The organism is Rhodoferax sp. GW821-FHT10B06 (genome assembly GCF_059415605.1).
The window spans coordinates 280,504-380,652 of sequence record NZ_JBWKNO010000005.1; the positions used below are offsets into that span (position 1 = coordinate 280,504).

The 100,149-nt window shown below is 62.7% G+C and carries 92 protein-coding genes, 1 tRNA gene and 2 pseudogenes (1 of these 95 only partly in view); 48 read left to right on the plus strand and 47 right to left on the minus strand.

Going from position 1 to position 100,149, the window contains the following annotated elements:
* On the plus strand, window positions 1–578 hold the 3' portion of the coding sequence (locus AC07O2_RS10785; protein ID WP_495075828.1) for a bifunctional 3-(3-hydroxy-phenyl)propionate/3-hydroxycinnamic acid hydroxylase. Its footprint begins 1,024 nt before the window's first position; only the last 578 of its 1,602 coding nucleotides appear in the window; its start codon lies beyond the left edge, outside the window; its stop codon occupies window positions 576–578.
* Entirely contained in the window at window positions 575–1,414 is an 840-nt protein-coding gene (locus AC07O2_RS10790; protein WP_495075730.1) for a fumarylacetoacetate hydrolase family protein, read from the plus strand. Before AC07O2_RS10785 ends, AC07O2_RS10790 begins: the two co-directional genes overlap by 4 nt.
* 25 nt (window positions 1,415–1,439) lie before the next feature.
* Here AC07O2_RS10790 and AC07O2_RS10795 read toward each other — a convergent pair whose 3' ends face one another.
* Entirely contained in the window at window positions 1,440–1,904 is a 465-nt protein-coding gene (locus AC07O2_RS10795; RefSeq protein ID WP_495075731.1) for an Lrp/AsnC family transcriptional regulator, read from the minus strand.
* A 604-nt stretch (window positions 1,905–2,508) separates the two neighbouring features.
* On the opposite strand from AC07O2_RS10795, the gene AC07O2_RS10800 reads away from it, so the two are divergent.
* Window positions 2,509–3,684: an iron-containing alcohol dehydrogenase gene (locus AC07O2_RS10800; protein ID WP_495075732.1), complete on the plus strand. Its 1,176-nt coding sequence runs from the start codon at window positions 2,509–2,511 to the stop codon at window positions 3,682–3,684.
* A gap of 80 nt (window positions 3,685–3,764) precedes the next feature.
* Complete coding sequence (locus AC07O2_RS10805; protein ID WP_495075733.1) at window positions 3,765–5,243, plus strand: aldehyde dehydrogenase family protein; 1,479 nt, start codon at window positions 3,765–3,767, stop codon at window positions 5,241–5,243.
* A gap of 197 nt (window positions 5,244–5,440) precedes the next feature.
* On the opposite strand, the gene AC07O2_RS10810 is transcribed toward AC07O2_RS10805, so the two are convergent.
* From AC07O2_RS10810 to AC07O2_RS10830, 5 genes are all read right to left on the minus strand, one after another.
* Window positions 5,441–7,084, minus strand: a complete 1,644-nt coding sequence (locus AC07O2_RS10810; protein WP_495075734.1) for a type I restriction-modification system subunit M — start codon at window positions 7,082–7,084, stop codon at window positions 5,441–5,443.
* Window positions 7,085–7,289: 205 nt separating this feature from the next.
* Entirely contained in the window at window positions 7,290–8,558 is a 1,269-nt protein-coding gene (locus tag AC07O2_RS10815; protein ID WP_495075735.1) for a Zn-dependent hydrolase, read from the minus strand.
* Window positions 8,559–8,572: 14 nt separating this feature from the next.
* Window positions 8,573–10,015: a dihydropyrimidinase gene (hydA, locus tag AC07O2_RS10820; protein WP_495075736.1), complete on the minus strand. Its 1,443-nt coding sequence runs from the start codon at window positions 10,013–10,015 to the stop codon at window positions 8,573–8,575.
* A gap of 201 nt (window positions 10,016–10,216) precedes the next feature.
* Window positions 10,217–11,524 (minus strand): NAD-dependent dihydropyrimidine dehydrogenase subunit PreA, encoded by a 1,308-nt coding sequence (preA, locus tag AC07O2_RS10825; RefSeq protein ID WP_495075737.1) that lies wholly within the window; start codon window positions 11,522–11,524, stop codon window positions 10,217–10,219.
* Window positions 11,517–12,872 (minus strand): NAD(P)-dependent oxidoreductase, encoded by a 1,356-nt coding sequence (locus tag AC07O2_RS10830; RefSeq protein ID WP_495075738.1) that lies wholly within the window; start codon window positions 12,870–12,872, stop codon window positions 11,517–11,519. The genes preA and AC07O2_RS10830 overlap by 8 nt, the downstream gene beginning before the upstream one ends.
* Before the next feature lie 221 nt (window positions 12,873–13,093).
* Between AC07O2_RS10830 and AC07O2_RS10835 the strand changes: the two genes are divergently transcribed.
* Window positions 13,094–14,371 (plus strand): zinc-binding metallopeptidase family protein, encoded by a 1,278-nt coding sequence (locus AC07O2_RS10835; RefSeq protein WP_495075739.1) that lies wholly within the window; start codon window positions 13,094–13,096, stop codon window positions 14,369–14,371.
* On the opposite strand, the gene AC07O2_RS10840 is transcribed toward AC07O2_RS10835, so the two are convergent.
* Entirely contained in the window at window positions 14,368–16,098 is a 1,731-nt protein-coding gene (locus AC07O2_RS10840) for a methyl-accepting chemotaxis protein (RefSeq protein WP_495075740.1), read from the minus strand. The two genes, AC07O2_RS10835 and AC07O2_RS10840, sit on opposite strands and share 4 nt — an antisense overlap.
* Window positions 16,099–16,279: 181 nt before the next feature.
* Between AC07O2_RS10840 and AC07O2_RS10845 the strand changes: the two genes are divergently transcribed.
* Window positions 16,280–19,978 carry a response regulator gene (locus tag AC07O2_RS10845; protein ID WP_495075741.1) on the plus strand — a complete coding sequence of 1,233 codons (3,699 nt, stop codon included), beginning with the start codon at window positions 16,280–16,282 and terminating at the stop codon, window positions 19,976–19,978.
* A gap of 71 nt (window positions 19,979–20,049) precedes the next feature.
* Here the strand turns inward: AC07O2_RS10845 and AC07O2_RS10850 are convergent, their stop codons facing one another.
* Both AC07O2_RS10850 and AC07O2_RS10855 read right to left on the minus strand, forming a co-directional pair.
* Window positions 20,050–21,081: an IS30 family transposase gene (locus tag AC07O2_RS10850; protein WP_495075742.1), complete on the minus strand. Its 1,032-nt coding sequence runs from the start codon at window positions 21,079–21,081 to the stop codon at window positions 20,050–20,052.
* Between the two features lie 104 nt (window positions 21,082–21,185).
* Entirely contained in the window at window positions 21,186–21,890 is a 705-nt protein-coding gene (locus AC07O2_RS10855) for a GntR family transcriptional regulator (protein ID WP_495075743.1), read from the minus strand.
* 125 nt (window positions 21,891–22,015) lie between these two features.
* On the opposite strand from AC07O2_RS10855, the gene AC07O2_RS10860 reads away from it, so the two are divergent.
* Complete coding sequence (locus AC07O2_RS10860) at window positions 22,016–23,290, plus strand: glucarate dehydratase family protein (RefSeq protein ID WP_495075744.1); 1,275 nt, start codon at window positions 22,016–22,018, stop codon at window positions 23,288–23,290.
* Between the two features lie 52 nt (window positions 23,291–23,342).
* Window positions 23,343–24,689, plus strand: coding sequence for an MFS transporter (locus AC07O2_RS10865; protein ID WP_495075745.1), 1,347 nt, complete (start codon window positions 23,343–23,345; stop codon window positions 24,687–24,689).
* 38 nt (window positions 24,690–24,727) lie between these two features.
* Here the strand turns inward: AC07O2_RS10865 and AC07O2_RS10870 are convergent, their stop codons facing one another.
* From AC07O2_RS10870 to AC07O2_RS10880, 3 genes are all read right to left on the minus strand, one after another.
* Window positions 24,728–25,768, minus strand: a complete 1,041-nt coding sequence (locus AC07O2_RS10870; protein WP_495075746.1) for a Stealth CR1 domain-containing protein — start codon at window positions 25,766–25,768, stop codon at window positions 24,728–24,730.
* Window positions 25,769–25,892: 124 nt separating this feature from the next.
* Entirely contained in the window at window positions 25,893–26,648 is a 756-nt protein-coding gene (locus AC07O2_RS10875; RefSeq protein WP_495075747.1) for an alpha/beta fold hydrolase, read from the minus strand.
* A complete protein-coding gene (locus AC07O2_RS10880) occupies window positions 26,645–27,685 on the minus strand; it encodes a M14 family zinc carboxypeptidase (protein ID WP_495075748.1) in 1,041 nt (346 codons plus the stop codon). Before AC07O2_RS10880 ends, AC07O2_RS10875 begins: the two co-directional genes overlap by 4 nt.
* Before the next feature lie 135 nt (window positions 27,686–27,820).
* Here AC07O2_RS10880 and AC07O2_RS10885 point away from each other — a divergent pair, with 135 nt between their 5' ends.
* Complete coding sequence (locus AC07O2_RS10885; protein WP_495075749.1) at window positions 27,821–27,943, plus strand: hypothetical protein; 123 nt, start codon at window positions 27,821–27,823, stop codon at window positions 27,941–27,943.
* 354 nt (window positions 27,944–28,297) lie between these two features.
* The gene (locus tag AC07O2_RS10890) at window positions 28,298–29,287 is read left to right on the plus strand and encodes a dienelactone hydrolase family protein (RefSeq protein ID WP_495075750.1); all 990 of its coding nucleotides are present in this window, start codon (window positions 28,298–28,300) and stop codon (window positions 29,285–29,287) included.
* Between the two features lie 147 nt (window positions 29,288–29,434).
* Here AC07O2_RS10890 and AC07O2_RS10895 read toward each other — a convergent pair whose 3' ends face one another.
* The 3 genes and pseudogenes from AC07O2_RS10895 to htpG all read right to left on the minus strand — a co-directional run bounded on the left by AC07O2_RS10895 (window position 29,435) and on the right by htpG (window position 32,445).
* Window positions 29,435–29,914, minus strand: a complete 480-nt coding sequence (locus AC07O2_RS10895) for a GNAT family N-acetyltransferase (protein ID WP_495075751.1) — start codon at window positions 29,912–29,914, stop codon at window positions 29,435–29,437.
* Window positions 29,915–29,925: 11 nt separating this feature from the next.
* A pseudogene (locus tag AC07O2_RS10900) lies at window positions 29,926–30,234 on the minus strand (hypothetical protein); the annotation flags it as partial.
* A gap of 228 nt (window positions 30,235–30,462) precedes the next feature.
* Window positions 30,463–32,445, minus strand: coding sequence for a molecular chaperone HtpG (gene htpG / locus AC07O2_RS10905; RefSeq protein WP_495075752.1), 1,983 nt, complete (start codon window positions 32,443–32,445; stop codon window positions 30,463–30,465).
* 250 nt (window positions 32,446–32,695) lie between these two features.
* On the opposite strand from htpG, the gene aqpZ reads away from it, so the two are divergent.
* Entirely contained in the window at window positions 32,696–33,409 is a 714-nt protein-coding gene (gene aqpZ / locus AC07O2_RS10910; RefSeq protein WP_495075753.1) for an aquaporin Z, read from the plus strand.
* A 28-nt stretch (window positions 33,410–33,437) separates the two neighbouring features.
* Here aqpZ and AC07O2_RS10915 read toward each other — a convergent pair whose 3' ends face one another.
* On the minus strand, window positions 33,438–33,803 hold the full coding sequence (locus AC07O2_RS10915; protein ID WP_495075754.1) for a winged helix-turn-helix transcriptional regulator: 366 nt from the start codon (window positions 33,801–33,803) through the stop codon (window positions 33,438–33,440).
* A gap of 157 nt (window positions 33,804–33,960) precedes the next feature.
* Between AC07O2_RS10915 and AC07O2_RS10920 the strand changes: the two genes are divergently transcribed.
* Window positions 33,961–34,470, plus strand: a complete 510-nt coding sequence (locus tag AC07O2_RS10920) for a nuclear transport factor 2 family protein (protein WP_495075755.1) — start codon at window positions 33,961–33,963, stop codon at window positions 34,468–34,470.
* A 160-nt stretch (window positions 34,471–34,630) separates the two neighbouring features.
* Here AC07O2_RS10920 and AC07O2_RS10925 read toward each other — a convergent pair whose 3' ends face one another.
* The 8 genes from AC07O2_RS10925 to kdpF form a co-directional block, all read right to left on the minus strand.
* The gene (locus tag AC07O2_RS10925) at window positions 34,631–35,563 is read right to left on the minus strand and encodes a pseudouridine synthase (protein ID WP_495075756.1); all 933 of its coding nucleotides are present in this window, start codon (window positions 35,561–35,563) and stop codon (window positions 34,631–34,633) included.
* Between the two features lie 128 nt (window positions 35,564–35,691).
* On the minus strand, window positions 35,692–36,879 hold the full coding sequence (locus AC07O2_RS10930; protein WP_495075757.1) for a J domain-containing protein: 1,188 nt from the start codon (window positions 36,877–36,879) through the stop codon (window positions 35,692–35,694).
* A gap of 134 nt (window positions 36,880–37,013) precedes the next feature.
* Window positions 37,014–37,712 carry a two-component system response regulator KdpE gene (gene kdpE, locus AC07O2_RS10935; protein ID WP_495075758.1) on the minus strand — a complete coding sequence of 233 codons (699 nt, stop codon included), beginning with the start codon at window positions 37,710–37,712 and terminating at the stop codon, window positions 37,014–37,016.
* Entirely contained in the window at window positions 37,709–40,468 is a 2,760-nt protein-coding gene (locus AC07O2_RS10940) for a DUF4118 domain-containing protein (protein WP_495075759.1), read from the minus strand. The genes kdpE and AC07O2_RS10940 overlap by 4 nt, the downstream gene beginning before the upstream one ends.
* A 22-nt stretch (window positions 40,469–40,490) precedes the next feature.
* A complete protein-coding gene (gene kdpC, locus AC07O2_RS10945) occupies window positions 40,491–41,063 on the minus strand; it encodes a potassium-transporting ATPase subunit KdpC (RefSeq protein ID WP_495075760.1) in 573 nt (190 codons plus the stop codon).
* A gap of 9 nt (window positions 41,064–41,072) precedes the next feature.
* On the minus strand, window positions 41,073–43,145 hold the full coding sequence (kdpB, locus tag AC07O2_RS10950) for a potassium-transporting ATPase subunit KdpB (protein ID WP_495075761.1): 2,073 nt from the start codon (window positions 43,143–43,145) through the stop codon (window positions 41,073–41,075).
* A gap of 82 nt (window positions 43,146–43,227) precedes the next feature.
* Window positions 43,228–45,027 carry a potassium-transporting ATPase subunit KdpA gene (kdpA, locus tag AC07O2_RS10955; RefSeq protein WP_495075762.1) on the minus strand — a complete coding sequence of 600 codons (1,800 nt, stop codon included), beginning with the start codon at window positions 45,025–45,027 and terminating at the stop codon, window positions 43,228–43,230.
* Window positions 45,027–45,125: a K(+)-transporting ATPase subunit F gene (gene kdpF, locus AC07O2_RS10960; RefSeq protein ID WP_490592047.1), complete on the minus strand. Its 99-nt coding sequence runs from the start codon at window positions 45,123–45,125 to the stop codon at window positions 45,027–45,029. Before kdpF ends, kdpA begins: the two co-directional genes overlap by 1 nt.
* A 312-nt stretch (window positions 45,126–45,437) precedes the next feature.
* On the opposite strand from kdpF, the pseudogene AC07O2_RS10965 reads away from it, so the two are divergent.
* Window positions 45,438–45,697: pseudogene (locus AC07O2_RS10965) on the plus strand (dihydrofolate reductase family protein); the annotation flags it as partial.
* 358 nt (window positions 45,698–46,055) lie between these two features.
* Entirely contained in the window at window positions 46,056–46,493 is a 438-nt protein-coding gene (gene yiaA, locus AC07O2_RS10970; RefSeq protein ID WP_495075763.1) for an inner membrane protein YiaA, read from the plus strand.
* Between the two features lie 44 nt (window positions 46,494–46,537).
* Here yiaA and AC07O2_RS10975 read toward each other — a convergent pair whose 3' ends face one another.
* Entirely contained in the window at window positions 46,538–47,428 is an 891-nt protein-coding gene (locus AC07O2_RS10975) for an MBL fold metallo-hydrolase (protein ID WP_495075764.1), read from the minus strand.
* A gap of 77 nt (window positions 47,429–47,505) precedes the next feature.
* Between AC07O2_RS10975 and AC07O2_RS10980 the strand changes: the two genes are divergently transcribed.
* From AC07O2_RS10980 to AC07O2_RS11000, 5 genes are read left to right on the plus strand one after another with little or no spacing between them, the layout of a single operon-like run.
* Window positions 47,506–47,829: an ArsR/SmtB family transcription factor gene (locus tag AC07O2_RS10980; protein WP_495075765.1), complete on the plus strand. Its 324-nt coding sequence runs from the start codon at window positions 47,506–47,508 to the stop codon at window positions 47,827–47,829.
* Entirely contained in the window at window positions 47,829–48,263 is a 435-nt protein-coding gene (locus AC07O2_RS10985) for a YeeE/YedE family protein (protein ID WP_495075766.1), read from the plus strand. Before AC07O2_RS10980 ends, AC07O2_RS10985 begins: the two co-directional genes overlap by 1 nt.
* 10 nt (window positions 48,264–48,273) lie before the next feature.
* On the plus strand, window positions 48,274–48,699 hold the full coding sequence (locus AC07O2_RS10990) for a DUF6691 family protein (protein ID WP_495075767.1): 426 nt from the start codon (window positions 48,274–48,276) through the stop codon (window positions 48,697–48,699).
* Window positions 48,696–49,352: a DUF599 family protein gene (locus AC07O2_RS10995; protein ID WP_495075768.1), complete on the plus strand. Its 657-nt coding sequence runs from the start codon at window positions 48,696–48,698 to the stop codon at window positions 49,350–49,352. The genes AC07O2_RS10990 and AC07O2_RS10995 overlap by 4 nt, the downstream gene beginning before the upstream one ends.
* Window positions 49,353–49,394: 42 nt before the next feature.
* Window positions 49,395–50,837 carry a diguanylate cyclase domain-containing protein gene (locus AC07O2_RS11000; protein ID WP_495075769.1) on the plus strand — a complete coding sequence of 481 codons (1,443 nt, stop codon included), beginning with the start codon at window positions 49,395–49,397 and terminating at the stop codon, window positions 50,835–50,837.
* Between the two features lie 75 nt (window positions 50,838–50,912).
* Here the strand turns inward: AC07O2_RS11000 and AC07O2_RS11005 are convergent, their stop codons facing one another.
* The 6 genes from AC07O2_RS11005 to AC07O2_RS11030 form a co-directional block, all read right to left on the minus strand.
* Window positions 50,913–51,539 carry a LysE family translocator gene (locus AC07O2_RS11005; RefSeq protein WP_495075770.1) on the minus strand — a complete coding sequence of 209 codons (627 nt, stop codon included), beginning with the start codon at window positions 51,537–51,539 and terminating at the stop codon, window positions 50,913–50,915.
* A gap of 83 nt (window positions 51,540–51,622) precedes the next feature.
* The gene (locus AC07O2_RS11010; protein WP_495075771.1) at window positions 51,623–51,844 is read right to left on the minus strand and encodes a hypothetical protein; all 222 of its coding nucleotides are present in this window, start codon (window positions 51,842–51,844) and stop codon (window positions 51,623–51,625) included.
* A gap of 84 nt (window positions 51,845–51,928) precedes the next feature.
* On the minus strand, window positions 51,929–54,301 hold the full coding sequence (locus AC07O2_RS11015; protein WP_495075772.1) for a putative bifunctional diguanylate cyclase/phosphodiesterase: 2,373 nt from the start codon (window positions 54,299–54,301) through the stop codon (window positions 51,929–51,931).
* Window positions 54,298–54,897 carry a methylamine utilization protein gene (locus AC07O2_RS11020; protein WP_495075773.1) on the minus strand — a complete coding sequence of 200 codons (600 nt, stop codon included), beginning with the start codon at window positions 54,895–54,897 and terminating at the stop codon, window positions 54,298–54,300. The genes AC07O2_RS11015 and AC07O2_RS11020 overlap by 4 nt, the downstream gene beginning before the upstream one ends.
* 94 nt (window positions 54,898–54,991) lie before the next feature.
* The gene (locus AC07O2_RS11025; protein WP_495075774.1) at window positions 54,992–55,480 is read right to left on the minus strand and encodes a GNAT family N-acetyltransferase; all 489 of its coding nucleotides are present in this window, start codon (window positions 55,478–55,480) and stop codon (window positions 54,992–54,994) included.
* A gap of 123 nt (window positions 55,481–55,603) precedes the next feature.
* Window positions 55,604–56,107, minus strand: a complete 504-nt coding sequence (locus AC07O2_RS11030) for a TlpA family protein disulfide reductase (protein ID WP_495075775.1) — start codon at window positions 56,105–56,107, stop codon at window positions 55,604–55,606.
* 14 nt (window positions 56,108–56,121) lie between these two features.
* Here AC07O2_RS11030 and AC07O2_RS11035 point away from each other — a divergent pair, with 14 nt between their 5' ends.
* The 7 genes from AC07O2_RS11035 (at window position 56,122) to AC07O2_RS11065 (ending at window position 61,777) form a co-directional block, all read left to right on the plus strand.
* Window positions 56,122–56,823, plus strand: a complete 702-nt coding sequence (locus tag AC07O2_RS11035) for a DUF4197 domain-containing protein (RefSeq protein WP_495075776.1) — start codon at window positions 56,122–56,124, stop codon at window positions 56,821–56,823.
* Window positions 56,824–57,342, plus strand: coding sequence for a hypothetical protein (locus AC07O2_RS11040; RefSeq protein WP_495075777.1), 519 nt, complete (start codon window positions 56,824–56,826; stop codon window positions 57,340–57,342). It abuts the gene before it with no gap.
* Window positions 57,343–57,373: 31 nt separating this feature from the next.
* A complete protein-coding gene (locus tag AC07O2_RS11045) occupies window positions 57,374–57,817 on the plus strand; it encodes a PTS sugar transporter subunit IIA (protein ID WP_490592060.1) in 444 nt (147 codons plus the stop codon).
* Window positions 57,786–58,055 (plus strand): HPr family phosphocarrier protein, encoded by a 270-nt coding sequence (locus AC07O2_RS11050; protein WP_495075778.1) that lies wholly within the window; start codon window positions 57,786–57,788, stop codon window positions 58,053–58,055. Before AC07O2_RS11045 ends, AC07O2_RS11050 begins: the two co-directional genes overlap by 32 nt.
* Window positions 58,056–58,098: 43 nt before the next feature.
* Entirely contained in the window at window positions 58,099–59,916 is a 1,818-nt protein-coding gene (ptsP, locus tag AC07O2_RS11055; protein ID WP_495075779.1) for a phosphoenolpyruvate--protein phosphotransferase, read from the plus strand.
* 201 nt (window positions 59,917–60,117) lie between these two features.
* Entirely contained in the window at window positions 60,118–61,185 is a 1,068-nt protein-coding gene (locus AC07O2_RS11060) for an extracellular catalytic domain type 2 short-chain-length polyhydroxyalkanoate depolymerase (protein ID WP_495075780.1), read from the plus strand.
* Window positions 61,186–61,219: 34 nt separating this feature from the next.
* Window positions 61,220–61,777 carry a hypothetical protein gene (locus AC07O2_RS11065; protein WP_495075781.1) on the plus strand — a complete coding sequence of 186 codons (558 nt, stop codon included), beginning with the start codon at window positions 61,220–61,222 and terminating at the stop codon, window positions 61,775–61,777.
* A 73-nt stretch (window positions 61,778–61,850) separates the two neighbouring features.
* Here AC07O2_RS11065 and pssA read toward each other — a convergent pair whose 3' ends face one another.
* From pssA to lipA, 3 genes are all read right to left on the minus strand, one after another.
* Window positions 61,851–62,477, minus strand: coding sequence for a CDP-diacylglycerol--serine O-phosphatidyltransferase (pssA, locus tag AC07O2_RS11070; RefSeq protein WP_495075782.1), 627 nt, complete (start codon window positions 62,475–62,477; stop codon window positions 61,851–61,853).
* A gap of 149 nt (window positions 62,478–62,626) precedes the next feature.
* Entirely contained in the window at window positions 62,627–66,040 is a 3,414-nt protein-coding gene (locus AC07O2_RS11075) for a DEAD/DEAH box helicase (protein ID WP_495075783.1), read from the minus strand.
* Window positions 66,041–67,030, minus strand: coding sequence for a lipoyl synthase (gene lipA / locus AC07O2_RS11080; protein ID WP_490592065.1), 990 nt, complete (start codon window positions 67,028–67,030; stop codon window positions 66,041–66,043).
* 177 nt (window positions 67,031–67,207) lie between these two features.
* On the opposite strand from lipA, the gene phaP reads away from it, so the two are divergent.
* The 3 genes from phaP (at window position 67,208) to AC07O2_RS11095 (ending at window position 70,348) form a co-directional block, all read left to right on the plus strand.
* Window positions 67,208–67,720 carry a TIGR01841 family phasin gene (gene phaP / locus AC07O2_RS11085; RefSeq protein WP_495075784.1) on the plus strand — a complete coding sequence of 171 codons (513 nt, stop codon included), beginning with the start codon at window positions 67,208–67,210 and terminating at the stop codon, window positions 67,718–67,720.
* A 229-nt stretch (window positions 67,721–67,949) separates the two neighbouring features.
* Window positions 67,950–68,507 carry a DUF2760 domain-containing protein gene (locus AC07O2_RS11090; RefSeq protein ID WP_495075785.1) on the plus strand — a complete coding sequence of 186 codons (558 nt, stop codon included), beginning with the start codon at window positions 67,950–67,952 and terminating at the stop codon, window positions 68,505–68,507.
* Window positions 68,504–70,348, plus strand: a complete 1,845-nt coding sequence (locus AC07O2_RS11095) for an Hsp70 family protein (RefSeq protein WP_495075786.1) — start codon at window positions 68,504–68,506, stop codon at window positions 70,346–70,348. The genes AC07O2_RS11090 and AC07O2_RS11095 overlap by 4 nt, the downstream gene beginning before the upstream one ends.
* 166 nt (window positions 70,349–70,514) lie before the next feature.
* On the opposite strand, the gene AC07O2_RS11100 is transcribed toward AC07O2_RS11095, so the two are convergent.
* Window positions 70,515–71,111 (minus strand): ATP-dependent Clp protease proteolytic subunit, encoded by a 597-nt coding sequence (locus AC07O2_RS11100; RefSeq protein WP_495075787.1) that lies wholly within the window; start codon window positions 71,109–71,111, stop codon window positions 70,515–70,517.
* A gap of 87 nt (window positions 71,112–71,198) precedes the next feature.
* On the opposite strand from AC07O2_RS11100, the gene AC07O2_RS11105 reads away from it, so the two are divergent.
* Window positions 71,199–71,978: a sigma-70 family RNA polymerase sigma factor gene (locus AC07O2_RS11105; RefSeq protein ID WP_495075788.1), complete on the plus strand. Its 780-nt coding sequence runs from the start codon at window positions 71,199–71,201 to the stop codon at window positions 71,976–71,978.
* A gap of 91 nt (window positions 71,979–72,069) precedes the next feature.
* Complete coding sequence (locus AC07O2_RS11110) at window positions 72,070–74,793, plus strand: Hsp70 family protein (protein ID WP_495075789.1); 2,724 nt, start codon at window positions 72,070–72,072, stop codon at window positions 74,791–74,793.
* A 147-nt stretch (window positions 74,794–74,940) separates the two neighbouring features.
* Here AC07O2_RS11110 and AC07O2_RS11115 read toward each other — a convergent pair whose 3' ends face one another.
* The 3 genes from AC07O2_RS11115 to chvE all read right to left on the minus strand — a co-directional run bounded on the left by AC07O2_RS11115 (window position 74,941) and on the right by chvE (window position 78,093).
* Window positions 74,941–75,513 (minus strand): PEP-CTERM sorting domain-containing protein, encoded by a 573-nt coding sequence (locus AC07O2_RS11115; RefSeq protein ID WP_495075790.1) that lies wholly within the window; start codon window positions 75,511–75,513, stop codon window positions 74,941–74,943.
* A 21-nt stretch (window positions 75,514–75,534) separates the two neighbouring features.
* The gene (locus AC07O2_RS11120) at window positions 75,535–76,911 is read right to left on the minus strand and encodes an esterase-like activity of phytase family protein (RefSeq protein ID WP_495075791.1); all 1,377 of its coding nucleotides are present in this window, start codon (window positions 76,909–76,911) and stop codon (window positions 75,535–75,537) included.
* 102 nt (window positions 76,912–77,013) lie between these two features.
* On the minus strand, window positions 77,014–78,093 hold the full coding sequence (gene chvE, locus AC07O2_RS11125) for a multiple monosaccharide ABC transporter substrate-binding protein (protein WP_495075792.1): 1,080 nt from the start codon (window positions 78,091–78,093) through the stop codon (window positions 77,014–77,016).
* Between the two features lie 74 nt (window positions 78,094–78,167).
* Between chvE and AC07O2_RS11130 the strand changes: the two genes are divergently transcribed.
* The gene (locus tag AC07O2_RS11130) at window positions 78,168–78,749 is read left to right on the plus strand and encodes a 3'-5' exonuclease (RefSeq protein ID WP_495075793.1); all 582 of its coding nucleotides are present in this window, start codon (window positions 78,168–78,170) and stop codon (window positions 78,747–78,749) included.
* A gap of 27 nt (window positions 78,750–78,776) precedes the next feature.
* Window positions 78,777–79,352, plus strand: coding sequence for a restriction endonuclease (locus AC07O2_RS11135; RefSeq protein WP_495075794.1), 576 nt, complete (start codon window positions 78,777–78,779; stop codon window positions 79,350–79,352).
* A gap of 7 nt (window positions 79,353–79,359) precedes the next feature.
* Here the strand turns inward: AC07O2_RS11135 and lipB are convergent, their stop codons facing one another.
* From lipB to AC07O2_RS11150, 3 genes are all read right to left on the minus strand, one after another.
* The gene (gene lipB / locus AC07O2_RS11140) at window positions 79,360–80,040 is read right to left on the minus strand and encodes a lipoyl(octanoyl) transferase LipB (protein WP_495075795.1); all 681 of its coding nucleotides are present in this window, start codon (window positions 80,038–80,040) and stop codon (window positions 79,360–79,362) included.
* A gap of 116 nt (window positions 80,041–80,156) precedes the next feature.
* Window positions 80,157–80,462 (minus strand): HP0495 family protein, encoded by a 306-nt coding sequence (locus tag AC07O2_RS11145; RefSeq protein ID WP_495075796.1) that lies wholly within the window; start codon window positions 80,460–80,462, stop codon window positions 80,157–80,159.
* Between the two features lie 5 nt (window positions 80,463–80,467).
* The gene (locus tag AC07O2_RS11150) at window positions 80,468–81,358 is read right to left on the minus strand and encodes a D-amino acid aminotransferase (protein WP_495075797.1); all 891 of its coding nucleotides are present in this window, start codon (window positions 81,356–81,358) and stop codon (window positions 80,468–80,470) included.
* A gap of 359 nt (window positions 81,359–81,717) precedes the next feature.
* Here AC07O2_RS11150 and AC07O2_RS11155 point away from each other — a divergent pair, with 359 nt between their 5' ends.
* From AC07O2_RS11155 to AC07O2_RS11210, 12 genes are all read left to right on the plus strand, one after another.
* On the plus strand, window positions 81,718–82,191 hold the full coding sequence (locus AC07O2_RS11155) for an ATP synthase subunit I (RefSeq protein ID WP_495075798.1): 474 nt from the start codon (window positions 81,718–81,720) through the stop codon (window positions 82,189–82,191).
* A 13-nt stretch (window positions 82,192–82,204) separates the two neighbouring features.
* Window positions 82,205–83,104, plus strand: a complete 900-nt coding sequence (gene atpB, locus AC07O2_RS11160; protein ID WP_495075799.1) for a F0F1 ATP synthase subunit A — start codon at window positions 82,205–82,207, stop codon at window positions 83,102–83,104.
* Window positions 83,105–83,155: 51 nt separating this feature from the next.
* Complete coding sequence (gene atpE, locus AC07O2_RS11165; protein WP_058721792.1) at window positions 83,156–83,401, plus strand: F0F1 ATP synthase subunit C; 246 nt, start codon at window positions 83,156–83,158, stop codon at window positions 83,399–83,401.
* Window positions 83,402–83,439: 38 nt separating this feature from the next.
* Window positions 83,440–83,910 (plus strand): F0F1 ATP synthase subunit B, encoded by a 471-nt coding sequence (locus tag AC07O2_RS11170; protein WP_495075800.1) that lies wholly within the window; start codon window positions 83,440–83,442, stop codon window positions 83,908–83,910.
* Between the two features lie 14 nt (window positions 83,911–83,924).
* Window positions 83,925–84,455: a F0F1 ATP synthase subunit delta gene (locus tag AC07O2_RS11175; RefSeq protein WP_495075801.1), complete on the plus strand. Its 531-nt coding sequence runs from the start codon at window positions 83,925–83,927 to the stop codon at window positions 84,453–84,455.
* Between the two features lie 75 nt (window positions 84,456–84,530).
* Window positions 84,531–86,084: a F0F1 ATP synthase subunit alpha gene (gene atpA, locus AC07O2_RS11180; RefSeq protein ID WP_495075802.1), complete on the plus strand. Its 1,554-nt coding sequence runs from the start codon at window positions 84,531–84,533 to the stop codon at window positions 86,082–86,084.
* A 20-nt stretch (window positions 86,085–86,104) separates the two neighbouring features.
* Window positions 86,105–86,980, plus strand: coding sequence for a F0F1 ATP synthase subunit gamma (gene atpG / locus AC07O2_RS11185; protein ID WP_495075803.1), 876 nt, complete (start codon window positions 86,105–86,107; stop codon window positions 86,978–86,980).
* Window positions 86,981–87,040: 60 nt separating this feature from the next.
* Window positions 87,041–88,468, plus strand: coding sequence for a F0F1 ATP synthase subunit beta (gene atpD, locus AC07O2_RS11190; RefSeq protein WP_495075804.1), 1,428 nt, complete (start codon window positions 87,041–87,043; stop codon window positions 88,466–88,468).
* A gap of 82 nt (window positions 88,469–88,550) precedes the next feature.
* Window positions 88,551–88,967, plus strand: a complete 417-nt coding sequence (locus AC07O2_RS11195; protein WP_495075805.1) for a F0F1 ATP synthase subunit epsilon — start codon at window positions 88,551–88,553, stop codon at window positions 88,965–88,967.
* Between the two features lie 170 nt (window positions 88,968–89,137).
* Window positions 89,138–89,587 (plus strand): YybH family protein, encoded by a 450-nt coding sequence (locus AC07O2_RS11200; RefSeq protein WP_495075806.1) that lies wholly within the window; start codon window positions 89,138–89,140, stop codon window positions 89,585–89,587.
* A 55-nt stretch (window positions 89,588–89,642) separates the two neighbouring features.
* Window positions 89,643–90,641 carry a YheT family hydrolase gene (locus AC07O2_RS11205; protein ID WP_495075807.1) on the plus strand — a complete coding sequence of 333 codons (999 nt, stop codon included), beginning with the start codon at window positions 89,643–89,645 and terminating at the stop codon, window positions 90,639–90,641.
* 20 nt (window positions 90,642–90,661) lie between these two features.
* Window positions 90,662–91,210 carry a DUF2946 family protein gene (locus AC07O2_RS11210; RefSeq protein WP_495075808.1) on the plus strand — a complete coding sequence of 183 codons (549 nt, stop codon included), beginning with the start codon at window positions 90,662–90,664 and terminating at the stop codon, window positions 91,208–91,210.
* Window positions 91,211–91,300: 90 nt separating this feature from the next.
* Here AC07O2_RS11210 and AC07O2_RS11215 read toward each other — a convergent pair whose 3' ends face one another.
* Window positions 91,301–91,882: a c-type cytochrome gene (locus AC07O2_RS11215; protein ID WP_495075809.1), complete on the minus strand. Its 582-nt coding sequence runs from the start codon at window positions 91,880–91,882 to the stop codon at window positions 91,301–91,303.
* 132 nt (window positions 91,883–92,014) lie between these two features.
* On the opposite strand from AC07O2_RS11215, the gene AC07O2_RS11220 reads away from it, so the two are divergent.
* Together AC07O2_RS11220 and AC07O2_RS11225 are read left to right on the plus strand one after the other, a co-directional pair.
* Window positions 92,015–92,090: transfer RNA gene (locus AC07O2_RS11220), tRNA-Arg, on the plus strand.
* Window positions 92,091–92,504, plus strand: a complete 414-nt coding sequence (locus tag AC07O2_RS11225) for a hypothetical protein (RefSeq protein ID WP_495075810.1) — start codon at window positions 92,091–92,093, stop codon at window positions 92,502–92,504.
* 552 nt (window positions 92,505–93,056) lie between these two features.
* Here AC07O2_RS11225 and AC07O2_RS11230 read toward each other — a convergent pair.
* Together AC07O2_RS11230 and AC07O2_RS11235 are read right to left on the minus strand one after the other, a co-directional pair.
* Complete coding sequence (locus tag AC07O2_RS11230; RefSeq protein ID WP_495075811.1) at window positions 93,057–93,836, minus strand: hypothetical protein; 780 nt, start codon at window positions 93,834–93,836, stop codon at window positions 93,057–93,059.
* Window positions 93,833–96,910 (minus strand): HsdM family class I SAM-dependent methyltransferase, encoded by a 3,078-nt coding sequence (locus AC07O2_RS11235; RefSeq protein ID WP_495075812.1) that lies wholly within the window; start codon window positions 96,908–96,910, stop codon window positions 93,833–93,835. The genes AC07O2_RS11230 and AC07O2_RS11235 overlap by 4 nt, the downstream gene beginning before the upstream one ends.
* 855 nt (window positions 96,911–97,765) lie before the next feature.
* Between AC07O2_RS11235 and AC07O2_RS11240 the strand changes: the two genes are divergently transcribed.
* On the plus strand, window positions 97,766–98,848 hold the full coding sequence (locus AC07O2_RS11240; RefSeq protein WP_495075813.1) for a nitrilase-related carbon-nitrogen hydrolase: 1,083 nt from the start codon (window positions 97,766–97,768) through the stop codon (window positions 98,846–98,848).
* 52 nt (window positions 98,849–98,900) lie between these two features.
* Here AC07O2_RS11240 and AC07O2_RS11245 read toward each other — a convergent pair whose 3' ends face one another.
* From AC07O2_RS11245 to AC07O2_RS11255, 3 genes are all read right to left on the minus strand, one after another.
* Window positions 98,901–99,347 (minus strand): hypothetical protein, encoded by a 447-nt coding sequence (locus AC07O2_RS11245; RefSeq protein WP_495075814.1) that lies wholly within the window; start codon window positions 99,345–99,347, stop codon window positions 98,901–98,903.
* Window positions 99,348–99,382: 35 nt separating this feature from the next.
* On the minus strand, window positions 99,383–99,802 hold the full coding sequence (locus tag AC07O2_RS11250; protein ID WP_495075815.1) for a hypothetical protein: 420 nt from the start codon (window positions 99,800–99,802) through the stop codon (window positions 99,383–99,385).
* An 83-nt stretch (window positions 99,803–99,885) separates the two neighbouring features.
* A partial coding sequence (locus AC07O2_RS11255) for a hypothetical protein (protein ID WP_495075816.1) occupies window positions 99,886–100,149 on the minus strand: 264 nt, incomplete at its 5' end.

Consider the following 100,149-nt stretch of genomic DNA (forward strand, 5'->3'; position numbering starts at 1 on the left):
CGGTGCGCATCGGTACCTTCATGCAACCCAAATCGGTGCTGGCGGCCATGCTGACGCAGGGAGCGCTCAAGCTATGCAGCTTCTATCGGCCGGTGCGCGACTATGTGCTGCATCTCAAGTTCAAGCCCAAGCCGCGTTTCTTTGAAGGCTTCTTTGTGCGGGGTGAGCATGCCGATGCCTTAGTGCCCGCAGGCCAGTTGCTGCCGCAGCCGCAGATGGAGCTGCCTGGGGGCGCCCACGTGCCGCTGGACGATATGCTGGGCCACGGCTTTGTATGGCTGGGCCTGGCCGATGCCCCGCTGCCCACCGCCTTCCACCTGCCCTGCCGCACCTTGCGCGTGGTGGCGCAGCAGGACGACTTTCTGCCCGCCGCTGATGGTGTGGATGCCGTGCTGCGCGACGTGGATGGCGTGCTGGAAAACATCCTGCGCAGCGCCAGTGCCCGCGCCCTGCTGCTGCGGCCCGACCGCTATGTGCTGGCCTACCTTGGCTGCGCTGGCACACCGGACCAACAGCGCCTACAGCAACTGGCCCCTTATTTCAATCGACCTACCGTTACTTTAGAAAGTGCAGCATGAAACTGATCAGTTATCTCTACCAAGACCAACCCGGCTGGGGTATGGTCACCGATGCCGGCGTGCAGCCCTTGGGCAGTGCCCGCTACCCTAGCTTGCTGAGCGCGCTGCAAGCGGGCCAGCTGGATGCCATCGCCGCCGAGGCCAGTGCGGCCGTGTTGCTGCTGGCCGACATCGTGTTCCTGCCGGTGATTCCCGCACCAGGCAAGATTTTTTGCGTAGGCCACAACTACGAGGAACACCGTATCGAGACCGCACGCGATAAGACCCTGTTCCCCCTGCTGTTCATGCGGGTGGCCGAATCGCAGACGGCCCACGGCCAGGCCATCTTGCTGCCGCCTGAATCCACCCAGTTGGACTACGAGGGCGAGATCGCCATCGTTATCGGCAAGGCCGGGCGCCGTATCCGCGAGGAAGACGCATGGGAGCATGTGGCCGGCTACAGCGCTTACAACGACGGCTCCATCCGCGATTGGCAGCGCCATACCCTGCAGTTCACCGCCGGCAAGAACTTCACAGGCACCGGCGCCTTTGGCCCCTGGCTGGTGACGCGCGGCGAGATCGCCGACGGCGCCGAACTGACGCTGGAGACGCGCCTCAACGGCGAGACCATGCAGCGCACCACCACCGCGTCGATGATCTTCCCCATCCCGGTGCTGATCCACTACATCTCCACCTTCACCACGCTGCAGCCCGGGGATGTGATCGTCACGGGCACCCCTGGCGGTGTGGGCGCAAAGCGCACCCCCCCCGTGTGGATGCAACCGGGCGACCGCGTCGAGGTGGAGGTCAGCCAGGTCGGCGTGCTGACGAATACGGTAGAGCGCGACCCTGGTTGAACCCGCCGGCTTGCCGGGGGCGGGCTCAGGCCAGTGCCAGCGCCGTCCTGTCCACCACCCGGCGCAGCACAAAGCTGGAATGCACACCGGTCACGCCCTCAATGCGCGTCAGCTTGTTCAGCAGCAAGTCCTGGTAGTGGTCCATATCGCGCACCGCCACCTTGATCTGGTAGTCGGCAGACTGGCCGGTGATCAGCAAGCACTCCAGCACCTCGGGCAATACGTCTACCGAGGCCTCGAAGTTGGCGAAGCGTTCCGGTGTGTGCCGGTCCATGGAGATATGCACCAGCGCCATCAATGACAGCCCCAGCTTCTTCGCATCCAGCAGGGCCCGATAGCCCAGAATCAGGCCGGACTCTTCCAGCGCCCGCACCCGCCGTAGGCAGGGCGAGGGCGATAAGCCAATGCGGTCCGCCAGGTCCTGGTTGTTGACCCGGCCATCGACCTGCAGAATATCCAGAATTTGCCTGTCATACCGGTCTAAATCCATGTGTATGCCTTGAGTTTTAAGAATTTTGGCAGATTATGCCAAGAATATAGAATTCAGAGCCAATAACGCAATATTCTGCCCGTAGCCTTGGCCTACACTGAAGTCTCTGCAACACACAGACCCCCGCCACCCTGGTCACAAGCCAGCAGCGCACCCACCGACCCCACAAAGGTCGCGACCACCAAGCCGAATCCCCGGGCGTATCCAGGCCCGGGGAGCATGCTCTCCCTCCCCCATCCAGCGCCGTGCGGACATTCCGCTCCCCATCTTTACTTGCCCCTGGCCCAAAGGTTTGCGGGGTGGCCGAGTGAGGTTCGTCTTTGCAATTGCTACCAAATAGATAGCTACTACCGTAGGTAAATCCTGCGCCAGAGGCCATTTCGACCTATATCCTGCGGGCACAAACCCGGCCCGCTTGCCCCATTTCCACAGAACCGTCGTTTGTTGATCTAGGTCACTGAAGCAGGCTGGTGGAAATCCTAAAGTGACACGGTGCGCGTAGCAAAGAGCGCGTTACGGGCTAGTAAGCCTGCGGTCATTGGATGCTTCTCGAAGCCACAGTGAAGGCAGGCCAGCTAAGGGATTTAACGGTGTGTCACTGGAGATGAATATGTCAGTTGTTGAACAAACATTTGGTTTTTTTACGCCCACGGTAGCTTTGATGGGTGTGGGCTGCGCCAAGGAGATTGGACTGCAAGCCAAGTCCCTGGGTGCCCGCCATACCTTTCTGTGCACCGACGCTGGCATGGTGAAGCTGGGCCTGGCGGCCAAGGTCACGCAGATGCTGGAGGCGGCGGACATCCAGGTGACTCTCTTTGGTGGTGCCGAGCCCAACCCCACGGACCGCAATGTGCATGACGGCGTGAAGCTGTACCAGGCTAAAGGCTGTGACTCCATCGTTACGCTGGGCGGTGGCAGTGCACATGACTGTGGCAAGGGCATTGGCATGGTGATTGGCAATGGCGGCCACATTCGGGACTACGAAGGTCTGGACAAAACGACCAAGCCCATGCCGCCGTTTCTGGCGGTCAACACCACAGCTGGTACCGCCGCAGAGATGACGCGTTTCTGCATCATCACCAACACCGACACACATGTGAAGATGGCGCTGGTGGACTGGCGCTGCACACCCAATATCGCCATCAACGACCCGCTGCTGATGGTAGACATGCCCCCCGGCCTGACAGCCGCCACCGGCATGGACGCTTTGACACACGCTATCGAAGCCTATGTGTCCACCATTGCCACACCTATTACCGATGCGTGTGCGTTGCAGGCCATCCGCCTGATTTCCGAATGGCTGCGCCCGGCCGTGGCCTGTGGCACCAACGTGCAGGCGCGCGACAAGATGGCTTACGCCGAGTACCTGGCGGGCATGGCCTTCAACAGTGCCAGCTTGGGCTATGTGCACGCCATGGCGCACCAGTTGGGTGGCTTCTACAACCTGCCGCATGGGGTGTGCAATGCCGTGCTTTTGCCCGAGGTGTGCACCTTCAACCTGATTGCGTGCCCGCAGCGCTTTGCTGACATTGCGCAGGCCCTGGGTGAGAACACCCGCGGCCTGTCCACCATCGCCGCAGCCGAGAAGGCCATCAGTGCGATCCGCCGCCTGGCGCGGGATGTGGGCATTCCCCCAAACCTTACCGCCTTGGGCGTGCTGGAAAAAGACCTGGAAGTCATGGCCGTCAACGCCAAGAAGGATGCCTGCCAACTGACCAACCCGCGCACCGCCACGCTGGCGCAGGTCGTGGACATCTTCAAGGTAGCGCTGGTCGCCTAAGAGCTAGAGACGCCCGTCATTGCTTTCCTGCACAAGTCGATGGGCGTGTTTTTTTATAACGTGCAGGTCTGGAGAATGCAGTGAAAGTTTCTGACCATATCGATAGCAATTACCAGCTTTTCATCAACGGTGAGTGGGTGGATGGCGCCTCGGGCAAGACCTTCGAAACCTTCAGCCCCTCCACTGGCGAGCGCTTGGCCACCTGTGCCGCGGCTGACAAAGAAGACGTGGACGCCGCCGTCAAAGCCGCCTGGGATGCATTTGCCACCTGGAAGCACACCAGCCCCACCGAGCGCGCTGCCTATCTCACCAGAATCGCCGATGCAATGGAGGCCAAGGCCCAGCACCTGGCCATGGTGGAGACGCTGGACAACGGCAAACCGCTGCGCGAAACCACCGGCGCGGATGTGCCCTTGTCGATTGACCACTTTCGGTACTTTGCCGCGGCGATCCGCACCGAAGAAGGTAGCTCCACGCTGCTGGACAAAGACACGCTGAGCCTGGTGATGCGCGAACCGCTGGGCGTGATTGGGCAAATCATTCCGTGGAACTTTCCGCTGCTGATGGCGGCGTGGAAGATTTCGCCCGCGCTGGCCGCAGGCAATTGCATCGTGATCAAGCCTTCTTCCGACACACCTTTGAGCCTGCTGGAGCTGGCCAAGATCATGGCCGACATCCTGCCCAAAGGCGTGGTTAACGTGGTTACGGGCAAGGGCTCCACCACTGGCGACTACATGCTGCAGCATGAGGGCTTCCGCAAGCTGGCGTTCACTGGTTCTACCGATGTGGGCTACACCGTGGCCGAGGCCGCCGCCAAAAAGCTCATCCCCGCCACGCTGGAGCTGGGTGGCAAATCGGCCAACATCGTCTTCCCCGATGCACCGTGGGACAAGGCCATTGAAGGCGTACAACTGGGCATTCTTTTCAACCAGGGACAGGTCTGCTGCGCCGGCTCGCGTCTGTTCGTGCACGCTGATATCTACAACAAGTTTGTGGACGAAACCGTCAAGGCGTTCAACAAGGTCAATGTCAATCTGCCCTGGCTCAGCGGCACGCAGATGGGCCCGCAAGTCAACCGCAAGCAGCTCAACGGCATCCTGGAATATGTGGACATTGGCCGCAAAGAAGGTGAGGTGCTGGCCGGCGGCTCGGCAGTGACCGAGGGCGAGCTGGCAAAGGGATGTTTCATGCGCCCGACGCTCATCGCGGTGCGCAACAACCAGGCCCGGCTTTCGCAAGAGGAAATCTTCGGCCCCGTGGCCACGGTGGTCAAATTCACCGAGGTGGATGAAGTCATCGCCATGGCCAACGACAGCGAATACGGACTGGCAGGTGCCGTCTGGACCCGCGACCTCAACCGCGCATTGCGCGTGGCCATGGGCGTGGAAACAGGGCGGATGTGGGTCAACACCTACAACCAACTTCCCGCGCACGCGCCTTTTGGCGGCTACAAGAAATCCGGCATTGGCCGCGAGAACCACAAGATGATGCTGGACCACTACTCTCAGTGCAAAAACATCTTTATCAGCATGGCCGAATCCAAGATCGGCATGTATTGACCATTGCGGCACCTTGCTGCCCAGCAGCGAGGTGTGTGCGATAGGGGTTCCATCGCCCAGACTCCTAGCTAGCTTGGAAGAATCCGATTGCTCTTAATTTGAGAGCTGCTTGCGCAGGTTTTATCTACGCTGGAGCACGATTTGACCTAAAGGAATTGTGGAGTGCTTTGGGGGCGATTGCAGTACGTTTATTTCGCTCACGGCAATAGCTTCAAACCCAGCTCCTTCAAAAAGGCGTTGTGCTTGTTTTTGGCTGCAGCAATCGCTTTCTCAATCTCAACCAGTTCGCCATGCGTGGCCGCAAGGTCAATCTCTGCCTCCCCCACCGCCGTACTGATGTAGCGCGAGATGTTCAGGTTGAACTCGTTTTTCTCAATCTCCGCCATCCCCACCCGGCGTGAATAGCGCGTTTCTTCCTCGCGGAACTGGTAGGTTTTGATGATCTTGGCGATGTGCGCGTCCGTCAGCTGGTTCTGGCGCTTGCCTTTCTCAAAGTGCTCTGCCGCGTTGATGAACAGCACGTCATCGGGCTTCTTGCACTTCTTCAGCACCAAGATGCACACCGGGATGCCGGTGGAGTAAAACAGGTTGGACGGCAGGCCAATCACCGTGTCGATGTGCCCATCTTTCAGCAGCTTGGTGCGAATGCGCTCCTCTGCACCGCCACGGAACAGCACTCCGTGCGGCAGGATGATGGCCATCACGCCTTCGTCTTTCAGGAAGTGAAAACCGTGCAGCAAAAAGGCAAAGTCGGCGGCGGATTTGGGGGCCAGGCCGTGGTTTTTGAAGCGCACGTCATCTGCCAGCGCGTCGGTAGGCTCCCAGCGGTAGCTAAACGGTGGGTTGGCCACGATGGCGTCGAACGACGGCTTCTTGGCTGGGTTCAACTCACGCAAAGCGTCCCAGTCGTTGGTCAGCGTATCGCCGTGGAAGATTTCAAACTCGGTGTCCTTCACCCCGTGCAGCAGCATGTTCATGCGTGCCAGGTTGTAGGTAGTGATGTTCTTCTCTTGCCCGTAAATCTTGCCAATGCCATGCGGCCCCATGCGCTTACGTACGTTCAGCAGCAGCGATCCAGATCCACACGCAAAGTCCATCACGCTTTCTAGCCGTTGTTTCACACCGGTCTTGGGCTCTTGGCTGTCCAGCGTGACGATGGTGGAGAGGATGGCCTCGTCCGCAAACTGGTAGATGGGCAAAAAGCGCTCGTCTGCATTGAACGCAAAGTGGCGGGCGTTGTTGTTGGCGAAGTAGTAGGTGTTGGTGCGGTTGCTGACGATAAAGAGCTGCAGGAAGCCCAGCAGCGTCTTGGTGTAGCCGTTGCCGGGGTCGTTCTTGTAGTCAACGATTTGCTCCATGGCGCGGCGCGGGTTGATACCCAGTGTTTTCAGCTCGATCTGCACGCACGGCACGCCGTTGATGAGGATGAGCACGTCGAACCGGTGGTGGCTGTAGTCGGTGTTGATGCGCAGTTGGTTAACGACTTCGAAGGTGTTTTTGCACCAGTCTTTGATGTTGACGAGGGTGTAGTTCAGCGGCGTGCCGTCTTTGCGGGTGAAGGCGTTGATGCTGCGCAGGGTCTTGGCGGCAGTGAATACGTCAGGGGTAACGATTTCGTCCAGCAGGCGGGCAAATTCGCCATCGCTCAGATGCACGCGGTTCAGCGCTTCAAACTTCTCGCGGAAGTTGCGCTCCAGCGCGGCGCGGTCACGAATATCGGCGCGGTACTCGTATTTAAGGCCTTGCAGCTTGCTGATAAAGCCATATTCGATCTGCTCTTCCTTGACGACGTGACTCGGCTTGTTGGCGGGCTGGTCGTAGGTGAAGTGGGATGGGGGCATGGGCTGGGTGAATCGATCAGACTGGCAGAGAAAAGGCGCCTCAGCGCCGGTTGATCGATTCTAGGCCTTAGCCCTGCCCTGTTGAGACACCCAAAAGCAGGTGGAGTAGGCCGACAGGGCCGTCATTTACTCCTAATTAAATAGCTGCTTGCGCAATGAATACGGGCGCTAGAGGCCGATTTGCCTCGCAACGCCCGTTAGACCATCAAACCACTCCCGCCCTCTCCAACATCGCATGCAACAGTACATTGCACCCCGCGGTGATGTGCTCCGGCTTCGCATCTTCAATCTCGTTGTGGCTAATCCCATCCTTGCAGGGGATGAAGATCATGCCGCTGGAGGTCAGCTTGGCCATGTAGACGGCGTCGTGGCCGGCGCCGGATACGACGGGCATGTTGGAGTAGCCCAGGCTTTTGGCGGCGCGGGCCACGGCGTCTACGCAGTTGTCGTGGAAGGCGATGGCGTTGTAGCTGGAGACCATCTCGATCTTCACGTCCACACCGTGCTCTTTGGCTACGGTGGCGGCAAAGGCTTTGACTTCTTCGACCATTTGGTCCACCAGCGCATCGGTGCTGTTGCGCAGGTCGATGCTGAACTTCACGCGGCCTGGGATGACGTTGCGGCTGTTCGGGAACACCTGGACCATGCCCACGGTGCCACGGCCGTGCGGCGGATGGCGGTGGGCTGCTGCCACTACGTCCTGCATGATGCGGGTGGCGGCCAGCAGGGAGTCTTTGCGCAGCGCCATGGGCGTGGGGCCGGCGTGTGCTTCCATGCCGGTGACGGTGCAGTCGAACCAGCGTATGCCGAGTACGCCCTGCACCACGCCGATGGTGATGTCGTTGTCTTCCAGCACCGGGCCTTGCTCGATGTGGGTTTCGAAATACGCACCAATCGGGTGGTCGCCGGGCTCCTGGTCGCCGATGTAGCCAATGCTTTGCAGCTCGCTTTGCACGCTCTTGCCCTCGGTATCCACCGCCGCGTAGGCATGCTCCAGCGTGAAGGCCTTGGCGAACACGCCAGAGCCCATCATCACCGGCACGAAGCGTGAGCCTTCTTCATTGGTCCAGAAGGCCACTTCAATCGGTGCCTCTGTCTCGATGCCGTGGTCGTTCAGCGTGCGCACCACTTCAATGCCCGCCAGCACGCCGTAGTTGCCGTCGAACTTGCCGCCTGTCGGCTGGGTGTCGATGTGGCTGCCGGTCATGATGGGGGGCAGGCTGTTGTTTCGGCCTGGGCGGCGCATGAAGCCATTGCCGATCTTGTCGATGGTGACGGTCATGCCGGCCTCTGTGGCCCAGCGGGTGACTAGGTCACGGCCTTGCTTGTCCAGCTCGGTCAGGGCCAGGCGGCAGACGCCGCCCTTGGGCGTGGCGCCGATCTGGGCCAGCTCCATCAGCGAGGACCACAAGCGGTCGCCGTTGATGCGCAGGGACTGGATTTTTTCGGAAAGCGGTGCGAGTGCGGTGTCCATATTGAAACTCCAGATTAGCGGGCGACGGGGTGGGGCGCATGCAGCGCGGTCTTCTTGGCCAACGCGTCGAATTGCGGGCCGAAGGGTGGGCGCTTCACGTACTTGCCGACGCCGCGCTCGGCGCGCAGGTCGCCGTTGGCGTAGACCACCTTGCCCTGGCTCAGTGTGTGGCTGGGCACGCCGGTGACGGTGCGGCCCTCGAAGATGTTGAAGTCGCCCAGCGACTTCTGCGTCTTGACGGACAAGGTCTTGGTGCCCGCCGGGTCCCACACCACCAAGTCGGCATCGGCGCCGGCCACCACGCAACCTTTGCGCGGGTAGATGTTGAACAGCTTGGCGGCATTCGCCGAGGTGACGGCGACGAACTCGCTGGGCGTGAGCCGGCCACTGTTCACGCCTTCGTCCCAGATCACGGCCAGGCGTTCTTCCACGCCGCCGCAGCCGTTGGGGATCTTGCTGAAGTCGTCTTTGCCGGCAGCTTTTTGGGCGGCGCAGAAGGTGCAGTGGTCGGTCGCCGTGGTGTGCAGATGGCCGGCCTGCAGGCCGTGCCACAGCGCGTCCTGGTTGGTCTTGTTGCGGAACGGCGGGCTCATCACGTGGCCGGCGGCGTAGGCAAAGTCGGGGTTGCGGTACACGCTGTCGTCCACCGTCAAATGCCCTGCCAGCACCTCGCCGTACACGCGTTGGCCGGCGGCGCGGGCGCGGGCAATGGCCTCGGCCGATTCGGCACACGACACATGCACCACGTAGATCGGCACGTTCAGCACATTGGCGATGGCGATGGCGCGCTGCGCGGCCTCGGCCTCCACCGCGGGTGGGCGCGACAGCGGATGGCCTTCGGGCCCGAGGATGCCCTTGGCTTTCATGTCGGCCTGCAGCAGGTACACCAGCTCGCCGTTCTCGGCGTGCACCGTGGGCATGGCGCCCAGTTCCAGCGCGCGCTTGAAGCTGTTCACCAGGGTTTCGTCGTCGCACATGATGGCGTTTTTATAGGCCATGAAGTGCTTGAAGCTATTCACGCCTTCGTCTTGCACCAGGGTGCCCATGTCGCGGTGCACGCTTTCGTCCCACCAGGTCACGGCGACGTGGAAGCTGTAGTCGGCGGCTGACTTCTCGGCCCATTCGCGCCAGGTGCGGTAGGCGTCCATCAGCGGCTGCTTCGGCGAGGGGATCACAAAGTCGATGATCGTCGTGGTGCCGCCGGCCAGCCCGGCCGCCGTGCCGCTGTAGAAGTCGTCCATGGTCACCGTGCCCATGAACGGCAGCTGCATATGCGTGTGCGGGTCGATGCCGCCGGGCATGACGTACTGGCCGCCGGCGTCCACCACCTGGGCGCCTGCGGGTGCTGCAAGGTTGTCGCCGACTTCGGCGATCTTGCCGTCGATACACAGGACATCGGCACGAAAGGCGCGGTCGGCGTTAACTACCGTGCCGCCTCGGATCAAAACACTGGACATGGTTGCTCCTAAATTAGTAGCTGCTAACGCAGGTAATGTCTGCGCTGCAAGCATGTTTAATGCCTATTTTGTTGGACCTCAACCTACCATCTACCCCGTTCGCCCTGAGCTTGTCGAAGGAGCCTGCCCTGAGCCTGTCGAAGGGCCTGGTCAAACGGGAAAGGCTTCGACAAGCTCAGCCCGAACGGGGGAGGGCCTTGGTTAAGCGGCGGTACGCATCGGGTTATTGGCGTGCGTCGTCCAATCCGCATGTTTATCGCTCACGATGAGGCCGGTGCGCAAGTCTTTTTCGCCGGGCTTCAAATCGCGCAGCGAAATGGTGTTGGGCACGGGGCAGACGGTGACGCACAGGTTGCAGCCCACGCATTCGTCTTCCATCACCTCGAAGTGGCGCACACCGTCTTTCATCTTGGTGATGGCCTGGTGCGAGGTGTCTTCGCAGGCGATGTGGCAGCGGCCGCAGGAGATGCACGAGTCCTGGTTGATCACGGCCTTGCTGACGTGGTTCAGGTTCAGGTTTTTCCACTCCTTGACGGTGGGTAGGGCGGCACCTCGGAAGTCGTCCAGGCTCTTGAAGCCCTTGCTGTCCATGTAGTCCGACAAACCGGAGGCCATCTCCTGCACGATCTTGAAGCCGAACACCATGGCGGCGGTGCAGACCTGCACCGTGCCGGCGCCCAGGGCGATGAAATCCAGCGCGTCGCGCCAGTTGCCCACGCCGCCGATACCGCTGATGGGCAGGCCGCGGGTTTCGGCGTCGCGGCCAATTTCGGCCACCATGTTCAGCGCGATGGGTTTCACCGCCGGGCCGCAGTAGCCACCGTGCGAGCCCAGGCCGCCGGTGGTGGGCGACATCATCAATGTGTCCGGGTCCACGCCGATGATGGAGTTGATGGTGTTGATCAGCGACACCGCGTCAGCCCCGCCACGCTTGGCGGCGCGGGCGGGCATGCGGATGTCGGTGATATTGGGCGTGAGCTTCACGATCACCGGCAGCTTGCTGTACTGCTTGCACCAGGCGGTGACCATCTCGATGTACTCGGGCACCTGGCCCACGGCAGCGCCCATGCCGCGCTCGCTCATGCCGTGCGGGCAGCCGAAGTTCAGCTCGATGGCGTCGGCGCCGGTGTCTTCGACGCGCGGCAGGATGGCCTTCCAGGATTCTTCGACGCAGGGCACCATCAGCGAGACGATCATGGCGCGGTCGGGCCACAGGCGCTTCACCTCGGTGATCTCGCGCAGGTTCAATTCCAGATCCCGGTCGGTGATCAGCTCGATGTTGTTGAACCCCAGCATGCGGCGGTCATTCGACAGCAGCGCGCCGTAGCGCGGGCCGTTGACGTTGACGACCGGCGGGCCGGCCTCGCCCAGCGTCTTCCAGACCACGCCGCCCCAGCCGGCTTCGAAAGCGCGGTTGACGTTGTAGGCCTTGTCGGTGGGCGGCGCAGAGGCCAGCCAGAAGGGGTTGGGCGTCTTCACGCCGGCGAAGGTGGTGGACAGATCAGCCATGGTTCAATTCCTTGTGCATGCTTTCAGCGGCGCGTTTGCCGTGCTCTACGGCTTCTACGGTCAGGTCGCGGCCACCGGCGCGGCAGTCGCCGCCGGCCCAGACACCCTGCAGGTTGGTCTTGCCGTCCTCTGCGGTCACGATGCGGCCGCCCTGCAGGGTCAGGCCGGTGGCTTGCAGCGGGCTGTCGTCCAGCTTCTGGCCGATGGCTTTGAACACCATGTCGGCGCCTAGCACCAGCTCTTTGCCGGTGGCTTGCAGCTTGCCGTCCACCAGGGCTTGCTCGGCAAAGCGTACGCCGCTGGCGTGGCTGCTGCCGAGTACTTCGACCGGGGCCAGCCAGTGGTGCAGCACCACGCCGTTGGTTTGCGCCCACTCTTGCTCGGCTGCCGATGCGCCCATGGTTTCCACGCCACGGCGGTACACCATGTGCACTTCTTCAGCGCCCAGCAGCTTGGCCTGCACGGCGGCGTCCACAGCGGTCATGCCGCCGCCGATCACCACTACGCGGCGGCCCACGGGCAGCTGGTTCACGTGTTCGATCTGGCGCAGCTCGGCGATGAAGTCCACCGCGTTGCGCACGTTTGCCAGTGCCTCACCGGGCACGCCCAGGGCTTGCACCTTGGACAGGCCCAGGCCCAGAAACACGGCGTCGTATTCGGTCTGCAGCTTGTCGAGCGAGGCCGGGCCGTCAAAGCGCCAGTCGTTTTGGATGCTGATGCCGCCAATGTCCAGCAGCCACTGCACTTCCTTCTGTGCGAAGTCGTCCACCGTCTTGTAGCTGGCCAGGCCGTATTCGTTCAGGCCGCCGGCCTTGGGCTTGGCTTCAAAAATCACCACATCGTTGCCCAGTCGCGCCAGGCGGTGCGCGCAGGCCAGGCCGGCCGGGCCGGAGCCGACCACGGCGATGCGCTTGCCGGTGGGGGCTGCGCGGGTAAACAGCTGTGGCTGGGGGCTGGCCATCAGCGCATCGACGGCGTGGCGCTGCAGGCGGCCGATCTGGATCGGGGTGTCGGTCTGGGTGTTGCGCACACAGGACTGCTCGCAAAGCACCTCGGTGGGGCAGACCCGGGCGCACATGCCGCCCAGGGGGTTGGCTTCCAGAATCGTGCGTGCCGCGCCGCGCAGGTTGCCATCGGAGATGCTTTTGATGAAGCTGGGCACGTCGATGTCGGTAGGGCAGGCGGTCTGGCAGGGCGCGTCGAAGCAGTACAGGCAGCGCTCGGACTCGAGCATGGCCTGGGAAGCGTTCAGGGGGGGCGTGGCGTCGGCAAAGTGCTGCGCGTACTGCGCGGCGCTGAGGCGGCCGGCGCGGATGTCCGGTGCGGCCGGTGTGGATAGTTCTGGCACGGTAACTCCTGTGGCTGTGGTTCCCAGGTGGGGCGTACTGCACCAATCTGCAGCACGCCATGCCCGGAATTGGCTGGGGGCGTCCAAATCCTGACCAAATGGTCAAGAAGTGCCGACGATATTGCAAAAGCCATGCCAGGCGCATAGGGAATCTACTGAGCTGTTTTGGGGCTATGTCGCAGAACGCAAAGCTGCCGCCTAATTACCCCTAGACTGCGGCCATGGACTTCTTCACCACCGTCTTCCGCCCCTTTGCCCCCCATGACAGCTTCTGGACCCAGCGCACGGAGGACTACGGCGCCATCCGTGCCTCGCGTGCCTATCTGTGCCAATGCGGGCGGCCGGTCTTCTTTCGCAACAGTGCCTGCCTGTCCTGCGGCACGCCGCTGGGTTTTGTGGTTGAAAGCTCGCGTCTGGAGCCATTGGCGCAAGTGGCCGATGCGCCGGGCCAATGGACGCTGTGGAGTACCCCTGACGGACCGCGTTTTCGGCGTTGTGCCAATCTGGACATGGTGGGCTGCAACTGGTTGGTGTCGGGCGATGCAGCGCCCGGCACGGTGTGCCTGGCCTGCAGCCTGAACCGCACAGTGTCCAACCCGTCGGACCCCATGAACCTGGCCGCCTGGCGTGCGTTGGAGATGGCCAAGCGCCACCTGGTGGCGCAGCTGTTGGCCATGGGCTTGCCGGTGGAGCCACGCAACGCGCAAGCGCCGGAGGTTTTGGGCCTGGCGTTTGACTTCCTGCGGCCCACGCCCGAGCAGCCGGTGCTGACCGGCCACGACCATGGCCTGATCACGCTGAATATGGACGAGGCCGACGACGCCCGTCGCGAGCAGATGCGCACGCAGATGGGCGAGTCCTACCGTACGCTGCTAGGGCATTTTCGGCACGAGGTGGGCCACTACTACTGGGACCGGCTGGTGCTGAACAGCACCTGGCTGGACGACTACCGCAGCCTGTTTGGCGACGAGCGGGCCAACTATGCCGAGGCCCTGCAGCGCAACTACACCCAGGGCCCGCCGCCCGACTGGGCGCAGCATTTTGTCAGCAGCTATGCCAGCACCCACCCTTGGGAAGACTGGGCCGAGACCTGGGCGCACTACCTGCACATGGTGGATACCCTGGGCACGGCCATGCGCTTTGGCCTGGACGCGAAAGATGTGGAGCTGCCCTACGCGCCGTTCACGGTCGATGCGCTATGGCGCCCGCAAAACCCGGATGCTGAGGGTTTTCTACAGATCGTCAATGGTTGGGTGGAGTTGACCGGCGTGCTCAACGAGATGTCGCGCAGCATGGGCGAGCCAGACTTCTACCCCTTTGTGCTGACGCCGGCCGTGGTGGCCAAGCTGCAGTTCATTCACTGCGTGGTGCTGCAGGCGCGCCAGCCAGGGCCGGCGGATGCGCCGGCTCCGATGCAGACACAAACGCAAACGCAAACGCAGACGCAGACGCAGACGCAGACGCAGACGCAGGCGCAGGCGCAGCAGACTACGTCTTAAAACGCAGCCCAGTCGTCATCGTTGGGCTTGGCCACCGGTGCCGCGGCGCGCGGGGCGGCCAGTGGCGGGCCTGCAGGCTTTTTGGCCAATGCCTTGGGTGCCGCTGGCGGCTTGGGCATGGCCGGGCGGTGCGGCGCCGCCACTGCGGGCCGCGAGGGCGCAGACACCATGTGGCTGCCTTCCAGCTTGAACAGCGACACCACTTGTACCAAGTCGGCGGCCTGGGTTTGCAGGCTGCCTGCCGCAGCGGCCATCTGTTCCACCAGGGCGGCGTTTTGCTGCGTGACCTGGTCGATCTGGTTGATGGCCTCGCCTACCTGGGATACGCCCTGGCTCTGCTCACTGCTGGCGGCGCTGATTTCACCCACGATGTCGGTCACGCGGCGGATGGAGCTGACCACCTCGGTCATGGTGGTGCCGGCCTGGTCCACCAGTACCGTGCCCTGGGCCACGCGTTCCACGCTGGCATTGATGAGTTGTTTGATCTCCTTGGCGGCCTCGGCGCTGCGCCCGGCCAGGCTGCGCACCTCGCTGGCCACCACGGCGAAACCACGGCCTTGCTCGCCGGCCCGGGCGGCTTCCACGGCGGCATTGAGTGCCAGGATGTTGGTCTGGAAGGCGATGCCGTCGATCACGCTGATGATGTCGGCGATCTTCTGCGAGCTTTCGTTGATGCCCTTCATGGTCTGCACCACCTGGCCCACGACCTCGCCGCCCTGTATGGCCACGGTGGAGGCCTGCATGGCCAACTGGTTGGCTTGGCGCGCGTTGTCGGCGTTTTGCTTGACGGTGGAGTTCAGCTCTTCCATGGACGCGGCGGTCTGCTCCAGTGCGCTGGCCTGGTTCTCGGTGCGCGCGCTCAGGTCGTTATTGCCCTGGGCGATTTCGGCGCTGGCGGTGGATACACCGTCTGCCCCCTGGCGTACGCTGGACACCACCTTGACCAGGTTGGCCTGCATGTCCTGCAGGCTGGACAGCAGCTGGCCGACTTCGTCGTTACCACTTTTCTCGATATGCCCGGTCAGGTCACCGGTGGCTACCTGGCGTGCCGCACCATTGGCCTGGGCCAGCGGACGGATGATGGAGCGCGACAGCCACCACGCGCAGCCCACGCCAAACACCACGCCGAACAGGCCCAGCCCGATCAGCAGGTTGCGGCCCTGGGTGCTGCTGTCGGCTAGGCCTTGAGCGTGTCGGTCGATTTCCTTACGCTGGGCCTGCATCAGGGCGTCCAGTGTGTCCATATACGCCTTGCCCGCTGGAGTGACTTTTTGCGCCAGCAACTGGTTGGCTTCGTCCGATTTGTCTTCTTTCTTCAGCGCGGATACCGCGTCGCGGTTCGCGACATAGGTCTTGCGTGCCTCGAGAATGGCGGCAAACAGCTTCTTTTCTTCGTCGGTGCGCATCAGTGCTTCCACCGCCTTCTGGGCCTTGCTGGAGCGTTCAGTCGCCTCGGCAATGTCTTGTGCGAAATAGGTTACCAAGGAGGGATCGCTACTCTTGGCTATCGCCATGGTGCGGCGCACGCTGGTGTGGATGTCCCGGTACCAGTCGCTGATGATGCGCTCTGTCTGGATCGGGTTGTTCAGCATGTATTGGGTCGAGTCCGCCGAGCTGTTGAGCTTGCTGATACCTACCAGCATGGAGATCAGCGAAAGCAGCAGAATGAACGCGAATCCCAAACCCAGGCGCTTGGTGATGGAGAGGTTGGAACTGGAGACTGCCATGGCGGGGTCCTTGTAGCGTAGAAGGTGTTGCTTTGTACAAGCGCCGCGCATGAATTACAAGCGCGATTGCGCTCTTGCACATTGTTGCAAATAGGCATTAGTAATTTGACAATCGCCATGGGGTGGCACCGTACGCCACAATGTGTGGATTCGCCCGCGTGGGCCTGTTTGATCTCTTTCTATGGCTCGTAGTAGCAAAATCCTGGCCCTGTTGATCGCCGTACTGTTGGCCGTTTACGCGGCCATTGCGGTCGTCCAGCTGAAGCAGCAGGATGGTTTGAGCCAGGTCAGCCGGCGCGGTGACCGGGACGTGGTGTGGAGCGTGGTGCAGCTGGAGGTTGAGTATTTCCGTTTCTCTGCTGCGCTGGACCACCGCATCTTCAGTCCCCAGGATGCCGCCCAGGATGAGCTGCAGCTGCGCTACGACCTGTTTGTGAGCCGCGTGGCTTCGCTCTACACCGGCGAGTCAGCGGCCTTGCTGAGGAACCAGAAGCTGATGCAAGAGGTGCGCTCTTCGGTACAGCAGTTTGTCGCGGAGGCCGATGCGGTATTGGACCCGGCGGCCAGGCCTCCAACCCGAGAGCAGCTGCTGGCATTGCAAAGCCATGTGGCCACGTTGCGCGAGCCCATACGCAATCTGTCGCTGGAGGCCTCGCAGTCCGCATCCGAGGTGGTGGACCGGCGTACGGTGGAGGTGCATCGCCAGACCACCACCACCCGGCTGTTGACGCTGTTCCAGGCATTGCTGACCTTTGGCCTGGTGCTGGCGTTCTATCTGCAGTACCGCCAGCGTGAGGCGGCCCGTCAACAGGCGCAGACGCAGCGCCTGCAAGTGCTGGAGGCGGGCGCCCGGTTGGAGACCGAGGCCGTGCAGCGCGCTGCCCAGGCCGATCTGCAGGAGATTACGGCCGCGCTGCCCCTGGTGGTGTACCGTCTGCAGTGCTTTCCCGACGGCCGCCGCCGCTACACCTATATGAGCGATCGGGCGCAGGAGATTCTGGGTATCTCGGTGGACGCGGTGTTGCGCGATCCTGCGGAACTGGACCGCGTGGTGCATGCCGCCGACCGGGCTGATCGGGTGCGGCTGGAAGCCCAGGCCCTGCTGCATATGCAGCCCGCCGCGCAGGACCTGCGCATCTGGCATCCGAACGGCAACACGCACTGGGTGCACTGCGCCTCGGTACCCCGGGCCTTGCCTGATGGCTCGGTGCTGTTCACCGGCTATCTACAGGTGGTGGACGCCATCAAGGAGCGTGAAAACCGCCTGCGCGAGGTGACCGAGCAGCAGCAAGTCATTTTTGACAACATCCCCTCGGGCGTAGTGTTCGCCGCTGACGGCCTGATTCGCCAGTACAACGCCGGTTTTGCCAGCATCGTCGGCCTGCCCGGCGTGGACCTGGGCGAGCGCAGCCTGGCCATGCTGTTTGACACGTCGCAGGCTTTTGCCGAGTTTGAGGCCGAGGTGGGGCTGCCGCTGGCCAATGGCGAGCGGGTGGAGCTGGAGCGCAGCTTCTGCCGGGCCGATGGCAGTACGTTCGAGGGGCGTCTGGTCGGCTTGCGGGTTGCCGTGGCGGCCTATGTGGAGGCGGTAATCTGGTTGCTGGATGACATCAGCGAGCGCAAACACGCCGAAGCCGAGATGCGTCGCGCCAAAGAGCTGGCCGAGGACACCAACCGTTTCAAGAGCGACTTTCTGGCCAATATGAGCCATGAAATCCGTACGCCCATGAACGCCGTCATCGGCATGTCCTACCTGGCCCTGAAGACCGACCTGTCGCCGCGCCAGCGCGACTACCTGGGCAAGATCCACCAGTCCGGCCAGCACCTGCTGGGCGTGATCAACGACATTCTGGACTTCTCCAAGGTCGAGGCCGGCAAGCTGACGGTAGAAAACCAGCCCTTTACGCTGGACGACCTGCTGAACAACGTAGCCAATGTGGTGGCCGAGAAGGCCAGCGCCAAGGGCCTGGAGCTGGTCTGCGATGTGCGCTCCGACGTGCCGCAAAGTCTGAGCGGTGACGTGCTGCGCCTGGGCCAGGTCTTGATCAATCTGGTCAACAACGCCGTCAAGTTCACCGAGCAGGGCGAGATCAGCATTACCGTGCGCGTGCAGGACAGCACGGCCGAGCACATCCTGTTGCGCTTTGAGGTGCGTGATACCGGCATTGGCATGACGGCCGAGCAGCAAGGCCGCCTGTTCCAGAGCTTCAGCCAGGCCGATAGCTCCATCACCCGCAAATACGGCGGCACCGGCCTGGGCCTGGCCATCAGCAAGGCGCTGGCCGAGGCCATGGGCGGCGCGGTGGGGGTCAGCAGCGAATTTGGCGAGGGCTCGACCTTCTGGTTCACCGCCCGCGTCGGCCTGGATAGCACGCGCCCGTCTCAGCGCCGGGCCGACCTGGACCTGCGCGGCCGCCGGGTGCTGGTGGTGGACGACAACGCGCACGCCGCCCAGGTGCTGGCCGAGATGCTGCAGGCCATGGGTTTCGAGGTGGAGGCCGTGCATTCCGGGGCGCTGGCGGTGGCTGCGGTCAGAGACGCCGCGGCCCGGGCCCAGGCTTTCGACATCGCTCTGCTGGACTGGCAGATGCCCGGCATGGACGGCCTGCAAACCGCCCGCGCCATCGCTGCACTGCCCTTACCCAAACAGCCCAAGCCCATACTCGTGACCGCCTACGGCCGCGAGGAATTGGTACCCAACGCGCATGACGCCGGCATCCAGGATCTGCTGATCAAGCCGGTTAACGCCTCGCTGCTGTTCGACACCCTGATGCAGGCTATGGGGCGCGGCGTGCAGTCGGCCCGCGTGGTGGACGATGCCCGCGCCGGGCTGGATGCGCTGGCCCCCCTGGCCGGTGCCCGGGTCTTGCTGGTGGAAGACAACGACCTCAACCAGCAGGTCGCCAGCGAGCTGCTGGCCGAGGCCGGCATGCTGGTGGTCCTGGCCGACAACGGCCAGCAGGCGCTGGACATGATTGCCCAGTCGCATGCCACCCAAACCTACGACCTGGTGCTGATGGACATGCAGATGCCGGAGCTTGACGGTGTGAGCGCCACCCGTCTGATCCGCCAGGATAGCCGTAGCACCGCGCTGCCGGTTATTGCCATGACGGCCAATGCCATGGCCACCGATCGCCAGCGCTGCCTGGATGCCGGCATGAACGACTTTGTGACCAAACCCGTAGAACCCGAAGAGCTGTGGCGCGTTCTGGCCCGCTGGATACGCCCGCACCGTGGCCTGGGCCAGGTACTGCGCACCGAGGGCACTTTTGGCAGTCCGACCGACGAGGCCCACATGGCCGCCTTGCGTGCGATTTCCGGGTTGGATGTGGCATCCGGCCTGCGCCGCGCCATGGGCAAGCCGCAGCGCTACTTCGACATGTTGCGCAGCTTTGCCGCCGGCCAGGGCGGGGCGGTGGATGTGGTACTGGAGCGCTTGCGGGCCGGTGATCTCGCCAGCGCCGAGCGTGCTGCCCACACGCTGAAGGGCACGGCGGGCAATATTGGCGCCACGGCTCTGCAGACGGCGGCCGAGGCGCTGGAGCAGGCTCTTCACCACCAACCCGCAGATACGGTGCAGGCCCTGGCCGACCGCACCCGCCAACAGCTGGACGCCCTGGTTGCCGCCATCACTCCGCTGTTGCCGGCAGAGCGTGCGCCAGCGGAGCCGCTGGTGGTGGATCTGGAGCAGGCCCAAGCCGTGCGTGCGCAACTGGCCCGCCTGCTGCGGGAGGACGATGCCGAAGCCATTGAGTTGCTGCAGCAGCACGCCAGCCTGCTGCGCCATGGCCTGCAAGACGCCTACGCCGGCATCGCCGCTGCGATAGCGCGCTACGACTTCGGGGCTGCGCTGCAACAGCTGGAGCAGGCGCAGGCCTGAATGCTATTGAATTGAGAGCTGCTTGCGCAGATAGAACCTGGGCGGATTCAATCCCAAGTGCAACGCAAGGGTCATTGAATAGTAGCGTGCTGGGGATGGTGGTTGAGCAAGAAGTCGCGATAGACCTCGATAGGCGAATGCGCATTCAAGGTCTTACGCGGGCGGTTGTTGATCTCGTCGGCAATCGCATCGAGTTGCTCCTGGGTCACTTCAGACAGATCCATGCCCTTGGGCAGATACTGGCGCACCAGCCCATTGGTGTTCTCGTTGGTACCCCGTTGCCAAGGGCTGTGGGGATCGCAGAAGTACACCGCAATACCGGTATTGGCGCTCAGCTCCTTGTGGCGGGCCATCTCACTGCCCTGGTCATAGGTCATGCTGTGGCGCATAGGCTGGGCAATGGAGCGCAGCTTGTCTGTAAAAGCCTGCAACACGTTGGCCGCACAGCCGGGCTTGGGGTGGGGCAGGTGCACCAGAATCAGCAAACGCGAGGAACGCTCCACCAGCGTGCCCACGGCACTGGCATTGGCCTGGCCCTTGATCAAGTCCCCTTCCCAGTGGCCGGGAAAGAGCCGGTCATTCACCTCCGGCGGGCGCACGTGGATGCTGAGCATGTCAGCGATGCGGGCCCGCTGCTGCGTGCCTCGGGTGCGTGGCATGCGCTTGGAGCGCGCATAGCGCAAGCAGGCAATCAGCTCTTTGCGCAGCTCGCCTCGGGGCTGGGCGTAGATGGCGTTGTAGATGGTTTCAGAGGACACGCGTTGCGTCCCATCCAGAGGGAATTGACGGGCCAAGTAAAGGGATATCTGTTCAGGAGACCATTTGCGTTTGAGGAGTGAACAGACCTGGACAAACAAAGCCCCGGTGTGGACAAGTTTAGGTGCTGGACGCGAGCGCTTGCGCCTGCGGGTGCAGCGCTGCTGGGCAAAGGTGCCACTGTAAGCGGCCACAGGTGCATTGCGCTCAATCTCGCGGCTGACGGTAGAGGGCGAACGGTGCAGCATGCGGGCAATGGCGCGGATGCTAAAGCCTTGCTCTCGGTACTGCGCCAGCGCGATGCGTTCGTCTGGCTGCAGTTGCTGGTACTGGCGGGGTTTTGTCATTTCTGCACCTTAGTTGAATAAGGTGTTGCACTTCAGATTTGAGTTCGCCCTGCGCTGCAGGTCATTTTGGCAGTGAATTTTTGAACGTTCAACCGTTCAACCGCTCAGTCGTTTGCCAGATAGGCTGGATGGCTGGTGCGGATCTGGTCCACCTGGTTGAGCGTACCTGACAAATGCTTGCGCAGCGCCGCTTGGGCGGCTGTGGCATCGCCTTGTTCAATGGCATCCACGATCTCGGTATGGTCGCGCACCACCGCCAAGGTCTTGCCCTCGACTGGAAGATGCAGGCGGCGCAACCGGTCGATGTGGCCGCTCAGTCTGCGTACCAGGTTCCACAACTCGGGCACGCCGGCGGCTTCATACATTTGGCGGTGAAAAGCCTGGTCGTACAGCGCGAATTGCTCGTAGTTCTTCAGGTCGCACAGCTCGGTCTGACGCGCAATGGTTGTGCGCAGCTGCGTGATCAAGCCGGCGTCGCGCCGTTCCGACAGGGTGCGCACCACTTCCAGCTCGATGGAGCGGCGCAGGAAGTGCGCCTGCAGTGCCGAGGTCACGTTGATCTGGCTGACCACGGTGGCGTGCTGCGGAAAGATGTCTACCAGCCCCTCTTCGCCCAGTTTCATGAGCGCATCGCGCACCGGCGTCTGGCTCAGACCATAGCGGCTGGCTAGCTCGGCACGGGACAGTACCGTGCCGGGGGCGAGTTCCAGAGACAAGATCATGTCGCGCAAACGCTCGAAAACCTGTGGCGCCGCGTGGCGGGAACGGTCCAGGCGGGTGACCGGTAGTGGGGAATCGCTGGCTGGCATAAGCACTTATTACAGAAATAACCAGGCGGATTATAGGTAGTACTTACCCTGCTGACGCACTAATACATTAGTACTTTAATAAGGGGTCTAGCGCAAATGCCCCACCACTACTACTGCCACGTTCCATGACACGCCAAACCACCATTGCCCATGTCCGCATCACCCCGATCGCCTTTCGTGACGGCCCCTTGCTAAATGCTGCCGGCATCCACGAACCGTGGGCGCTGCGCTCCATCGTTGAATGCGAGACCAGCGACGGGCGGGTCGGCATTTCCGAGACCTATGGCGATGAGCCCATGCTGCGCGTGCTGGAGCAGGCTAAATCCCTGGTGTTGGGGCTGTCGCCGTTTGACCTGAACGCCATGGAGCAGCGGGTACGTGCCACCATCCAGCCCAGCGTCGGGGCCATCGAGTTTGAACTGGCCCCGGGCTCGCACACCGCGAAGAACGCAGCCAAGGTGATCAGCACTTTCGAGGTCGCCATGTTGGATTTGCAGGGCCAGATCGTCGGCGCGCCCATCGTGGATCTGCTCGGTGGCAAAGTGCGTGATGCCGTGCCCTACAGCGCCTACCTCTTCTTCAAGTACGCCGAGCACGTGGACAAGCCCTATGCGCCGGATGCCTGGGGTGAAGGCCTGAGCCCGGAACAAATCGTGGCCCAGGCACGCCGCATGATCGATCTGTATGGCTTTCAAAGCATCAAGCTGAAGGGCGGCGTGTTTGAACCGGCGCACGAGATCGCCTGCATGCGCGCGCTGCACCAGGCCTTCCCCGGCCTGCCTCTGCGCCTGGACCCAAACGCCAACTGGTCGCTGCAAACCAGCATCCAGGCCGCACCCGAGCTGGACGAATTGTTGGAGTATTACGAAGACCCCTGCCCCGGTCTGGCCGGCATGGCGACGCTGGCCACGCATACCCGTTTGCCCTTGGCCACGAATATGGTGATCACCACCATGGAGGACTTCCGCCGTGGTGCCGAGATGGGTTCGGTCAAGGTTTTGCTGTCTGACCACCACTACTGGGGAGGCCTGCGTGTGACGCAGACCCTGGCCCGCATGTGTGCGCTGTGGGGGCTGGGCATGTCCATGCATTCCAACTCGCATCTGGGCATCAGCCTGATGGCCATGACCCATGTGGCCGCGAGTATTCCCAACCTGACCTATGCCTGCGATACCCACTACCCCTGGCAGGAGGAAGAGGTCATCCAGGGCGGCCGCGTGGTGTTCGACAACGGCGCGGTACGCGTACCCACCACGCCCGGCCTGGGTGTGGAACTGGACCGCGAGCGCCTGGCCGAGTTGCATGCGCAGTACCTGTCCTGTGGCGTACGCAACCGCGACGACCTGAAGCAGATGCAGAAGTACGAGCCTAGCTTCACCGGCAAGAACCCGCGTTTTTAAGCAGAGACAAGGGCCATCAGTGCCTCACCCGTGCCAATAAGGAAACCAGTCCATGAATACATCCAATCCGTCCGCGTCCCGGTCCGCCAGGGCCGATACGCTGGCCCGCGCGGTCAGCAAGATCAAGTGGCATGTGCTGCCACTATTTGTCGTGATGTTCATAGTGAACTACATCGACCGGGTGAACATCGGCTTTGTCCGCCAGCATCTGGCGACAGACCTGGGCATAGGCGCGGCAGCCTACGGACTGGGTGCCGGGCTGTTTTTTGTCAGCTATGCGCTGTTTGAAGTGCCGTCCAACATGATGCTGCAGCGCTTTGGTGCGAAGGTGTGGTTGACCCGCATCATGGTCACCTGGGGGCTGGCCGCCACCGGCATGGCTTTCGTGCAGGGCGAGACTTCGTTCTATGTGATGCGGCTGCTGCTGGGCGCAGCCGAGGCGGGTTTTTTCCCGGGCGTGCTGTACTACTTCACCCAGTGGTTGCCACGCGACCAGCGCGGCAAGGCCATGGCGATCTTTCTCAGCGGATCTGCGCTGGCGTCGGTTCTGTCTGGGCCGATTTCGGGTGGGCTGATGCTGATCAACGGCGCAGGCCTGCATGGCTGGCAGTGGATGTTTCTTATCGAAGGCATGGCCTCGGTGGTGCTGGCTGGCTTTGTGTGGTTCTGGCTGGACTCCAAGCCACAGGATGCGCAATGGCTGAGCCGCGCGGAGCAGGACGCGGTGGTGGATGAGATCGCCGAGGAGCAGCGCGAGCGTGACGCCATGCACACGGCCAAGCCCTCGGTCTGGAGCTTGCTGCGTGATCCACAAATACTGATCTTCTGCCTGATCTATTTCTCGATCTCTCTGACCATTTACGGCGCCACCTTCTGGCTGCCCAGCATCATCCGCAAGATGGGCCAATTGAACGACTTCCAGGTGGGGCTGTACAACTCGATTCCCTGGCTGATCTCCATCGTGGCGATGTATTTCTTCGCCGGCATGGCGGGGCGCTTCAAATTCCAGCAAGCCTGGGTGTCCTGCGTGCTGGTTATTGCGGCGCTGGGCATGTACGCCGCAGGCAAGGGCAGCCCGGCGTTCTCGTTTGTCGCCATCTGTTTCGCGGCCATCGGCTTCAAGGCAGCGTCTTCCTTGTTCTGGCCGATTCCACAGGGCTATCTGGACGCACGCATTGCGGCGGCGGTACTGGCGCTGATCAACTCCATCGGCAATCTCGGCGGCTTTGTGGCGCCAGCCACCTTTGGCTACCTGGAGCAGAAAAGCGGCTCGATCGAGGGCGGCATGACCGGGCTGGCTGCGATGTCCATCCTCGCCGCAGTGGTGGTTTTCTTTGCGCGCATGACGCCGCGTGGGGCAACACCTGCAAAGCCAGCGGCACGAGGCGCGGCCGCATAAGCGGTACTTGCGGGGGGGCAAACGCTTTCAGCAGGTGTTCAGGAATAAGCGCCCTGCATCTGCGCCGTCCGAGCATCTGCACGCCCCAGCGCAGTGCGCTCAAAGCCCGAGGGCGTGGGGAACATGCGCTGCAGGCTTTTGCGTACGCGGGCCAGACGCGGGTCCTGCGGCATGGCGTTGTCGGTGGTGTCGTTCAGGCAAAAGAAGTCCACCGCGCCTATGGCGGCCTCTAGCTGGGCCAGGCCGACCTGGCTGTTGCTGTCGCCGGTGGACAGGTGCATATGCCGGTATTCGCGCAGCTGCGCCCTGCCATGGGCCAGCGCCCAGCGCAGCACGAAGTCGGACACGATGGCCGGCTTGTCCCAGCAGCGGAACACGGTGGAGCGCACGCTGGCAAACATCTCCGGCGCCTCGCGCTCCAGCAGGCTCAGCAGCGACTTGCGCAGTGGGCGCGGCGCATGGGCAAAGGTGCGGAAGGCGTGCTGGTAGCCCGGCTTCAGCGGTGGATGCGCCCGCAGCCACTGGTGCGACAGCCGGCAGGCGTTTTCCAGCGCGGTGGCATCGGGGCGCAGCGCCTCGTCGCTGACGGCGGGCTCGTCCGACCAGGCAACAAACACGCCGTCGGCCGAGAACCAGTCTGCGGTGTGTACAGGTGCACCAAAGAACACGTCGTCGTTGAGGTAGAAGTAGCGCTCGGACAGGCCCGGAATGCGGTGTACATAGGACTCGATATGGCCCGAGTCAAACGTGGGCAGCTGCGTCGCAGGCATCAGCGTGCGGTGGTCCACCACCGTCAGGCCGTCGTTGGGCTCCAGCCAGGAGGGCGTCTGGCCGTCGGTCACGATGTACACATGGCCGTGCTGCGGAAAGAACCGCTCCAGCGCCCGCAGGCTGTAGCGCAGCTCATCGTTGTCGCGGTAGCGGCCCTCCACATTGCCGTACAAGGCCATGTGGTCCAGGGTGTCGCTGCTCAGGGCAGCGGCCGCACGCTGCCGTTTGGCACGCCATACGGGGTCGTTGCCATCGACCCACAGGTAGACGACATCAATCGCTGGCTCGTTAAACGCAAAGTGATCCATGGGCCCGTGGTTGTTGCGTGGAATACAGCCTGTGGGCGGCCAGAAGGAGGAGGGCGCCACCCGCAGGCAAGTCGCGCATATTAGCCAGATTTGCCGAGTCTCTTTGTAAAGTCGTTAAATTGACTTACTTCTGCGCTATGTGCTGCAGCCAATCTCGCACTTGGCGGGCTACCCAGGCGCCGTCGTCCAGTGGCAGGTCGTGCCCGGCCCAAGGGTGCTCCTGCAGGGTGCAGCCCCATTGCAGCGCCAGGCTACGCGAGCAATTTACCGACACCAGACCATCCTGTGCGCTGGCCAGCAGCAGGGTGGGTGTCTGCGGCGGGCTGGCAGGGGCCTGGTAGCGCGCCGCCGCCAGCAATTGGCGCAACGCATTGCCCCGCGTGACCGGATGCTGTTGGCGCAGCCTCAGCCATTGCGCTAATACGTCTGGATGCTGGCCGTGGCTGGTGATGCGCAGAATGCTGCGTTCCCAGTCCAGCGCGGATGCCCCCCCCAATGCCAGGCGCAGCAGCAGGCCGTAGTGGCGCGGCCGCAAGCGCTGGTAGAACGGGCTGAACGGCCGCAGGCTGGTGTTGACCAGCACCTGGGCAGCCACCTCCTGCGGGGCGCTGCTGGCCCAACTGGCTGCCACCATCGCACCCAGGGACATGGCCAGGATGTGCACCGGGCCAGTGATCTGCTGCGCTTGTAGCGCAGCCCGGCTGTGCGCCACCATGGCGCTGATATGGCTGGGGCTGCGCTGTGCATACAGGCTGCCGTTGCCTGGCAGGTCCAGTGCCACGATGCGGCTGTCCGGCTGCGCGGCCTGGAGCTGCGCTACGAAGCCGCCCCAGTGGCCGCTCTCGCGCGTCAGGCCGCGCAGCAGTAGCCAGGTCTTCATTTGGGGCCGTACCAGTCGTGCCGGGCCTGGGCGTGGTGGTAGGTGCGCGCATCCACGTTTGGCAGCCACAGCCTGTGCCCCTGCGCGGCGCGGCCCAGAAAGTCCAGCAAGGACTGGTGTTGGCGCAGCACCCGCTGCTGGCGGTGGGCAATTTGCGGGTTGAAGATGCCGTGGCGCGAGAACAGCTGGCGCGGGTTCTTCTTCACCCATAGCCAGGACCCCATCTCTAGCGTCAGCGGCAGAAAGATGCGCTCGGGCGACTGGCTGCAGGCTTGCTGGTACAGGTGGTCCCACAGGTCGCCATGCGCCAGGTACTGCAGGCTTTGCGGCTCAAAAATATAACGGTAGTGGCTGTGCGACTCCATGAAGATGCGTTTGAGCGCATGCATTTCCGCCAGGTGTGCAATCGGTGTGCGGGTATGCGCATACGGGAACCACAGCCGGTCGCTTACGCCAAAGCCCGAATGGCAGTCCACCGATACGCTGAAGGCGCGCGACAGCAGCTCGGCTTGCACCACTTCGCATACCGCCTGGTTCTCGGCTTCCATGGCCGCCGCATAGCGGCCACGGTACCAGGGCAGGCGGGCGCTCAGACGTTGGCCCCCTACCAGAAAGGGCACGGGGTCGCGCGCCTCCACGGGCGCATTGCGCATCAGGTCCACCCCCTGTGGGTTGGCCCGCGTGCCCAGGGCCATGCCGCCGGGGTTGATGATGGGCATGAACACCAGGCGCACGGCTTCCAGCTGGCGGTGCAGCGCGCTGTCCCACTGCAGGCGCGTCACCAGGCTGTGCAGATAGGCGATGACGACGCCCGCGCCTATGCGCTCCAGCCCATGCACGCCGCCAAAGTAGCCCACGGCCGGCACGTCCGGCGAGGGGTTGCCAAGCGTGATGGCATGCACCGGGTAGCGGGTGCCGCTGGGCAGGTGCACCGTGCACACGGTGCGAGCCTGCAGATGCTGCCCACCCAGCGCGATGGTGCGCTCCAACGCCACCAGTTCGGGCAGTTCAGGAGCGGTGGAGGAAGTGGCAGGCACAGCACCGCAGCATAGCCACACAGGCGCTTGCGCGGTGCGAAATATGGTCTGGTGTGCGGCTATTACACGGCTGACACGCCACTGTCACATGGCATGCCTAAGGTGGTTTGCACACCACACAAGGGGAGTCCCGACATGCTGCTTCGCAGAACCACGCTGATGCGCTTATTCGCCGTGCCCGCCTGCCTGGCCTGGGGCCTGGCGGAGCTGTGGGCCTTGCAGCGGGCGCGTTGGGAGCAGCGCCGCTTCGGGCACTGAGATACCCAATATGTATGAAGCTTTGGAGCGCGGTTGGCGTGCCCAAGGTGCCCCGTTGGGTGCTGTCGCCCACGCCGCAAATAGCTCTAGATGCGCTATCTCCATGCTTCTAATTTGATAGCTTTAAGCGCAGTATCCATGTGCGATACAGCTATTTCTGATTCGTGAGTGGCGGCCCTTGTTGGCGGTTGCTAACAGCCTGCCGGTCAGCACGTTTTCAGCAGCTGCGCTGCCATCTGCCGTGCGTTGACACACCCTGGGGCGATGGTTAATGTGGGCCGCGCATCGGGGCGGGCACAGCGACCCGTTTGGCAATCCCATCATTCACCCATTATTTCTACACAGGAGAATTGCATGCTGCATCCCAAGTGGCTTCGGGCCTTGGCTTTGACGTTCGTGGCAGGTATGGCGGCGGCGGCCCACGCCGATGACGAGGGCTGCAGGGAGCGTGGGCAGCCGCAGATCAGCTTCATCCAGTTCCAGTCGCCCAACCTCGCCGCGCCGGCCAGCCCGCTGACCATCAAGGGCAAGCTCAGCCTGCCCGGCAAGGTGGACGGCCGCTGGAACTGCTTCCCCTTTGGCAATAAAAAGTACCGCCATGACAAGCTGCCGGCGGTGGTTCTATTGCACGGCACCGCCGGCATCGATGCGCGTGGCAATTTTTATGAAGAGGCACTGAACGCCGCCGGCATTGCCACCCTGCAGATCGATATGTGGGAAGCGCGCGGCGTGACCGGGCTGGCCAACCGCCCGCAACTGCCCATCCTGACCTACCCCGACGCCTTTTCGGCGCTGGCCTTCTTGAGCAGCCAGGCCAATATCGACCCGGAGCGCATCGGCGTGCTGGGCTTCTCCTGGGGCGGCGTGATCAGCCTGGGCACATCGGAGCGCCTGTATGCGGGCCAGTTCGGCGGAGGCCGCAAGTTCGCGGCCCACGTGGCCAACTACCCTGTCTGCTACGGTGCCAATAACGCGGCCATCCTGCACGCATTTGGCGTGGCGCCAGCCCAGGCCGGCACCCAGTACCTGAACCTCACCGGCGCCCCGGTGCTGATCCAGATCGGCAGCAAGGACAGCTATGACAACAGCGCCGCACCCTGCCAGGCGCTGGCGGCTGGCGTCAACCCCAGTAATGGCGGCGTGGTAAGCGTGGCGGAGTACCCCGGCGCCTACCATGACTTTGACCGCCTGATGGTGCCCATCACCGCACCCGATCCATTCGCCAACCAGGGCAGCTATCTGCTGGGCTTGTCAGCCATGCCCAATGTCATCGCCATTCCTGATGTGGCCCAGGCCTATAAGTCCCGCGAACGCGTGACACGCTTCTTCCGCAACAACCTCTGACGCCACATGCAAAAAGCCCGGAATGCGCGGGGTATTCCAGGGCTCTTTTGTGAGCTTGTTGCTATAAATTTAGAAGCTAATGGTGCAGATTCCTATTGCGCTGGTGGCATATTCCCAATGCGGAGTTATCGATGGTGGGCAGGCTATTCACAGGCTGATTTTCAGCTTACGGCCACCGCTGATGGTAAAACCCTCGCGCTCATAAAACGCCAGCGTCCGGTCGAATTGCGGCAACGGTGGCGTGGTCACCTCCAGCCGCGTCCAGCCCCGCGCCGCGCCAAAAGCCTGGGCCTGCGCCACTAACTGTTGGCCCACGCCATGCTTGCGTTGATCTGGCCGCACATATAACTCGGGGATGGTGCCAAACGCACCCTCCGCATACAAGGCATAGCTTTCATACACGGCGATAAAACCGGCCGGATGCCGGTCGCTGTCGCGGGCCACAAACACAAAATATTTCCCCTGCTGGATAAAGTCCTGCAGCCGGGACGTGGTGGCGCCCAGGTCGAAATTGAAGGCCTGCACGCCAATGGCCTGCATGATCTCGGCCAGCAATTCGCCCACCATGGCGGCGACCTCGGGCACGTCTTCGGCGCCAGCCGTATGGATGGTGAAGATGTAGGGCATGGCTAGCGGTGCGCCTTTGGCTGGTCCGGGTCATAGATTGTGGTGCCGGTCCCCACGCCAACCCCCACCTGTGCGCCGCCGACATTGGTGCTGGTACCCACCCCCACCCCGGCACCCACCTGGCCGCGCTGGTTCACCCCCACTCCAACTCCCACCGGCCCTACCCCGGTCCCCACGCCCAAATGCACCCCGCCCGAGCTTGCGCCCACCCCCACGCTGACCCCGGGGAACAGCGGTACGCTGACGCCTACGCCCACCGAACTGCAGGCGCTGAGCAGAAGGCTGGAGACGACGACAGTGACAGTATGTGTGTTGGACATCGAGGTAAGACTAACAGGATGCGGACAGTCTCTTGTAAGCAATTGCGGCAGTGCGACCGGCTTATCCCCCTACCGGTTGGCCTCGTGAAACGAGCTAGCCCACCTGGCATAAAAAAGCCCCGCCAGTCTCACAACTGCGGGGCTTTTTAGATTGCACCTTTGCTATTTATTCAATAGCTGCCAGCGCAATATCTATCTGCGCCAGAGGCGCATTTCTTTCAAACCGGCTTACACCAGCAGCGCATTCACGCGCTTCACGTAGGCTGCCGGATCAGCAGGCAAACCACCCTCAGCCAGCAGCGCCTGGTCGAACAGAATGTGCGCCAGGTCGTTGAAGTGCACCGAGCCTTCGAGCTTCTTCACCAGGGCATGTTCAGCGTTCACTTCCAGCACCGGCTTGGTTTCAGGCGCTGTCTGGCCGGCTTGCTTGAGCATGCGGGCCAACTGGGTGCTCATGCCGCCATCTTGCACCACCAGGCAGGCAGGGCTGTCCACCAGGCGGGTAGTGACGCGCACGTCTTCGGCTTTGTCCTTCAGCGCTTCTTTCAGTTTGGCCAGCAGGGGCTTGAAGGTTTCGGCGGCTTCTTCAGCGGCCTTCTTTTCGTCTTCGTCGAGCAGCTTGCCCAGGTCCACAGCGCCCTTGGCGACGGACTGCATTGGCGTGCCGTCGAAGTCGTGCAGGTAGTTCAGCGCCCACTCGTCCACGCGGTCGGTCATCAGCAGCACTTCGATACCCTTCTTCTTGAAGACTTCGAGTTGCGGGCTGCTCTTGGCGGCGGCGGCGTTGTCGGCGGTGATGTAGTAAATGGCTTCCTGGCCTTCTTTCATGCGCGCCTTGTAGTCGGCCAGCGACACGGTGGTGCTGTCGGTGGTGCTGCTGGCAAAGCGCAGCAGCTTGGCCAGGCGGTCGCGGTTGGCGAAGTCTTCGCCCAGGCCTTCCTTCAGCACGGCGCCGAATTCGGCGTAGAACTGGGTGTACTTGCCGACCAGGGCCTTGTCTTCATCGCTCACTACGTCGGTCACGCCGTCCGCCGAGGCTTCGGGCAAGGCGTTGTGCTTGGCCAGGTCTTCCAGCATGCCCAAGACGCGCTTGGTGCAGCCTTCGCGGATGGCTTTGACGTCGCGGCTTTCCTGCAGCAGCTCGCGGCTGACGTTCAGCGGCAGGTCGGCGGAATCGACCACGCCCTTCACAAAGCGCAGGTAGCTGGGCAGCAGGGCTTCGGCGTCGTCCATGATGAAGACGCGCTTCACGTACAGCTTCAGGCCACCCTTGTGGTCGCGGTTCCACAGGTCTTGCGGGGCCTTGGCCGGCACGTACAGCAGCTGGGTGTATTCGGTGCTGCCTTCTACGCGGTTGTGGGTGTGGGCCAGCGGCGCTTCGAAGTCGTGGCTGATCTGCTTGTAGAAGTCGTCGTACTGCTCTTGGCTGATGTCCTTCTTGGCGCGCGTCCAGATGGCGCTGGCCTTGTTGACGGCTTCCCATTCGCCGGTGGCGACCATGCCGCCGGGCTGGCGGCCACCTTCTTCGTTCGAAGGGTCGATCAGATCGCCGTCTTTCCACTCTTCCTTTTCCATCAGGATGGGCAGGCTGATGTGGTCAGAGTATTTGCTGATGATGGCCTTGAGCTTCCAGGCGCTGGCGTATTCCAGGGCGTCGTCGCGCAGGTGCAGGATCACGCTGGTGCCGCGCTTTTCACGGCTAATGTTTTCTACCTCGAAGGCGCCGCCACCGCTGGCGCCACCATCGCTTGTCCAGCGCACGCCTTCATTGGCGGGCAAGCCGGCGCGGCGCGATTCCACGGTGATGCGGTCGGCCACGATGAAGCCGGAGTAAAAGCCCACGCCGAACTGGCCAATGAGCTGCGAGTCGGCCTTCTGGTCGCCAGACAGTTTGCTGACGAAGTCCTTGGTGCCGCTCTTGGCGATGGTGCCCAGGTTGTCGATGGCTTCTTGTTGCGACAGACCGATGCCGTTGTCGGTGATGGTCAGGGTCTTGGCATCCTTGTCGAAGGACACGCGCACTTCCAGGTTGGGTGCGTCTTCCAGCAGGGCGCTGTTGCTGATGGCTTCATAGCGCAGCTTGTCGCAAGCGTCCGATGCGTTGGACACCAGCTCGCGCATGAAGATTTCTTTGTTGGAATACAGCGCGTGGGTTACCAGGTGCAGCAGCTGGGCTACTTCGGCCTGGAAATTCATGGTTTGCTTGGTCATGTTGGGATAAATGCCTTGGAAATATCAAAAAAACTGAACTCCGGCAGCCAGGTGCCGGGCAGCCTTTAATTATGGCCGGAGCCGCAAACTTCAAGCCCCGGCCGGTTTTCATGCAGATTGCGTACAAATTTATTGATGGATTGTTAAAAAAATTGCTTTTGTCATAGCCGCTTGCGACTATCGCCCACTGCAAAAGCGCGTGCTGGCGCTGGTCCGCTCGCGCGCAAACATCCAAACAAGGGGTAAATATATGGATAGCAATCTGAAGAAATGCACGGCCGAGTTCATTGGTACGTTCTGGCTGACGCTGGGCGGCTGCGGTAGCGCGGTGCTTGCAGCCGCCTTCCCTGGCGTGGGCATCGGCCTGCTGGGTGTGTCGCTGGCCTTCGGCCTGACGGTGGTGACGGGCGCCTATGCCTTGGGGCCGATTTCTGGCGGGCATTTCAACCCCGCCGTGTCGATTGGCCTGGCCGTTGGCAAGCGTTTCCCGGCGTCTGGTCTGTTGGGCTACATCGTGGCCCAGGTGCTGGGCGCCTGCGCGGCGGCCGGCGTGCTGTACCTGATAGTGTCGGGTAAGGCGGACTTCGACGCGGCCAAGGCCTTCTCCGGTGCCGGCGCGTTTGCCACCAATGGTTACGGCCCCCATTCGCCCGGCGGTTTCAGCATGCAGTCGGTGCTGATCACCGAGGTGGTGATGACGGCCATCTTCCTGATCGTCATCCTGGGCAGCACGGCCAAGCGCGCGGCCGGTGCCTTTGGCGGCCTCAGCATCGGCCTGTGCCTGACGCTGATCCATTTGATCTCGATCCCGGTCTCCAACACCTCGGTGAATCCGGCGCGCAGCACCGGCCCCGCGCTGTTTGTGCCCGGTGCCATGGGTGATCTGTGGTTGTTCTGGGTGGCGCCCATTGTCGGCGCGGTTCTGGGTGCGTTGATTTACAACGTCTTGCTCAGCGACGACTAAACCGGCTCGTGCCTCCATAGGCGGATGCTTATGGAGCCGCCTTGGCTTTGAGCAGGCGCGGAATATTGCCTTCGATCCAGTCTGTCAGCAGGCGCACCTTCTCGGCGGCTTCGCGCCCCAGCGGAGTGAGGCTGTATTCCACGTGCGGTGGCACGACCTCCAAAGCGACGCGATTTACCAGGCCATCGCCCTCCAGGCACTGAAGCGTCTGGACCAGCATGCGCTCGCTCACGCCATTGACCTTGCGCCGCAGCTCGCCAAAACGCAGCGTGCCCGACTCCAGCGCGATCAGCACCAATACGCCCCAGCGGCTGGTGATGTGCTGCAGCACCTCCCGCGAGGGGCAGGCGGCAACCAGCACGTCGCCCCGCTGGAACTTGGCGGCAATTCCCATGTTTAGCTCCTTGAGAACACAGCCTGGATTGTAGATACGCGCTCTGCGCTAGCACTTACTATTTTGTGTGTACTTGCAGAAAGTAAGTGATATGCCTACATTCAATCCCCACCCGGGCGGCTCTACTGCCCGGTTCCAGAAACCTGAAAGGACTTGAATGAAGACATCCCTACTGGCTGGCATGCTGGCCGCCGCCTGCGCGTTGCCGGCCCTGGCCCAGGAGGCCGTGCGCAGCGCAGCCAACGCCGACGCACTGTTTACCAGCCCCGACCCCAAGCTGCACGCCAACAAGCAGGTGGCCTACCACATCGTCAAGGACTTGCTGGAAGCCAACCACTGGGAACTAGCCGAGCGCTACATCGACAAGGACTACATCCAGCACAACCCCAATGCACGCAATGGACGGGATGCCGTGGTGTATTTCTTCACCCAGATACTCAAGGTCCAGCCCACGCCGATTCCGGAAAAACTGGGCCTGCCGGTCGCCGAGGTCATGGCCGAAGGCGATCTGGTGACGGTGGTGTACCCGCGCCGGGTGATCGACCCCAAGCACCCCAACGGGAGCTACAGCACAGCCTGGTTCGACACCTGGCGCATCAAGGATGGCAAGGCTGTCGAGCATTGGGACCCGGCGATCATGAACGAAGCGCCTAAGCTGTCCAACTAAAGGACGCGCCCCCTCACGCAGACAGGTGGAACAAGCGCCACCCAGAAACACCGCAGAACTGGCTTTGCCAGGCTGCTGGTGTTGCCCCCTGCAAGGGGGTTGGCGAATAGCGCTTGCGCTATAGCCTGGGGGTGTGCGTAATTTTCTGCGGCTTTTTTGCTTAAAACTTCTCGTGCGGTGCCAGGTAGCGCCACTGGCCTACCGGCAGGTTGCCCAGCATCACATTGCCGACGCGCACTCGCTTTAGGCCGACCACCTTCAGGCCCACCAGCTCGCACATGCGGCGGATCTGGCGCTTCTTGCCCTCGGTCAACACAAAGCGTAATTGCTCGGGGTTTTGCCAGCTCACCTTGGCGGGTTTGAGGGCTTGGCCGTCCAGGCTCAGGCCGTGGCGCAGGCGCGCCAGCATGGCTGGGGGGAAGGCGCTTTGCACATCGCTGGTGACCGGATCGTCATCGTCAATGCGCACCAGCTGCTGGATCTTGCTGCCGGACTGCAGGCCGCCATAGGTGGCGGCGGCCGAGTTGGCGGCAGCGGGGTTGGCCACACCGGTGTAGGCCACGCGCACCAGGTATTCCTTTTCCATCACCGCGTCTTCGCCGATCAGCTGGCGGGCGATGCGGCCGTCCTGCGTCAGCACCAGCAGGCCGGTGGAGTCGATGTCCAGCCGGCCGGCCGGCACCAGGCTCTTGAGCTGGCTGCCGTGGAAGAAGAAGCGGGCGTTGTCGTCGCGCCAGCGGTTTTGCGGCTGCACCAGGGTGATGGCCGGTTCGTGCCCGTCTTCGGCCTGGCCGCTCACAAAGCCCAGAGGTTTGTTGATCAGTATGGTGACCTGGTTGGCCTGCTGGCCGGTGGCGGCCTTGTCGATCTGGATGCGGTCGCTGGGCGTGACCTTGACGCCCATTTCGGCCACGGCGCCATTCACCTTGACCCAGCCCTTGGCGATCCATTCGTCGGCCTCGCGGCGCGAGCACATGTTCAGCTCGGCCATGCGCTTGTTGAGCCGTGTGGGCTCGTTGCTGGCGGCGGGCCCGGCGGGTGGCGCGGCGCGGCGAAAAGGCTGATCGGACAGCGGCTTGGGTGGTGTGGTCATCGGATGCTATGAATAGCGTAGCTACTCATGTAGAAAGAACGGGCGGCGAAAGCCGATTGAGCATGGATTTTAAAGCTTCGCCCTCTGGCCGTATACGGCTAGGGAGAGTGGCCCCAAGCACCCGCGCTTTAGAACCCGCCAAATCTCTCCCAGTCGGCACGCTCGCGAGCGATCTCTTTGGCCATGCGGGTCTGCTCTTTTAGCCAACGCTTGAGTTCCTCATCGGACTGCACGCGCAGCAGGTCTTCCTGCATGGAGTGCACGGTCTCCCGCATATCAAGCTGGATGTTTTCCAAATAGCGGGCCCACATGGTTTCGGGTGTTTCGGGGCTGATCCACAGACCTAGCTCGGCCTCGACACGGTGGAGTGTCATGGCCAGATCTTCTTCCAGTGCACTCACCTGTTCTTTGAGCAACAACGACATGGCAGCCAGCTTTTCGTCCGCCATACGGGCAATGCTGTCGGCGTCGAGTTGCTCGATCTGCATTTGCAGACGCAGCAAGGTGGTCAGGTCGTTGCGCTCATACGCGGCGTTGACTTCGCTCATCAGCGTGGTCTTGCGTGCGCGCTCGGCGGGGTCTGGCTCGCGGTCTGGGTGCAAAGCGCTGGCCAGTTGCCGGAAGATGGTGCGCAGAGTCGTTTTTGCATCCACTTGTTGTTGCTCTGCCGCGCGTTGTTTGGCTGTGGGCGCACGCTTGGCCTTGCGGGCTTCGCGTTTGTTTTCTTGTGCTGCTTGCGCTTGCTGGATGTGGCCCAGCGCTGCTTGCACCATTTCTTCGTGCGATTGGTCGGTATCGATATGGTCGAGTGGGCGCCCGGCCATTTGCTCCAGCATGGCCTTGAGCTCCTGTTTGGACTGGGCCTCTTCCTCTTCCAATTCGGCTTGCTCTTCTGGCGTGTGGTACAGGTCGAACAAGGCCTCAACCTCGGGATACTCCTGCGGTTCCAGCACCATCAGCAAGCTTTTCACGATGCTGCGCACCGATTTTTGCTGGGGCGCCGTGAGTCCTTTGCGCTGCAGTCTTTCGTGCAGGAATAGCAGCATATTCTTTTGGGTGTCTGCCGTTTGCTGCTCTAGTGCGGCTACCGCCTGTAAATGTCCCGGCCTAAAGCGGTCCAGCATGGTGTTGACATGCTGGTTCTGCGCTGTCAGGTTTTCGATGCGGCTGAGCAGCTTGTTAAACCGTTGCTGCGCAGGCGAGAGTTTGACCCTGGGGCTGGCAGCCACTTTGAGGCGGGCTGTTGCTGCGGGTACGGGTGCAGCTTGCTTCGAAGGGGTAGGCACTTCACCAAAAAGATTAAATTCAGAGGACATTGAGGATAGATCTCAGGTCTAAAAGCCAGCAATGGCACCGCTCCACCGCCCAAGAAAGAGAGCCGTGAAATAAAGTTTGCTACAAATTAAGTAGCGGTCGGCGCAATATCTAAAAGCGTGAAACCCACATTTATTCAAGCGACCAGCCGGTAGCCCACCGCGGTTTCGGTCAGCAGGTGCTGCGGCTGCGTCGGGTCGGCCTCCAGTTTTTGCCGCAGATGGCCCATGTAGATGCGCAGGTAGTGGCTTTGCTGGGTGTGTGCCGGGCCCCAGACCTCGCGCAGCAGCTGGCGCTGTGTCAGTACCCGGCCGGCATTGGCGATCAGCACGGCCAGCAGGCGGTACTCGATGGGGGTCAGGTGCACCTCTGCGCCATCGCGGCGCACCAGGCGGGCGGTGCGGTCCACCTCCACCGTCCCGAAGCGGAATACGGGGTCGGCCTCTACGCTGCCGTCGGCCGTGGCGGCCCGCGGGCGGCGGCGGTTGGCGCGCACGCGGGCCAGCAGCTCGCCCACGCCAAAGGGCTTGGTCAGGTAGTCGTCGGCACCGGCGTCGAGTGCGGCGATTTTGTCGGCCTCGTCGCTGCGCGCTGACAGCACGATGATGGGCACGGCGGACCAGCCGCGCACGTCGCGTATCACGTCCAGCCCGTCGCCATCCGGCAGGCCCAGGTCCAGCACCAACAGGTCGGGCTTGCGCGTGCCGGCCTCGGTCAGGCCGCGCTGGGCGGTGTCGGCCTCGAACACCTGCCAGCCCTCACCCTCCAGCGCGCTGCGCACGAAGCGGCGGATGTGGGGTTCGTCTTCGATGAGAACGGCGACAGGTGTGCTCAAGGTAAATCCGGTGCGGGCCGGCGTGGCAGGGTAATGCTGAATTCTGCCCCACCGCCGACGGCGTTGGTGGCAATGATTTGCCCACGGTGGGCGTCCACGATGGCTTTGCAGATGGCCAGGCCCAGGCCCACGCCGGGCGTGGCGGACTCGGCGTTGCCGCGGGTGAATTTGTCGAACAGCGCGGCCTCGCGGCCCAGCACGGCTTTGGGCAGGCCGGGGCCGTGGTCGCGTACGGCCAGTACCAGGCTGGTGGGCGTGGCGTGGGCGCGCAGCACGATGGAGGGGCGGCCGTATTTGGCGGCATTTTCCAGCAGGTTCACCAGCACGCGCTCCATCAGCACGGCATCGAATTCCACCAGCGGCAGATCAGCGGGCACTTGGGTCTGCACGCCGATGCCCTGCAAGGCCGGGGCGGCCGCGCGAATGGCCGCGCCCACCAGTTCCTCCACCGACTGCCATTCGCTGCGCAGCGCCACGCCATCGTTCTGCAGCCGTGCCATGTCCAGTAAATTGGTGACCAGGGCCGACAACTCGCGCGCCTGCACCACCATGGACTGGGCCATGCCGATCTGCGCGGAGGCCAGTGGTGGCTGCGAGCTTTGCAGCGACTCGGCCAGGCCCATGAGCGCCGTCAGCGGTGTGCGCACATCGTGCGAGATGGCGGCCAGCAAGGTGTTGCGCAGGCGCTCGGACTCCATATGCACCACGGCCTGTTGCGCTACCTCCACGTAGTGCACGCGCTCCAGCGCAATGGCGATCTGCCGGGCCAGGGTCTGCAGCAGCTGCTGCTGTTCGGGTATCAACAGCCAGCGCGCCTGCGTGGGTTTGAGTGCCAGCACGCCGCGCACCCGCATGGGGGCTTGCAGTGGTACGCAATGCCAGGGGTGGGCGGGCAGGGTGGTGGTGGCCAGGCCAGCGCTCTGACCGGTGCGTAGCGCCCAGTCGGCAATGCCGGGGTCGAAGTCGTGCGGCAGCAGGGTGGGCAGCTGTAGATGGCTGGCACCGCCTTGCGCGGCATCGCCGTGTTCGGCGACCAGCACCATCACCTTGCCGCCTTTGACCGGGTCGTAGACCAGGCCCTCTACCTGCGTGAACAGGCGCTGCACGGCGGCCTGGCCGATCTCCACCACCTGGCTGGTCAGCAGCGCACCCGACAGCTCCCGGCTCAGGTCGAACAGCGCCTGGGCGCGGCGCTCGCGGCTGGCTGAGATGCGCGCGGCAAACCGCAGTCCGGCCGTCAGCTGGCCGATCAGCAGGCCAATCGCCAGCATGACGGCAAAGGTCACCAGGTACTGGATGTCGCTCACCGCAAACGAGAAGCGTGGCGACACGAAAAAGAAGTCAAAGGCCACTACGTTCAGTACCGCCGCCAGCGCCGCCGGGCCACGGCCAAAGCGCAGCGCCACCAGCACCACGGCGGCCAGGAACAGCATCACGATATTGGCCAGGTCCAGCCGGTTGGCCAGAGGCAGCACCAACAGGGTGACCAAGGCAGAGCTGCCGGCGGCCCAGGCGTGCGGCAGCCAGGGGTGGCGCTGCGCGGCCTGTTCCTCGTCCTCCACATTGCGCACCAGGCTGATGGGTAGGCGGCGTGCACTGTGGCTTTGGCCTACCTCCACCAGCTCCAGCGTGGGCGCCAGGGTGGCCAACTGGCGCGTCATGGAGCGCTCCCAGCGACGCCAGACTTGCCAGCGTGGCGGTACGCTGGGTCGGCCCAGCACCAGGGTGGCGCAGTTCAGGGTTTGCGCTTGGCGCACCAGTTCCACGGCGGGGTTGTTGCCGGTGAGCACCGCGGTGTCTGCTCCCAGGGTTTCGGCCAGTTGCAGCACGGTGAGGATGCGGTCGCGTTCGGTCGCCACCAGCAGCTGCAGTTGCGGGGTTTCCACATAGGCTGCATACCAGCGCACGTTCAACTGGCCGGCCAGGCGGGCGGCGCTGCGCACCGTGTGCTCCGCGCCTTCCTGCGGGCCGATGCAGGCCAGGATGGCGCCCGAGGTGTTCCATACGGCCTGTTGGCCGCCGCCAGACTGCTCCACCCGGTAGCTGCGCACATCGTCTTCCACATGCTCGGCGGTACGGCGCAGGGCGATTTCGCGCAGGGCTATCAGGTTGCCCTTGCGGAAGAAGTTCTGCGTGGCGCGCGCGGCCTGCTGCGGCATATAGACCTTGCCCGCCTGCAGCCGGGCGGTGAGCTCGTCCGGTGTCACATCGACCAGGATGACTTCGTCGGCACTGTCCAGCACGGTGTCGGGCACGGTCTCATGCACGCGGATGCCGGTGATGGCGCCCACCGTGCCATTCAGGCTTTCCAGGTGCTGCACATTGATGGCTGACCAGACGTCGATGCCAGCGGCCAATAGCTCCTGCACGTCTTGCCAGCGCTTGGGGTGACGCGAGCCCTCCACGTTGGTGTGGGCCAGTTCGTCCACCAGCAGGATGGCGGGCTTGCGTGCCAGCGCCGCATCCAGATCAAATTCGGGCAGCGACTTGCCTCGGTAAGGCAGCTGGCGCAGGGGGAGTTGATCCAGGCCAAGCAGCAGTGCAGCAGTTTCACTGCGACCGTGGGTTTCCACCACGCCCACCAGCACTTCTTTGCCGGATTTCTGGGCCTGTTGTGCCGCACTGAGCATGGCGTAGGTTTTTCCCACCCCGGCATTGGCACCGAAGTAGATGCGCAAGCGGCCCCGCGTGCGCGCTACATCCTGCTCCTGCAGGCGCTGCAGCAGGGCGTCGGGGTCGGGGCGGTTTTCGGTCATTCGCAGAGGTTACTGCATGGCATTACTGTAGGGCGTCCAGCGCCAGGTTCAGTTGCAGCACATTCACCTGCGCCTCACCCAGAATACCCAGCAGCGGGTGCTCGGTATATTGGCCTACCAGCGCCTCTATCTTGGCCAGTTCCAGGCCGCGTGCCTTGGCCACGCGGGCAATCTGGAATCGGGCCGCCGCCGGGCTGATGTGCGGGTCCAGCCCGCTAGCGGATGCCGTCACCAGGTCCACCGGCACCGGCGCGGTGTTGCCGGGGTCGGCATCGCGCAGGGCCTGGATACGGCCTTTCACCGCGTCCACCAGCGCGGGGTTCAGTGGGCCCTGGTTGGAGCCGCTGGAGGCCGTGCCGTTATACGGCTGTGGGCCGGTGGCCGAGGGGCGGCCCCAGAAGTGCTTGGGGTCGCTGAAGTTTTGGCCAATCAGTGTGGAACCTACCGGCTTGCCGTCACGCAGCACCAGGCTGCCTGCGGCTTGGGTGGGAAACACCGCCTGGCCCACACCGGTGACGACTAACGGATAGGCCACGCCGGTGAGCACGGTCAGCGCAGTGAATAAAACCAAAGTGGGGCGAAGAATGGAGCTCATTTGAATTCCTTAAACAAGGTGCAGGGCGACCAAAATCAGGTCGATGATCTTGATGCCGATGAAGGGCACGACCAGCCCGCCCAGGCCGTAGACCAGCAGGTTGCGGCGCAGCAGAGCGGCGGCACCCACGGGCCGGTAGCGCACCCCCTTCAGGGCCAGCGGCACCAGGAACATGATGACCAGGGCGTTGAAGATCACCGCCGACAAGATGGCCGAGGACGGGCTGCCCAGCCGCATCACGTTCAGCGCCGCGAGCTGCGGGTAGGTGGTGACGAAGATCGCCGGGATGATGGCGAAGTACTTGGCCACGTCGTTGGCAATCGAGAAGGTGGTCAGCGAGCCGCGCGTCATCAGCAGCGCCTTGCCGGTTTCCACGATTTCCAGCAGCTTGGTGGGGTTGGAATCTAGGTCCACCATATTGCCGGCTTCCTTGGCGGCCTGCGTGCCGCTGTTCATGGCCACGGCCACGTCGGCCTGGGCCAGCGCAGGCGCGTCGTTGGTGCCGTCACCGGTCATGGCCACCAGGCGGCCTTCGCTCTGGTACTGGCGGATCAGGGCCAGCTTTTGCTCGGGCGTGGCTTCGGCCAGGAAGTCGTCCACACCGGCTTCGGCGGCGATGGCGGAGGCCGTGAGTTTGTTGTCGCCGGTGATCATCACCGTCTTGATGCCCATGCGGCGCAGCTCGCCAAAGCGCTCCTTGATACCGGACTTGACGATGTCCTTCAGTTCCACCACGCCCAGCACGGTGTTGCCCTCTGCAACCACCAGCGGCGTGCTGCCACGGCGGGCTACGTCGTCGGCATGGCGTGCTACCTCGGTGGGCATGCGGCCGTTCTGGGCCTGCACGTATTTGCGCATGGCATCCACCGCGCCCTTGCGCAGCACGCGCAGGTTGCCGTCGGCGCTGTGCACGTCCACGCCGCTCATGCGGGTCTGCGCGGTGAAGGGCACTTCGATGATGTTGCCGACCAGCGGCTGTACCGCACCCAGGCGCTGGGCCAGGGCCACGATGCTGCGGCCTTCGGGGGTTTCATCGGCCTGCGAGGCCTGCGCGGCGCAGGTCGCCAGTTGGGTATCGCCCACGCCGGGGGCGGGGAAGAAGGCCGAGGCTTGGCGGTTGCCGTGGGTGATGGTGCCGGTCTTGTCCAGCAGCAGCACGTCCACGTCGCCAGCGGCTTCCACCGCGCGGCCCGAGGTGGCGATCACGTTCGCCTGCATCATGCGGCTCATGCCGGCCACGCCCACGGCCGACAGCAGGCCGCCGATGGTGGTGGGGATCAGGCATACCAGCAGTGCGATCAGCGCCGTCATGCTGACGACGGTGCCCGCGCCCGCTGCCTGTACGCTGAACACCGAGAACGGCAACAGGGTTACGGTGACCACCAGGAAGACGATGGTCAGCGCCACCAGCAGAATCGTCAGCGCGATCTCATTGGGTGTCTTCTGGCGCTTGGCGCCTTCGACCATGCTGATCATGCGGTCCAGGAAGGACTCGCCGGGGTTCACGGCGATGCGCACTACTAGCCAGTCGGACAGCACGCGGGTGCCGCCGGTGACCGATGCAAAGTCGCCACCCGACTCGCGCACCACTGGTGCCGACTCGCCGGTGATGGCGCTTTCGTCCACCGAGGCCACGCCTTCGATGACCTCGCCGTCCAGCGGGATCAGGTCGCCGGTTTCCACCAGCACCACGTCGCCCTTGCGCAAGTTCTCGGCTTCTTCGGGCAGCCAGGTGGAACCATGTTTGGGTTTGCTCAGCTTTTTGGCCACCGTGCTTTTCTTCAGGCCACGTAGCGATGCGGCTTGGGCCTGGGCCCGGCCTTCGGCCAGGGCTTCGGCAAAGTTGGCGAACAGCACGGTAAACCACAGCCACACCGCCACGTTCAGCACGAAGCTGGCCGTGCCGTCGCCGCTTTGCAGCGCCAGCGCGCCGAACAAGGTGGTCAATAGGCTGCCGATGTAGACCACGAACATCACCGGATTGCGCCATTGCACGCTAGGCTTTAGCTTGGTGAAGGCGGCGCTCAGCGCCGGCTTGAGCAAAGCCGGGTCCAGCAGCACCAGGGACTTGGATGTAGTCATACCAATGACTTTCTGAAATTTAAACAATTAAGGTCTGTAGCGCAGGTACTACCTGCGCTGGTGGCTATGAAATATGTAGCATTCATCGACCGGCCCACAGCGTCAGGTGTTCGATCACCGGGCCCAGGGCTAAGGCTGGGACGTAGTTCAAAAGGCCTACCAGCAGCACCGTGCCGATCAGCAGGGTGACGAACAGCGGGCCGTGCGTGGGCAGGGTGCCGCTGGTCACTGGCAGGCGCTGCTTGGCGGCCAGTGCACCAGCGATCGCCAGCACCGGCACGATCACGCCAAAGCGGCCCAGCCACACGGCAATGCCCAGCAGCACGTTGTAGAACGGTGTGTTGGCCGACAGCCCGGCGAAGGCGCTGCCGTTGTTGTTGGCTGCCGAGCTCAGCGCATACAAAATTTCGCTGAAGCCATGTGCCCCAGGGTTGGCGATGCCCGCCACGCCCGCACCGGACAGCACCGCCACCGCCGTGCCCGCCAGCACCACGATGGGTGTGACCAGGATGGCGATGGAGGTGAGCTTCATCTCATGCACCTCGATCTTCTTGCCCAGGTATTCGGGCGTGCGGCCAATCATCAGCCCGGCGATGAACACCGCCAGGATGGCGAAGATCAGCATGCCGTACAGGCCCGAACCCACGCCACCAAACACCACCTCGCCCAGCTGGATCATCACCAGCGGCACCATGCCACCCAGAGGCGTGAACGAGTCGTGCATGGCGTTCACCGCGCCGCAGGATGCCGCGGTGGTGATCACCGCGAACAGGCTGCTGGCGTTGATGCCATAGCGCAGTTCCTTGCCTTCCATATTGCCGCCGGCCTGCAGGCTGCTAGACACCTGGTCCACACCCAGCGGTGTGAGCAGCGGGTTGCCAGCTTGCTCTGCGGGGATGATGGCGATGACCGCCACCACGAACATCACGGTCATGGCCGCCAGCACGGCCCAGCCCTGGCGCTTGTCGCCCACCACGCTACCAAAGGTGAAGCACAGTGCGGCCGGGATCAGGAAGATGGACAGCATCTGAAAGAAGTTGCTCAGCGCCGTGGGGTTCTCGTACGGGTGGGCCGAGTTGGCGTTGAAGAAGCCGCCACCATTGGTGCCCACCATCTTGATGGCCTCTTGCGACGCCACCGGGCCCATGGGCAGGGTTTGCGTCTGGGTCTTGGCGTCTTCCAATACCGGTTGGCCCTTGGCATCTAGCACGGGCTGGCCGGCCGCATCCACCTTGGGTTGCTGGAAGGCGGTGACTTCAAGCGTGGTCACATCCTTGTAGCTGTCAAAGTTCTGCACCACGCCCTGGCCGATGAGGAACACCGCGAACACCAGCGACAGCGGCACCAGCACCCAGGCGGTGACGCGCACCATGTCGACCCAGAAGTTGCCGATGACGGCAGTGGAGCGCGCCGCAAAGCCGCGCATCAGCGCAAACACCACGGCCACACCGGTGGCGGCCGAGAAGAAGTTCTGTACCGCCAGTGCCAGCATCTGCGTCAGGTAGCCCATGGTGGACTCGCCTGCGTAACCTTGCCAGTTGGTGTTGGTCACAAAGCTCACAGCGGTGTTGAAAGCCGAGTCGGGGCTGATGGGCGCCAGGGCTTGCGGGTTCAGCGGCAGCCACAGCTGCAGGCGCTGCAGCGCGTAGACCACCAGCACGCCCAGGGTGTTGAAGGCCAGCAGGGCCAGCGTGTAGTGGGCCCAGTGCATGGACTTGTCGGGGTCGGTACCGGCCAGGCGGTACAGCGGAGCTTCCATGCGGCGCATCCAGCCGGGAATGCGCCCCTCGGCCAGCCGCGCCAGCCACAGGCCCAGCGGCCAGGCGGTGGCAAGCAGCACCACGAGATACAGGGCCAGCAGGCCCCAGGCATTGGCGTTCATCAGAACTCCTCGGCGCAGATCAGCGCGTAGACCAGGTACGCCAGCAACAGCACGGCGCACACACCACCCAGGCCATAGAGCATGTCGAGCGGGATCATGCGCGGCCTCCCTTTGGTTTTTCGAGCTTCTGGAAGCCCTTCACCAGCAATACCATCACACCCCACAGCAGGCCTGCGCCCGCCAGATAGACCACGTCCATACGACACCTCTTTTTTCAGAAATTGATGGGGGAAGCTTATGTAAGCAGGCGTAAAAATGGGGTAGAGAGCGGGGGCGGGGGTATAAAGAAAGCGTAAAAATGCGGGGGGGCTTTGGGGGGCGTCTGCGGGTAGGCGTCTCAAACCGGGTTCCGTCGTTGCCCGCAGAACAGATAGGCACCATGTCCAAGCTGCGCGGTGAGAGTTTCAGTCGCCAAAGGCCAGGATGTTCGCCTGGGTGGCGGCGTAAATGCCATCTAACAGTATCTTCGTCAGCGCCTGATCGACGAGATGCACATAGCCATATCGCCGGTCCCGCTCGGCTCCGGTGAGCGGCTCTTCAACGGGGTGCATCTTCTGGCCTTGGCCATGCCTGCGTCCAGCACGAAGCCTCAGCATGGGCTACGCATGTGGTGCTGTCTCGGCAGCGAGTACCGCTATGCCTCAGCTGCTGGTCGACTGGCTTGCGCTGACCGGTTATCAACAATGTTGAGCATGTAGAGGATCCTGTGATACGGCATTGCGCCCCGCTCCATCAAGGACCGAATGCACACAGCTCGGCATCAAGAGAAATGGCACTCCAGCGCATATAAATACTGCGCAAGCAGCTATGTTTTATATAGCGTATGCTGGCTTTCTGTGGACTCTGTACGCGCGCACTTTTTGGCCTGGCGCGGTGCATCGTCCGCTACAGGCATGGGCCATAGTCGCAGTAAAGTTGGCGGCCCGCCGTCTGGCCTATCCACGCCGTACGGATTGCCACGCGCGCGGGCGCATCACTGCCTTCGGGCATGCACCTCATTTCAAACCACTACTCTTCAAAGGAAAACCATGGCGATACAGACTCAACGGCCTACCGCCGCATTTGTGGGCGCATCCTGGATTGCGCTCCTGGTCGGGGCCGCCGTCTACATGTTTGGCCTGTCCAACGCGACCATGCAGCTGAACGAGAAGGGCTACTACCTGACCGTGCTGCTGTACGGCCTGTTTGCCGCCGTGTCCCTGCAAAAGTCGGTGCGTGATCGGATGGAAGGCATTCCTGTCACCGGCATCTACTTTGGCCTGTGCTGGCTGTCGCTGGCGATCGTGGTGGTGCTGCTGTCGGTGGGGCTTGTGAATGCCACGCTGGCGCAAAGCGAGAAGGGCTTCTATGCCATGTCCTTCCTGCTCAGCCTGTTTGGCGCGGTCGCGGTGCAGAAGAACACCCGTGACATCGCGCTGTTCAAAAGCGATGCGCCAGCTTTTGAGGCCAGCAAAGACCGTTCTTGAGCCAGGCTTTCAACGGGTGCGCTTGCACCTGGCCGCCGCGACCGTTAGCCATGCACCGGTAGCGCGTTCAGCGGAATGCGCAGATAGGCCACACCGTTGTCGTCCGCTGGCGGCATATGGCCCGCGCGCACGTTGACCTGGATGGACGGCAGGATCAGCGTGGGCACGTCCAGTGTGGCGTCGCGGGCGGTACGCATGGCGACGAATTCGGCTTCGGAGATGCCGTCGCGCACATGGATGTTGTGGGCGCGCTGCGCGGCCACCGTGGTCTGCCATGCGGGCGCACGGCTGCTGGGCGGGTAGTCGTGGCACACGTACACCGTGGTGTCGGGCGGCAGGGCCAGCAGGCGGTGGATGGAGGCGTAGAGCTGGTGCGCGTCACCGCCGGGGAAGTCGGCGCGGGCCGTGCCTACGTCGGGCATGAACAGGGTGTCACCCACGAACACCGCGCCGTCTACGTCACCGTCGATGTAGTACGCCATGTCGGCCGGGGTGTGGCCAGGCACCAACAGGGCGGTGGCCTCAATCTCACCGATATGGAATCTTTCGCCATCGCGGAACAGGTGGTCGAACTGGCTGCCGTCGGGCAGGAAGTTGCGCTCCAGGTTGAACAGTTTTTTGAACGTGGCCTGCACGCCGCGGATGCGCTCGCCAATGGCGATGCGGCCGCCCAACTTGTTTTGCAGGTAGCGCGCGCCGGACAAGTGGTCGGCATGGGCATGGGTTTCCAGAATCCAGTCCAGTTGCAGGCCGTGTGCCTGCACATAGGCGACTAGCCGGTCGGCTGACGTGGTGGAGGTATGGCCGGACTTGAAGTCGTAGTCCAGCACCGGGTCGATGGCGGCGGCGCGGCGGGTGGTGGGGCACCAGGCGACGTACGACACGGTCCAGGTGGCGGGATCGAAAAAGCCTTCGGTATGCAAGCGGGTGGTCATGACTGGGTTCTACAGTTGTTTGATAAATATTATATAAATTTGTATAATAAAACAAGAGCCACTTTCGATATCTAGCCATGACACAAGCCTCCGATGCCATCGAACCCGCCGTGCTGCGCGGTGCCGCCTACCGTGCGGTGGCCGCCATGAAGGTGCTGGCCAATGAAGACCGTTTGCTGCTGTTGTGCCAGCTGTCGCAAGGCGAGATGTGCGTGGGTGACCTGGAGCAGCGGTTGGATATCCGCCAGCCCACCTTGTCGCAGCAACTGGGCGTGCTGCGCAATGAGGGCGTGATCGCCCCGCGCCGTGAGGGCAAGAACATCTACTACAGCGTGGCCGACCCCGCGATGCTGGAAATCCTGGCGGTGCTGTACCGCCTGTACTGCCCCAAGGAGGCGTGATGACCCTGGACTGGAACCATTTCACCCCGCTGGCTGCGCTGGTGGGCGGCGCGTTGATCGGCCTGGCCGCAGCGCTGTTTGTGCTGCTGAACGGGCGCATTGCCGGCATCAGTGGTGTGCTGGGCGGTCTGCTGGTGCCCACGCGGGGTGATGTCGCTTGGCGGCTGGCTTTTGTGTTGGGCCTGGTGGGCGCACCCCTGGTGTACCGGCTGTTCGCCGTGCTGCCCACGCCGCAGATCGACGCGGGCTACGGAGCCTTGTTGCTGGCCGGTCTGCTGGTGGGTATCGGCACGCGCTATGGCGCGGGCTGCACCAGCGGGCACGGCGTGTGCGGTCTGTCGCGCTTGTCGCCGCGTTCTCTGGTGGCGACGGCGGCCTTCATGGTTGCGGGCTTTGCCACGGTGTTCGTGGTGCGCCACGTTTTAGGCTGGTAAGGAGTTGGCCATGGTGTTTATCTCTGCATTGCTGTCGGGCCTGGTGTTTGGCCTGGGCCTGATCGTTTCCGGCATGGCCAACCCGGCCAAGGTGCTGGGTTTTCTGGACCTGGCCGGCCTGTGGGACCCGTCGCTGGCGTTCGTGATGGGTGGTGCCATCGCCGTGGGGGCCGTGGCCTTTGCGGTTGCCAAGCGGCGCAGCGCGTCGCTGCTGGGTGCCCCCATGCGCCTGCCCAGCGCCCGCCACATCGATCGCCGCCTGGTGCTGGGCAGTCTGCTGTTTGGCGTGGGCTGGGGGGTAGCGGGCTTCTGCCCGGGCCCGGCCTTGGTCGGCGTGGGTATGGGCCTGGCCAAGGCCATGGCGTTCGTGGCGGCCATGCTGGTGGGTATGGGCTTGTTTGAGTGGCTGGAACGGCGTTCAGCCAAGCAGCCATGACCGATAACGCAAGCTGGCTGGCCGCGCTCACTACCGTGCTGATTCTGGTGGGCTATGAGGTGGCATTGGCGCAGGCCCAGCGGCGCTACCCCGAGCGCCTGGCCCGCAGCGCCCATGCTGCGCTGCGCGAGGAGTGGTTTGCGGCGGTGTCCGCGCTCAGCGGCTCAGAGCTGCTGGCGGTGCAGACGCTGCGCAATTCGCTGATGTCGGCCACCATGGTGGCCTCTACCTCCGCGCTGGGGCTGATGGGCACCGCCACGCTGGCCGTGCCGGCCCTGCACACCAGCATCGACGCCGCAGCCGACTGGCCCATTTTTACTGCCCGGCTGGCGCTGGAGTTGCTTTTGCTGGCCGTGCTGCTGGCGTCGCTGGTGGCGTCGGTCACGGCGGTGCGCTACTACCACCATGCCAGCTTTATTTGCGCCATGCCCGTCGGCTCTGCTACCCGCGAGCGCTGGCACACAGTGGGCAGCGTCTACGTGCGTCGGGCCGGCATTTTGTACAGCTGGGGACTGAAACAGCTGATCCTGGTTGTACCCATTCTGGCTTCCATCCTGCACCCCGCGGCTGGCCCCGCAGCGGCCGTGTTGGTGGTCGCGGCGCTGGTAGGTTTTGACAGGTTCGGACTACGGAGTGCATGGGCGGGCGGCTAGATCTGTGCCGCATAAACTGGGGTTTTGACCACGCCACGCCCGATGCCCTCCAACCGCCTTCCTCCGAACTGGATCCGCAACCGCCATTTGCCCTTGGCCGTGGGTGTCGTCAGCGGGGCCCTGGCTGCCGCGTTGGCCTGGCTGGTGATCAATATCTCGCACCACAAGGCGCAGGCCGAAATTGCCGTGCAGGCGCAAAGCCACTTGCTGCAGATACGCGACCGCATGGACCGGCAGCTGCAGAGCACCCTGTCCGTACCGGAAACGGTGGCTGCTTTTGTGGCCGCACAGGGGCGTATGCCGCCGGACATTTTTGCCACGGTGGTGGGGCGTCTGCTGGAGCACCAGCGCAATATCCGCAACCTGGCACTGGCGCCAGACAATGTCATTGCCGACATCTATCCGCGCCTGGGCAACGAGAAGGCCCTGGGCCTGCGCTACATGGACAACCCGCAGCAGCGCGGCGCGGTGGAGCGCGCCATCCAGACCCGCCGCACCGTGGTGGCTGGGCCGATACAGCTGGTGCAGGGCGGGCTGGGCATTACCAGCCGCACACCGGTGTTCCTGGCGCCGGTGCTGGACGGCAAGCACAACCCCGAGCCCGCCTACTGGGGCATTGTGTCGCTGACGGTAAATGCCGACATCTTGTTCGCCGACGTGGGCTTGACCACCGAGCAAATGGGCTTTCAGGTGGCGGCGCGGGGCCGAGATGCCACCGGTGCCGGTGGCGCGGTGTTTTTGGGGCGCGCCGAGCTGTTCAATGAAAACCCGGCTACGCTGGAGGTACCCCTGCCCGGTGGCGGTAGCTGGCTATTGGGGGCTGTGCCCACCGGCGGCTGGCGTGCTGCGGGCAGCGCCCCAACGCTGGTGGTTTGGCTGTCATACGCTTTTGCTGTGCTGCTGGGCTTATTGAGTGCGCGCCTGATGCGTGCGCACCAGCAGGTGCTGGCACTGGCTAGCCACGACCGCCTGACCGGCCTGCCCAACCGCCGCTTGTTTGAAGACCGCCTGTCGCAGGCGGTGCTGACGGCGCACCGTGACCACCGTCCAGGGGCTTTGCTGTTGATCGACCTGGATGGCTTCAAGCCCGTCAACGACAGCCTGGGACACCGCAGTGGCGACCAGGTGCTGGTGCGTGTGGGGCAACGCTTGCAGGGCCTGGCCCGCGCCAATGACACGGCGGCCGGGATTGGTGGTGACGAGTTTGCCTTGGTGCTGAATGCCGTGGCTTCACCCGAGGCTGCGATGGAGGTGGCCCACAAGGTGTTGCAAACCATGCTGACCCCGGTGGGGCTGGACAACGGCGAGCACGTGTCCATGGGCGCCAGCATCGGTGTTGCGATGTTCCTGGGCGGCACGGTGGAGAGCCTGCCCAATCTGATGGACCGCGCCGACCAGGCCTTGTATGAGAGCAAACGCAATGGCAAGGGCAAGGCCAGCATGGCGCCCTTGGCGGTGCGCGACGCAGCCGTGTTGGCGATTTAGAAGTCCGTGCCTTTTGGGTCTCCAGTACAGGAAATACCTGCGCTGAGAGCTATTATTTCAATAGCAATCTGATTTTCAGCGCTGCGCCAGCGCCAGCCGCGCCGCCATGCCCAGGAACACCGTGCCCGCCATCCGGTTCAGCCAGCGCTGGGCTGATTCGGAGCCGCGCAGCCGGCTGCTGACCGTGGCGGCGAAGTAGGTGATGGTGCCAAACGCGATCAGCGTGGTCAGGATGAAGATGCCGCCCAAGGCGCACAGCTGCAGCGCTACTGCGCCGCGTTCGGCGTGCACAAATTGCGGCAGCAGGGCCAGAAAGAAGAACACGATCTTGGGGTTGGTCAGATTCATGATCCAGCCGCGCAAAAATATGCGGCGCATGCTGGGCTGCTGGTCCACGCTGGATGCCAGCGCGCCTACCGGCGCGCGGAATGCCTGCCAGGCCAGGTACACCAGATAGGCCGCGCCCACCACCTTGAGCACGGTGAAGGCCGTGGCCGACGCGGCGAACACGGCTGCCAGACCAAAGGCTACCGCCAGGGTGTGCACCACCAGGCCGGCGCACAGACCCAGCGTGACCACAAAGCCCGCCTTGCGGCCCTGGGTGGCGGACTGCATCAGCACAAAAATATTGTCCGGCCCGGGGGTGAAGCCCAGCAGCAGCGACAGGGTGAAGAAAGCGATACAGGTATCCAGTGTCAGCATGTGGGCCTCACAACTGCAAGAGAAATAGGCTGCCGGCGCAGGCAATATCTGCGTCGGCAGCTATGTTTTTAATAGTGGCTGGGTCAGCCCTTTTTGCCACCAAAGGCGAGCAACAGGCCACCCACTACGATGGCGCCCACGCCGGCCCAGACCGGGACATTGATGGTTTCCTTCTCTTTCACCGACAGCTCCAGCGGGCCGATTTTGACGGCGGTAGTGTCCTTGGTGTAGCTGAAGCTGCCGTACACCAGGGCCAGGGTGCCGGCGGCGATGAGGACAATGGCAAACAGTTTGACTGCGTTCATGGAGGGACTTTCTGGAGGGTGGCAATGCGGGCTTGGAGAGCCCGCGCTAGATGCCATTTTGCGCCATGCGGCGTGGGTGCTGGCTCAGGCTTCGGCGCGTTGCATCCAGCGTTCGCGCCAGAGCATGAAATCGGCCACCGGCACGGGGCGGCTCATGTGGTAGCCCTGGGCCTCGTCGCAGCCCTGCTCGCGTAGCAGGTCCCAGATGGCGGCGTTTTCCACGCCCTCGGCGACCACGGTCAGGCCCATGTTGTGGGCCAGGTCGATGGTGGAGCGCACGATCTTGGCGTCATCTACCTCGCGCTCCATGGCCATCACAAAGGACTTGTCGATCTTCAACTCGTCCACCGGCAGGCGCTTCAGGTAGGCCAGGGACGAGTAGCCGGTGCCGAAGTCGTCGATGGACAGCTTGAAGCCCCGGTCGGACAGGCGTTTGAGCGTGCTTTCGGCGCGCAGCGGATCGTCCATGATGGCGCTTTCGGTGATCTCCAGGCAGAAGCCTTCGGGCGCCACGCCGTGTTTGGACAGCAGGGCCTCCAGCCGGGCCGGAAAGTCCAGGTCCAGCAGGTCGCGGGTTGACAGGTTGACGGCGATGCGCAGCGGCTGGTTGGGCAGCTGCAGCTGGGCCCATTGGCGGGCGGCTTCATTGAACATCCACAGCGTCAGCTGGCGCACAAAGCCGGTCTGCTCGCAAAAAGGAATGAAGCTGTCCGGCGGCACCAGGCCGCGTTGCGGATGCTGCCAGCGCACCAGGGCTTCGGCGGCCACTACCCGGCCGGTGGCCAGGGAAATCTTGGGCTGCAGGAACAGCCGCAGCTCGTTGTGTTCCACCGCGTGGCGCAGCTCGGACAGCAGCGACAGGGTTTGCTTGCTGCTGGAGTCCAGCGCCGGGTCGTACAGCTGGGTCACGGTGGTCTTGCGCTTGGCCGCGTACATGGCGACTTCGGCCCGGCCCAGCAGGGTGTCTACGTCGGTGGCGTGCTGGGGCCAGCAGGCCACGCCCAGGCTGGCGCTGAGGTCCACCGTGTGCTCGTCGTAGGTCAGCGGAGCTTCGAACGAGGTGCCAATTGCCTGCGCCACCACCATGGCACTGGCGGCATTGGCCTGGGGCAGCAGCACGGCAAATTCGTCGCCGCCCAGGCGGGCCACCAGCACCTGCTCGCCCATGCGTAGCAGCAGGCGCTCGGCTACGGCCACCAGCAGGCGATCGCCCACGGCGTAGCCCAGGATGTCGTTGACGTGTTTGAAGCGGTCCAGGTTCAGCGTGATGACGGCCAGGGACTGCGTGTTGCTGCCGCTGGGGCTGCGCTGGGCAATGATGTCCTGGATTTCGGTGCGGAAGCGCACCCGGTTGGGCAGGCGCGTCAGCCGGTCCCAGTAGGCCAGCTGCTGGATCTCGTTGCGGTTGATGGAGATGCTCTTGCGCATGCGGTCAAACGCGTTCGCCAGGTCGCCGATCTCATCGCGCCGCTCGGTGTAGAGCATGCGCTGTTCGTAGTTGCCGCGGCCCAGGCGGTCCGCACCTTCGACCAGGGAACGCAATGGCGTGGTCACGCGGCGCGCAGCCCAGGTGCTGCCCAGGCCGAACAGGACCACACCCAGCAGGCTAATGACCAGCAGCACCAGCTGCACCTTCTGGAACGGGGCGACCACCTCGCTCAGCGAGCGCAGCAGCAGCACCTGCACATTGCCCGTCACTGCATGCAGATTGACGTGCCGGATGACCAGGGTGTCGCCGTCGTCCTGCAGCTCGCTTGCGCTGACACCCGTGGTCTGCAGGGTTTGCAGCACCGTAGGCGACAGGGTGGAAATGCCGACCTGGACGGCTTGGCCGTGGGCTTGCGTCAGCATGGCCAGATGCAGGCCGGACAGCGCCAGCATGTCGTTGGCCAGCGACTGGTCGATGGGGAAGCCCATCAGTACCCAGCCAATCACCAGCGGGGCACGCAGCGGCACCATCACGAACTGGTAGGCCGTGTTGCCTACCAGCGCCACGGTGCCCCCCGATTCGCTGCGTGACAGTGGCGTGGCGATCTGGGCCAGCACATCGCTCAGGGCCGGGGTGTCTGGCGTGTAGTTGGTGGCGCGCAGCGCCAGCTGGTTGTCCAGCAGCGCCGATACCGTGGCGCCGATGCGGGCGCCCTGGTTGTCCAGGGCCGAGCGAATGGTTTCTACGTCATCGGAGTTGACGGCGGCGCGAAAGCCGAAGTCTCCGGCCAGCAGGCCCGCGCCCTGGCGCAGTTTTTCAGCGTTCTGGTCCAGCAGGCGACGCCATACGCGTTCGCCCAGCTGGAGTTCGTTGGCAATCTGGCTGCGGGCATTGTGCTCAATGCTGGCGCGCACGACCAGCAGACCGGCAGCTTGCACTACCAGCAGCAATACCAGCGACATCATCACGATGCGGGTGGACAGGCGCCAACCGCCTATGTCTGGCCACCAGGTCCAGCGTCGCTTCATGGAACCAGTCCTGGCACACGCACGCTCAGGTTGCCACCGGCGGCAGCTAGCGCCAGGGGCTGGTCCAGCGCGGGCGCGCCCACGGGCAGGTTGGCATGCCAGATGCGCAGGCGGTAGTTGCCAGGCGGAATGTTGTCGAGCTGGAACTTGCCAGCCGCACCGCTGCGGCCGAAATAGGGCGTCTCCACCACCACGATCCAGGCCACCATCTTGTCGTGGATATTGCAGCCCAGCACGGCGATGCCGGGCTTGTCGAAGACCACCGGGTTGGCGGTGGTGCCCGCATACAGCTTGAGCTCAAAGGTCTTGGTGGGCGAGAACGAGTACACCTGGTGGCGTACCGTGTCCTGGTTGGGGAAGCTGACGGCGGTGCCCACGGTGACCACGCGGACCTGCGGGTCGAATTGCTTGTTGATCTGCGCCACTTCGACGCCCTGTAGCGGTTTGACGGCAGCCTGTGCCTCGCGCGACTCCAGGAACACCACGGCTTCGCTCAGCGGCCGCCCGGTGTCATCCTGCACTTGTACCTGCAGCTTGGCCGCCAGCGCGGGCGCAGCGGCACAAAGCAGGGAGCCGAACAGCAAAGGTAAGCGCATGTTGGTGATCTTGGTGGAGGTGCGCTGGGCAGAACGCTGTGGGATATTAATACGTAATACGCGCGGTGCTTGGCGGGCTGGCGCGGCTTCAGCTTCAAATACTTGCCATCAGATAGTGCGCGCCGGGAATGGGGTTGTGGTAGTACGGGGGAATGCCCTGAAAGCCCAGGTCTTCGTACAAGGTGCGGGCGGCCTCCATGTCGTCCAGTGTGTCCAGTAGCACATAGCTGTAGCCAATCGAGCGTGCGCTGTCCAGGGTGGCCTCGACCAGTTGGCGTCCCAGGCCGAAGCCTCGGAAGGCCTTGCGCACAAACAGGCGCTTCATTTCGCAGGCATTGGCATAGTCCACATTGTCCAGTGGGCGCAGGGCACAGCAGCCGGCGATTTCGCCGTCCACCAGGGCCAGCAGCAAGCTGCCGCGCGGCGCAGCATAGTCCCAGGGTAGCTGGGCCAGTTCTTCGTCAAAAGACTGGAAGCACAGATCGATACCCAACTGGGCCGCATATTCCTGGAAGATGCTGCGGGTGGCGTCCAGCGCACCCTCGGACGTGGGCGTCACGATCTCAATCAATGGAGTGGTCAAGGCGGGCGTTAGAGAAAAGCAACGCCGCCAGTTTAGTCCTGTGCAGTGGGCTTCCGTCCAAGAATGCGGCGTGCTATTGTTTTTGTAGCTTCCGCCGCAGTTGCTGTCTGCGCTGGAGGTGCCTCAGGCTTCTGCCAGCAGTTTTTCGATCAGGCGGTGCAGGTCGTCAAAATCAGGCTCACCCACGAAGCGTTTGACGATTTCACCGCGCTTGTTGACCAGAAAGGTGGTGGGTGTGAGCTGTATCTGACCCCAGGCGTTGGCGGCCGCACCGGTGTTGTCTATGGCCACCTGGAAGGGCAGCTTGCGGGTTTCCGCGTAATTCACCACGTAGCTGGGCGGGTCGTAGGACATGGCCACCGCCAGGGTGTCAAAGCCCTGGGTATGGTATTTGTTGTAGGTGGCGATGATCTTGGGCATTTCACCCACGCAGGTGACGCAGCTGGTGGCCCAGAAGTTCACCAGGGTGACCCGGCCCTTGAGGTCGGCGGTGGTCTTCTGGCTGCCGTCCAGCAGCACATAGGTGGCCATGGGCGCCGCATTGCTGCTGCCTGCAGTCAGATAATAGGCCCCTGAACCTGCGGCCAGAATGGCTGCGATACCGGCTATGTAGATGGCTTTTTTCATTTCAAGGGGACCCTATGGAACGCCGCGATTTTAATTCCGCTTCACTTTCTGCGCTGGCCATGCTGCTTTGGGGCACGGCGCAGCAGGTGCATGCCCTGTCGCTGTCCGACCTGAGTGACAAAGAGGCTTCCCAGGGACTGAAGGCCGCACTGGAGAAGTCCGCTGTAGCGGCCGTTGGCTTGCTGGGCCGCACCGATGGATTCCTGGGCAATGAAAAAGTTCGCATTCCCCTACCTGGTTTTTTGGATGACGCCGCCAAATGGCTGAAAAAGCTGGGCCAGGGCCAGCGCGTGGACGAGCTTGTCACCGCCATGAACCGCGCCGCCGAGGCCGCCGTGCCCCTGGCCAAGGACCAGTTGGTCAGCGCAGTGAAGAGTATGAGCTTTACCGATGCCAAGAACATCCTGAGCGGCGGCGACACCGCCATGACCACATTTTTCGCCGAGAAAACCCGTGAGCCGCTGTTTGGCAAGTTTCTGCCGGTGGTCACCCAGGCCACAGAGCGCGTGGGCGCCGCCGAGAAATACAACCAGCTGGCTGGCAAGGCCGTGGGCCTGGGTCTGCTGAAGCAGGAGGATGCCTCCATCCAGCAGTACATCACCCGCAAAACCCTGGACGGTCTGTACGTGATGATTGGCGAGCAGGAAAAGAACATCCGTCAGGACCCTGTGGGTACCGGCAGTGCGCTGTTGAAAAAGGTGTTTGGCGCTTCCTGAATGCGCTGTTTGCCCGTGTTTGTGCTGGCCCTGGCGGCCTGCAGCCCCACGCTGAACTGGCGCAGCGTGCGATCTGACCAGCATGCCTTGCAGATGCTGCTGCCCTGCAAACCCGACAAAGGCAGCCGCGAGGTGCCCATGGCCGGCACTAGCGTGTCGCTGGACATGCAAGGCTGCGAGGCCGGTGGCGCCACCTTTGCCGTCTCCCATGTACGCTTGGCCGATCCGTCGCGGGCCGATGAGGCCCTGGCCGGCTGGAAGAGCGCCGCGCTGGCGAATTGGCACGCCAGCGCGGTGCAGGAGCAGCCGTTTGCCCTGCCTGGCAGTGCGCCCCAGCCCGTTGGCTTGCGCTTGCAGGCCCAAGGCCAGCGGGTGGACGGCCGTATCTTTAGCGCCCAGGCTGTGTGGTTTGCCCGTAGCAGCCCAGCCGGCGTGGACCTGTTCCACGCGCTGGTACTGGCCGACCAGCCGGATACCGCCGTAGCCGATACTTTTTTCGCCGGATTGAAACTTGAATGAGCCAAACCGGCTCAGACCATAATAAAGCGCTATGAACAGCATCCTCATCATCGCCCACGCTCCGTTGGCCCATGCCTTGCGCGAATGCGCGTTGCACGTGTTCCCCGACTGCGCGGAGGGCGTGGTAGCGCTGGACGTACAGCCCCATACATCTCCCGAAGAGACCTTCTCCATGGCGCGCATCGCCATGGAGCAGATGCGTTCTTCCCATTTTTTGGTGCTGACCGACGTGTTCGGTGCCACGCCCTGCAATGTGGCGCAGAAGCTGGTGGATGGCGTCAAGTCCAAGCTCATCACTGGCGTCAACCTGCCCATGCTGCTGCGCACTGTCAGCTATCGCCATGAATCGCTGGAGGCCCTGGTGTCCCGTGCGCTGATTGGCGGTTCGCAGGGCATCATGCAAGTCGCCATCACCGCACCCCAGAACCAAGCCCGCAAGAAGCATGATCAAAGCCACTACGACCATCAGCAATAAATTGGGCCTGCATGCCCGCGCGTCCGCCAAGCTCACCAAGCTGGCGGGCAGTTTTCCCTGCGAGGTCTGGATCGCCCGGGGCGAACGCCGCGTGAACGCCAAGAGCATCATGGGCGTGATGATGCTGGCCGCAGGCATAGGCTCCACCGTGGTCATCGACACCGACGGCCCGCAAGAGCAAGAAGCCATGGACGCGCTGTTGGCGTTGATTGACGACAAGTTTGGTGAAGGACAGTAATTGACGGCATGGCCGCGTCACTTTTACTGCTGATAATTCATCCATGACTTTTTCCATCCACGGTCTTCCTGTTGCCCGCGGCATTGCCATCGGGCGTGCCGTGCTGGTGGGCTCCAGCCGGGTCGAGGTGGCGCATTACTTCATCACGCCCGACCAGGTCGAGGCCGAGATCAACCGCGTGCGCGTTGGCCGCAATGCGGTGGTGGACGAGCTACAGCGCCTGCAGCACGACATGCCCAAGGACGCGCCGCACGAGCTCGCGGCCCTGCTTGACGTGCACCTGATGCTGCTGGAAGACGAAACCCTGACCATCGGCATCAAGCACTGGATTACCGACCGCCTGTACAACGCCGAATGGGCGCTGACCACCCAGCTGGAGATCATCTCGCGCCAGTTCGACGAGATGGAGGACGAATACCTGCGCGAGCGCAAAGCCGACCTGGAGCAGGTGGTCGAGCGTATCCTGCGCTACATGAAGGGCGTGGTGTCGCCCGTTGCACCACCCGTGCCGGCGCGGCGCAAGTCTGGTGAAGGCCTGTTCCCCGACGAAAACCTGGCCGTGCCGCTGGTGTTGATCGCGCACGACCTTTCGCCGGCCGACATGCTGCAGTTCAAGCAAAGCGTGTTCGCCGGCTTTGTTACCGATGTGGGCGGCAAGACCTCGCACACCGCCATCGTGGCGCGCAGCATGGACATCCCCGCCGTGGTGGGCGCGCGCACCGCCAGCCAGCTGGTGCGCCAGGACGATTGGGTGATCATCGACGGCGACGCCGGCGTGGTCATCATCGACCCGTCCACCATCATCCTGGCCGAATACGGCTTCAAGCAGCGCCAGGGCACGCTGGAGCGCGAGCGTTTGGTGCGCCTGCGCCATACCCCGGCCATCACCCTGGACGGCCAGAAGGTCGAGCTGCTGGCCAATATCGAGATGCCCGAAGACGCTGTCGGCGCGGTGGAGGCCGGCGCCCTGGGCGTTGGCCTGTTCCGTAGCGAATTCCTGTTCATGGGGCGCCAGGGCCGCCTGCCCGACGAGGAAGAACAGTACCAGGCCTACCGCCGCGCGGTGGAGGGCATGCAGGGCATGCCGGTCACCATCCGCACGGTGGATATCGGCTCCGACAAGCCGTTGGACAAGGGCCAGAAGGAAGACACCCACCTCAACCCCGCGCTGGGCCTGCGTGCCATCCGCTGGAGCCTGGCCGATCCGGCCATGTTCCTGACCCAGTTGCGCGCTATTCTGCGGGCCGCCGTGCACGGCCAGGTGAATCTGCTGATCCCCATGCTGGCGCACGGCAGCGAGATCCGCCAGACCCTGTCGCTGTTGGATTTCGCCCGGGCCGAGCTGGACAACCGGGGCATTGCCTACGGCCCGCTCAAGCTGGGCGCCATGATCGAGATTCCGGCTGCCGCCCTGTCTCTGCCGCTATTCCTGAAGTACTTTGACTTTTTGTCGGTCGGCACCAACGACCTGATCCAGTACACCCTGGCGATCGACCGTGCCGACGAGTCGGTGGCCCACCTGTACGACCCGCTGCACCCGGCTGTGCTGCGCCTGCTGGCCGACACCATCCAGGCCTGCCATGCGCAGGGCAAGGGCGTCAGTGTCTGCGGCGAAATGGCGGGTGATGTGTCCATGACCCGGTTGCTGCTGGGCCTGGGCCTGCGCAGCTTCTCCATGCACCCGGCGCAGATTCTGGCCGTGAAGCAGGAGGTGTTGCGCGCCGACACCTCGCGCCTGGCACCCTGGGCGCTGGGCGTGCTGCAATCCGAAGAACCGTCGGAGGCCATCAACCTCCCGCTGAGCGCCCGTAGCGAAGGCGTGGAGTGGGATTCCGGCATGGGGCCGCTGAGCACCTACTGAAATCCTGGCCCGCGCCGGGTTTTGTCCCCACAAAAATCTTTCGCCATGCTAGAGTGCGATGGCGCAAATTGCTGCATTGCAACATCGCGGCGCCGTACCCCGGCACAGGGGCGGCCTGTGCCCTGACCGGGTGGTGTGACCGTCCCGGCTGTGGCCTGAAATTTGCCGACTTCGGTCCGTAACGGCGGGAGGTAAGCAGATATGGTCGTCAGCTTAAATTCACAGATAGTCCAGCTCGGGGACTACGCGGTGCAGAAAGGGCAGAGCTCGGTTTCTGGCCTGTCGTCCGGGGCTTTCATGACGGTGCAGCTGCACCTGGCGCATTCGGCCAGCTTTTGCGGCGCGGGCATTATTGCGGGCGGGCCGTTTCGCTGTGTCGAGTCTTACCACGCGCCGGCCACGCTGGACGAAGACGCTTTTGCGCAGAACGCGCTCTACATCTGCATGAACCCGCTGCTGCCCAATGCCGGGCCGAACCCGGCGCTGCTGGCCCAGCTGGCGCGCGAAACCGCTTCGGCCAACCAGATTGACGCCATAGACAACCTGGCCGACGACAAGGTCTACCTGTTCACAGGCAAGGCCGACACCGTGGTGTATTCCGACGTGGTGGAGCGCACCCGCCGCTTCTACGAGTTGCTGGGCGTGAAGCCCGCGCAGATCTTCTACGACAACAGCCTGGACGCCGGCCACTCCATCCTGACCGACAACCCCGAAGACTCGGTGCTGCATACCAACCAGCCGCCCTACATCAACAACGGCGGCTTCATGCAGTCGCACCACATCCTGCAGCATATCTACGGCCCGCTGAACCCGCCGGCCGAACAGCTGACCGGGCGTATGTTGCGCTTTGACCAGACCGAATTTTTTGGCAAGCAGAAGCGCGCCAGTATGAGCGACTTTGGCTATGCCTACATGCCCAAGGCGGTGGAAGAGGGTGCGCCGGCCCGCGTGCATATTGCCCTGCATGGCTGCAAGCAGGGCTACAACTACGTGGACTATGTTTACGGCCGGGCCGACATCAGCAACCAGCCGCCCTACGGCAACCGCTACTTCACCACCACCGGCTACAACCACATGGCCGATAGCAACAACATCATCGTGCTCTACCCCCAGGCCGAGGGCCGTGACGACGGTGAAACGCAGAACCCTGAGGGCTGTTGGGACTGGTGGGGCTACTCCAGCCCCGACGCACAAAAGCCCGACTACTACTCGCGCGAGGCCATCCAGATCAAGGCCATCCACAGCATGCTTAGCCGCCTGGGCGGCTAAGTCACGGTCTATACCCACACACCAGGAGCCCACCATGCCCAAGAAAGCCGATTCTTCCACTGCCGCCAGCAACACCACCAACGCTGTTGCCCTGGTGCCAGCACCTGCCACACCTTCTGCAGCCGCGCTTACGCCGGTCACTGCCATCACCGAGGTCGTGCCCATCGCCATGGCCCAGACCGCCCATGCGACCCGAGCCGCCACCCCGGGACCGGTGCAGCATATGCAGACCTTCCAGATCCTGATGGGCCAGTGGTTTGCCCGCATCAGTGGCAATGCGGCCAGTACCGCGGCGCTGCTGCCCCAGGCCTGGAGCACCGACATCTGGCAGGAGATGGGTCAGATGCAGGCGGCCGTGCTGCGCCGCCTGCAACAGCAGCAACAGGCCTGGGTGGTTGGCTGCACCGGCCTGGCCAAGGAGTACCAGGAGGGCAAGCGCGCCAATACCATGTCCAAGCTGGTCGAGCAGCAGTACAACCTGGCCGCCCAGTTCGGCCAACTGCTCAGCCAGCAGGCCACCAACCTGGTGGGCCTGCAGGAAAACATCGAGGTGGACTACGGCTACTGGGTATCGCAGAAGCTCTGGCGCTAGCCTGCGGAATTTAAGAGAAATCGGGCTCTGGCGCACGTATTACCTGCGCGGGAAGCTCCTAATTTTGTAGCGACTACGGTTTAGGGATGCGGATGCGGCTGATCATCAGCGAGCCCGACACGGCAAACATCAGCACCAGCGGGTGGAAGTGGAAGCCGCCCAGCTCCATGCTGCCGAACCACAGGTTCTCGCGCAGCGCACCCGACCAGGCGGCCAGTGCCATCACAAATACCGGCACGATGGAGGTGGGAATGGGCGTGCCCTCGAAGTACTTCACCTTGTCGCCGCCGTCAGACAGCATTTCCGCCGTGACGTTGAAGCGGGCCAGGCGCGACACTCCGCAGGCCACGAAGAAGGCCAGCACGATGCGGTCGTACAGGCCTTGCATGCCGCAGCCGTAGGCAATGATGGCGGGGGCCACGCCGAAGGAGATCACGTCGGCCAGCGAGTCCAGCTCGCGGCCCATGATGGAGGTCTTTTGCCGCCAGCGGGCGATCTTGCCGTCCAGCACGTCGAACACAAAGGCCGCCAGCACCAGCCAGCAGGCAAAGTACACATGCCGCACGTCGCGTATCTCCAGGTAGGTCATGATGGAGAACAGCGCGCCCACCCCGCACACGGCGTTTGCCAGCGTGAACCAATCGGCCAAGTGGAATTCGCGGATCATCGAAAACGGCTTGGGCGGTGTACCGGGTGTCATGGGATATCAATTCCTTTGCGTGCAAGTAGGTGGTCAACCCGCCAAGGATAGCGGCTGTGGCTGCGCTAGGCCACCTGCGCCGCAGTCCGGTCGTCGGGGATTTATAGGAAATAGGCCGCTGGCGCAGGTAATACCTGCGGTGGCAGCTCTTATTTCGATAGCGGTTTCAGCAGCTCCTGCAGATCATCCTCCGAGAACAGCGGCTCTTTGCGGGCCTGGGCGCCGCTGTACATGCTCTCGGCCAGTGCGGCCTTGCGGTCCTGCAGGGCCAGTATGCGTTCTTCGATGGTGCCCTGGGCCACCAGTTTCACCACCCACACGCTGTGCGTCTGGCCGATGCGGTGGGCGCGGTCGGTAGCCTGGGCCTCCACCGCCGGGTTCCACCAGGGGTCGTAATGGATCACCGTGTCGGCCTGCGGCAGGTTCAGGCCCACGCCGCCGGCCTTCAGGCTGATCAGGAACAGCGGCACGGCGCCGCTGGTGAACTGCTCAATGATCTCGTCGCGTTTTTGCGACTGGCCGGTGAGTTTGACCCAGGCAATGCCGCGTTTTTTCAGCTCGACCTCGATGCGCGCCAGCATGCTGGTGAACTGCGAGAACAGCAGTACCCGGCGGCCCTCGGCCAGCATCTCGGGCAGGACTTCCATCAGTTGCTCCAGCTTGGCCGACTGCTGCATGTTTTGCGCCGCTTCCAGCGGTAGCAGCCGCGGGTCGCAGCAGACCTGGCGCAGCTTGAGCAGGGCGTCGAGGATGGTGATGTGTGACTTGGCCAGGCCCTTGCCGCTGAGGGCTTCGCGCACGGCTTTCTCGGTGCTCAGGCGTATGGTTTCGTACAGGTCGGCCTGGGCGCCGGCCAGCTCCACGCGCAGCACGGTTTCCACCTTGGGCGGCAGCTCGTGCGCCACCAGGGCCTTGGTCCGGCGCAGCATGAAGGGCGTGATGCGCCGGCGCAGCTGGGCCAGGCGCTCGCTGTCGCCGGCCTTCTCGATGGGCGCGCGAAACAGGGTGTTGAACTGCGCCTGGCTGCCCAGAAATCCGGGCATCAGAAAGTGGAACAGGCTCCAGATCTCGCCCAGGTGGTTTTCCATGGGCGTGCCGCTCAGCGCCAGTCGGTGCTGGGTGTTGAGCTCGCCCACCACCTGCGCGGCCTGGGTGCTGGCGTTCTTGATGTTCTGGGCTTCGTCCAGCACCACCGTGTGCCAGGGGGCTTGCAGCCAACCGTCGCGGTCGCGCTGCAGCAGCGAATACGGGGCAATCACCACGTCGTGGGCGTGCGTGGTGTCGGCCACCTCGTGGCGGTCGGCGCCGTGCAGCACCAGGGTGCGTAGGCCGGGGCAGAAGCGCTGGGCCTCGCGCTGCCAGTTGCCCATCAGGCTCACCGGGGCAATGATCAGCGCCGGGTTGCTCAGCCGGCCGGCGTCTTTTTCGACCTGGATGTGGGCCAGGGTCTGCAGCGTCTTGCCCAGGCCCATGTCGTCGGCCAGGATGCCGTTCAACCCGGCACGGCGCAGAAACTGCAGCCAGTTCAGGCCCTGCTGCTGGTAGGGCCGCAGGCTGGCCTGCACGCTGGCGGGCAGGGCCACTTCGGGCAGGGCTTGCTGGCCGGCGAGCTGGGCTACCAGCTCCTGCAGGGCCTGGGCTCCGCTCCATACCGCGCCCTGGCCGAGTGCTGCACCGGCACGCAGCGCCTCCATGCGGCTCAGGCGCAGGCTGTCGCCGCCCAGGTCGTGCTGGCGGCTGCCCGCCAGTTCCAGCAGGGCCGAGAGCCAGGGGCGCAGCGGTTCGGTGGGCACGCGGATGAAGGCCTCGCCCTCGGGCTGGCGCAAAAAGACATGGGGCGGCAGCACGCGCTCGCCGCTGTGCGCATCCACCGGGGCATTGGCCAGCTGCGCCAGCAGGCTGGGCAGCCAGGGCAGGATGTTGTGCCGCTGGCCGTTGATTTCCATGCCCAGCGACAGGTCGAACCAGGGCGATGCCTCAGGGTCGGCTGCGCCCTGGGGTTGCATTTCCACCTGCAGCACATCGGCGCGCTGCAGCCAGTGCTGCAGGGCGTCGTCCTGGCTGACCTGGAAGCCGGCTGTGCGGAAGACGGCAAAGTCGGTATCGGCCCAGTCCAGCCAGGGTTGTTGCGACATGCGACCCGGAATGCGGTAGCCCTCCGTGGGTGAGCCCAGCAGGCCCAGGCGATCTAGCTGACCCCGCAGCTCAGCTTCGGTGTCCAGGTCACGGAAGAGCAAGGTGCGGGTGCTGCCGTTTTGCACCAGTACCGTGTGTTCGTAGTGGTCCCAACTGCCGCGTAGGCCCGCATAGTCGAAGCTCAGCTGCGCCCGTAGCAGGCCCTCGGTAGCCTCATTCTTGGGGCTGACAGGTGATATGTGCAGATGGCCGACGGGCTTCACGCCTTGCGCCGTGGGCAGGGGTGTCAAGGTGGGCGGCATGGCCACGGCGGCCAGGCGGCGCAACAGCGGTGCCTGCAGCGGCTGCAGGGCGGACTGTGGCACGGGTGGCGCATTCAACAGCAGGGGCAACTGGGCGGCGGGTATGCCCTGGGTCTGTGCCAGGCCACAGGCACCCTGGGCCAGGTCCAGGTACAGCGGCGGGTGGTTGGCGTAGATCTGCGCAGTGTCCTGGCCGCCGTCTAGCCTGGCGCGCAGGTTCCAGAACGGCTCATCGGCCTTGCTGTCCTTGCTGGCCTGCCATTCCCAGGCCATGTCGCGCGGCGGGCTCCATTGCAGGGTTTTGCCCAGAAAGCCGCCGTCGGCCAGCGCAAACAGCCGCCCGGTGGCGGAGGCCAGCTGCAGCGCCAGCAGGCCGGCCGCACCAGCCACCACGGCGCTGATGCCGTAGGACGGGCTGGGCGAGGCTACGCTCTGGCCCTTCAGCAGTAGCAGCAGTTCCTGGTCTTGCGGGCTGGCGTCGTCCCACATGGGGTGGCCGGGCGTGGGCAGGGTGGAGACGCTCTTGGGCTTGCTCCAGTCGCCGTTCTTCTTGGGCCGGGACTTGTGCAGCTGCAGCTCCAGCATGCCCGCCAGATGCGCGCCGGGGCTGGGGCTCAGCACATAGACAAAGCTCTCCCACAGCTCGGTATGGGCGGCCGAGGGGCCGCGTTCCAGCGCATCGAACTGGGCCAGCCAGTGGCCCACCTTGGCCTGCGCCGCAGCGCGGCTGCGCTCGGCTGCGGCCTGGCGGGCGGCGGCCAACTCCGCCTCGGTCGGCGGTTTGGCAGGCGGCGGGGTGTTGCTGGTCTGGGTGCGGTAGGCGGCCTTCAGCGATAGCGCGACCGCGTGCTTGCAGTCAACGCCCACCGGGCAGCTGCAGTCGGCGTCCCAGTGCGTCAGCATGCCGTGCACATTGATGTGCAGGCGGATGTTTTGCGTGTACGGGCTGCGTTCGCTGCCCTGTACCGTGCCGCTGAGCTGCCAGCGTCCGTTGTCGATGGCGCGGACTTCCATGTCCAGCACCTTCTGGCCCCGGTACAGGGTCAGGCCCCGCTCCAGCACCGCGCTGGAGACGAAGTTGCCCAGGTTTCTAGGGTTGAACCATAGGCCCCCGACAGTTGCCATTTATTGCTGGGCTGCCAATGCGTGTTCGGCTTGTTGGTCGGCGTGGTAGCTGGAGCGCACCATGGCGCCCACGGCGGCGTGGCTGAAACCCATGGCGTAGGCCTTTTCCTCGAACATCTTGAAGGTGTCGGGGTGCACGTAGCGCTTCACCGGCAGGTGGCTGTTGCTGGGCGACAGGTACTGGCCGATGGTCAGCATGTCGATGTTGTGGTCGCGCATGTCCTGCATCACCTGCAGGATTTCTTCGTCGGTCTCGCCCAGGCCGACCATGATGCCGCTCTTGGTGGGCACGTTGGGGTGCAGGGCCTTGAATTTTTTGAGCAGGTTCAGGCTGAACTGGTAGTCGGAGCCGGGGCGGGCTTCCTTGTACAGGCGCGGCGCGGTTTCCAGGTTGTGGTTCATCACGTCCGGCGGGGCCAGCTTCAAAATTTCCAGGGCGCGGTCGTCGCGGCCACGGAAGTCGGGCACCAGCACCTCGATCTGGGTCTGCGGCGAGAGTTCGCGGATGTTCTTGATGCAGTCCACAAAGTGCTGGGCGCCGCCGTCGCGCAGGTCGTCGCGGTCCACGCTGGTGATCACCACGTATTTGAGCTTCAGCTTGGCGATGGTCTTGGCCAGGTTCAGCGGCTCGTCCACGTCCAGCGGGTCGGGGCGGCCATGGCCCACATCGCAGAACGGGCAGCGGCGCGTGCACTTGTCGCCCATGATCATGAAGGTGGCCGTGCCCTTGCCGAAGCATTCGCCGATGTTGGGGCAGCTGGCTTCTTCGCACACCGTGTGCAGATTGCTTTCACGCAAAATTTGTTTTATTTCGTAAAACCGGGTGCTGGGCGAACCGGCTTTCACGCGTATCCATTCGGGCTTCTTCAACACTTCGCCTTGCACGACCTTGACCGGGATGCGCGACAGCTTGGCGCCCGCTTTCTGCTTGGCCAGCGGGTTGTAGGACTCTACGGATTGCGCGTCGCGGACGACTTCATTGGTGCTCATGGGCGTGGTGCTTCGAATGGTTTGCCAGGGGGTGGATTATCGCCCGGGCTGCGGATTAGAGCTTCCTGTCTTGGTATTGCCATGACTTGGGGCGTATAGTTTGGATTATGTTGCAGTGCAACATATTGTTGTACTGCCCGACCTGACTACCACCGTTTACTACCACTGGAGCTATCCATGCTGAATTTCGAAAACATCCTCGCCACCCAAAAATCCGCTGTTGCCGGCCTGTTCGATCTGTCGAACTCCCTGTTCGGCAGCGCTGAAAGCCTGGTTCGCCTGAACCTGCAAGCCGCCAAGGCCACGCTGCAAGAAGCCGCCGATGCCAGCCAGACCCTGGCCGGTGCCCAAAACCCCCAGGCTTTCGCCGACCTGCAAAGCCAGGCCCTGAAGGCTGCTCCTGAAAAAGCCGCCTCCTACCTGCGCCATGTGCAGTCCATCGTGACCTCCAGCGGCAACGAAGTGCGCGAATACGTGGAAGCGGCTGCAAGCGATGCCAAGGCAGAAATCAGCAGCTTCGTGGAAGCCGCCGCCAAAAATGCCCCAGCCGGCAGTGAAAACGCCGTGGCCTTGGTGAAGTCGGCTGTGGCTGCCGCCACCAACGCCATCGAATCCGCCCAACAAGTAGCCAAGAAAGCCACCGACAAGGCAGTGGAAACCGTGGAAGCCACGCTGGAAGCCAAGGCTTAAACCCTGCACCCGGGCGCTACGGCGTCCATCCCTGACAAAATATGCCCTGCGGCCTGGTGGATCACCGGGCCGTTTGTCTTTGTGGAAGGACTTGACTCACCCCCAGGCTGCAGCGCTACGCGTCTTGCGCCAACCCCCTTGCAGGGGGCGACACCAGTAGCCCGGCAAAGCCGGTTCTACGGTGTCCTTGGAGGGGTGCGTTGTGCCTAAATTATTTGTGGAGAAATGAATGCCGAGTCAAAGCCCCTCTTTTTTCAGCCGCCTGGCCCTGGCATTTGCCGTGCTGGGCGATGGTGCCCTGGCCGCCCGCCTGCAAGCACTGCGTGACGGCGTGCCGGCTGCGCCTGCCCCGTCTCCCGTTGCGCCACCCGCGCCCGTGCCAACGCCCGCACCTGTGGTGAAAGTCTCCACCCCGGACGCCGCCCTGCAACTGCTGGGCCTGCTGCAGCGCGAAGCCCGGTTTGTGGACTTCATCCAGGAAGACGTGGCCGCCTATTCCGACGCCGACATTGGCGGCGCCGCGCGCCTGGTGCACACCGGCTGCCGCAAGGTGCTGCAAGAGCATTTCACCCTGGTGCCGGCCCGCACTGAGGCCGAAGGCAGCCGCGTCGTGCTGGATGCCGGCTTTGACGCCAGCAGCGTGCGCCTTACCGGCAATGTGGTCGGCCAGGCTCCGTTCCGTGGCACGCTGCGCCACCCCGGCTGGAAGGCTACCGACGTGCGCCTGCCGCGCACCACCGAGGGCCACGACCCGCACGTCATCGCCGCCGCTGAGGTGGAACTGTGAGTGCAGCTCCAAACGCTGCCCGCTACGCCATCGGCATCGACCTGGGCACGACCCACTGCGCCCTGTCGTTCACCGACCTGAACGACCCCAGCGCCACCCCGCAGATATTGCCCATACCGCAGCAAAGCGGCCCTGGCGCGGTGCAGGACTACGCGCTGCTGCCGTCCTTCATTTATCTGCCCCACGGCAGCGAATTCGCCCCCGGCGACCTGGCTTTGCCCTGGGACGCTGCGCCCACGGGCGTGGTCGGCGAATGGGCGCGCAGCCACGGCGCGCAAACGCCGATCCGCCTGGTGTCCAGCGCCAAGAGCTGGCTCTGCCACCCCGGCGTGGACCGGCGCGCGGCCATCTTGCCGCCGGACCTGCCCGGTGCTGCAGCGGACGAGGTGGCGCGCATCTCGCCGCTGGAGGCCAGCACCCGCTACCTGGCGCATCTGCGCGATGCCTGGAACAGCGCCCACCCCGAAGCCCCGTTCGGCCAGCAGGCGCTGACCGTGACCATCCCCGCGTCCTTCGACCCCGCCGCCCGCGAACTCACGGCAGAAGCCGCCCAGGCCGCTGGCTATACCAGTGTCACCCTGCTGGAAGAGCCGCAGGCCGCGCTGTACAGCTGGATCGCCCAAAGCGGCGGCGGTTGGCGCAAACAGGTCAAGGTGGGCGACGTGATCCTGGTGGTCGACGTAGGCGGCGGCACCAGCGACTTCTCGCTGATCGCCGTGGTCGAATCCGAAGGCAATCTGCAGCTGCACCGCGTGGCCGTGGGCGAACACATCCTGCTCGGCGGCGACAACATGGACCTGGCCCTGGCCCACGGTGTGGCGCGCCAGCTGGCGGCGGACGGCAAATCGCTGGACGCCTGGCAGTTGCGCGCCCTCACCTACGCCTGCCGGCTGGCCAAGGAAAAGCTGCTCAGCGACGCCGAGGTGCAGTCGGTTCCGCTGGTCATCCCCAGCCGCGGCGCGCGCCTGATCGGCGGCTCCATCAGCGCCGAGCTGCGCCGCGAAGCGCTCACCGCCACCATCCTGGAAGGCTTCTTTCCGCAGGTGGACAGCAGCGCCCGCCCCATCAGCCGGGCCCGTGCGGGCTTGACCCAGCTGGGCCTGCCGTATGCGCAGGACGCGGCCGTCACCCGGCACCTGGCCGCGCTGCTGGGCCGCCAGGTCGGCGCCACTGCGGCCCTGGGTGGCTTTGCGCCCGCGCTGGACGCGAGTTTTCTGCACCCCACGGCCGTGCTGTTCAACGGCGGCGTGTTCAAGTCGGACCTGCTGGTGCAGCGCACCCTGGCCACGCTGAACAGCTGGCTGGAAGCCGAAGGCGCGCCGGCTGCACGCCTGCTCGACGGTGCCGACCTGGACTACGCGGTAGCCCGCGGCGCCGCCTACTACGGTACGGTGCGCCAAGGCCAGGGCATCCGCATCCGCGGCGGCACGGCCCAGTCCTACTACGTGGGCATTGAATCGGCCATGCCCGCCGTGCCCGGCCTGGAGCCACCGGTGCAGGCCCTGTGCGTGGCGCCCTTCGGCATGGAAGAAGGCAGCCAAGCGGACTTGCCGCCGCAGGAGTTTGGCCTGGTGGTCGGCGAAGCCGTGCGCTTCCGCTTCTTCGGCTCGTCCGTGCGGCGCGAGGATGCTGTCGGCATGCTGCTGGATTTCTGGTCACCCGACGAGCTGCAGGAGCTGGCCGAGATCGAAGCCAACCTTCCAGCCGACGGCCGCGCGCCCGGCGAGGTGGTGCCGGTGAAACTGCGCGCCGCCGTCACCGAAGCCGGCACATTGGAGCTGCACGCGATTCCGCGCAACGGTGGCGACGGCTGGAAGATCGAGTTCGAAGTAAGGAATTAGGCTCACCCCCAGGCTCCACGCTGCGCGTTTCCGCCACCCCCTTGCAGGGGGCGAACCCAGTGGCCCGGCAAAGCCGGTTCAACGGGTTCTCTGGCAGGGAATGTTCACGTTAAACAGGCTGCTAGCGCAGGTAACACCTGCGCTAGCAGCTATTAAAAAGTGAGCATCACGCTTCCCTGAGCTCCGTCTTGCGCTCGATGATCCGCGACACCAGGCCGTACTCCACCGCTTCCTCGGCCGACAGCCAGCGGTCCCGCTCTATGTCGACCAGCACCTCCTCCAGCGGCTTGCCGGTTTCGCGCGCGATGGTGCGGGCGATGCGCTCGCGGGCCTTGACGATCTCGCGCGCCTGGATGGCGATGTCGCTGGCCGGCCCGCCCGCGCCGCCGCTGGGCTGGTGGATCAGAAAGCGCGTGTTCGGCAGGCAGTAGCGCCGCGCACGCGGCACGGCCAGGAACAAATGGGTGGCGGCGCTGCCGACCCAGCCGGTGCCCACCATGTTCACCGGCGCGGCAATGAAACGCAGGATGTCGTGGATGGCATCGCCCGACTCCAGGTGGCCGCCCGGCGAGCTGACCAGCACGTCAATCGGGTCGGCGCTGTCGGCGTCCAGCGCGATCAGCCTGCGCGCCACGTCGGCGGCCATCACGTCGGTGACGGTGCCGAAAATCAGCAAGGTACGCGACTTGAAGGCTTTTTCCTCCAGGTAAGAGGTGCGCGGCTCGGTGGCGCTGGATGGCGGGGTGGTGTCTGGGGTGTCCATGTTGGAGTCCTGGTAGTTGAACTGCTTTGACGAATGGGGCTTAGCTTTTGTGACATCCCCCAAGCCACCCTATGGCACCATGTAGACATGTACGACGAACACCATTGGGTTCTGCTGGATTCCGACCGCCGCCGCCTGCTGCGCGCTGCCTCCCGCTTGCTGGGCCCGGCGGAAGCCGAGGACGCTGTGCAGGACGCCTACCTGCGCGCGCTGACGCCAGACACGCAGGCGCCCTTTGTTGCCCAGGCCTGGCTGCTCACCGTGGTGCGCAACCTGGCCATAGACCGCCTGCGTCGCCGCGACTGGATGCAGCAATGGCTGGCCGGGATGGACGCTGACGACGCCACATCCCCCTCGGCCGAGATGGATGCGGCGCTGGCGCAGGAAACCACCCACGCCTTGCGCCGGCTCGCGGCCCAGTTGGCACCGGAGGACGGCGCCGCCCTGTTGCTGCACGAGGTCTTCGAGGTCACCCATGCCGAGATCGCCGAGGCCAGCGGCCGGTCTGAAGCCGCGAGTCGGCAGCAGCTGCGCCGGGCGGTGTTGCGGCTGCGCCAAGCGGCTGGCCCCGGGACCGATACGGAGCCAACGGCGGAACAAGAAACCGTGTTCCGCCTCTACCTGCAATCCCTGCAGCTGCGCGATCCGCAGACCCTGTGGGCGATACTGCGCCAGCCACCGATCAGCGCCTTGGCGGCTATGTCCACGCTGGCGATAGCAACCACGATAGCATCGCCTGCGAGCACCTGCGGCGTCGTGCAGCTGGGCGGTCAACTGGGCCTGGTGCTCAGCCTGGACGGCGTCCGGCTGTGCGTGCTGCCGCTGGGTGTGCGGCCCGAGTGTGAGCCGGAAGCCGCGCTGCAGTGAGAGCCGCAGCCCGGCTGGCCGGTGCCGTGGGCTGATTACACTTCCAGTATGAAAAAAGCCTCCGCCGCAGATGTTATTTGCGCAAGCAGCTATGCTTAATGTAGCAAGCAAGCAACCGCGCTATACCGTTGGCATCGATCTGGGCACCACCCACACGGTGGTGGCGTTTGCCGAACGCGGGGCGGCGCAAATCCAGCTGTTCCCCATCGCCCAGCTGGTGGCCGCGGGCGAGGTGGCGGCGCTGCCGCAGCTGGCTTCGGTGCGCTTTCACCCTGCGCCCGGCACGCTGGCGCCGGCGGATGTGCAGCTGCCCTGGCCGTCTACCGAGTCGGCGGAATCTGCGGTATTGGGCCGCTTCGCGCTGGAGTTGGGTGCGCAGCAGCCTGGTCGGCTGGTGGCCAGTGCCAAAAGCTGGCTGTCGCACGCCGCGGTGGACCGCGCCGCGCCCATCCTGCCCTGGGGCGCGCCTGACGACATTGCCAAGGTTTCGCCCCTGGCCGCCAGCGCCAGCACCCTGACCCATGTGCGCGCCGCCTGGAACGCCCAGCACCCGAAAGCCCCGCTGGAACAGCAAGAGCTGGTGCTGACCGTGCCCGCGTCCTTCGACGAAGGTGCGCGCGCACTCACGCTGGAAGCCGCACGCCTGGCGGGTTTGCCTGGCGTCAGGCTGATCGAAGAACCCCAGGCCGCGTTCTACGACTGGGTCTACAGCCACCGCGACACGCTGGCGGAAGATTTAAAGAAAACCCGCCGCGTGCTGGTCTGCGACGTGGGCGGCGGCACCACCGACCTGACGCTGATCGACGTAGAGATCGTCGGCGGCGAACCCAAGCTCACCCGCAGCGGCGTGGGCGACCACCTAGTGCTAGGCGGCGACAACATGGACCTGGCGCTCGCGCATCTGGTCGAGTCGCGCCTGGGCAGCGAGCGCCTGAGCGCGACCCAGCTGGCGCAGCTGACCCAGCGCTGCCGCGCTGCCAAGGAGCTGCTGTGGAGCCCGGGCGCGCCCGACAGCACGACCGTCACCCTGCTGGGCAGCGGCTCCAGACTCATAGGTGGCGCGCGCTCGGCACCGCTAAGCCAGGCCGATCTGCAGCAGCTGCTGGTCGACGGCTTCTTCCCCCCGGTCGCCGCCGACGCCCTGCCGCAGCGCGCCCATAGCGGACGTGGTGGCCTGGTGGCCTTCGGCCTGCCGTATGCGAGCGACGCGGCCATCACCCGGCATATCGCCGCTTTTTTGCAGCGCCACCCCAGCGTGCGGCCGGATGCGCTGCTGCTGAATGGCGGCGTATTCCATGCCGAGGCCTTGGTCCAACGTCTGCACGACACATTGAACCGCTGGAGCGCCCAGCCGCTGCAGCTGCTGCACAGCCCGCAACTGGATGCCGCCGTGGCCCGCGGCGCCGTGGCCTATGCGCTGGCCCGCGCCGGCAAGGCACCGCGCATCGGCGGTGGCTCGGCGCGCAGCTACTTCCTGGTGCTCGATGACGGCCTGACCAGCCTGCGCGGCATCTGCGTGCTGCCGCATGGCGCCGAAGAAGGCCGGGCCATCACCCTGGCCGACCGCACATTTGCGCTGCGCCTGGGCCGGCCGGTGCGTTTCTACCTGGCCTCCAGCGTCACCGATACCCGGCACCAGCCGGGCGAGCTGATCGATTTATCCACGGGCCACTTCGTGCGCTTGCCACCGATTTCCACCGTGGTCCAGGGCAGCGCCAGCGAGGTGCTGGTGCAGCTCAGCACTGCGCTCACCGAGGTCGGCACGCTGGAGATGCATTGCGTCGCGGTAGCCGACCCCAGGCAGCGCTGGCAGCTGGAATTCCAGCTGCGCGGCGAGGCCCCCGAGGCCAGCGTCGAAGCCGTGCCGCACCCGCGCCTGGCGGAGGCCAGCAACGCCATCGGCCGCGTCTACGGCGACCGCAGCCAGGGCGTGGACGCCAAAGAAGTCAAGCAGCTGCGCAGCCAGCTGGAACGCCTGCTGGGCAGCCGCGACAGCTGGGACACACCGCTGCTGCGCACCCTGTTCGGCCAACTGCTGGACACGGCCAAGCGCCGGCGCCGCACCGCCCAGCACGAACGCCAGTGGTTCAACCTGACCGGCTACGCGTTGCGCCCGGGCTTTGGCCACCCGCTGGACGACTGGCGCGTGCAGCAGCTGTGGGACTTGTTCGAGCCCGGCATCGCCCACAGCCACGAGCCACAGCAGTGGTCCGAATGGTGGACGCTGTGGCGCCGCGTGGCCGGTGGGCTGACGGCCGAGCAGCAAGACATGGTCTATGAAGCCATCGCCTACTACCTGCAGCCCGTGGGCGGGCAGGACATTGAAGCGCCCGGCGGCCCGCCCATGCTGGCGCTGGACGAGATGCTGCGCATGGCGGCTTCGTTCGAACGCATCTCCGTAGCCAACAAAGTGCAGCTGGGCCAGTGGCTGGTGCAGCGCTTGGCAAAGCCGGGCGAGAACCCGCAGGCCTGGTGGGCGCTGGGCCGCATCGGTGCGCGCCAGCCGCTGTACGCCAGCCTGCACCACGTGGTGCCGCCGGAGGTGGCGGTGCAGTGGCTGGAGGCCGTGCTGGCGCAAGACTGGGCGAAGGTGGAGCCGGCAGCCTTTGCCGCCACCCAGATCGCCCGCGCCACCGGTGACCGCGCCCGCGATGTGCCCGATGCGCTGCGCCAGCGCGTGGTCGACCGTTTGCTGGCCGCCCGCGCCGCCCCCGCCTGGGTGGCCATGGTGCGCGAGGTGACGGTGCTGGACGAGGCTGATACCCGGCGCGTATTCGGCGAATCACTGCCGGTGGGGCTGAAGCTGGTGGATTGAGTCTGCTATTAATTTGATAGCTACTTGCGCAGGTATTACCTGCGCTGCATGCCTAAAACCGTCAAGACTGCAGAATGAAACTTCCCGTTCGCCCTGAGCCTGTCGAAGGGTCCTTCGACAGGCTCAGGGCGAACGGTAGATGCAGCCTCAAGCCTGCTTGTTACGGCGCTTTGCGATGGCACCCGCTGCCAGCAGGCCGGTGAATACCAGCACCATGCTGCCGGGCTCGGGAATCTGGTTGGTGGCGCTGAAGTTGGACACCACGGTGGTGGCGCCGCCAAACAGGCTGTCCACCGACGTGGTTTCAAACCCGAAGGTGCTGCCGGCATTCACCAGCAGCGACAGGCTGCCTGATTGCGGGTCGAACAGGCCGTCGGTGCTGAGCTGGTGCAGCACGCCGTCCAGGATGTAGCCAAAGCTGTCGTTACTGGAGCCGCCGTCGTCGGCTGTGCTGTAGTTCCAGTTGAAGCTCAGCAGGGTGTTCTGGTTGAAAAGCAGGCTGTAGCTCAGCGTGGTCGGGTCCAGCGGCGCGCCGCTGAAGTCGCTGAAGTTGGACGAGTTCAGCGTCAGCGTGCTGCTGTTGGCCGCCACGGTGCCGTTGCCGCCGTTGCTGTTGGCCGTGGTCCAGTTGGCGGGGGCTGTGTTCAGCACGAAGTCGGCGTGGGCGCTGCCGGCCAGGCCGAGGGCCAGGGCGGAGATGGCGAGGAATTTGGAGTGCATGGTGTAAGGGCTGAAAAGTATTTAGTTGGGCAGGGTCTGATTCACGAAGCTGGAGCCGCCCAGGTCGGACTCGTCAAAGGTGAAGACGAACCACTGGTTGGGGTTGGCCAGGCCACCGGCGGTGACGGGCAGGAAGTCGTTGTCGTTGCCGATGTACAGCGTGTGCTTGACGGCGCGGTCTACCACCACGTCCTGGCCAAAGGCCATGCCTTCGAGCTTGGCGGGGATTTGCGTGTTCTTCAGGCCGGCGGCTTGCAGCTTGGCGGCGATGTCCAGGAACAGGGTCTTGGGCACGGCATAGGGCAGCAGGTTGGCTTCGCCGCTGAGCTTGCTGACGTCGGTGGCGCCAGCCAAGTCAATCTTGTAGACGCGCTTGACCACGGCTTTGCTGTCGTCGCCCAGGCCCTTGCCGTCGCGCTCCAGCACCAGGATTTCATGGCTGTTCAGCGCCAGGATTTCGCTGCTGTTGTAGGCCTTGGCCATGTCGGCCAGGTAGTTGTCGTAGACGTATTGCTGAGTGGCGCCAGAGGCGATGTTGATGCTCAGGATGCGGTTGGCGCGGCCACCGTCGCCGCCGTCCTGGATCAGCGGGCTTTGCATGAAGCCGAACAGGGTTGTGCCGTCGGGCGAGATAGCCAGGCCTTCCATGCCCTTGTTGGCTACGCGGCCGCTGGTGTTGCCGCTGATTTCGGTAGCGCCGGAGGAGGATTTCTTGGCGATGGCCAGGCTGGCCGGCAGGGTGATGGTGCGGCCGCGGCCGCCGCTGGCGCGGTCAAATTGGTAGATGTAGGGGCCGTACTCGTCGGAGATATACACCGAGGTGCCGCTGCGCGACAGGCGTATGCCTTCGGGGTCGAAGCGGGCATCGGCCACGTCGGCGGAGGTGCTGGCGGCGGCAAAGTTGTCCGAGCGGCCCGAGAAGTAGAACTTGCCCGTCGTGTTGGCCGCTGGCACGGCCGAGAAGCCGGCGACCGGCTCGCCGTAGTGCAGTGCTGTGCGGCTGTACAGCAGCGTGGTAGCCAGCAGGCTGGGGCTGAGGGTGAAGGGCAGGCCGGTGCTGGCGTCGGGCGTTTGGCTCAGCGCCAGGTTCAGGGTATGGAAGCGGGGGATGTAGCTGGCGGTGTTGTCCACGCTGGCGTTCCAGGCGGTGGCGTTGGGGCCACGGTCGGGCAGGGCCAGAAAGGTGCTGCCGCCGGCCCAGGTGAGGCCGGATCCCACGCCACCCAGCAGGTCGCCGCGTACACCGTTTTCCAGTGCACCGCTTTGGCCGGACAGGTCTGTTGCGCTTGCGGAGAGTTTGCCGATCGCCACCAGATCGATGGCCTGGGCGGACGTGGCTGCAAGGGCGCAGACCAGGGCCGCGGTTAGCAGGGAGATACGCGAGTGCGGGTAGCGCATGGGTGTCCTTGGTGCAAAAAGGACGCATCATGCGTACGTGATGTGACGGCGCGGTGACATTGTGCGCCGCTGCGCACAGCCGTCTAAGTTGTATACACGCCGTTAGCGGAACTGCTCGGGTTTGTAGAAGCCGCTGTCCACCAGGGCGGTACGCCAGTTTTTCACGTCCACCAGCAGCGGCTTGAGCAGCATGGCGGGCACGACTTTTTCACCGTTGTTATAGGTCTTCTCGTCGTTGATGGAGGGCTTCTTGCCGGACAGGATGGCGTCCACCATGGTGGCGGTGACCTGGGCCAGTTCGCGCGTGTCCTTGAATACGGTGGAGGTCTGCTCGCCCCGGATGATGGAGCGTACCGAGGGCAGCTCCGCGTCCTGCCCGGTGGTGACGGGCAGGGGCTGGCCGCCCTGGCCGTAGCCGGCCTTTTTCAGCGCCTCTATCAGGTCGATGGTGATGCCGTCGTAGGGCGAGAGGATGGCGTCCAGGTGCTGCTTGGCGTAGTTGCGCTCCAGGATGCCGACCAGGCGGGCGCGCGCCACGCTGCCGCTCCAGCGCATGGTGGACACCTTGTCCATGCCCATCTGGCCCGAGCCCACTACCAACTGGCCTTTGTCGATGAATGGTTTGAGTACCGACATGGCGCCGTTGTAGAAGAAGTGAGCGTTGTTGTCGTCGGGCGAGCCGGCGAACAGCTCGATGCGGAACGGCCCCTTGCCCGTTGCCAGGCCCAGCCGGTTGGCGATGTCGCTGCCCTGCAGCACGCCGACCTGGAAGTTGTCGAAGGTGGCGTAGTAGTCCACATGGTTGCTGCCGCGAATTAGCCGGTCGTAGGCGATGACCTTGACCTTTTTGTCGGCGGCGGTCTGCAGCACCGGGGCCAGCTTGGTGCCGTCTATGGCGCCAATCACCAGCACCGAGGCGCCTTTGGCGATCATGTCCTCGATCTGTGCGGTCTGGGCGGCCAGGTCGTCGTTGGCGTACTGCAAAATGGCGCGGTAGCCCAGCTTGTCCATAAAGCGCGTCATGGCCAGGCCTTCGATCACCCAGCGTAGCGAGGTGATGGTGGGCAGGGAGATGCCGATCACCCCCTTTTCCGCAATTTGGGAAAAGGCGCCCAAAGGTAGCAATCCGGGCAGCAATCCGCCCACCAAACCTCCTAACAGCTGTCTGCGCGCAGATTGCATGGCTACTTGTCTCCAATGTGTATTGTTGTGATTTGATCGTAGCAGACCGGCTGCTTCCCTCTTGGTACTGAAAAATGAAAAAGAACGCACCCACCAAAGCCGAAACCGGTGCGCTGCCGCCGTTCCAGGGCCTGCCGCTGGACCGCATTCTGGTGCCCCACACCGAGGCTGAATTCGCGGATGCCACGGCGCAGATCCTGGCGGCCGGTGCCGTGGGTTTTGATACCGAGGCCAAGCCCACGTTTGCGCCGGGCGAGGTCAGCAGCGGGCCGCACGTGGTGCAGTTCGCGCTGCCCACCCAGGCTTTCTTGTTCCAGTTGCATCGGCCGGAGTCGCTGCCCTGCCTGGTGCAGATACTGCAGTCACCCGCGGTGCGCAAAGTGGGCTTCGGCCTGGAACAGGACCGTGGGCAAATCCATGCCCGGCTGGGCGTGACGATGCAGGCCGTGCTGGACCTGAACAGCATCTTCCGCCAGCAGGGCTATGGCACCTCCATGGGGGTGCGCGCGGCGGTGGGCGTGGTGCTGCGCCAGCGCTTCCACAAGTCCAAGAAAACCACCACCTCCAACTGGGCCCAGCCCCAGCTCAGCCCGACGCAGATGCTGTACGCGGCCAACGATGCCTATGCGGCGCTGCGGGTGTACCAGGCGCTTTAGCCTTCCACGACCCGTACACTTCTGGTCATGAAACTCAAAATGGCCAAGAACTCTCTTTTCGCAGTCTTGCTGCGTTCGCCGTGGTGGATCAGCATGCTGCTGGTGCTGGCTTTCGGCCTGGCTTCGGCGGCCCTGCTGCCCAAGGCCTATGTGCCGTTCGGCGTGATGGGCGCGCTGCCCTTCTTCGTGATCGGCCTGATGGCCTTGCAGCGCCAATGGAATGTGCCCAGCGCTGCCCGTGTGGCCGAGCTGCTGGAGCGCGCTGGCGCCATGCCCTGGCGCGACTTTGCCGACAGCTTGGACGCGGCCTACCGCGCCCAAGGCCATATGGTGACGCGGCTAAATGTGCCGGCCGCAGATCTACAGCTGGCGAAAGACGGTAAAAACACCTTGGTGGCGGCCAAGCGCTGGAAGGCGGCAAACCACGGCGTCGAGGCGCTGCGCGATCTGGCGGCTGAGAAGGAGCGCCGTGGCGCCGATGCCTGCATCTATCTCAGCGCTGGCGATGTGAGCGACAAGGCCCGTGTATTTGCCCAGGAGCAGGGCATACAGCTGGTGTCGGGTACGGCCTTGGCGCAGTTGCTCAAGACGGCCGAGGCTTGATAACGCGTCAGGCGGGCAGGTAGCGGCCCAGCTTTTCGCCCAGCACCAGGGCAGCGTCCTGCCAGGGCAGTTGCACGCCCAGGCTGGCCAGGTCCACGGTTTGCAGTCCGGCGTAGCCACAGGGGTTGATGCGCTGGAAGGGCTCCAGGTCCATGGCCACATTCAGCGCCACGCCATGGTAGGTGCAGTGCCGGCTGACCTTGATGCCCAGCGCGGCAATTTTGCCCAGGTAGTGGGGCTGGGTTTCCAGCTCCTTGGCGGTAAAGCCGGCTTCCAGGCGCGCATGGCCAAACGGGTCTTGCAGGCGCACGTAGATGCCCGGCGCGCCCGGCACGCGCAGGCCGGTCACACCGAAGTGCGCCAGGGTTTGCACCACGGCTTCTTCGATGCGAAACACATATTCCTTGACGAAGTAGCCGGCCCGCTTGAGGTCCAGCAACGGGTAGCCGACTACCTGGCCCGGCCCGTGGTAGGTGACCTGGCCGCCACGGTTGGTTTGCACTACGGGGATGTCGCCGGGCAGCAGCAGGTGCTCGGCCTTGCCGGCCAGGCCTTGGGTGAACACCGGCGGGTGCTCACAAATCCATAGCTGGTCACGCTCATCCGGCGTGCGCTGGGTGGTGAAATCCTGCATGGCCTGGACGGTGGGCAGGTAGTCCACCATGCCGAGAAGGCGGATGTCGATCATGCAGCAGTCCCTTCGGGGAACAGCGCAGAACCGGCTTTGCCGGGCTGCTGCTGTTGCCCCCTGCAAGGGGGTGGGCGGAAAGTGCGTAGCACTGTAGCCTGGGGGTGAGCCAAAACCTACAGGACCATCTTCACCATGGGGTGGGTGCTCAGCGTGCGGTACAGCTCGTCCAGCTGTTCGCGGCTGGTGGCCGTGACGGTGACGGTGATTCCCAGGTAGTTGCCGCCCTTGCTTTCGCGCAACTCAACCGTGCTGGCGTCATAGCTGGGGTCGAACTGTTTGGCGATGCTGGTGATGGCGTGGACGAAGCCCTCGACCCGCAGGCCCATGACCTTGATAGGGAACTGGGACGGGTATTCGATCAGCGACTCTTTGCGTGGATCGGTGGGCTCGGCGGGGGTGTCGGTGGTCGGTGTGCTCATGGGGTTCAAAGGCTTTCTTTGGCGGCGGTGTATGCCGCATACAGTTTTTGGTAGACCGGCCCGGGCTGGCCGTTGCCAACCGGCCGGCCGTCCAGGCTGGTGATGGCCAGGACTTCCTTGGTGGCGCTGGATAGCAGAAGCTCGTCTGCGGCCCGCACCTCATCGCGACTGATGCGGCGCAGCGTGAAGGGAATGCCCTGGGCCTGGCAGAGTTCTGCTATCAGGCCGTAGCGTATGCCTTCCAGTACCAGATTGTCGTTGGGCGGGCCGTAGACCGCGCCGTCCTTGACCAGCCACACATTGCTGGAGGCGGCCTCGCTCAGAAAGCCGTCGCGGAACATCACGGTCTCCACCGCGCCCGCGTCCACGCCGATCTGCCGGGCAAACACCGCGCCCAGCAGGCTGGTGCTTTTGATATGGGCCTTTTCCCAGCGGAAGTCTTCGGCTGTGACGCACATCACGCCCAGGCGGCGCTGCGCTTCCGAAGGCAGGTTCATGGTGTTGGCCATGGCGAAAACCGTGGGCTGCATATCGGCCAGCATGGCATGGTCGCGCATGGCTACACCACGGCTCACCTGGATGTACACCAGTTGGTTGTTGTGTGCGGTCTTTGTGCCTTCGGCGTTGGTATGTTCTGCGCGTGCTGCTATTAATTTGGAAGCAATCGCATGCCAGGCCTCGTGCGTGTGCGGGTTGGGAATGCGCAGCTCGGCCAGGCTGCGGTCCAGCCGCGCCATGTGCTGCTCAAAGCGGAACAGGCGGCCGGAGTAGACCGGCACCACCTCGTAGACGCCATCGCCGAAGATGAAGCCGCGGTCCATAACGCTGATCTTGGCGTCGCACAGCGGTGTGTAGTTGCCGTTGAGGTAGCAGGGAAAGTCGGGCAGGGAATGCATGGAGTGGAAGGAGAAGCTAAGGGGGCTATTTTGGACTGTTCCTGCGAGCAGTTCACGCACGGGCCTCGCCAATCGTGGATACGCTAAACGCGGTGTTGGCCTGGTGCTTGTGCGAGAGGCCGGATTGATTCAGGGGCTTCAGGGTTTTGCATGCACCGAATAAGGGCACAATCTGCCCCCGGCGGGTGCGTGTAAGCGTGGCGCCAGCCGCGACGGGTACGATCTGTGTAAAGCTTGCGTAAAACAAGCCTTTTCTCACACTCCGTCAGTGTCATTTGGTCGCCAGCAGTTTCTACATATAATAGTAGGCTTTGCTAAATTGTTCAGGGTAAACCTGGGTGTCATAAAACAGGTGAACAATGACCTTTGACCAAGAAGATGGGGAGCAAGACGAGGGTTTCAAGTCCCTGACGGCAGCCGAGGCGCAAGAGTGGCGCAGGCGCAATCCGCCACTGTCGATGTGGCGGGTGCTGATGGGGCAAAGTCTGGCGGGATGTCTGGTTGCAATGGCAGCTTGGCTTCTGACGGGCAAGTCCAGCATGGGGTGGTCAGCCGCTTATGGCGCACTTTCGGTGGTGTTGCCTGCTGCGGTTTTTGCGCGCGGCGTCACGGGACGTTTGGCGCGGGCTGTACCGGGTGCTGCGATGCTGGGGTTTTTTGTGTGGGAATTGGTGAAGATCATTTTGACCGTCGCAATGTTGTTTGCGGCACCGAAATGGGTCACGGATTTAAATTGGTTGGCCCTGGTGGCCGGCTTTGTAGTGACGATGAAGGTGGTTTGGTTGGCGCTTATGTTCCGCTCCAAACGCCCACATCCGGCTCAACATAATTGATGGACTGCTAAATATGTCGACTGAACACGCTGCTACAGAAGGCCCGAAGGCCGGCGAATATATCGTTCACCATTTGCAGCATTTGCAAAGAGACTTTTCGTTCCAGAGCGTCAAGCAAAGCCATATCGTGGATTTCAGCTTGTTCAATCTGGACTCCGTGCTGTATTCGATCATTCTCGGTATCGTTGGTTGCTTCTTTTTGTGGCGCGCCTCGCGCAAGGCTACGTCCGGCGTGCCCGGTCGTTTCCAGGCGGCGGTTGAAATCCTGTCGGAGATGGTTGATACGCAGGCCAAGGGTGTGATCCATAACGCCAAAAGTCGCAAGCTGGTTGCTCCTTTGGCACTGACCGTTTTTGTCTGGATCTTCATGATGAACGGCATGGATATGCTGCCGGTCGATTTGTTGCCCAAGCTGTGGGAGCATGCCTATGTATCCGCTGGCAATGATGCACACCATGCGTTCATGCGGGTGGTGCCCACGGCCGACTTGTCGACCACCCTGGGTCTGTCAGTCAGCGTTTTGTTTGTTTGCCTGGTCTACAACATCAAGATCAAGGGCCTGGGCGGCTGGGCGCACGAATTGGTGGCAGCGCCATTCGGTGACCACTGGTTCCTGTACCCCATCAACTTGCTAATGCAAGTGATCGAGTACCTGGCAAAAACGGTTTCGCACGGCATGCGGTTGTTCGGCAACATGTTCGCTGGTGAATTGGTATTCATGTTGATCGCCTTGATGGGCGGCACGTGGGCCTGGCAGTTCAACCCCCTGGTGGGCGGGTTCTGGCTGGGTGTTGGGCATGTTATCGCTGGAGCAGCGTGGAGCATCTTCCACATTCTGGTGATCACCTTGCAAGCCTTCATCTTTATGATGCTGACGCTGATTTACGTGGGCCAGTCCCATGAGGCGCACTAAGGTTCGTTTTCGCTTTTCTTTTTCTTTTACCTGTAATTTTTAGGAGCAATCATGGAAAACATTCTGGGTCTCGTCGCTTTGGCTTGTGGTTTGATCGTTGGTCTGGGCGCGCTGGGTGCCTCCATCGGTATCGCTTTGATGGGCGGCAAGTTCCTCGAGTCTTCGGCTCGCCAACCTGAGCTGATGAACGAATTGCAAACCAAGATGTTCATTTTGGCCGGTCTGATTGACGCGGCTTTCCTGATCGGCGTGGCTATTGCCCTGCTGTTCGCTTTCGCCAAGCCTTTCGCGATTTAATTTTTGGCCGACCTTTCACGACCGAAAGGAATTAAGCCGTGAACATTAATTCAACCCTGTTCCTGCAGGCCGTTGTCTTTGCGATTCTGGTGTGGTTCACGATGAAATTCGTGTGGCCTCCCATTACCAAGGCACTGGACGAGCGGGCGCAGAAAATCTCTGACGGTCTTGCTGCCGCCGATAAAGCCAAGTCTGAACTCACCAGTGCCAATAAGCGCGTGGAAGAAGAATTGGCCAAGTCGCGCACCGAGACCGCATCGCGTCTGGCTGATGCCGACCGCCGTGCCCAGGCCATCATCGAAGAAGCCAAAGCCCGTGCGACGGAAGAAGGCAACAAGATCGTCGCCGCAGCCCGTGCCGAAGCCGAGCAGCAAACCGTGAAAGCCCGTGAAGCACTGCGTGAGCAGGTCGCCGCACTGGCCGTCAAGGGTGCCGAGCAGATTCTCCGCAAGGAAGTCAATGCCGGTGTCCATGCGGATTTGCTGAACCGACTCCAAACTGAACTCTGAGCGGCAGAACGACCATGGCTGAAATAGCAACCATTGCCCGTCCTTACGCAGAAGCGCTGTTCAAGGCAAGCGCGTCCGACTTGGCCGGTACAGCTGCATGGCTTGATGAATTGGCTGCAATTGCAGGTAATTCGCAGCTGTTGCAGTTTGCCGATAACCCCAAGGTGGAAGCCGGTCAGGTGTTTGAAGTGATTGCTGGTGTGGCCAAGTCGGTCTTGCCAGAAGCTGCCAAGAATTTTCTGCAGCTGGTCATTGAAAACGGCCGCCTGAGCGTGCTGCCCGAGATTGCTACCCAGTTCCGCGCATTGAAAAATGCGGTGGGCGGCTCTTCCGATGCAACGGTCTTCAGTGCCTTTGCGATGGATGCAGCGGCCTTGGCGGGCGTGGCTTCAGCCTTGGAAAAGCGTTTTGGACGGAAGCTCAATCTCACCGTAGCGTTAGAGCCGGAGTTGATTGGCGGAATTCGCGTCGTGGTGGGTGACGAGGTGCTGGACACTTCGATCAAAGCCCGCCTGGAACATATGAAATTGGCCCTGACCGCCTAAGGTCGGAGCCAGCGTTTTCGGCCAGAGCCCGTGGCTCCGGTTGTTTGCTAACCAAAGAAAGAGAAGGAAAGAGTCATGCAACTCAATCCCGCAGAAATTTCTGAACTGATCAAGAGCCGTATTGAAGGCTTGACGGCTCAGGCTGACATCCGCAACCAGGGCACCGTGGTGTCCGTGACCGACGGTATTTGCCGCATTCATGGTCTGTCCGACGTGATGCAAGGCGAAATGCTGGAATTCCCCGCCGGCAGCGACGGTCAACCCACCTACGGTCTGGCCTTGAATCTGGAGCGCGACTCGGTCGGTTCCGTGATCTTGGGTGAATACGAACACATTTCCGAAGGCGACGTCGTGAAGTGCACGGGTCGTATTCTGGAAGTGCCAGTCGGCCCCGAATTGCTGGGCCGTGTGGTGAACGCACTGGGCCAGCCTATCGACGGCAAGGGTCCTATCAACGCCAAGCTCACCGACGTGATCGAAAAGGTCGCACCGGGCGTGATCGCCCGTAAGTCGGTGGACCAGCCCATGCAGACCGGCCTGAAGTCGATCGACTCCATGGTGCCTGTGGGTCGTGGCCAGCGCGAACTGATCATTGGCGACCGCCAGACGGGTAAGACCGCCGTGGCTATCGACGCCATCATCAACCAAAAGGGACAGAACATGTCCTGCGTTTACGTCGCGATTGGCCAAAAAGCCTCGTCGATCAAGAACGTGGTGCGCGCTCTGGAACAAGCTGGCGCGATGGAATACACCATTGTCGTGGCGGCTTCGGCTTCTGAATCGGCTGCCATGCAGTACGTCAGCGCCTACTCCGGTTGCACCATGGGTGAATACTTCCGTGACCGCGGCCAAGACGCACTGATCGTGTACGACGACTTGTCCAAGCAAGCCGTGGCCTACCGTCAAGTGTCCTTGCTGTTGCGTCGCCCACCAGGCCGCGAAGCCTACCCTGGCGACGTGTTCTATCTGCACAGCCGCTTGCTGGAACGTGCCGCCCGCGTGAACGCCGACTACGTCGAAGCCTTCACCAAGGGTGAAGTCAAGGGCAAGACCGGTTCTTTGACGGCTCTGCCTATCATTGAAACGCAAGCCGGTGACGTGTCTGCTTTCGTTCCGACCAACGTGATTTCGATTACCGACGGCCAGATCTTCCTGGAAACCTCGTTGTTCAACGCTGGCATCCGTCCCGCGATCAACGCCGGTATCTCGGTGTCTCGCGTGGGTAGCGCAGCACAAACCAAGATCATCAAGGGCCAGTCCGGCGGTATCCGTACCGACCTGGCGCAGTACCGTGAATTGGCGGCTTTCGCCCAGTTCGCTTCTGACCTGGATGAGTCCACCCGTAAGCAATTGGACCGAGGTGCCCGCGTGACCGAGCTGCTCAAGCAAGCCCAGTACAGCCCGCTGTCCATCTCCTTGATGGGCGCCACGCTGTTCGCAGTGAACAAGGGCTTCATGGACGATATCGCGGTCAAGAAGGTGTTGGCGTTTGAGCACGGCCTGCACGGCTACCTCAAAGACAAACACGCTGCCTTGTTGTCCAAGGTTGAAGCTTCCAAGGCGTTGGACAAGGAAGCTGAGGCTGAATTGCTCGCCGCTGTGGCAGCGTTCAAAAAGACGTTCGCTTAATTCCAAACTAGGAGCCACCCATGGCATCAGGCAAGGAACTACGCAGCAAGATCAAATCGGTGGAAAACACCAAGAAGATCACCAAGGCGATGGAGATGATCTCTGTTTCCAAGATGCGTAAAGCGCAGGAGCGGATGCGCGCAGCGCGTCCGTACAGCGAGAAGATCCGTGACATCGCTGCAAACCTGGGTCAGGCGAATCCAGAGTACGTGCATACCTATATGCAAACCAACGGCGCCAAAGCCGAAGGTTTTGTGGTCATCACGACCGATAAAGGTTTGTGCGGTGGTTTGAACACCAATCTGTTTCGCGCCTTGACCATCAAGCTGCGTGACTCGCAGGCTGCGGGCAATAGTGCGCAAGCGGTGGCCATTGGTGGTAAGGGTTTGGGCTTCCTGACTCGTATTGGTGCCAAGGTGGTGTCCCATGTCACCCATCTGGGCGACAAACCGCATCTGGACAAGCTGATCGGACCGTTGAAGGTTTTGCTGGACGCCTATGAAAAGGGCGAAATCAGTGCCGTGCATCTGGTCTACAACAAGTTTGTCAGCACGATGAAGCAAGAGCCGGTGATTGAGCAGTTGCTGCCTTTGTCGGCTTCCAAGATGCTGGCGGAAACCAAGGCTGCAGGTGCGCATGCCTGGGATTACATCTACGAACCGGATGCGCAATCGGTGATTGACGACCTGTTGGTGCGTTATGTCGAGGCGCTGGCTTACCAGGCGGTCGCTGAAAACATGGCTTCGGAACATGCTGCGCGCATGGTCGCCATGAAGGCTGCTACGGATAACGCAGGTAGTGTGATTGGCGAGCTGAAACTGGTCTACAACAAGACCCGTCAGGCAGCGATCACCAAAGAGCTGTCCGAAATTGTGGCAGGTGCTGCGGCTGTTTAAACAGTCAACCGCCCCGGTTAGTCATCGGTCGATTTAAAGATTCAATTTATTGGAGCAAACATGGCTCAAGAAAATGCAGAAGTGAACGCCCGCGTTCAGGGAAAAATTGTCCAGTGTATTGGCGCCGTGGTGGACGTGGAATTCCCACGCAACCACATGCCCCGCATTTACGACGCACTGAAAATGGAAGGCTCCGCGCTGACCCTGGAAGTGCAACAGCAATTAGGTGACGGCATCGTTCGTACCATTGCGCTGGGTTCTTCCGACGGCCTGCGCCGCGGTCTGATGGTCTACAACACTGGCGCTGGCATTACGGTTCCCGTGGGCAAGGCCACCCTGGGTCGCATCATGGACGTGCTGGGCGCGCCCATCGACGAACGTGGTCCGGTCGGCCAGGAACTCACCGCCACCATCCACCGCAAGGCCCCGGCCTACGACGAACTCAGCCCCTCGCAAGAGCTGCTGGAAACCGGCATCAAGGTGATTGACTTGATCTGCCCGTTCGCCAAGGGCGGTAAGGTCGGTCTGTTCGGTGGTGCCGGTGTGGGCAAGACCGTGAACATGATGGAGTTGATCAACAACATCGCCAAGGCGCACAGCGGCTTGTCCGTGTTTGCTGGCGTGGGTGAGCGTACCCGTGAAGGGAACGACTTCTACCACGAGATGGCCGACTCCGGTGTGGTGAATCTGGAAAACCTGCCTGAGTCCAAAGTGGCCATGGTTTACGGTCAGATGAACGAACCCCCAGGTAACCGTCTGCGCGTGGCTTTGACCGGTCTGACCATTGCGGAATCCTTCCGTGACGAAGGCCGCGACGTGCTGTTCTTTGTGGACAACATCTATCGCTACACCTTGGCCGGTACCGAAGTGTCCGCACTGCTGGGCCGTATGCCTTCCGCCGTCGGCTACCAGCCTACCCTGGCCGAGGAAATGGGCCGTCTGCAAGAGCGTATTACCTCGACCAAGGTTGGTTCGATCACCTCCATCCAGGCCGTATACGTGCCGGCGGATGACTTGACCGATCCATCGCCCGCAACGACTTTCGCCCACTTGGACTCCACCGTGGTGTTGAGCCGTGACATCGCTTCGTTGGGTATCTACCCTGCGGTCGATCCACTCGACTCGACCAGCCGCCAGCTGGACCCGCTGGTCGTTGGCGAAGACCACTACAACACGGCCCGTGCTGTGCAAGGTACGCTGCAGCGCTACCGTGAACTGCGCGACATCATCGCCATCATGGGTATGGACGACTTGGCTCCTGAGGACAAGCTGGCGGTGGCCCGCGCCCGTAAGATCCAACGTTTCCTGAGCCAGCCTTTCCACGTGGCCGAAGTGTTTACCGGTTCGCCCGGCAAGTACGTGCCATTGTCGGAAACCATCCGTGGTTTCAAGATGATTGTCAGCGGCGAATGCGACCACATGCCAGAACAAGCGTTCTACATGGTGGGCACAATCGACGAAGCCATTGAAAAAGCCAAGAAGGTTTAATGTCTTGGGCGTGGGCAGTGCCGTTGTGGCTCTGCCAGCGTCTTGCCTTTTCCCTTCAACACGCTGACCCCAAAGGAAACGTATGTCGACCATTCATGTGGACGTTGTCAGTGCCGAAGCCTCCATCTTCTCCGGCGAAGCCAAGTTTGTGGCTTTGCCAGGTGAGTCTGGTGAGCTGGGCATTTACCCACGTCACACCCCGCTGATCACCCGGATCAAGCCCGGTTCGGTTCGCATCGAAAAGGCTGACGGCACAGAAGAGTTCATTTTCGTGGCCGGTGGCATCTTGGAAGTGCAGCCCAACTGCGTCACCGTGCTGTCCGATACCGCCATCCGTGGCAAGGATCTGGACGAAGAAAAAGCCAACACGGCCAAGGCCGCAGCCGAAGACGCGCTGCGCAACGCCAAGGGCGAACTGGATATTGCCAAGGCGCAATCCGAGCTCGCCATCATGGCAGCCCAGATTTCTGCTCTGCGCAAATTTCGCCAAAAGCGTTGAGCCCCAAAAGGACGACGATCTTCAAAATAGCCGCTTTCGAGCGGCTTTTTTGTGCGCGTCTACCAGGCCCGTCAGCCGCCATCGATCCTTGTTTTGTACAGGCTGCGACGATGCGCGCAGGCCGCGTAAAGCAGGGCAAAATCACAGCTTGTTCCACGCGGGTGCGTTTTATGTCCAAAGCCAAGCTGCACGCCGCCACCATGGGTGGCAGTGCTGACGATACGGAAGCTGCTTTTTACGAGGCCTTGCAAAACGGCGACATCGACAAGCTGATGGCCTGCTGGGCCGACGAAGACGATGTGGTCTGCGTGCACCCCGGCGGGCTGCGGGTGGTCGGTGTAGCGGCCGTGCGGACGACTTTCGAGGCCATGTTTGCGCAGAGCAGTATCCGCGCCACGCCTCTACAGGTGCGCAAGGTTGAATCGCTGGGCAGTGCCATGCACAACGTCGTCGAGAGTATTGACGTCATGACAGCCGACGGACCGCGCCAAGCCTTTGCCATTGCCACCAATGTTTATCACAAGACGGCCCAGGGCTGGCGCATGGTGGCCCACCATGCCAGCCCCGGCACTGGATTGGAGATGCAGGAAAGCAGTGGCGCACCCCAGGTACTGCACTGATGCGTCCCGTAACGCTTTTAGGCTTCTGCCGCACATTTCACCTGCGAGGTGTGCTATGAATTATGCAGCGCCCTGGTGGTTGCCCAGTGGCCACGCGCAGACCATTTGGCCGGCGCTGTATTCACGTCGGGTGTTTGGGCCGTCTTTGCGCTTCAGGCGCGAACGCTGGATCACTCCTGACCTGGACTTCATGGACGTCGATTTCTGCGACCCACCGGCCATGGTGGCCGATCCCGCGCTCAGCGAGGATGTGCGCCCCTTGCTGGTGTTGTTCCATGGTCTGGAAGGTTCGTCCTCCAGTCACTATTCCGAGGCTTTTGGTGACTACGCGCGAGCCCACGGCATGGGCTATGCAGTACCGCACTTTCGGGGCTGTAGCGGCGAGCTGAACCTGGCGCCTCGCGCCTACCACTCTGGCGATTACGAGGAAATAGGCTGGGTCTTGAAGCGCCTCAAGGCACGCCACCAGGGCGAGATCATTGCGGTCGGCGTGTCGCTTGGCGGTAATGCTTTGCTACGCTGGGCCGAGGAAATGGGCGAGCGCGCCGGCCGCATCGTGCGCGCGGTGGCTTCGGTCTGCGCGCCGCTGGATCTCGCGGCTGCAGGCTGGGCCATAGGCAGGGGTCTGAACCGGCAGGTGTACACCCGCATGTTTCTGCGCAGCATGAAGCCCAAGGCCCTGCAAAAGCTGGACCAGCACCCGGGCCTATTTGACCGCGAAGCGATGCTGGCGGCCCGTGACCTCTATGAGTTCGACAACGTGTTCACAGCCCCGTTGCATGGCTTCAGCAGCACGGAAGATTACTGGGCCCGCGCATCGGCCAAGCCGCACCTGGCACGCATCCAGATTCCTGCCCTGGTGGTGAACGCCATGAACGACCCTTTTGTCCCGGTATGGAGCTTGCCTCACCAGGACGCAGTGGGCGACCACGTCACCCTTTGGCAGCCAGCGCACGGCGGCCATGTCGGTTTTCCGCAAGGGCCGATTCCGGGCCATGTGCGCAGCCTGCCGGATGCCGTGGGTGGATGGTTGCTGCAGGCCAGCCAGGCCTGAGCCGGGGAGCGGTTGAAGCCATGGACGACATTGTCAGACAAGCCATCGCCAAATGGCCGAACGTGCCCGACTGCTACGGCTGGCTGGGCCTGGATGCCCGCGGCAGCTGGTACATGCGTGACGACGCGGCCCAGGCGGCGGGGCCGTTTGCGGCATCTGCTGGTGGCAATGCGCTCAGCAAAGGCAGCCGCTTGCAACATACCAAGCTGATCGACTTCATTCAACGCAACTACGAGGCCGATGCGGCCGGGCAGTGGTTTTTCCAGAATGGCCCGCAGCGTGTGTATGTGGAGCTGGAAGTGGCGCCGCTGGTATGGCGGGTGCATCCCGACTTCTCGGTCATTGCCCATACCGGCAAGGCGGCCCGTGTGCAGCGTTGCGTGCTCGACGGCGAGGGGCGTGTTTATCTGGAGACCGATATCGGTTTCGGTCTGGTGCACAGCCTGGACATGGGGTTTGCTGCTGAAGCGGTGGAGCAGGGGCTGTGGGTGCCACAGCCGTTTGAGACGCAAGAACTGCCGGCCCGTTTTGGGTATGTTCTGAGTCCTCAGGTGCTACATAAAAAATAGCTGTCAGCGCAGGTAAATCCTGCGCTGACAGCTATTTTGATAATAAGAAGGCCGGTTATACCGGCCTATCGGATGTGCCGGAATCTCGGCTTACTTCGCAGCTTCTGCTGGTTCGGATGCCGCAGCCGCAGGCTTCTGGGGAATTGGGAATTTGGCGCCGCCTGCATTCGCCATATACACCACGGCACGGGCCACTTCGGTATCTTCAAAGTCGCCGCCGCCCTGCGCGCCCATGGCGCCCTTGCCGGTCAGCGCGGAATGCAGCAGCGATTCAAAACCGGTGGCAATGCGCGGACCCCAGGCGGCGGCATCGCCGAATTTGGGAGCCCCAGCAACGCCTGCGCTGTGGCAGGTGGTGCACTGTGCCTTGAACACTTCTTCACCCGATTTGAGTTCGCGGTTGGCGTCGCGAATTTCGACCGCGCCCACCTTCTGGATGCGCTGTGCGACCGCGATGTTTTGCGATTGCTCGGTCACGCCACCCAGGGTCATGGACTCCTCGTTATTGGTACCCGCAGGTTTGGCGGCGGACACTACGAAGTACACCAGGCCAATGATGGCAAAAATAGGCACAACGAACGAGAAGAAGACCGCCACCAGCAATTGCTTGGGGTTTTTGATGGGGCCGGTGTGGGCTTCTTCGGCCGCATGATCGTGGGAATTGGCGCTCATGATGTCCTCAAAAAAATCGGGGGCTTTGTTCAACGCGCGAGTATACCCGTCACCCCTCACCCGGCCTTGTCTCGCGCGGCGTCCGGGTATCTGCGCAAGGCCTCGTACGCAGCGGCTACAATCGCCTGCGTTGCGGCTGTAGCTCAGTGGATAGAGTATTGGCCTCCGAAGCCAAGGGTCGTGGGTTCGATCCCCGCCAGCCGCACCAATGAATATTCCCCTCGCTGACGTTCTGTGTCCCTGGAACCATATCCGTTCCGCTTCGGAACGCTTATGCTTCTTTTTGGGGGCGGAACATTTATGCTTCCACTCCCAAACTTCAAGAACTTCCAATTTCAGTTATGAATGCGGCAGTTTTTTGCCGAAAAGCGCGTTCCTGACGCAGATTCATCCAAAAGCGATTTTCAAAGCGGAACGCTTATGGTTACGTGCGGCACAGATATGCTTCCATCACGGATTTGCGAAAGATGCTTCACATCAATCTCCAAGTCCTCTTGATGTTGATGCCGACAGCAGAATGACCAGTACCGCCATTAATTTCATAACCACGCCGAGTCTTTGCGGAACGAAGTTGGATGCCCTCTTAAGGCAGATACGACTGATCAGTTTGGCGTTGGCATAAGTGCGCTCAACTGATCACTTCAAGCTCAGCAATAACACCCAAGGCTTTGTTGGAAGGCATGGAGGGCTGCAAGGGGGGCGATACTGCGCGTTCAGTTTTTTGTAGCGAGTGACAGCATTCGCTGCGAAGCCGTCCCCGCCGACGACTGCTTCAGGTGGCGGATTCAGGCTGACTGCAGTCGCTCGGCGTTGCGGCGCTGACTGTCAGCTATTTTCGAAACCTGACATTGAACCTCTTGGAACGCGTCTGCCCGCTTCACGTCGTGAGTTAACCCTCTGAGGGCGACTGCGAAGGGGCCGACAGAGGCGCGCGAACGCATATTTGAAGCGGACATGGGTGCCGCGGCGGCGAGGTCCAGATGTCGCCACGTTAGCGGTGGCGAGCCAGCAGAGGGGATCCGCTGCGTAGTCGATGCGTCCGAGGTAGGCCCGCGCGCACGTCTAGCATGTGTGACGGGGGCGGCTCGGCCAGCTCTTCTGCACTGCCCGTGACGTCGATGCATCAGGTGTAACTTCCGACGCCGAGCCTCCAGCCATCGACACTAAGCCATCCCTAGCTCGAAACGCGTCCAGCGGACTTTCCCGTTTGGCGCGGGCTAGCTCGGCGCTTCTTTGGTCCAGGGAGCACCGGGGTGGCAGGAGTCAAGGCCGCCGGGGACACATGACACGCTATCAAGGCATGTAGAAGCTTGATAGCCGTCGCTGGAGCTGGCCGCTGATGCAGTGTGTCAAACTTCACATGAGGCGACGCCAAGCCAGATGGCGAGACCACAACGTTTCCGCTGATGTCTTTGACACAGCTGAGCCGCGTGCAGTATTCACCAGCTCCGCCAGTTGAGATGTACTGATCCAGTGCGCTCGCTTCAATGTTGAGGTCATTCGGGCAAAAACCGCACATTACGCCGAATTCATGTCCTTCCGCGTACTTCCCCTCAAGGAAGCGATTCATCCCATCGAAGCAGTAGCGCCATCTGCTGTTGGGAGTGCCATCAAGCTTCTTGAACTCCATCACGAGATGCGGTGTTCCCGGCGCGCCGAGAATTACTCTGATATCGGCGCGTGCAACTCGCCGTGTGCTGCCATCAGGCTGCCTTCGGATCTCCCACGTCTCGGGTTGGAAGTCGCAATCCATTCCGTGACGCTGCCGGCGTGCGCTGTCTTCCAGCGCCTCGCACAAGTTGTCAGTGAGTTCGGTCTCGTCGTGATCGAACGTCACGGCAGATGCATGCATCCCCTGAAGCTCTCCCCAGGTGTCGAAGACGTATTGCATGACGTCACCGATTCGGGGGCCGGGGAAGACATTGAACCAGTTCAACGACAGCGTCGAATTCATTTATTGCTCTGCGCTGCCCATGCCGCGGAATGAATGGTCTGGACAATGTGGTCTGCATCGGCCAATGCAGACCGCTCGAGCCAAAACCGACGGCGCATCGGCTTCACGAAAAAGAACGCATCTCCCGCTACCACCATGAGGTTTGGAATCTTGAAAAGATCTTCCGCATCGGAGCTGTTCGCCTGTTCTTGAAGACTCGCCTGCAGCTCACGAAGCAAATGGCGAAACGCAGAGTCTGAAGACGATAGGTTAACTCGATCCTCATTCTTCGAGCTCAGCTTAACTTGCACCGCGCCGAAGAATCCATCCTTATTCTCAACAACAGCCGTCACATCCAGCGCGCCCACGCCGCCGTTGCGTGTGCGCCATCGCGAAAGCTCCGCCGCCAGAGCATTTGCGTAGAGCTTCACCTCGTCGCTAGAAGGTCGATGGAGCAACGGGGTTGCAAGACGCAGGTAATCAGGCGGCTGAATTGACTTTGCGACCACATCGACAGTTCCCTGCACTAGCAATCGCTCTGCTTCACTTAGCTCAAAATAGTCATAGACTTGGTCGTAGAGCTTCGCGGTTAGAGCTGTGTACCTAGCGGTAGTCGACGCCTTCTGAATTTCTATCATAAGCTGGGTGACTTCAGAGACAACTCTTTCAGCCACCGAGCTATTGGGGTGCCGCTCCGGCGAGCAAAAAGGAAATGATTCGATGTCATCCAGGGCCACTCTGGGTCGCTCACCAATGACCGAATAGCCCGTCATGACCATGAGATATGAAGCCAAGGGTGATCTAAGGTAGGCCGCCAAAAGCTTCAGCAACGGCCCGTCACTCGCCGAACCGCCAATAGCGCCAATGGAGGATGTAAAGGCGAATGGCTCGTCCGAGAACGACGCCTTGATCTGAAGGCCTTCTGTCAACCCGTCCGGAAAGAGGACTCGCGGCCCCGCATACAGCACAGCATTGCGCCCGCCTGGGCTGGCAACAATCGGATAGTGGTCTCGTACGCGCAAGAAGTTCGTTCCAGCGGCGATGAAGGGATCGCTTTCAGGCAGCGCATCAGCCGGCAAGAATGCAAGATTTTCAAGGGCGCCAAGTTTTTGATCTTTGTTGCTGTTGTTAGGCGCATGGAAGCCCTTGCCCGATAGCCATGGCTGTGAACGTGATTCCATAGTTTTGGCAACGGTGCCGAATCGATGCAGCCGCTTTAAGAAATCCAGATCGCGACGCTCGCCCCAATAGGAGGAGATCAGCAGGTGAGGCCGCTCGTAGATGTCGCGTGCGCGCAAGAGCTTACGATCCACCGCGTGAAGAGCCAAGCGACCAAGAGCGAGGCTGACGTCAGCTTTGGGCGTCCAGTATTCAACGGTCTCACGCGCGAGTGAGATAGTCTCTTCGGACGGCGGTCTCGGCCGCGCGCGAACGACTGCGCATGGATGTTTTGCTGCAGGGAACAGCAGTCGACGAACATCACCAAAGTTGATGATGCGATCGATGTGCGCCTCTTCCAGCCAGCGTTGCCGAAATCCGCAAGACTGGCTTGTAGCGCCTATGACTAGGTTGAGTGGAAGAATCAGTGCGACAACACCAGTTGAGTGAACGCATTGCATCCCCCTATAGACAAAGCCAGCGGCTATTTGTCTTCTTCCGATCGGGTATGCCGGCTCTTGATTTCGGCACCACTCCTCCCACGTCGGTCTCTCATCGTCATCTGATTCCCGCCAGGGTGGATTGCACAAGAACACGTCGAAACGGCGCTTACCGGCAAACGGATTGGCAGAGGAAAAGAAGTCGCCGTACTCGGCGCCCTTCTGGATGCTAAGACCCTTGCCTACAAGCTTCGGTAACTTGATCTTTTCGTCCGACTGCAGCTGCAAGATTTCAGAGGGCTCTAGTCCTTCAAGCAACGACAGATATAAGCTAAATGCTGTTATCCAGCAAGCCGTTTCGTCAAGGTCATTGCCGAAGATCGACTTCTGCATCATGGTCACGCGCTCGGCAAAGCCGAGGCGTCGACCGCTGGTCGTTTCAATGTGTCGCAGCATTCGGCGGAAGGCAGTCGTGAGCAGAATGCCCGAACCACATGCGCCGTCATAGACTGAACAATTCGAGAGATCAATCACGCACTGAAACGCTTGCTCTGTGACCAAGTTTGCAAGGTGTCGCGGCGTGTAGTACGCGCCGAGCTTGCCCTGCCGATCTTTAAGCAGCGTTTCATAGATGCCCGAGATCAGCTCTACCGGAATATGACTGAAGTCATACCTCCAAAACGATCCTTGACCGGTCTCGATGTCCACGGCGTCAAGGAACTGATTAATCGCTAGGAACGCTTCTGGAGACAAATCTGTCCAGGTAGGAACTCCCCCGTCACGTGAGCTAAGGAAGTCTCCGTTGAAGTCACTGCTCAGCTGCTTTAGCAAGCGGTCAACACCGGAGCCATCACATCGGACGACGTAGTTTTCCAAGACATCGAGGCCATGTCGCTCTCGATATGCGTGACCAACGACTCCCCGCTGCTCCAAGTAGCACAGGAAAATCACCTGCGCCATCAGAGCCTCGGCTTGACTGTTGGAAAGGCCTCGCTTGGTCAAAAGCTTGACCACTTCACGCAGGTTGGCCAATAGCCGCCGGTCTACACGCTCGTCTGGAACAAACCAATCCGACAGGCGATCCTTGATGAAGCCAGATTGCACCTCGTAGGCCGACCACCGACCGCGTTCGCTCGCAGCCTTTTTGAGCAGAAAATCCGGCTCAGCCGTCCGATCATTTACTGCATATGCAGTGACCTGATCCGAGTCCAAGACCAGCACGACTGACGCGAGGCTTTGATTCCACACTCGTTGTCGAATCTGCTCCAAACGCTGTTCTGGATTGCCGGCGAGCGTATGCGCCTCAACAAAACATACGGTCGGTTGTTCTTCAACGCAGAACACGGCCGACGCTCTGATGCTTCCACCAGGTGCAAGCATCTCCTCAATCTCTGAGGCGTAGGTTCGCGTGCCAGCATCCTGCCCTACCTTTAATAGTCCTTCGGGAAAATCTGTGTATGCAAGCTTTTTGAGCCAATCATCGAGCGCGTAGGTCATAGCACACGCGTGGCCGGAAAAAAGGTCCGCTGAATAGGGAAAGGCATCATGTCAAATTCATCGGATAGCACGGTCAGGTGAGAGTCCAGACAGAGGACGTTCGCGTCGTCATTGAAAGCGCGTGCGCGCGTCCCGGGGCTGCACGGCAGCGAGTCGGGCTGAATGAGACATCGACGACTTGTCCACTCGCTGAGTTGACTGGATGTCAGCCCGGTGAGTCGCTGTACTTCCTTTGCTGTGATAAGCCTTGGTGCGGGCAAGACGGAGGCTCCCTGCTGAGAGCGGGCAGTATACCTGCGTCGATAGGGCTCGACCACAGCCCTGCGAGACGAGAGGTTCATGTCCCGAGCTCTAAACACCTCGCACGGCTGACCTTCGTACGTTTCGCGATGATTAGTGCCAGCGGCAGCTTGAGGGCGGTCAGCGTAAGTTCGGCCCAAGAGCGCGAAAGACAGCAACCGCTGCTTTGCAGCCTACCCGACTGGCAGCAACAGGTCGTGGGCCGCCGGTCAGTCGCCAACCCTGTAAGAGCGGTTCCCGCCTGAAGTAGCTTCGCTCTCGGATGTTGACGAGTCGAGTCACGCCAAGGCGTTGGAGGCATGCCAAGAACAGTCGTACAACGCCTCCTCACAAAGCGAGCGACGGTGGTCACTCACGGACTCATACGCAGCTCAAAGAGCATTACATCCACCTTTGTAGGGATGGCTAAATGCGCCAACACCACTAGCATGCAACTTCCATATGCGTGGTCTTGATGCGGGTGCATCGGGTGCTCTGCATGTGGGAACAACATGCAGGGCACTACTTGTGTGCCGCTGGAAGCCTTGCAGACGGCAACGTCTGGGGATGAAACACATGGGTGCCACTATGCGCAAATTCTTCATTCTGGCAATCCAATGGATCTTCGTGCTGTTTCTGCCGCTGGCAGTGCAAGCGCAGACGCCGGGCACCATGACCGTCGCCTTGGCCCAGCTGCAATCGTCAGATGTCGGCAACTTCGACAAAATGCTGAATCTGGCGCAACAGGCCAAAGCGCAAGGTGCTCAGCTAGTGGTCTTTCCCGAATCCTCGGTGTTCGGCTGGTTGAATCCAGCCGTGTTTACCCAGGCGGCACCTATCCCAGGGGTTTACAGCGACCGTTTCGTAGCCATCGCTAAGCAGACCAACCTATGGCTGGCTGTCGGATTGGAAGAGCAAGGTCCCAAGGCAGGCCCAGGCTCGCTCCCCAATGCCTACCAAGCCTACGATTCCGCCATCCTGATCAGCCCACAAGGCCAAATCGTATTGCACCACCGCAAGTTCAACGTTCTGAAGAATGCCTTTGACCCGGCTGCCTGCAAAAGCATCTTGAACCAGGACCAGTGCGCATACACGCCAGGCGAATTGGCTGACATCGCAGTAGTAAATACGCCATTCGGTAAAACCTCGGTCCTGGTGTGCGCTGACGCCTACACCTATGCCCCTGCAGAGGCCCTGGCGGCGCTCAAAGTACTACAGCCCGACTTTGTGATCGTGCCCTGGGGCATCACCGCAGGTGAGCAAAGCCAGTGCGGCACCGACGGCTTCAACGCAACAGGTTATGCCGCACAAGCGGCGAGTTACCTAGGTAGTGCATTTGTCGTCGGCGCAAACGGCGTGGGGCCGCGCGACTATGGCAAATATCTGCCGTCGACGTACTGCGGTGACAGCGGCTACGCCACGCCCGCAGGCCAAAGCACGCAAGCACCCAATCCGGATGCGGAGCTCGCGGTGTTTCAGATCAGCAGCCGTTTTGACGCACAAGCCGGCCCCATCTGGACCAATGCTGACGCACAGACCAAGTGCCCAGCTACCTGTAGCAGCCACGCGGCTCAATGGAACGGTCAGTGGACTACAACCGTATGGGGCCAGATGTCGGTGTGTGGTTGCTACAAGAACATGAGCGTGAGCCAAAACTGAATCGAGTCCCGCAAGGCGCCATTGTGTACTCGCTCCTGCCCCACTTCAGAAATCAGCTTTCTTCGGACTGCTCGATACGGCGCATCTCGGCAACGATTGCTACAAGCTGGTCAGCCACCTGCATCGCACGCTTTTGCAATTCCGATAGTGAGATAGTTCCACTGGAAGCACCACCATATTCGACATCGGCGAAATAGGCGAAGCCATTAGGTACTGCAGCAGCAACTTCTCGAATTGCTTCCTCGATGGAGGAATAGACCTCAGGCAGGTTGACCTCGTTGCCTCCCCGTAGGGCCACAGTGCGGTAAAGGCCTGTGTCAATCTGGTCGATTTGAAGAGTTAGAACCATGGCTTGTAACTTCGCATGACCGAAGTCGATCGACGACAGCGCCACGGCGCCCACGCTACGCAGCAGCAGCAATTCAACGCTCTCGTCGTCGGGCTGCCCTGGCAACGGCTGCCGCAATCGCAGGTAATCACATGCGTGTAGTCGTTGCACTGGCAACGCCCTACCCTATTTAGATCTCCAGCGTATTAGGGGCAATCTTGACAAGCGAGCATGCAAAGTACGCCATCAAATGGATTGTCTACTGTAACGACAATCTTCTGACATTTATTAATACAATTTCGGCAGGCTGTTGTTATCCGCTCCCCAGGAGGAGTTTCGGGGTCAGATACAGGGCCGATTCGCTTGTACAGTTTACGAAGGGACGCTTCTAACACGGCCGCGTAGCTTGCGAATAGAGCACCTTCCGGTGTCGAGGCCTCCGCGAGCGTAATTGCAACCTTGGTGATTTTTTCGGTTTTCTGCTCAGGCGAGGATCGCTCCTCGACTGATTTAATCAGATGTGCAGGAACGGTCATCCACATCTTAGTATCTAAGTCAGATGCAAAGCTAATGTCATGCCCATGTTTGTGCGACCCTTTGATGACGCCGAATAGTATGGTTGGCATGGCTACCTCCTGAAATAGTGCAGAGTGGTTATTGACGTTCAGTTACACGCCAATGAAAGCTTGGCATGACATTCGCGAACGAATTATTGTCGTATGCCCTCGACCACCTGATACTCGAGCCCGACATCGGCAGCGGGAAGAATAGCGCGGTAACTGCCTAATATGGTGTACGCGTATGCTTCAAACCCTGCAACATATTCTGAATGCTGCGGCTCGATCTGACCATAAGACGCATCCCCAAAATGGATGACATATTGAATGCCTGCTTTAAGAGCGGCTAACAAAAGCGTGTCATCGTCAAATGCACATCGTGCGTTTGACGCGGGATGGGAAAGAACAGAAACAAA

Coding starts and splice junctions, on each gene's coding strand:
- AC07O2_RS10790 (WP_495075730.1), top strand. CDS start 575: ATGAAACTGATCAGTTATCTCTACCAAGACCAACCCGGCTGGGGTATG.
- AC07O2_RS10795 (WP_495075731.1), bottom strand. CDS start 1,904: ATGGATTTAGACCGGTATGACAGGCAAATTCTGGATATTCTGCAGGTC.
- AC07O2_RS10800 (WP_495075732.1), top strand. CDS start 2,509: ATGAATATGTCAGTTGTTGAACAAACATTTGGTTTTTTTACGCCCACG.
- AC07O2_RS10810 (WP_495075734.1), bottom strand. CDS start 7,084: ATGCCCCCATCCCACTTCACCTACGACCAGCCCGCCAACAAGCCGAGT.
- AC07O2_RS10815 (WP_495075735.1), bottom strand. CDS start 8,558: ATGGACACCGCACTCGCACCGCTTTCCGAAAAAATCCAGTCCCTGCGC.
- hydA (WP_495075736.1), bottom strand. CDS start 10,015: ATGTCCAGTGTTTTGATCCGAGGCGGCACGGTAGTTAACGCCGACCGC.
- preA (WP_495075737.1), bottom strand. CDS start 11,524: ATGGCTGATCTGTCCACCACCTTCGCCGGCGTGAAGACGCCCAACCCC.
- AC07O2_RS10835 (WP_495075739.1), top strand. CDS start 13,094: ATGGACTTCTTCACCACCGTCTTCCGCCCCTTTGCCCCCCATGACAGC.
- AC07O2_RS10840 (WP_495075740.1), bottom strand. CDS start 16,098: ATGGCAGTCTCCAGTTCCAACCTCTCCATCACCAAGCGCCTGGGTTTG.
- AC07O2_RS10845 (WP_495075741.1), top strand. CDS start 16,280: ATGGCTCGTAGTAGCAAAATCCTGGCCCTGTTGATCGCCGTACTGTTG.
- AC07O2_RS10850 (WP_495075742.1), bottom strand. CDS start 21,081: ATGACAAAACCCCGCCAGTACCAGCAACTGCAGCCAGACGAACGCATC.
- AC07O2_RS10855 (WP_495075743.1), bottom strand. CDS start 21,890: ATGCCAGCCAGCGATTCCCCACTACCGGTCACCCGCCTGGACCGTTCC.
- AC07O2_RS10860 (WP_495075744.1), top strand. CDS start 22,016: ATGACACGCCAAACCACCATTGCCCATGTCCGCATCACCCCGATCGCC.
- AC07O2_RS10865 (WP_495075745.1), top strand. CDS start 23,343: ATGAATACATCCAATCCGTCCGCGTCCCGGTCCGCCAGGGCCGATACG.
- AC07O2_RS10870 (WP_495075746.1), bottom strand. CDS start 25,768: ATGGATCACTTTGCGTTTAACGAGCCAGCGATTGATGTCGTCTACCTG.
- AC07O2_RS10875 (WP_495075747.1), bottom strand. CDS start 26,648: ATGAAGACCTGGCTACTGCTGCGCGGCCTGACGCGCGAGAGCGGCCAC.
- AC07O2_RS10885 (WP_495075749.1), top strand. CDS start 27,821: ATGCTGCTTCGCAGAACCACGCTGATGCGCTTATTCGCCGTGCCCGCC.
- AC07O2_RS10890 (WP_495075750.1), top strand. CDS start 28,298: ATGCTGCATCCCAAGTGGCTTCGGGCCTTGGCTTTGACGTTCGTGGCA.
- AC07O2_RS10895 (WP_495075751.1), bottom strand. CDS start 29,914: ATGCCCTACATCTTCACCATCCATACGGCTGGCGCCGAAGACGTGCCC.
- htpG (WP_495075752.1), bottom strand. CDS start 32,445: ATGACCAAGCAAACCATGAATTTCCAGGCCGAAGTAGCCCAGCTGCTG.
- aqpZ (WP_495075753.1), top strand. CDS start 32,696: ATGGATAGCAATCTGAAGAAATGCACGGCCGAGTTCATTGGTACGTTC.
- AC07O2_RS10915 (WP_495075754.1), bottom strand. CDS start 33,803: ATGGGAATTGCCGCCAAGTTCCAGCGGGGCGACGTGCTGGTTGCCGCC.
- AC07O2_RS10920 (WP_495075755.1), top strand. CDS start 33,961: ATGAAGACATCCCTACTGGCTGGCATGCTGGCCGCCGCCTGCGCGTTG.
- AC07O2_RS10925 (WP_495075756.1), bottom strand. CDS start 35,563: ATGACCACACCACCCAAGCCGCTGTCCGATCAGCCTTTTCGCCGCGCC.
- AC07O2_RS10930 (WP_495075757.1), bottom strand. CDS start 36,879: ATGTCCTCTGAATTTAATCTTTTTGGTGAAGTGCCTACCCCTTCGAAG.
- AC07O2_RS10940 (WP_495075759.1), bottom strand. CDS start 40,468: ATGACCGAAAACCGCCCCGACCCCGACGCCCTGCTGCAGCGCCTGCAG.
- kdpC (WP_495075760.1), bottom strand. CDS start 41,063: ATGAGCTCCATTCTTCGCCCCACTTTGGTTTTATTCACTGCGCTGACC.
- kdpB (WP_495075761.1), bottom strand. CDS start 43,145: ATGACTACATCCAAGTCCCTGGTGCTGCTGGACCCGGCTTTGCTCAAG.
- kdpA (WP_495075762.1), bottom strand. CDS start 45,027: ATGAACGCCAATGCCTGGGGCCTGCTGGCCCTGTATCTCGTGGTGCTG.
- kdpF (WP_490592047.1), bottom strand. CDS start 45,125: ATGATCCCGCTCGACATGCTCTATGGCCTGGGTGGTGTGTGCGCCGTG.
- yiaA (WP_495075763.1), top strand. CDS start 46,056: ATGGCGATACAGACTCAACGGCCTACCGCCGCATTTGTGGGCGCATCC.
- AC07O2_RS10975 (WP_495075764.1), bottom strand. CDS start 47,428: ATGACCACCCGCTTGCATACCGAAGGCTTTTTCGATCCCGCCACCTGG.
- AC07O2_RS10980 (WP_495075765.1), top strand. CDS start 47,506: ATGACACAAGCCTCCGATGCCATCGAACCCGCCGTGCTGCGCGGTGCC.
- AC07O2_RS10985 (WP_495075766.1), top strand. CDS start 47,829: ATGACCCTGGACTGGAACCATTTCACCCCGCTGGCTGCGCTGGTGGGC.
- AC07O2_RS10990 (WP_495075767.1), top strand. CDS start 48,274: ATGGTGTTTATCTCTGCATTGCTGTCGGGCCTGGTGTTTGGCCTGGGC.
- AC07O2_RS10995 (WP_495075768.1), top strand. CDS start 48,696: ATGACCGATAACGCAAGCTGGCTGGCCGCGCTCACTACCGTGCTGATT.
- AC07O2_RS11000 (WP_495075769.1), top strand. CDS start 49,395: ATGCCCTCCAACCGCCTTCCTCCGAACTGGATCCGCAACCGCCATTTG.
- AC07O2_RS11005 (WP_495075770.1), bottom strand. CDS start 51,539: ATGCTGACACTGGATACCTGTATCGCTTTCTTCACCCTGTCGCTGCTG.
- AC07O2_RS11010 (WP_495075771.1), bottom strand. CDS start 51,844: ATGAACGCAGTCAAACTGTTTGCCATTGTCCTCATCGCCGCCGGCACC.
- AC07O2_RS11015 (WP_495075772.1), bottom strand. CDS start 54,301: ATGAAGCGACGCTGGACCTGGTGGCCAGACATAGGCGGTTGGCGCCTG.
- AC07O2_RS11020 (WP_495075773.1), bottom strand. CDS start 54,897: ATGCGCTTACCTTTGCTGTTCGGCTCCCTGCTTTGTGCCGCTGCGCCC.
- AC07O2_RS11030 (WP_495075775.1), bottom strand. CDS start 56,107: ATGAAAAAAGCCATCTACATAGCCGGTATCGCAGCCATTCTGGCCGCA.
- AC07O2_RS11035 (WP_495075776.1), top strand. CDS start 56,122: ATGGAACGCCGCGATTTTAATTCCGCTTCACTTTCTGCGCTGGCCATG.
- AC07O2_RS11040 (WP_495075777.1), top strand. CDS start 56,824: ATGCGCTGTTTGCCCGTGTTTGTGCTGGCCCTGGCGGCCTGCAGCCCC.
- AC07O2_RS11045 (WP_490592060.1), top strand. CDS start 57,374: ATGAACAGCATCCTCATCATCGCCCACGCTCCGTTGGCCCATGCCTTG.
- AC07O2_RS11050 (WP_495075778.1), top strand. CDS start 57,786: ATGATCAAAGCCACTACGACCATCAGCAATAAATTGGGCCTGCATGCC.
- ptsP (WP_495075779.1), top strand. CDS start 58,099: ATGACTTTTTCCATCCACGGTCTTCCTGTTGCCCGCGGCATTGCCATC.
- AC07O2_RS11060 (WP_495075780.1), top strand. CDS start 60,118: ATGGTCGTCAGCTTAAATTCACAGATAGTCCAGCTCGGGGACTACGCG.
- AC07O2_RS11065 (WP_495075781.1), top strand. CDS start 61,220: ATGCCCAAGAAAGCCGATTCTTCCACTGCCGCCAGCAACACCACCAAC.
- pssA (WP_495075782.1), bottom strand. CDS start 62,477: ATGACACCCGGTACACCGCCCAAGCCGTTTTCGATGATCCGCGAATTC.
- AC07O2_RS11075 (WP_495075783.1), bottom strand. CDS start 66,040: ATGGCAACTGTCGGGGGCCTATGGTTCAACCCTAGAAACCTGGGCAAC.
- lipA (WP_490592065.1), bottom strand. CDS start 67,030: ATGAGCACCAATGAAGTCGTCCGCGACGCGCAATCCGTAGAGTCCTAC.
- phaP (WP_495075784.1), top strand. CDS start 67,208: ATGCTGAATTTCGAAAACATCCTCGCCACCCAAAAATCCGCTGTTGCC.
- AC07O2_RS11090 (WP_495075785.1), top strand. CDS start 67,950: ATGCCGAGTCAAAGCCCCTCTTTTTTCAGCCGCCTGGCCCTGGCATTT.
- AC07O2_RS11100 (WP_495075787.1), bottom strand. CDS start 71,111: ATGGACACCCCAGACACCACCCCGCCATCCAGCGCCACCGAGCCGCGC.
- AC07O2_RS11105 (WP_495075788.1), top strand. CDS start 71,199: ATGTACGACGAACACCATTGGGTTCTGCTGGATTCCGACCGCCGCCGC.
- AC07O2_RS11110 (WP_495075789.1), top strand. CDS start 72,070: ATGCTTAATGTAGCAAGCAAGCAACCGCGCTATACCGTTGGCATCGAT.
- AC07O2_RS11115 (WP_495075790.1), bottom strand. CDS start 75,513: ATGCACTCCAAATTCCTCGCCATCTCCGCCCTGGCCCTCGGCCTGGCC.
- AC07O2_RS11120 (WP_495075791.1), bottom strand. CDS start 76,911: ATGCGCTACCCGCACTCGCGTATCTCCCTGCTAACCGCGGCCCTGGTC.
- chvE (WP_495075792.1), bottom strand. CDS start 78,093: ATGCAATCTGCGCGCAGACAGCTGTTAGGAGGTTTGGTGGGCGGATTG.
- AC07O2_RS11130 (WP_495075793.1), top strand. CDS start 78,168: ATGAAAAAGAACGCACCCACCAAAGCCGAAACCGGTGCGCTGCCGCCG.
- AC07O2_RS11135 (WP_495075794.1), top strand. CDS start 78,777: ATGAAACTCAAAATGGCCAAGAACTCTCTTTTCGCAGTCTTGCTGCGT.
- lipB (WP_495075795.1), bottom strand. CDS start 80,040: ATGATCGACATCCGCCTTCTCGGCATGGTGGACTACCTGCCCACCGTC.
- AC07O2_RS11145 (WP_495075796.1), bottom strand. CDS start 80,462: ATGAGCACACCGACCACCGACACCCCCGCCGAGCCCACCGATCCACGC.
- AC07O2_RS11150 (WP_495075797.1), bottom strand. CDS start 81,358: ATGCATTCCCTGCCCGACTTTCCCTGCTACCTCAACGGCAACTACACA.
- AC07O2_RS11155 (WP_495075798.1), top strand. CDS start 81,718: ATGACCTTTGACCAAGAAGATGGGGAGCAAGACGAGGGTTTCAAGTCC.
- atpB (WP_495075799.1), top strand. CDS start 82,205: ATGTCGACTGAACACGCTGCTACAGAAGGCCCGAAGGCCGGCGAATAT.
- atpE (WP_058721792.1), top strand. CDS start 83,156: ATGGAAAACATTCTGGGTCTCGTCGCTTTGGCTTGTGGTTTGATCGTT.
- AC07O2_RS11175 (WP_495075801.1), top strand. CDS start 83,925: ATGGCTGAAATAGCAACCATTGCCCGTCCTTACGCAGAAGCGCTGTTC.
- atpA (WP_495075802.1), top strand. CDS start 84,531: ATGCAACTCAATCCCGCAGAAATTTCTGAACTGATCAAGAGCCGTATT.
- atpG (WP_495075803.1), top strand. CDS start 86,105: ATGGCATCAGGCAAGGAACTACGCAGCAAGATCAAATCGGTGGAAAAC.
- atpD (WP_495075804.1), top strand. CDS start 87,041: ATGGCTCAAGAAAATGCAGAAGTGAACGCCCGCGTTCAGGGAAAAATT.
- AC07O2_RS11195 (WP_495075805.1), top strand. CDS start 88,551: ATGTCGACCATTCATGTGGACGTTGTCAGTGCCGAAGCCTCCATCTTC.
- AC07O2_RS11200 (WP_495075806.1), top strand. CDS start 89,138: ATGTCCAAAGCCAAGCTGCACGCCGCCACCATGGGTGGCAGTGCTGAC.
- AC07O2_RS11205 (WP_495075807.1), top strand. CDS start 89,643: ATGAATTATGCAGCGCCCTGGTGGTTGCCCAGTGGCCACGCGCAGACC.
- AC07O2_RS11210 (WP_495075808.1), top strand. CDS start 90,662: ATGGACGACATTGTCAGACAAGCCATCGCCAAATGGCCGAACGTGCCC.
- AC07O2_RS11215 (WP_495075809.1), bottom strand. CDS start 91,882: ATGAGCGCCAATTCCCACGATCATGCGGCCGAAGAAGCCCACACCGGC.
- AC07O2_RS11225 (WP_495075810.1), top strand. CDS start 92,091: ATGAATATTCCCCTCGCTGACGTTCTGTGTCCCTGGAACCATATCCGT.
- AC07O2_RS11230 (WP_495075811.1), bottom strand. CDS start 93,836: ATGAATTCGACGCTGTCGTTGAACTGGTTCAATGTCTTCCCCGGCCCC.
- AC07O2_RS11235 (WP_495075812.1), bottom strand. CDS start 96,910: ATGACCTACGCGCTCGATGATTGGCTCAAAAAGCTTGCATACACAGAT.
- AC07O2_RS11240 (WP_495075813.1), top strand. CDS start 97,766: ATGGGTGCCACTATGCGCAAATTCTTCATTCTGGCAATCCAATGGATC.
- AC07O2_RS11250 (WP_495075815.1), bottom strand. CDS start 99,802: ATGCCAACCATACTATTCGGCGTCATCAAAGGGTCGCACAAACATGGG.